At 57.2% G+C, this 113,530-nt stretch carries 103 protein-coding genes and 7 tRNA genes (2 of these 110 cut by a window edge); 56 read left to right on the top strand and 54 right to left on the bottom strand.

Features of this window, described 5'->3' with window-relative positions:
- From tyrS to ACDI13_RS07180, 6 genes are all read left to right on the top strand, one after another.
- On the top strand, positions 1–1,177 hold the 3' portion of the coding sequence (tyrS, locus tag ACDI13_RS07205) for a tyrosine--tRNA ligase (RefSeq protein WP_316990361.1). It extends 50 nt beyond the left edge of the window; 1,177 of the gene's 1,227 nt are visible here — the last part of the coding sequence; the start codon falls outside the window, past its left edge; it ends in the stop codon at positions 1,175–1,177.
- Positions 1,178–1,196: 19 nt separating this feature from the next.
- Positions 1,197–1,832 (top strand): YbhB/YbcL family Raf kinase inhibitor-like protein, encoded by a 636-nt coding sequence (locus ACDI13_RS07200; protein ID WP_316990362.1) that lies wholly within the window; start codon positions 1,197–1,199, stop codon positions 1,830–1,832.
- A gap of 184 nt (positions 1,833–2,016) precedes the next feature.
- The gene (gene glyA, locus ACDI13_RS07195; RefSeq protein WP_316990363.1) at positions 2,017–3,267 is read left to right on the top strand and encodes a serine hydroxymethyltransferase; all 1,251 of its coding nucleotides are present in this window, start codon (positions 2,017–2,019) and stop codon (positions 3,265–3,267) included.
- A gap of 36 nt (positions 3,268–3,303) precedes the next feature.
- Complete coding sequence (gene nrdR, locus ACDI13_RS07190) at positions 3,304–3,765, top strand: transcriptional regulator NrdR (RefSeq protein WP_316990364.1); 462 nt, start codon at positions 3,304–3,306, stop codon at positions 3,763–3,765.
- Positions 3,766–3,769: 4 nt separating this feature from the next.
- Complete coding sequence (gene ribD / locus ACDI13_RS07185; RefSeq protein WP_316990365.1) at positions 3,770–4,918, top strand: bifunctional diaminohydroxyphosphoribosylaminopyrimidine deaminase/5-amino-6-(5-phosphoribosylamino)uracil reductase RibD; 1,149 nt, start codon at positions 3,770–3,772, stop codon at positions 4,916–4,918.
- 353 nt (positions 4,919–5,271) lie between these two features.
- Positions 5,272–5,362: transfer RNA gene (locus ACDI13_RS07180), tRNA-Ser, on the top strand.
- A 99-nt stretch (positions 5,363–5,461) separates the two neighbouring features.
- Here the strand turns inward: ACDI13_RS07180 and ACDI13_RS07175 are convergent.
- The 8 genes from ACDI13_RS07175 to ACDI13_RS07140 all read right to left on the bottom strand — a co-directional run bounded on the left by ACDI13_RS07175 (position 5,462) and on the right by ACDI13_RS07140 (position 12,052).
- Positions 5,462–5,869 (bottom strand): NirD/YgiW/YdeI family stress tolerance protein, encoded by a 408-nt coding sequence (locus ACDI13_RS07175; protein ID WP_316990366.1) that lies wholly within the window; start codon positions 5,867–5,869, stop codon positions 5,462–5,464.
- Between the two features lie 88 nt (positions 5,870–5,957).
- The gene (locus ACDI13_RS07170; protein WP_316990367.1) at positions 5,958–7,358 is read right to left on the bottom strand and encodes an ATP-binding protein; all 1,401 of its coding nucleotides are present in this window, start codon (positions 7,356–7,358) and stop codon (positions 5,958–5,960) included.
- Entirely contained in the window at positions 7,355–8,023 is a 669-nt protein-coding gene (locus ACDI13_RS07165) for a response regulator transcription factor (RefSeq protein WP_316990368.1), read from the bottom strand. Before ACDI13_RS07165 ends, ACDI13_RS07170 begins: the two co-directional genes overlap by 4 nt.
- A gap of 147 nt (positions 8,024–8,170) precedes the next feature.
- Complete coding sequence (arsH, locus tag ACDI13_RS07160; RefSeq protein ID WP_372372943.1) at positions 8,171–8,923, bottom strand: arsenical resistance protein ArsH; 753 nt, start codon at positions 8,921–8,923, stop codon at positions 8,171–8,173.
- Positions 8,874–9,305 carry an arsenate reductase (glutaredoxin) gene (arsC, locus tag ACDI13_RS07155; protein ID WP_316990370.1) on the bottom strand — a complete coding sequence of 144 codons (432 nt, stop codon included), beginning with the start codon at positions 9,303–9,305 and terminating at the stop codon, positions 8,874–8,876. Before arsC ends, arsH begins: the two co-directional genes overlap by 50 nt.
- Before the next feature lie 23 nt (positions 9,306–9,328).
- Positions 9,329–10,618, bottom strand: coding sequence for an arsenic transporter (locus ACDI13_RS07150; protein WP_316990371.1), 1,290 nt, complete (start codon positions 10,616–10,618; stop codon positions 9,329–9,331).
- A 92-nt stretch (positions 10,619–10,710) separates the two neighbouring features.
- On the bottom strand, positions 10,711–11,034 hold the full coding sequence (locus tag ACDI13_RS07145) for a metalloregulator ArsR/SmtB family transcription factor (protein WP_316990372.1): 324 nt from the start codon (positions 11,032–11,034) through the stop codon (positions 10,711–10,713).
- A gap of 163 nt (positions 11,035–11,197) precedes the next feature.
- Complete coding sequence (locus ACDI13_RS07140; RefSeq protein WP_316990373.1) at positions 11,198–12,052, bottom strand: LysR substrate-binding domain-containing protein; 855 nt, start codon at positions 12,050–12,052, stop codon at positions 11,198–11,200.
- Positions 12,053–12,413: 361 nt separating this feature from the next.
- Between ACDI13_RS07140 and ACDI13_RS07135 the strand changes: the two genes are divergently transcribed.
- Together ACDI13_RS07135 and ACDI13_RS07130 are read left to right on the top strand one after the other, a co-directional pair.
- Entirely contained in the window at positions 12,414–13,031 is a 618-nt protein-coding gene (locus ACDI13_RS07135) for a LysE family translocator (protein ID WP_316990374.1), read from the top strand.
- Positions 13,032–13,334: 303 nt separating this feature from the next.
- The gene (locus tag ACDI13_RS07130) at positions 13,335–14,639 is read left to right on the top strand and encodes a hypothetical protein (RefSeq protein WP_316990375.1); all 1,305 of its coding nucleotides are present in this window, start codon (positions 13,335–13,337) and stop codon (positions 14,637–14,639) included.
- On the opposite strand, the gene ACDI13_RS07125 is transcribed toward ACDI13_RS07130, so the two are convergent.
- From ACDI13_RS07125 to ACDI13_RS07115, 3 genes are all read right to left on the bottom strand, one after another.
- Positions 14,602–14,967, bottom strand: a complete 366-nt coding sequence (locus ACDI13_RS07125; protein WP_316990376.1) for a hypothetical protein — start codon at positions 14,965–14,967, stop codon at positions 14,602–14,604. The two genes, ACDI13_RS07130 and ACDI13_RS07125, sit on opposite strands and share 38 nt — an antisense overlap.
- Before the next feature lie 106 nt (positions 14,968–15,073).
- Positions 15,074–16,720 (bottom strand): long-chain-fatty-acid--CoA ligase, encoded by a 1,647-nt coding sequence (locus ACDI13_RS07120; protein WP_316990377.1) that lies wholly within the window; start codon positions 16,718–16,720, stop codon positions 15,074–15,076.
- 140 nt (positions 16,721–16,860) lie between these two features.
- A complete protein-coding gene (locus ACDI13_RS07115; protein ID WP_316990378.1) occupies positions 16,861–17,745 on the bottom strand; it encodes a LysR substrate-binding domain-containing protein in 885 nt (294 codons plus the stop codon).
- A gap of 173 nt (positions 17,746–17,918) precedes the next feature.
- Between ACDI13_RS07115 and phnD the strand changes: the two genes are divergently transcribed.
- Genes phnD through phnX form a run of 5 tightly spaced genes read left to right on the top strand, consistent with a single transcriptional unit; the run spans position 17,919 to position 22,411 of the window.
- On the top strand, positions 17,919–18,749 hold the full coding sequence (gene phnD, locus ACDI13_RS07110) for a phosphonate ABC transporter substrate-binding protein (RefSeq protein ID WP_372373105.1): 831 nt from the start codon (positions 17,919–17,921) through the stop codon (positions 18,747–18,749).
- Complete coding sequence (gene phnC / locus ACDI13_RS07105) at positions 18,746–19,567, top strand: phosphonate ABC transporter ATP-binding protein (RefSeq protein WP_316990379.1); 822 nt, start codon at positions 18,746–18,748, stop codon at positions 19,565–19,567. Before phnD ends, phnC begins: the two co-directional genes overlap by 4 nt.
- 26 nt (positions 19,568–19,593) lie before the next feature.
- Positions 19,594–20,385, top strand: a complete 792-nt coding sequence (gene phnE, locus ACDI13_RS07100; protein WP_372373103.1) for a phosphonate ABC transporter, permease protein PhnE — start codon at positions 19,594–19,596, stop codon at positions 20,383–20,385.
- A gap of 24 nt (positions 20,386–20,409) precedes the next feature.
- Positions 20,410–21,522 carry an iron-containing alcohol dehydrogenase PsrA gene (psrA, locus tag ACDI13_RS07095; protein ID WP_316990381.1) on the top strand — a complete coding sequence of 371 codons (1,113 nt, stop codon included), beginning with the start codon at positions 20,410–20,412 and terminating at the stop codon, positions 21,520–21,522.
- 46 nt (positions 21,523–21,568) lie between these two features.
- Positions 21,569–22,411 (top strand): phosphonoacetaldehyde hydrolase, encoded by an 843-nt coding sequence (phnX, locus tag ACDI13_RS07090; RefSeq protein WP_316990382.1) that lies wholly within the window; start codon positions 21,569–21,571, stop codon positions 22,409–22,411.
- A gap of 82 nt (positions 22,412–22,493) precedes the next feature.
- Here phnX and ACDI13_RS07085 read toward each other — a convergent pair whose 3' ends face one another.
- From ACDI13_RS07085 to ACDI13_RS07065, 5 genes are all read right to left on the bottom strand, one after another.
- Positions 22,494–23,387 (bottom strand): LysR substrate-binding domain-containing protein, encoded by an 894-nt coding sequence (locus ACDI13_RS07085; RefSeq protein ID WP_316990383.1) that lies wholly within the window; start codon positions 23,385–23,387, stop codon positions 22,494–22,496.
- A 59-nt stretch (positions 23,388–23,446) separates the two neighbouring features.
- Positions 23,447–25,594, bottom strand: a complete 2,148-nt coding sequence (locus ACDI13_RS07080) for a phosphocholine-specific phospholipase C (protein WP_316990384.1) — start codon at positions 25,592–25,594, stop codon at positions 23,447–23,449.
- A 73-nt stretch (positions 25,595–25,667) separates the two neighbouring features.
- Complete coding sequence (locus tag ACDI13_RS07075; RefSeq protein ID WP_316990385.1) at positions 25,668–25,907, bottom strand: hypothetical protein; 240 nt, start codon at positions 25,905–25,907, stop codon at positions 25,668–25,670.
- 11 nt (positions 25,908–25,918) lie between these two features.
- Entirely contained in the window at positions 25,919–28,165 is a 2,247-nt protein-coding gene (locus ACDI13_RS07070; protein ID WP_316990386.1) for a hypothetical protein, read from the bottom strand.
- An 82-nt stretch (positions 28,166–28,247) separates the two neighbouring features.
- Positions 28,248–29,195 (bottom strand): LysR family transcriptional regulator, encoded by a 948-nt coding sequence (locus ACDI13_RS07065; RefSeq protein ID WP_316990387.1) that lies wholly within the window; start codon positions 29,193–29,195, stop codon positions 28,248–28,250.
- A 180-nt stretch (positions 29,196–29,375) separates the two neighbouring features.
- On the opposite strand from ACDI13_RS07065, the gene ACDI13_RS07060 reads away from it, so the two are divergent.
- Both ACDI13_RS07060 and ACDI13_RS07055 read left to right on the top strand, forming a co-directional pair.
- Positions 29,376–30,476 carry an alkene reductase gene (locus tag ACDI13_RS07060; RefSeq protein WP_316990388.1) on the top strand — a complete coding sequence of 367 codons (1,101 nt, stop codon included), beginning with the start codon at positions 29,376–29,378 and terminating at the stop codon, positions 30,474–30,476.
- A gap of 32 nt (positions 30,477–30,508) precedes the next feature.
- A complete protein-coding gene (locus ACDI13_RS07055; protein ID WP_316990389.1) occupies positions 30,509–31,531 on the top strand; it encodes a zinc-binding alcohol dehydrogenase family protein in 1,023 nt (340 codons plus the stop codon).
- A 136-nt stretch (positions 31,532–31,667) separates the two neighbouring features.
- Here ACDI13_RS07055 and ACDI13_RS07050 read toward each other — a convergent pair whose 3' ends face one another.
- On the bottom strand, positions 31,668–32,195 hold the full coding sequence (locus ACDI13_RS07050; RefSeq protein ID WP_316990390.1) for a DUF2478 domain-containing protein: 528 nt from the start codon (positions 32,193–32,195) through the stop codon (positions 31,668–31,670).
- Between the two features lie 284 nt (positions 32,196–32,479).
- Here ACDI13_RS07050 and ACDI13_RS07045 point away from each other — a divergent pair, with 284 nt between their 5' ends.
- The gene (locus ACDI13_RS07045) at positions 32,480–33,229 is read left to right on the top strand and encodes an IclR family transcriptional regulator (RefSeq protein ID WP_316990391.1); all 750 of its coding nucleotides are present in this window, start codon (positions 32,480–32,482) and stop codon (positions 33,227–33,229) included.
- A gap of 123 nt (positions 33,230–33,352) precedes the next feature.
- On the opposite strand, the gene ACDI13_RS07040 is transcribed toward ACDI13_RS07045, so the two are convergent.
- Genes ACDI13_RS07040 through ACDI13_RS07030 form a run of 3 tightly spaced genes read right to left on the bottom strand, consistent with a single transcriptional unit; the run spans position 33,353 to position 36,285 of the window.
- Positions 33,353–34,105 (bottom strand): enoyl-CoA hydratase/isomerase family protein, encoded by a 753-nt coding sequence (locus ACDI13_RS07040; RefSeq protein ID WP_316990392.1) that lies wholly within the window; start codon positions 34,103–34,105, stop codon positions 33,353–33,355.
- Positions 34,102–35,253: a CoA transferase gene (locus ACDI13_RS07035; protein ID WP_316990393.1), complete on the bottom strand. Its 1,152-nt coding sequence runs from the start codon at positions 35,251–35,253 to the stop codon at positions 34,102–34,104. Before ACDI13_RS07035 ends, ACDI13_RS07040 begins: the two co-directional genes overlap by 4 nt.
- Before the next feature lie 45 nt (positions 35,254–35,298).
- Positions 35,299–36,285, bottom strand: coding sequence for an MDR family oxidoreductase (locus ACDI13_RS07030; RefSeq protein WP_316990394.1), 987 nt, complete (start codon positions 36,283–36,285; stop codon positions 35,299–35,301).
- Between the two features lie 345 nt (positions 36,286–36,630).
- Here ACDI13_RS07030 and ACDI13_RS07025 point away from each other — a divergent pair, with 345 nt between their 5' ends.
- The 4 genes from ACDI13_RS07025 to ACDI13_RS07010 are packed head-to-tail and all read left to right on the top strand — an operon-like array spanning position 36,631 to position 41,178.
- Positions 36,631–37,629 (top strand): tripartite tricarboxylate transporter substrate binding protein, encoded by a 999-nt coding sequence (locus ACDI13_RS07025; protein ID WP_316990395.1) that lies wholly within the window; start codon positions 36,631–36,633, stop codon positions 37,627–37,629.
- Between the two features lie 34 nt (positions 37,630–37,663).
- Positions 37,664–39,766 carry an acetate--CoA ligase family protein gene (locus ACDI13_RS07020; protein ID WP_316990396.1) on the top strand — a complete coding sequence of 701 codons (2,103 nt, stop codon included), beginning with the start codon at positions 37,664–37,666 and terminating at the stop codon, positions 39,764–39,766.
- A 43-nt stretch (positions 39,767–39,809) separates the two neighbouring features.
- A complete protein-coding gene (locus ACDI13_RS07015; protein WP_316990397.1) occupies positions 39,810–40,562 on the top strand; it encodes an enoyl-CoA hydratase-related protein in 753 nt (250 codons plus the stop codon).
- 55 nt (positions 40,563–40,617) lie between these two features.
- Positions 40,618–41,178, top strand: coding sequence for a cysteine dioxygenase (locus ACDI13_RS07010; protein WP_316990398.1), 561 nt, complete (start codon positions 40,618–40,620; stop codon positions 41,176–41,178).
- A 29-nt stretch (positions 41,179–41,207) separates the two neighbouring features.
- On the opposite strand, the gene ACDI13_RS07005 is transcribed toward ACDI13_RS07010, so the two are convergent.
- The gene (locus tag ACDI13_RS07005; protein WP_316990399.1) at positions 41,208–41,693 is read right to left on the bottom strand and encodes a YbaK/EbsC family protein; all 486 of its coding nucleotides are present in this window, start codon (positions 41,691–41,693) and stop codon (positions 41,208–41,210) included.
- Between the two features lie 117 nt (positions 41,694–41,810).
- Between ACDI13_RS07005 and ACDI13_RS07000 the strand changes: the two genes are divergently transcribed.
- Together ACDI13_RS07000 and ACDI13_RS06995 are read left to right on the top strand one after the other, a co-directional pair.
- Entirely contained in the window at positions 41,811–42,230 is a 420-nt protein-coding gene (locus tag ACDI13_RS07000) for a DUF411 domain-containing protein (RefSeq protein WP_316990400.1), read from the top strand.
- A 167-nt stretch (positions 42,231–42,397) separates the two neighbouring features.
- A complete protein-coding gene (locus ACDI13_RS06995) occupies positions 42,398–42,730 on the top strand; it encodes a DUF4168 domain-containing protein (protein WP_372372929.1) in 333 nt (110 codons plus the stop codon).
- Positions 42,731–42,883: 153 nt separating this feature from the next.
- Here the strand turns inward: ACDI13_RS06995 and ACDI13_RS06990 are convergent, their stop codons facing one another.
- Positions 42,884–43,978 (bottom strand): metal-dependent hydrolase, encoded by a 1,095-nt coding sequence (locus ACDI13_RS06990; protein WP_316990401.1) that lies wholly within the window; start codon positions 43,976–43,978, stop codon positions 42,884–42,886.
- A gap of 212 nt (positions 43,979–44,190) precedes the next feature.
- Between ACDI13_RS06990 and ACDI13_RS06985 the strand changes: the two genes are divergently transcribed.
- Together ACDI13_RS06985 and ACDI13_RS06980 are read left to right on the top strand one after the other, a co-directional pair.
- Positions 44,191–45,198, top strand: coding sequence for a rhodanese-related sulfurtransferase (locus ACDI13_RS06985; RefSeq protein ID WP_316990402.1), 1,008 nt, complete (start codon positions 44,191–44,193; stop codon positions 45,196–45,198).
- Positions 45,199–45,346: 148 nt separating this feature from the next.
- Complete coding sequence (locus tag ACDI13_RS06980; protein ID WP_316990403.1) at positions 45,347–46,030, top strand: glutathione S-transferase; 684 nt, start codon at positions 45,347–45,349, stop codon at positions 46,028–46,030.
- Positions 46,031–46,096: 66 nt separating this feature from the next.
- Here the strand turns inward: ACDI13_RS06980 and ACDI13_RS06975 are convergent.
- The 6 genes from ACDI13_RS06975 to ACDI13_RS06950 all read right to left on the bottom strand — a co-directional run bounded on the left by ACDI13_RS06975 (position 46,097) and on the right by ACDI13_RS06950 (position 46,776).
- Positions 46,097–46,173: transfer RNA gene (locus ACDI13_RS06975), tRNA-Asp, on the bottom strand.
- Between the two features lie 24 nt (positions 46,174–46,197).
- Positions 46,198–46,273 (bottom strand) — tRNA-Glu (locus tag ACDI13_RS06970).
- Between the two features lie 25 nt (positions 46,274–46,298).
- Positions 46,299–46,374, bottom strand: a tRNA-Ala gene (locus tag ACDI13_RS06965).
- 125 nt (positions 46,375–46,499) lie between these two features.
- Positions 46,500–46,576: transfer RNA gene (locus tag ACDI13_RS06960), tRNA-Asp, on the bottom strand.
- 24 nt (positions 46,577–46,600) lie between these two features.
- A tRNA-Glu gene (locus ACDI13_RS06955) sits at positions 46,601–46,676 on the bottom strand.
- Positions 46,677–46,700: 24 nt separating this feature from the next.
- Positions 46,701–46,776, bottom strand: a tRNA-Ala gene (locus ACDI13_RS06950).
- Between the two features lie 530 nt (positions 46,777–47,306).
- Here ACDI13_RS06950 and ACDI13_RS06945 point away from each other — a divergent pair.
- Entirely contained in the window at positions 47,307–50,153 is a 2,847-nt protein-coding gene (locus ACDI13_RS06945) for a putative bifunctional diguanylate cyclase/phosphodiesterase (RefSeq protein WP_372372925.1), read from the top strand.
- A gap of 62 nt (positions 50,154–50,215) precedes the next feature.
- Here ACDI13_RS06945 and lnt read toward each other — a convergent pair whose 3' ends face one another.
- The 5 genes from lnt to miaB all read right to left on the bottom strand — a co-directional run bounded on the left by lnt (position 50,216) and on the right by miaB (position 55,719).
- The gene (gene lnt / locus ACDI13_RS06940; protein ID WP_316988215.1) at positions 50,216–51,835 is read right to left on the bottom strand and encodes an apolipoprotein N-acyltransferase; all 1,620 of its coding nucleotides are present in this window, start codon (positions 51,833–51,835) and stop codon (positions 50,216–50,218) included.
- A complete protein-coding gene (locus tag ACDI13_RS06935; RefSeq protein WP_316988216.1) occupies positions 51,822–52,703 on the bottom strand; it encodes a transporter associated domain-containing protein in 882 nt (293 codons plus the stop codon). Before ACDI13_RS06935 ends, lnt begins: the two co-directional genes overlap by 14 nt.
- Before the next feature lie 147 nt (positions 52,704–52,850).
- Positions 52,851–53,327, bottom strand: a complete 477-nt coding sequence (gene ybeY, locus ACDI13_RS06930) for an rRNA maturation RNase YbeY (RefSeq protein ID WP_316988224.1) — start codon at positions 53,325–53,327, stop codon at positions 52,851–52,853.
- Positions 53,320–54,315, bottom strand: a complete 996-nt coding sequence (locus tag ACDI13_RS06925; RefSeq protein ID WP_316988217.1) for a PhoH family protein — start codon at positions 54,313–54,315, stop codon at positions 53,320–53,322. The genes ybeY and ACDI13_RS06925 overlap by 8 nt, the downstream gene beginning before the upstream one ends.
- A 3-nt stretch (positions 54,316–54,318) precedes the next feature.
- Complete coding sequence (gene miaB / locus ACDI13_RS06920) at positions 54,319–55,719, bottom strand: tRNA (N6-isopentenyl adenosine(37)-C2)-methylthiotransferase MiaB (protein ID WP_316988218.1); 1,401 nt, start codon at positions 55,717–55,719, stop codon at positions 54,319–54,321.
- Between the two features lie 262 nt (positions 55,720–55,981).
- On the opposite strand from miaB, the gene ACDI13_RS06915 reads away from it, so the two are divergent.
- On the top strand, positions 55,982–56,203 hold the full coding sequence (locus tag ACDI13_RS06915; RefSeq protein ID WP_316988219.1) for a ParD-like family protein: 222 nt from the start codon (positions 55,982–55,984) through the stop codon (positions 56,201–56,203).
- A complete protein-coding gene (gene map / locus ACDI13_RS06910) occupies positions 56,200–56,967 on the top strand; it encodes a type I methionyl aminopeptidase (RefSeq protein WP_316988220.1) in 768 nt (255 codons plus the stop codon). Before ACDI13_RS06915 ends, map begins: the two co-directional genes overlap by 4 nt.
- Before the next feature lie 596 nt (positions 56,968–57,563).
- Here the strand turns inward: map and secF are convergent.
- The 5 genes from secF to queA all read right to left on the bottom strand — a co-directional run bounded on the left by secF (position 57,564) and on the right by queA (position 63,118).
- Entirely contained in the window at positions 57,564–58,502 is a 939-nt protein-coding gene (gene secF / locus ACDI13_RS06905) for a protein translocase subunit SecF (protein WP_316988221.1), read from the bottom strand.
- A gap of 52 nt (positions 58,503–58,554) precedes the next feature.
- Positions 58,555–60,426 carry a protein translocase subunit SecD gene (secD, locus tag ACDI13_RS06900; RefSeq protein ID WP_316988222.1) on the bottom strand — a complete coding sequence of 624 codons (1,872 nt, stop codon included), beginning with the start codon at positions 60,424–60,426 and terminating at the stop codon, positions 58,555–58,557.
- 60 nt (positions 60,427–60,486) lie between these two features.
- Positions 60,487–60,831: a preprotein translocase subunit YajC gene (yajC, locus tag ACDI13_RS06895; RefSeq protein WP_003803689.1), complete on the bottom strand. Its 345-nt coding sequence runs from the start codon at positions 60,829–60,831 to the stop codon at positions 60,487–60,489.
- A gap of 89 nt (positions 60,832–60,920) precedes the next feature.
- A complete protein-coding gene (tgt, locus tag ACDI13_RS06890) occupies positions 60,921–62,057 on the bottom strand; it encodes a tRNA guanosine(34) transglycosylase Tgt (RefSeq protein ID WP_316988223.1) in 1,137 nt (378 codons plus the stop codon).
- Positions 62,054–63,118: a tRNA preQ1(34) S-adenosylmethionine ribosyltransferase-isomerase QueA gene (gene queA / locus ACDI13_RS06885; protein ID WP_372372917.1), complete on the bottom strand. Its 1,065-nt coding sequence runs from the start codon at positions 63,116–63,118 to the stop codon at positions 62,054–62,056. The genes tgt and queA overlap by 4 nt, the downstream gene beginning before the upstream one ends.
- A gap of 158 nt (positions 63,119–63,276) precedes the next feature.
- Here queA and dacB point away from each other — a divergent pair, with 158 nt between their 5' ends.
- The 6 genes from dacB (at position 63,277) to ACDI13_RS06855 (ending at position 67,662) form a co-directional block, all read left to right on the top strand.
- Entirely contained in the window at positions 63,277–64,725 is a 1,449-nt protein-coding gene (dacB, locus tag ACDI13_RS06880) for a D-alanyl-D-alanine carboxypeptidase/D-alanyl-D-alanine-endopeptidase (protein WP_316989380.1), read from the top strand.
- A 70-nt stretch (positions 64,726–64,795) separates the two neighbouring features.
- Complete coding sequence (gene upp, locus ACDI13_RS06875) at positions 64,796–65,446, top strand: uracil phosphoribosyltransferase (RefSeq protein ID WP_316989379.1); 651 nt, start codon at positions 64,796–64,798, stop codon at positions 65,444–65,446.
- Between the two features lie 102 nt (positions 65,447–65,548).
- A complete protein-coding gene (locus ACDI13_RS06870) occupies positions 65,549–66,265 on the top strand; it encodes a hypothetical protein (protein ID WP_316989378.1) in 717 nt (238 codons plus the stop codon).
- A 145-nt stretch (positions 66,266–66,410) separates the two neighbouring features.
- Positions 66,411–66,728: a DUF883 family protein gene (locus tag ACDI13_RS06865; protein WP_316989377.1), complete on the top strand. Its 318-nt coding sequence runs from the start codon at positions 66,411–66,413 to the stop codon at positions 66,726–66,728.
- Between the two features lie 158 nt (positions 66,729–66,886).
- Complete coding sequence (locus ACDI13_RS06860; protein WP_316989376.1) at positions 66,887–67,276, top strand: phage holin family protein; 390 nt, start codon at positions 66,887–66,889, stop codon at positions 67,274–67,276.
- A complete protein-coding gene (locus ACDI13_RS06855) occupies positions 67,273–67,662 on the top strand; it encodes a hypothetical protein (protein ID WP_316989375.1) in 390 nt (129 codons plus the stop codon). Before ACDI13_RS06860 ends, ACDI13_RS06855 begins: the two co-directional genes overlap by 4 nt.
- Positions 67,663–67,841: 179 nt before the next feature.
- On the opposite strand, the gene ubiD is transcribed toward ACDI13_RS06855, so the two are convergent.
- Positions 67,842–69,386, bottom strand: coding sequence for a 4-hydroxy-3-polyprenylbenzoate decarboxylase (gene ubiD, locus ACDI13_RS06850; RefSeq protein ID WP_316989374.1), 1,545 nt, complete (start codon positions 69,384–69,386; stop codon positions 67,842–67,844).
- Positions 69,387–69,482: 96 nt separating this feature from the next.
- Here ubiD and ACDI13_RS06845 point away from each other — a divergent pair, with 96 nt between their 5' ends.
- Positions 69,483–70,322: a lytic transglycosylase domain-containing protein gene (locus ACDI13_RS06845; RefSeq protein ID WP_316988213.1), complete on the top strand. Its 840-nt coding sequence runs from the start codon at positions 69,483–69,485 to the stop codon at positions 70,320–70,322.
- Between the two features lie 94 nt (positions 70,323–70,416).
- On the opposite strand, the gene ACDI13_RS06840 is transcribed toward ACDI13_RS06845, so the two are convergent.
- A complete protein-coding gene (locus tag ACDI13_RS06840) occupies positions 70,417–71,577 on the bottom strand; it encodes a pyridoxal phosphate-dependent aminotransferase (RefSeq protein WP_316988212.1) in 1,161 nt (386 codons plus the stop codon).
- A 142-nt stretch (positions 71,578–71,719) separates the two neighbouring features.
- Between ACDI13_RS06840 and ACDI13_RS06835 the strand changes: the two genes are divergently transcribed.
- The 4 genes from ACDI13_RS06835 (at position 71,720) to ACDI13_RS06820 (ending at position 76,803) form a co-directional block, all read left to right on the top strand.
- On the top strand, positions 71,720–72,619 hold the full coding sequence (locus ACDI13_RS06835; protein WP_316988442.1) for a hypothetical protein: 900 nt from the start codon (positions 71,720–71,722) through the stop codon (positions 72,617–72,619).
- Positions 72,620–72,836: 217 nt separating this feature from the next.
- Positions 72,837–75,131: an NADP-dependent malic enzyme gene (locus ACDI13_RS06830; protein WP_316988443.1), complete on the top strand. Its 2,295-nt coding sequence runs from the start codon at positions 72,837–72,839 to the stop codon at positions 75,129–75,131.
- Positions 75,132–75,139: 8 nt separating this feature from the next.
- The gene (locus tag ACDI13_RS06825; protein ID WP_316988444.1) at positions 75,140–76,336 is read left to right on the top strand and encodes a patatin-like phospholipase family protein; all 1,197 of its coding nucleotides are present in this window, start codon (positions 75,140–75,142) and stop codon (positions 76,334–76,336) included.
- Entirely contained in the window at positions 76,336–76,803 is a 468-nt protein-coding gene (locus tag ACDI13_RS06820) for a barstar family protein (RefSeq protein WP_316988445.1), read from the top strand. Before ACDI13_RS06825 ends, ACDI13_RS06820 begins: the two co-directional genes overlap by 1 nt.
- Positions 76,804–76,806: 3 nt before the next feature.
- Here the strand turns inward: ACDI13_RS06820 and ACDI13_RS06815 are convergent, their stop codons facing one another.
- Entirely contained in the window at positions 76,807–77,535 is a 729-nt protein-coding gene (locus tag ACDI13_RS06815) for a 16S rRNA (uracil(1498)-N(3))-methyltransferase (protein ID WP_316988446.1), read from the bottom strand.
- Between the two features lie 193 nt (positions 77,536–77,728).
- On the opposite strand from ACDI13_RS06815, the gene tkt reads away from it, so the two are divergent.
- The 3 genes from tkt (at position 77,729) to ACDI13_RS06800 (ending at position 82,053) form a co-directional block, all read left to right on the top strand.
- Entirely contained in the window at positions 77,729–79,774 is a 2,046-nt protein-coding gene (gene tkt, locus ACDI13_RS06810; RefSeq protein WP_316988447.1) for a transketolase, read from the top strand.
- Between the two features lie 12 nt (positions 79,775–79,786).
- Entirely contained in the window at positions 79,787–80,800 is a 1,014-nt protein-coding gene (gap, locus tag ACDI13_RS06805; protein ID WP_009455139.1) for a type I glyceraldehyde-3-phosphate dehydrogenase, read from the top strand.
- A gap of 62 nt (positions 80,801–80,862) precedes the next feature.
- Entirely contained in the window at positions 80,863–82,053 is a 1,191-nt protein-coding gene (locus ACDI13_RS06800; protein WP_316988448.1) for a phosphoglycerate kinase, read from the top strand.
- Between the two features lie 75 nt (positions 82,054–82,128).
- Here ACDI13_RS06800 and ACDI13_RS06795 read toward each other — a convergent pair whose 3' ends face one another.
- Both ACDI13_RS06795 and ACDI13_RS06790 read right to left on the bottom strand, forming a co-directional pair.
- On the bottom strand, positions 82,129–82,518 hold the full coding sequence (locus ACDI13_RS06795; RefSeq protein ID WP_316988449.1) for a type II toxin-antitoxin system HicB family antitoxin: 390 nt from the start codon (positions 82,516–82,518) through the stop codon (positions 82,129–82,131).
- A 10-nt stretch (positions 82,519–82,528) separates the two neighbouring features.
- Positions 82,529–83,371 carry an NAD-dependent epimerase/dehydratase family protein gene (locus ACDI13_RS06790; RefSeq protein WP_316988450.1) on the bottom strand — a complete coding sequence of 281 codons (843 nt, stop codon included), beginning with the start codon at positions 83,369–83,371 and terminating at the stop codon, positions 82,529–82,531.
- A 75-nt stretch (positions 83,372–83,446) separates the two neighbouring features.
- On the opposite strand from ACDI13_RS06790, the gene ACDI13_RS06785 reads away from it, so the two are divergent.
- From ACDI13_RS06785 to ACDI13_RS06750, 8 genes are all read left to right on the top strand, one after another.
- The gene (locus ACDI13_RS06785; RefSeq protein WP_316988451.1) at positions 83,447–84,889 is read left to right on the top strand and encodes an aldehyde dehydrogenase family protein; all 1,443 of its coding nucleotides are present in this window, start codon (positions 83,447–83,449) and stop codon (positions 84,887–84,889) included.
- A gap of 136 nt (positions 84,890–85,025) precedes the next feature.
- Positions 85,026–85,784: an SDR family oxidoreductase gene (locus ACDI13_RS06780; RefSeq protein ID WP_316988452.1), complete on the top strand. Its 759-nt coding sequence runs from the start codon at positions 85,026–85,028 to the stop codon at positions 85,782–85,784.
- A gap of 80 nt (positions 85,785–85,864) precedes the next feature.
- Positions 85,865–86,494 (top strand): molybdopterin adenylyltransferase, encoded by a 630-nt coding sequence (gene mog, locus ACDI13_RS06775; RefSeq protein ID WP_316988453.1) that lies wholly within the window; start codon positions 85,865–85,867, stop codon positions 86,492–86,494.
- Between the two features lie 81 nt (positions 86,495–86,575).
- Entirely contained in the window at positions 86,576–87,640 is a 1,065-nt protein-coding gene (gene fba, locus ACDI13_RS06770; RefSeq protein ID WP_316988454.1) for a class II fructose-bisphosphate aldolase, read from the top strand.
- A gap of 205 nt (positions 87,641–87,845) precedes the next feature.
- Positions 87,846–88,658 carry a phosphoribosylaminoimidazolesuccinocarboxamide synthase gene (locus ACDI13_RS06765; RefSeq protein ID WP_372373101.1) on the top strand — a complete coding sequence of 271 codons (813 nt, stop codon included), beginning with the start codon at positions 87,846–87,848 and terminating at the stop codon, positions 88,656–88,658.
- Between the two features lie 239 nt (positions 88,659–88,897).
- Positions 88,898–89,410 carry a 5-(carboxyamino)imidazole ribonucleotide mutase gene (purE, locus tag ACDI13_RS06760; RefSeq protein WP_316988455.1) on the top strand — a complete coding sequence of 171 codons (513 nt, stop codon included), beginning with the start codon at positions 88,898–88,900 and terminating at the stop codon, positions 89,408–89,410.
- A 15-nt stretch (positions 89,411–89,425) separates the two neighbouring features.
- Entirely contained in the window at positions 89,426–90,607 is a 1,182-nt protein-coding gene (locus ACDI13_RS06755) for a 5-(carboxyamino)imidazole ribonucleotide synthase (RefSeq protein ID WP_372373100.1), read from the top strand.
- Positions 90,600–91,625 (top strand): L-threonylcarbamoyladenylate synthase, encoded by a 1,026-nt coding sequence (locus ACDI13_RS06750; RefSeq protein WP_316988457.1) that lies wholly within the window; start codon positions 90,600–90,602, stop codon positions 91,623–91,625. The genes ACDI13_RS06755 and ACDI13_RS06750 overlap by 8 nt, the downstream gene beginning before the upstream one ends.
- A gap of 66 nt (positions 91,626–91,691) precedes the next feature.
- On the opposite strand, the gene ACDI13_RS06745 is transcribed toward ACDI13_RS06750, so the two are convergent.
- Entirely contained in the window at positions 91,692–92,522 is an 831-nt protein-coding gene (locus tag ACDI13_RS06745; protein ID WP_372372905.1) for an alpha/beta fold hydrolase, read from the bottom strand.
- 275 nt (positions 92,523–92,797) lie between these two features.
- On the opposite strand from ACDI13_RS06745, the gene ACDI13_RS06740 reads away from it, so the two are divergent.
- Positions 92,798–93,244, top strand: a complete 447-nt coding sequence (locus ACDI13_RS06740; RefSeq protein ID WP_316988459.1) for a MaoC family dehydratase — start codon at positions 92,798–92,800, stop codon at positions 93,242–93,244.
- 258 nt (positions 93,245–93,502) lie between these two features.
- Here the strand turns inward: ACDI13_RS06740 and ACDI13_RS06735 are convergent, their stop codons facing one another.
- Entirely contained in the window at positions 93,503–94,696 is a 1,194-nt protein-coding gene (locus ACDI13_RS06735; RefSeq protein WP_316988460.1) for an acyl-CoA dehydrogenase, read from the bottom strand.
- 273 nt (positions 94,697–94,969) lie between these two features.
- Between ACDI13_RS06735 and ACDI13_RS06730 the strand changes: the two genes are divergently transcribed.
- Both ACDI13_RS06730 and ggt read left to right on the top strand, forming a co-directional pair.
- Positions 94,970–95,851, top strand: a complete 882-nt coding sequence (locus tag ACDI13_RS06730) for a LysR substrate-binding domain-containing protein (protein ID WP_316988461.1) — start codon at positions 94,970–94,972, stop codon at positions 95,849–95,851.
- The gene (gene ggt, locus ACDI13_RS06725) at positions 95,848–97,593 is read left to right on the top strand and encodes a gamma-glutamyltransferase (RefSeq protein WP_316988462.1); all 1,746 of its coding nucleotides are present in this window, start codon (positions 95,848–95,850) and stop codon (positions 97,591–97,593) included. The genes ACDI13_RS06730 and ggt overlap by 4 nt, the downstream gene beginning before the upstream one ends.
- Positions 97,594–97,799: 206 nt before the next feature.
- Here the strand turns inward: ggt and purU are convergent, their stop codons facing one another.
- From purU to ACDI13_RS06700, 5 genes are all read right to left on the bottom strand, one after another.
- A complete protein-coding gene (gene purU / locus ACDI13_RS06720) occupies positions 97,800–98,654 on the bottom strand; it encodes a formyltetrahydrofolate deformylase (RefSeq protein ID WP_316988467.1) in 855 nt (284 codons plus the stop codon).
- 25 nt (positions 98,655–98,679) lie between these two features.
- Entirely contained in the window at positions 98,680–99,795 is a 1,116-nt protein-coding gene (locus ACDI13_RS06715; protein WP_316988463.1) for an NAD(P)/FAD-dependent oxidoreductase, read from the bottom strand.
- A gap of 87 nt (positions 99,796–99,882) precedes the next feature.
- A complete protein-coding gene (locus ACDI13_RS06710) occupies positions 99,883–100,395 on the bottom strand; it encodes a flavin reductase family protein (protein WP_316988464.1) in 513 nt (170 codons plus the stop codon).
- 39 nt (positions 100,396–100,434) lie between these two features.
- A complete protein-coding gene (pdxH, locus tag ACDI13_RS06705; protein WP_316988465.1) occupies positions 100,435–101,067 on the bottom strand; it encodes a pyridoxamine 5'-phosphate oxidase in 633 nt (210 codons plus the stop codon).
- A 9-nt stretch (positions 101,068–101,076) separates the two neighbouring features.
- The gene (locus tag ACDI13_RS06700) at positions 101,077–101,748 is read right to left on the bottom strand and encodes a gamma-glutamylcyclotransferase (protein WP_316988466.1); all 672 of its coding nucleotides are present in this window, start codon (positions 101,746–101,748) and stop codon (positions 101,077–101,079) included.
- A 252-nt stretch (positions 101,749–102,000) separates the two neighbouring features.
- On the opposite strand from ACDI13_RS06700, the gene ACDI13_RS06695 reads away from it, so the two are divergent.
- Positions 102,001–102,801, top strand: a complete 801-nt coding sequence (locus ACDI13_RS06695; RefSeq protein WP_316990927.1) for a tRNA threonylcarbamoyladenosine dehydratase — start codon at positions 102,001–102,003, stop codon at positions 102,799–102,801.
- On the opposite strand, the gene ACDI13_RS06690 is transcribed toward ACDI13_RS06695, so the two are convergent.
- Genes ACDI13_RS06690 through uvrA form a run of 3 tightly spaced genes read right to left on the bottom strand, consistent with a single transcriptional unit; the run spans position 102,778 to position 110,226 of the window.
- A complete protein-coding gene (locus tag ACDI13_RS06690; RefSeq protein ID WP_316990924.1) occupies positions 102,778–103,428 on the bottom strand; it encodes an aminotransferase class IV in 651 nt (216 codons plus the stop codon). The genes ACDI13_RS06695 and ACDI13_RS06690 overlap by 24 nt on opposite strands.
- Positions 103,429–103,438: 10 nt before the next feature.
- Positions 103,439–104,551 carry an aminodeoxychorismate synthase component I gene (pabB, locus tag ACDI13_RS06685; protein ID WP_316990925.1) on the bottom strand — a complete coding sequence of 371 codons (1,113 nt, stop codon included), beginning with the start codon at positions 104,549–104,551 and terminating at the stop codon, positions 103,439–103,441.
- Entirely contained in the window at positions 104,524–110,226 is a 5,703-nt protein-coding gene (gene uvrA / locus ACDI13_RS06680; protein WP_372372900.1) for an excinuclease ABC subunit UvrA, read from the bottom strand. The genes pabB and uvrA overlap by 28 nt, the downstream gene beginning before the upstream one ends.
- Before the next feature lie 225 nt (positions 110,227–110,451).
- On the opposite strand from uvrA, the gene ACDI13_RS06675 reads away from it, so the two are divergent.
- Both ACDI13_RS06675 and ACDI13_RS06670 read left to right on the top strand, forming a co-directional pair.
- Entirely contained in the window at positions 110,452–110,580 is a 129-nt protein-coding gene (locus tag ACDI13_RS06675; protein ID WP_003803595.1) for a hypothetical protein, read from the top strand.
- 257 nt (positions 110,581–110,837) lie between these two features.
- Positions 110,838–111,761 carry a glycosyltransferase family A protein gene (locus tag ACDI13_RS06670; protein WP_316988211.1) on the top strand — a complete coding sequence of 308 codons (924 nt, stop codon included), beginning with the start codon at positions 110,838–110,840 and terminating at the stop codon, positions 111,759–111,761.
- Between the two features lie 6 nt (positions 111,762–111,767).
- On the opposite strand, the gene ACDI13_RS06665 is transcribed toward ACDI13_RS06670, so the two are convergent.
- On the bottom strand, positions 111,768–112,268 hold the full coding sequence (locus tag ACDI13_RS06665) for a hypothetical protein (RefSeq protein WP_316988210.1): 501 nt from the start codon (positions 112,266–112,268) through the stop codon (positions 111,768–111,770).
- Between the two features lie 163 nt (positions 112,269–112,431).
- Here ACDI13_RS06665 and ettA point away from each other — a divergent pair, with 163 nt between their 5' ends.
- Positions 112,432–113,530, top strand: partial view of an energy-dependent translational throttle protein EttA gene (ettA, locus tag ACDI13_RS06660; RefSeq protein WP_316988209.1) — the 5' portion only. Its footprint extends 575 nt past the window's final position; the window shows 1,099 of its 1,674 coding nt (coding positions 1–1,099); it begins with the start codon at positions 112,432–112,434; the stop codon falls past the right edge of the window.

Below are 113,530 nucleotides of genomic sequence, written 5' to 3'. Positions count from 1 at the left end.
CATCGTCAAACGCGGCTGCGACGAATTGCTCGTCGAATCCGAGTTTGCCCGCAAACTGGCGCGCAGCCATGCAACAGGGCAGCCGCTGCGAATCAAGCTTGGTCTGGACCCTACGGCTCCCGACATTCACTTGGGGCACACGGTGGTGCTCAACAAGATGCGTCAGTTGCAGGATTTGGGGCATACCGTCATCTTTCTGATTGGCGACTTCACCTCGACCATTGGTGATCCCAGCGGCCGCAACACGACTCGCCCGCCTTTGACGCCTGAGCAGGTTATTGCCAACGCCAAGACCTACTACGATCAGGCCGCGCTGGTTCTGGACCCGGCCCGTACCGAAGTTCGCTATAACTCGGAGTGGTGCGACAAGCTCGGTTCACGCGGCATGATTCAACTGGCTTCGCGTTACACCGTGGCCCGCATGATGGAGCGTGATGACTTCACCAAACGCTTCAAGGCGAATCAACCTATTTCGGTGCACGAGTTTTTGTACCCCTTATTGCAGGGCTACGATTCCGTTCAATTGAAAGCCGATATTGAATTGGGCGGTACTGACCAGAAATTCAATTTGCTGGTGGGTCGTGAATTGCAAAAAGAATATGGTCAGGAGCAGCAATGTATTTTGACCATGCCATTGCTGGTGGGTTTGGACGGCGTAGAGAAAATGTCCAAGTCCAAAGGCAATTACATTGGTATCAGTGAAACGCCGGACTCTATGTTCGGCAAGTTGATGTCCATCTCCGACACCTTGATGTGGCGTTACTTCGAGCTGTTGTCTTTCCGTAGTCTGGAGGACATTGCCGGTCTGCAAAAGCAGATTGAACAAGGCCGTAACCCACGTGAGGTTAAAGTGGAGCTGGCACAGGAAATCGTCACACGTTTCCACAGCGCCCAAGCGGCCCAGCAGGCGTTGGAGACGTTTGATGCCCGTTTCCGTCGCGGCGAAATGCCCGAGGACATGCCCGAGCTAACCGTGGCCGGTGAACTGGCCTTGCTGCGCGTTTTGCGCGAAGCAGGCTTGGTTGCTTCCGGCAGCGAAGCCCAGCGCAACGTGGAGCAGGGCGGCGTGCGCATCAACGGCGAACGTGTGGACGATAAAGGTTTGCAACTGGAGCCGGGCAGCTATGTGCTGCAAGTGGGCAAGCGCAAGTTTGCGCGCGTCACTTTGACCGGCTGATTGATTGTGGAGGTCTGCAATGAAACTGCGTAGTGATTCTTTTCAAGATCAGAGCGTGATTCCCGAGCGTCTGGCATTTTGCCGTTATGACGCACAATCGAGAGTTGCCTTGGCCGGTAACGCCAATCCGCATCTGGAATGGTCCGATGTTCCCGAGCAGACCCAATCTTTTGTGGTCATTTGCCACGACCCCGATGTTCCGAGTAAACCGGACGATGTGAATCAGGACGGGCGCGAGGTACCGGCGGATTTGCCACGGGTGGATTTCTTCCATTGGGTCTTGATTAATGTCTCGCCTGAACTGCGTAGCCTGGCAGAAGGCTCTTATTCCAAGGGCATCACGCCACGCGGTAAAGCCGGCCCATTGGCTCTGGACGACACGCGCCAGGGCGTGAATGACTTTACCAACTGGTTTGCCAGCGACCGCGACATGAACGGTGATTACTTTGGCTATGACGGTCCGTGCCCTCCGTGGAACGATGCCTTGCCGCACCGCTATGTCTTTACGGTCTATGCCCTGGATATTGCCGAGCTGCCTTTGGAAGGGCGGTTTACGGGTCAGGATGTGTTGCGTGCCATGGAAGGTCATATTCTGGGCCGTGCATCCTTGACCGGCGTGTACACCGTGAATCCCCGTTTGATTCAGCAATCCTGATTCCCCAGGGCGGACTATTTGAGTTTTTTTCATGTTCTTTTGAGTCCGCCCGTTGCCGCCTTACTTATTTCTGCATTTTTTGGGGTTTCTGCCATCGGAGACGTTTGTCTCGGTGGTTTGATGCGCTTCCGCGCTAAAATGTTGCTTTCTTAGTTTGCTACCTACTTTATCCTTAGGAACCCTCATGTTTGACCGTTCTGCGACTCTTGACAAAGTTGATCCCGATCTTTGGGCTGCGATCCAAAGCGAAGATGTGCGCCAGGAGCAGCACATCGAGCTGATCGCCTCGGAAAACTACACCAGCCCCGCCGTGATGCAGGCCCAGGGCACACAACTGACCAACAAATACGCGGAAGGTTATCCTGGCAAGCGTTATTACGGTGGCTGCGAGTTCGTGGACGTGGTCGAGCAATTGGCTATTGACCGTCTGAAAGAGCTGTTCGGAGCTGAAGCTGCCAACGTGCAGCCCAACTCTGGTTCGCAAGCCAACCAGGGCGTGTACATGGCTGTGCTCAAACCCGGTGACACCGTTCTGGGCATGAGCCTGGCCGAAGGCGGTCACTTGACCCACGGTTCCCCCGTGAACGCATCGGGCAAGCTGTACAACTTCGTGTCCTACGGTCTGGACGAGAACGAAGAGCTGGACTACGACGAGCTGGAGCGCCTGGCCAAAGAGCACAAGCCCAAGCTGATCGTGGGTGGTGCATCGGCTTACGCCCTGCGCATCGACTTTGAACGCATGGCCCGTATCGCTCATGAAAATGGCGCCTTGCTGATGATCGACATTGCTCACTACGCTGGTCTGGTTGCTGGTGGTGCTTACCCCAACCCCGTGCCTTACGCGGACTTCGTGACCTCTACGACTCACAAGTCCCTGCGCGGTCCCCGTGGTGGCGTCATCATGATGAAGGCCGAGCACGAAAAAGCCGTCAATTCGGCTATTTTCCCCGGCATTCAAGGCGGCCCACTGATCCACGTGATCGCTGGCAAGGCGGTGGCATTCAAGGAAGCCCTGGCTCCCGAGTTCAAGACCTACGCTGCCCAGGTTGTGAAAAACGCTGACGTTCTGGCGCGTACCCTGGTCGAGCGTGGTCTGCGTATCGTGTCCGGTCGCACTGAAAGTCATGTCATGCTGGTGGACCTGCGTCCCAAGGGCATCACGGGTAAAGTCGCTGAAGAAGCACTGGGCAAGGCTCACATCACGGTCAACAAGAACGCCATTCCTAACGATCCTGAAAAGCCATTTGTCACCAGCGGTGTGCGTTTGGGTACACCTGCCATGACCACTCGCGGTTTCAAGGAAGCCGAAGCGGAATTGACGGCGCATCTGATTGCTGATGTACTGGACAACCCTCACGACGAAGCCGTTTTGGCGGATGTTCGTCGCCGTGTACACGAGCTGACTGCCAAGTTGCCCGTTTACTCCTCTAAGTAATCCAGCCGGAGCGGGCCGCAAGGCCCGCGATTTTGAATGAAGTGTCCGTTCTGCCACCATGCCGATACCCAGGTGATCGACTCTCGAATCACCGAAGAAGGCGACGCCATACGGCGACGTCGTAAATGCTCGGCCTGTGAACGGCGCTTCACGACTTACGAGCGTGCCGAGCTGAGCCTGCCTGTTGTGGCCAAGCGCAATGGCACTCGTATGGATTTTGATCCCGCGCGTTTGCGGACGAGCATGGGCGTTGCGCTGCGCAAGCGTTCCATCCCCATGGCTCAGGTCGATGCCGCTGTGCAGCGCATCGAAGAGAAACTTCAACTGACTGGCGAGCGCGAAGTCTCCTCTGAAACCATAGGCGAACTGGTCATGGCCGAGCTCAAGCAACTGGACCAGGTAGCCTATGTGCGCTTTGCCTCGGTCTACAAGAGCTTCAAGGACATCCGCGAGTTTGTACAGGCGATCGACGAAATGAACGATCCCGATCGCGGCTAAGGCGATGGTCGAGCAAGAAGACGTCATCTGGATGCGGCAAGCCCTGGAGCAGGCCGAAAAATCCCTGTATATCAGTGCTCCCAATCCACGAGTCGCCTGCCTGATCGTGCGCGATGGCCAATTGCTGGCTTCCGGTTCCACGCAGCAAGCGGGTGGGCCTCACGCAGAAGTGATGGCCTTGCGCCAAGCCAAAGAGCGCGGCGTCAGCGTGGCCGGTGCGACCTTCTACGTCACCCTGGAGCCTTGCAGTCACCACGGGCGAACCCCTCCTTGTGCCGACGCCCTGATCAAAGCAGGTGCTGGGCGTGTTGTCTTTTCTATGTACGACCCTAACCCACTGGTGGCAGGTAATGGCGTTTCGCGCCTGCGTCAGGCGGGTATCACCGTAGATGGCCCTTTGTGTGTAGAGCAGGCGCTGGCGATCAATGCTGGTTTCTTTGCCCGCATGACGCGTGGACGCCCCTGGTTGTGGATGAAAATGGCCGCCTCGCTGGATGGCCGCAGCGCCTTGCCCGATGGTCGCTCTCAATGGATTACCGGGCCGCAGGCTCGCGACGATGGTCACCACTGGCGCGCCCGCAGTTGTGTTGTATTGACGGGCATAGGTACGGTTAACGCGGACAACCCCTTGATGAATGTGCGGGCGGTGTCCACGCCACGTCCCCCCATCAAAGCCGTGCTGGACACGCATTTACGCCTGACTTCCAACGCTGCCTTGCTGGATGGCACGCCTTGCTGGGTATTCAGCCATCGTCGTGACCCCGAACGCGAAGCCGAGTTGGCAGATCGCAATGCACAGGTCATTCCCATGCCTTTGCACGAAGGTCAGGTGGATGTGCGCGCCGTTCTGGACTGGATGACCGATCAACAGATCAATGAAGTCCATGCCGAAGCGGGTGCTCGTCTTTCTGGTGCCTTGATTGATGCGGGTGTAGTCGACCAGTTATTGATGTACCTGGCCCCCAAGATCCTGGGGCAGGGACGAGGCGTGGCCGATATTACCGAGCTGGCTGGGCTGGACGACGTAGAGCCGTTCGAGTTTACTGATGTGCGCTTGCTGGGTGCCGACCTGCGCGTTCTGGCTCGTCAGCGCGATCATTGGGAAGCCTTGCTGCGAGCCGTCGGTGGGGCGTATCCGCCGGATCCGGAATAAACCTGTTTTGCATTTTGCTGTTTGGCCCAGCATGCAGGTAAGATATTTGTCAGAGCATGTTCCAAGCCTGTGGGTGTGAGTCTACAGCCTTGCCGCTTCCTGTTTTCACCTTGATTGTGGCCTTGAAATAAGCGCCGATGGCTATTTGATTCGGCCAGCCGAACAGCATCACTAATCACCTGAAAGCAGCTCAAGAGTTGGAACACAAGATACGTTGATACCAGGCGGATCAGCAGCCACCAACAGCTATTAGCTCAAAAAAATTTGAGCACTTGCGTTACAAGGATAAGTGCTGCTATTATTATGGACTTGGCATTAGCAGCTTCAAATTGCTTGGCCAAAAAAAACAAATAGGACAGGTGGCCGAGTGGTTGAAGGCGCACGCCTGGAAAGCGTGTATACGTTTATAGCGTATCGGGGGTTCGAATCCCCCTCTGTCCGCCAAGAATTCAATATAAAAACCCGCCCAGCGCAAGCTGGGCGGGTTTTTTATTGTCAGTGGTGTCTTTGTGTTCTGGAGATGCGTTGTCACACAGACCTTGCTTAAGGAACCAGGCTCAGGCGCTCGACTTCAAATTCTGTCTTGCGCAGGCCTTTGTCGAATTCTCCGGTCAGTTCCACTGTCTGCTCAGCACTGATGGTCTGGCCAGCCGGGAAGTCCTCGTTGTCGATCTCTACGGTGATACGGCCGGTGGCATCTTCAAAGATGTAGTGTTCATCGCCCTCAAACGAAACCAGACGGCCTTGTAAGCGTGCGATTTGGTCGTCGCGGCCAGTTTCCAGGAGCTGTTTGACGGTCATGAGTGGCACATTGTTAGGGCCTGAATAGGAGCCTGTGGCCGTGGCGGTTTTTGGGGCATTGCTCGGGCCTGTGTAGCTGGCGGGTTGTGCGATAGCAGCGGTGGTGCTCAGGGCAAGGATGGCGGCCAGGGTGGGTAAAGTGAATCGCATGATTGGGGTTTCCTGTATCGGGTTATCGGGTCAAGGTTCCGCCGATTGCGGAATGGTTTTATTAGACCCCCCGAACCTGAAGGCAATCTTAAGACGCTTGACTGGGTGGGAAATCCAGGACGACGCTCAGACCCTGGCCGTCCAGTCCATCTTCAAAGGACAGCGTGGCATGGTGCAAGGCTGCGATGCGGGCCACGATAGACAAACCCAGGCCGTTCCCCGCTTGGCCCGTGCCCAGTACGCGAAAGAATCGCTCTCCCAGTCTGGGTCGCTGTTCCACGGGAACGCCAGGTCCGTTGTCCCGGACCGCAAGGCGTACACCGCCATCATGTCTGCGTGTCGTTTCGACTCGTACCCGCACGTCCGTGCCGCCGTAGCGAATGGCATTGCCAATCAGATTGCGTAGTGCGCTGCTTAACAATACTGGCGCGGCCTGTACGTTTGTGACAGTCAAGGCTCTTTCTATGTTCACGGATAGCGAAGGCAGGGATGGGCTAAGGCTGTCCAGGATCTGATTCAGGTCTACCGTTTCACGCTTAAGAGGCTCTGCCTGTGGCTCCAGCCTTGTCAGGGCGAGCAGGCTTTCTACCAGGGCGGTGCAGCGATCCAGATCAGCGCGTAATTGCTGTAGATGGGCATCAGGTAGTTGCAGCTCGCGCTCAATCAATTGAACGCGCATCCGTAGCCCGGCCAGAGGGGTGCGCAGCTCGTGTGCGGCATCGGATGTAAAGCGCCGCTCACTGTCCAGTGCGGTGGATAGACGTGCCATCAAGGTGTTGAGTGCATCGAGCATGGCCTGCAGTTCACGAGGCGGATTGTCACCTTGCACGGGCGTGAGGTCATCGGGTGATTTGGCCTTGATGCGTTTGGCCGTGTCCTCCAAAGGATGCATCAGGCGTCGGATCAAGAACCAGCTTGATAGACCCAGCAGCGCCAGCAGCCCCACTGCGGGCCAAACCAGGTTTTCGGCCATATCTTCCAGTAGTTCCAGACGTTCTTCCATAGGCTGCGCGACTTGGGCTGTGACCCCGCCTGCTCCAGGACGGACGTAAACCCGCCAGAGTTCCTCATCAACCCAAACAGTGGTGATTTGCTTGCGGTTTGCCTGAGGGAGAAAAGCCATTTTAGGGGTGTCGTCGCCGCGCAGCAGTATGCGGCCATCTGCCGCGACTAGCTGGTAGTACATGCGCAGTTTGAGCGCCTCGTCACGGTTCAGGCGCGTGCCCGTCGTATTGGTTCCGGGCGCAGCCTCCTGCGGGTCCAGCATCAGTACCAGACGAGCCCCTTCTTCCAGTGCGTCATCAAGAACCTCACCCGTCGCATGCCAAGCGACACTGACCACAATGGAAAGGCTGACCAGCCACAGGCCAATACTGGTTCCCATGACGGTCAGCAGCAGACGACGCCGTAGGGACCAGCCTTGCGGGCGTGATGCCGAAGAGCTGAGTCTGGAGCGGATGTGCGTCAATTTCTGCAGTAGATTTTTCATGCGGGTGCCAGAACGTAGCCTTGATTACGTACGGTGACGATGAAGTCACTGCCCAGTTTTTTGCGCAGATTGTAGATGTGGACTTCGATAGCGTTGCTTTCCACTTCTTCACTCCAGCCATACAGGGCCTCTTCAAGCTGGGCACGACTCAAAATATGGGTGGGATGGTGCATCAAGGCCTGTAGAACAGCGAACTCGCGTGCTGTTACGGCCACGGGCTTGTCGTTCAAGGTGACACGTTTGGCTGTCGGGTCAATGGCGACGGGGCCGTGACGCCATTCGGGGGTAGCTTGGGCGGCGCTGCGGCGTAAGGTCGCACGTACTCGTGCGGATAGTTCTTCCAGGTCAAACGGCTTGATCAGATAGTCGTCTGCCCCCAGATCCAGGCCCTGCACTCGGTCTGACAAGGTATCGCGGGCGGTGATCACAATGACTGGAACCTGGGCATGGGGGCTGCCGGCTCCTCGCAAGCGACGCAGAATGGCATCGCCGTCCAGGCCGGGCAGGCCCCGATCCAGCAAGATGCATTGATAGGTATGGGTTGCCAAGGCCGTGGCAACTTGATCGCCGCGTTGTAACCAGTCCACCGCATAGCCGTCCATATGTAGCCAGGACTGCAAGGAACTGCCCAGCGAGGGGTCATCTTCGATTAAGAGAATACGCATGTGCACAGCCTGGCAGGGAAAGATGAAGGGAATCTGATGCGAGTGTGAGGCAGGGCGTCAAGCAGCCGCAAGCGCAGAAGTGCTTGTACGGCTGCTGTGTATTGTAAAAGCAGGCAGGCCTTGCGTTTTTCCCGCTCTGATCGGAGGCTAGATGCTGCGCTGTTGTACCCGCGCTGATAACTCCTGTGCTGTCTCCTTGCGCTCGCTGTATCTATCGACCAGATAATCCGCACAGTCGCGCGTCAGCAAGGTGAACTTGACCAGCTCCTCCATGACATCGACCACCCGATCGTAGTAGGGGGAGGGTTTCATACGGCCTGCTTCGTCAAACTCCAAAAAAGCCTTGGCAACGGAGGACTGGTTGGGGATGGTGATCAGGCGCATCCAGCGGCCCAGGACGCGCATCTGGTTCAAGGCGTTAAAGGACTGGGAGCCGCCGGAGACTTGCATGACGGCCAGTGTTTTGCCTTGCGTCGGACGCACGGAGCCGATGCTTAACGGAATCCAGTCAATTTGTGCTTTCAGGACACTGCTCATGGCACCGTGCCGTTCGGGCGAGGTCCAGACCATGCCTTCGGCCCACTGTACACATTGACGCAGTTCCTGCACTTTGGGATGCTCATCCGTTGCGCCATCGGGCAAAGGCAGCTCGTGTGGGTCAAAAGTTTTGGTTTCGGCACCCATTGCTTCCAGCAGTCGCGCTGCTTCTTGCGTCAACAGTCGGCTATAGGAGCGTTCCCTTAAGGAGCCGTAGAAAAGCAGGATTCGCGGCGGGTGTGTGGCACGTTGTTGAGGCAGCAGCTCTGCCATATCTGGAGTTTTAAAAGCGTGTTCGTCCAAATTGGCTAAGTCAGGCTGGCTCAATTCTTTGTCCTTTTTCATCAATGACGGCTTGACCATCTTCTTTACGGAATGCGCCTTGCTGCGGCTGGGGCAATATTTCCAGCACCTGTTCCGAGGGGCGGCACAAGCGTGTGCCCAGCGGTGTGACCACAATGGGACGATTGATCAGAATCGGGTGCTGCAACATGAAATCAATCAGTTGTTCATCACTCCATTTGGGGTCGCCCAGCCGCAGCTCTTCATAAGGCGTGCCTTTTTGACGCAGGACTTCGCGCACGTTCAGGCCGCAGTCTGCGATCAGCTTGGTCAGTGTGGCGCGGTCTGGCGGGGTTTGCAGGTACTCGATGATGGTCGGCTCTTGACCACTATTGCGGATCAGGCCCAGGGTATTGCGCGAGGTGCCGCAGGCGGGGTTGTGATAGATGGTGATGTTGCTCATGGCTTGTGCTCGATGTCAGGAAACTAGTGGGCGATACCTAGCCGTAGGGCCAAGGCCGCCAGAGTGATCAGCAATACGGGGGTGGTCAGAATGGCTCCTACCTTGAAGTAGTAGCCCCAACTGATTTTTGTGCCTTTCTGGGCCAGTACGTGCAGCCACAGCAAGGTAGCCAGACTGCCTATGGGTGTGAATTTGGGGCCCAGGTCACTGCCGATGACATTGGCGTAGATCATGGCTTCTTTGACGGCACCCTGGGCGCTGGAAGCATCAATAGACAGGGCCGTGACCAATACCGTAGGCATATTGTTCATGACAGAGGACAGCAGGGCGGACAGAACCCCGGTGCCCAGAGCGGCAGCCCAGACACCAGCCTGGGCGAATGTGTCCAGTAACTGGGCCAAGTAATCCGTTAGTCCGGCATTACGCAGGCCATACACTACCAGGTACATGCCTAGCGAGAATACGACGATTTGCCAGGGTGCCCCGCGCAGCACTTTTCTTGTGCTGATGACGGTGCCACGGGCGGCAACAGTCAGCAAAATGATGGCTCCTGCAGCGGCAACGACACTGACGGGAATCCCCAGCGGCTCCAGGGCGAAAAAGCCTGTCAGCAGCAAGGCCAGCACGATCCAGCCTGCCTTGAAGGTCCGGATGTCCGTAATGGCTTGTGCGGGTGGTTTTAACTGTTCAAGGCGATACTGGGCAGGAATGTCACGCCGGAAATACAAGATCAGAACGAGCAGGCTGGCCAGTACGGACACCATATTGACAGGCACCATGATAGCGGCATAGTCCGTGAAGCCCAGTTTGAAATAGTCGGCCGAGACAATGTTGACCAGGTTGGAGACAACCAGTGGCAAGCTGGCCGTGTCGGCAATAAACCCGGCTGCCATGACAAACGCCAAGGTCGCCGCGGGCGAAAAGCCCAAGGCCAGCAGCATGGCCATGACGATAGGCGTCAGAATCAGGGCAGCGCCGTCGTTGGCAAACAGGGCAGAAACGGCGGCGCCCAGAATCACGATAAAGGCAAAAAGCCTGCGCCCATTGCCTGCTCCCCAGCGGGCAACATGCAGGGCGGCCCACTCAAAGAAGCCGGCTTCATCCAGTATCAGGCTAATGATAATGATCGCTATGAAAGTCGCGGTTGCATTCCAGACGATGCTCCACACCACAGCCAGATCGCTCCACTGCACCACGCCTGAAAGCAGGGCAGCGGCCGCTCCCAGAGAGGCGCTCCAGCCTATGCCTAAACCTTTGGGCTGCCAGATGACCAAAATCAGGGTGGCAAGGAAAATCAGGACAGATGTGGTCATGGCAATACGTGTAAAGATGAGCAGGTGGTCAGACCTTGGGTGTTAGGCCAATAAGTGGCCCGCTGGGCTGAGTCGGTGTTACGTCGACTTTTTTAGGGGGGGGGGCATGCGTTGGGTGCTGTGATGCAGCTTTCACCCTGGCAGCAGTTCTCAGTCAGGTAGGCGATCAGCGTGTTCATGGTGGGAAAAGTCGCGCTGTAGAGCAGGTTGCGGCCTTGTCGTTCTCCATGAATCAAGCCGGCGTTATGGAGTTCTTTCAAATGAAAGGACAGGGTATTGGGGGCGATACCTAACTGTTCAGCCAAGGTGCCGGGTGTTAGCCCGGACGGGCCGGCTACAACCAGTGCGCGAAATACCCGCAGGCGGGCTTCGTGGGCCAAGGCGGCCAGAGAGCGGATAACTTGAGATTCTTCCATAGGTAGATAATACAATAATTCAAGAATTATTGAATAGTTTATTTGCATACTGGTGTTTTTTTCAGACTACTTGTCTATTTGGACGGCAACGGCATGATTGTGTTTTGGGGTAGCGCCGTAAAGAGTCTTGTCCTGCTTATGAGCCGAGCAGGATTAAGCAGAGCTAAGCCAATTGTTCGCTCAACCAATCGGCAAATATGTCCGCACGCGGGTTTTGATCCAGTGCCTGCGGGGAGAGCAGGTAGTAGGCCGAGCCGTCAGGGATGAAGCCTTGCGGGGCGATGAGCTGGCCGCTTTGTAATTCGTCGTCCACCATCAGACGCGACACAATCGCCATGCCTTGTCCGGACAGGGCGGCCTGAATGCATAAGTAAAAATGTTCCAGCTCCAGTTTGCGGGCGGATCGCAGGGAGTTGCCGCTGATCCGTGCCCATGTGGCCCAAGCCTGGGGGCGGGAGCTGCTTTGTATCAATACCTGCTTGGCGGTGTCCTGCGTGTGTGGGTAGTGAGGCTGGCAGACTGGCCCTATCATCTCTTCGCACAACTTCAGGCCGCAGACCGAGTCCGCCCAGTGAAAGTCGTCGCGGCGTATCGCCAGATCCACCCCCATTTGTGCGAAGTTCACTGGCCCTCCGGCTGTAATCAGGTGCACGGTGATATTGGGGTGCAGAGCGTGGAAAGCTCCCAAACGCGGGATCAGCCACTTCATGGCAATAGTGGGCTCGCAGGAGACGACCAGAGCATGTTCGCGCTGGGTTTGCTGCAGTTGGTAAACCACATCTTCCAGGCGCTCAAACATGGGGGCGGTAACGTGCAAAAGCTGGCGGCCTGCGGGCGTCAGAAATACGGCCCGATTGCGTCTTTCAAACAGTTCTACCCCCAGCGATTCTTCCAGTGCACGAATTTGTCGGCTGACCGCGCCGTGCGTGACATGAAGCAACTGGGCTGCCTGCACAAAACTGCCTGTCTGGGCCGCCGTATCGAAGTAGCGAAAGGCCGTGAGGTTGGGGATTTGCATGGTCGATGAAAACTCACAGAAGTGACGCAGTAATTATCGTTTTTAAATTAGCACAGGATTATCAATAATGACATCCTGTCAGGGCTGATGTGAACAGGAAGTTAATTTTCTTTTTGATTGATTTTTTCTGTTCTTGGCGGGGAGTTAATTTTTCGGGCCGGGAATAGAAATGTCTTGAAAGTCCGATGAAATCATAACTCATCCGAAGAGATGCTTTGTTTCTGACAAAACTGCTTTTTGCAGATTGTTGTCCCGTTGGCAAGGCTGCACTCCTTGTCAAGAGTGTAGGACCAGTACTGCGTTTTGGCTGCCTTTGTAGTCATTCATAACGCCGATTTCATCAAACTTAGGCTTGTTAAATATGCATGAACTGTTGGCGGTTGCCACTATCACTATCCTGGCTGTGATCAGCCCAGGCCCGGACTTTGCCATGGTCACGCGCAATGGTTATTCCTTTGGTCGCAAGACGGGTCTGATTTCAGCCTTGGGCATTGCGGCCGGCGTGCAGGTGCATGTGGTCTACACCGTGCTGGGCGTGGCGATCCTGATTACGCAATCCCCGACTCTTTTTTGGGTGATGAAAGTGGTGGGGGCGGCGTATCTGATGTACCTGGGCTATCAGTCCTTCAGTAATCGCACCGCGCTTGATACTGATGGCGCGGTGGGTCGTGTGCCCACGGCTTGGCAGGCTTTTGGTATGGGTTTCTTAACCAATGCCCTGAATCCGAAAACCATGTTGTTTGTGGTGGCGACGTTTACCCAGTTGGTGCAGCCGGGTGCGCCATTCTGGTTGAACTTTGCTTATGGTTTTTGGATGTCCTTCGCGCATTGGGTCTGGTTCAGCATTGTGGCCCTGGTATTTTCAAACAAGCGCCTGCGGGCGGCCATGCTGGCTCGGCAAGAGGTGCTGGACAAGGTGATTGGTGCAGCCTTGCTGGGCCTGGGCGCCTCACTTCTCTTTGCCAATTCTGTCTCCTAGGGGCGGCGTGCTTGATGGCGTTGAGCTGGAGAGCCAAGCGGTGGGAATAGCCTGATTGTTCAAGCCTTAATAAGTTGTTGTTAATTGTTTTTTGAAATCCTGTTTGGGTTTTGTTTTTTTATTGTGATGATATTTTTTTTGTACGGCAATTAATATTGAAAATTTAAAGAGATAGAAAATAATATAAATAAAGATTCAAAAAGAATATCTGTTATTTTTTGTCATTTATTGATGGGTCTCTGGGTATTATCGACAAGTTGCAGTATCAGGTTTCGCACACGACTTGTAGATAGGGAGACACGAATGACTTGTCATCATATAAACGCAAAAACAGTAGCGGGTTACGGTCTGATTTTATTGGCTGCCTTGCAGGGCCATGCCATGGCTCAAAGCCAGGAGCCCAGGCTGGATACCAGCCAGCTTTATGCGGACGTCCATTTTCATGCATCCAACTATGCCATGCAGGGGATTCCTTTAAAGGAATATGCAGAACGGTATATGCGTGGCAATCTGCAGCAGATTGTGCGCTCGACCATCATGCCTATTCCTTTGCAGCAGCGTTGGGACGGGTTCGAGCTCTATCAGTCTCAGGGGCCAGGCAATCAGATGTACGGCCCCAACTACTATATTGGCCCCAAGGCAGACCTGTATTACTACTCCTTTGTCGATGCCATGTTTGCACGTGAGTACGAGCAGTTGCCTGCTCAGTATCAGGAAAAGCTGGACGTCATGATCACGGCGTTCAATCCGATGGATGTTTATGCCTCGCAACATATCAAGCGTGCCGTGCTCAGTTTCCCAGGGGTGTTTTCCGGGGTGGGTGAATTCACCATTCACAAAGAGCTGGTGTCGGGCAAGCTGGCTGGTGAAACCGTAGAACAAACCAAGGCACCTTCCGTGCCCTTGCCACCGGATGCGGGCGATGGCAGCAAGGTGTCGCTCTATTCCGAATCCCTGGCGTATCTGTTCAAAACGATTGAGGAAATTGGCCTGGTCGCCATTTTGCACAACGATATGTACCGGGTAGAGGTTAATTATCAGGGCGAGCTGGAGCAGGCTTATCCCGACCAGGACTATGTGGACGGTTTGAAGCATGTGTGCGGACATGCACCCAAGGCCAGAGTGGTGTGGGCGCATACCGGCTTGGGACGTTTTGTGAAACCGACTCATGATCACCTTACGCGCGTCAAGAAAGTGCTGGATGCTTGCTCAAGTTGGTCTACCGATATTTCCTGGGATCTGGTGCAGGACTACATGCTGAATCCCGAGCCGGGTATGCCCAGTCGCCAGGATTGGCTGAATTTCTTCAATGAATACCAAAACCGGATTCTGTGGGGCTCGGATGTGGTGATCTTCACGCGTAACCGTTTTGAATCGACCCCTCCCACCTCGGTGACGCCGGGTGGCTTGATGTCGCCAGACCAGTATCACGCGGACTTGTCCAAGATGAGGGACTTCCTGGGAGAACTGCCTGTGGAAGTTGGCAACAAGATTCGCTATGAAAACTATCTGGGCCTGTTCAACCGCGCCAAGTTCTCTGTAAGAGCGTGGGAGCGTGAGCACGCAGATCTCAATATTTGGGATATCCCCACGCCCATTCATCCTTGAAAAGGGCCTGTGGTTGAGGCTGGCCAGCAGCAGTTTGAATGCCGTGGGTAAGTTGCAGGAAAGAAGTGGGTTGGCAACAGTCACCGCCGCCACAGCAGCAACCGCAGCAGTCTGAGCCTTCCATTTGCACAAAATGAATGATGTTCAGGCTGCTGCTAAAGCGGTGTTCTTCACAAAAGCCCTGCCATTTCAGTGCTAAGTGCCTTGAAACTGAGCGGCCATAGCCATAGCCATAGCCATAGCCAGAACCCAAGCCTATGTCTCTGGTTCTGGCAAAGGTGACGGTAAAGGTAAAAGCAAAAAAACTGCCCCCCGAAAGTTGGATCACTATCCAAACCTTCGGAGGGCAGTTTGCCATCGCATATCAAGGCCGCCTAGACCGGCTCCTTGATTGTGCTGTCAGACGCGTGGTTTGACGTCTGCTTGGGCGTTGCTTAAACCACTTTGTTTTGCGCAGCCAGCCTGTCCAGATCTTCCTGAATCAGCTTGCGAATAGCGGTTTTCAAGAGCTTGCCGGTTGCCGTGTGGGGCAGCTCATCGACCACGATCAGTTCGTCAGGAATGCTCCATTTGGAGACTTGTTCTGTGAACAGATCAATCATGTCCTGCTTGGTGAAGGTGGCATCGTCTTGCAATTGCACCACCAGAACCGGGCGCTCGCCCCAGCGTTCGTCGGGCTTGGCCACCACGGCGGCTTCCTTGATGGCCGGGTGAGCCTGAGCAATGTTTTCCAGCTCAATTGAGCTGATCCATTCGCCCCCGGATTTCACCACGTCTTTCGTGCGGTCCACGATCTGGATAAAGCCGTCTTTATCAATAGTGACCACATCGCCGGTATTGAACCAACCATCTTCCGTGTGGGCGGAAGAGTCCTTGCTGTTGAAGTAAGCACTGGCAATCCAGGGGCCGCGCACCATCATGGCACCAAACATTTTGCCGTCGCGCGCAATGGGTTGACCATCGTCGCCATCTACGCGGAACTCGACCCCGAATAGCGGACGACCTTGCTTGGCCAGCAGCTTGAGTTTTTCTTTTTCAGGCAGGGCTTCGTGCTGGGGCAGCAAGGCCGCGGCCAGGCCGACCGGACTGGTTTCAGTCATGCCCCAGGCGTGGCGCACGTTGACGCCCAGCTTCTGGAAGCGGGTAATCATGACGGGTGGTGCAGATGAACCGCCAATGACCAGACGTTGCAGGCTGCTGAAGGTTTTGCCATTGGCCTGCATCCAGTCCAATAGGCCCAGCCAGACCGTTGGTACACCAGCCGTCATGGTGACCCCTTCGCTTTCAAACAAGGTGTGCAGGCTGGCGCCATCCAGTTTAGGGCCGGGCAAGACCAGCTTGGCGCCCACCATCAAGGCGGCGTAGGGCAGGCCCCAGGCGTTGACGTGGAACATGGGCACGATAGGGGTGATGGTGTCGGAGGCCGACAGGCACAGGGCATCGGGCATGCTCAAGGCAAAGGCATGCAAGATGGTGGAGCGATGGCTGTAGAGCACGCCCTTGGGGTTGCCGGTGGTGCCGGAGGTATAGCACAGGCCCGATGCCGTGTTCTCGTCAAACACCGGCCAGTCAAATTCATCTGACTCGCTGGCAATCAGGGTTTCGTAGCAGGTCAGATTAGGCAGCAGATCCGACTTGGGCATGTGCGCTTCGTCCGTCATGATGACCACGGCTTTCAGCTTGGACAACTGATCGGCCAGGGCTTCCAGAATCGGCATGAAGTTCAGGTCGGCAAACAGGACGCTGTCGCCAGCGTGTTCGATGATGTAGCCGATTTGATCCTGAAACAGGCGCGGGTTGATGGTGTGACACACGAGCCCGGAGCCTGAGACGCCGTAATACAGCTCCAGATGACGATAGCCATTCCAGGCCAGGGTGCCGACGCGGTCCCCTGGCTGCAAGCCCATTTTCTGAAGCGCATTGGCCAGTTTTTGGCTGCGCTTGGACAGGTCTGCATAGGTGTAGCGGTGGATATGGCCTTCGACCGTTTGTGAGACAACTTCGCGGTCTGCGTGGTAGTTGGCCGCATGACGCAGTATGGATGACACTAACAGCGGGGTATTCATCATCATGCCAAGCATGGTTTTCGTCCTCCCTGGGGGTCAATCAAACAGAACTGACGGGCCTTCAGACGGTGAGTCTACGCGCAGAAAATGGACGAAACACATCGCTGACTGTCATGGCCTTCTTACGCACAGTAGCCGAAAGCTCACAAATACGTCTATGTCGGCGTTTGTATTTGCTTGCGTAATCCCAAAGCCTCGGTGAAAAATTGTGTGATCATTCGGCTCTCACGGCGTTCGGTCAGGCAATACAAATACGTGTCGGTGCGAACGGGATCGCCCTGAATACGAACTGCTTTGAAGCGATGGTCCGGGATGAACTCTGCCTCGGACACCGTCCCCACACCCAGCCCTCGGGCGACGGCTTCACGCAAGGCTTCCCGGCTGCCAATTTCCATGACGGCGCGGGGCCGGATATTTTCTTTTTCCAGTGCTGCTTCCAGGCAGGCCCGTGTGGTCGAGCCTGATTCCCGCTGCAGCAAGGGAGCGTCCTGCAAGGCCGCTAAGGGCACGCTGTCGTGTTGGGCCAAAGGATGCGACAAGGGGGCGAACAAAATGACAGCATGGCTGGCGTAGTGTTCGGTATGAAAGGCCGGGTCCTCGCTGGCTCCGGCCAGCACGGCAATATCGGTGGCGTAGTCGGCCAGATCGGCCAGCACCTGTGCCGAGTTTCCCATATGAATCGAGATGTCCACGCCGGGAAACAGCCGGTGGTAGGCCTCGACCATCTCAATGACATGAAAAGGGCCGACTGCGCCAATACGCAGTCGGCCTACATGCAGTTTCCCACTGTCATGCAGCAGGTTGAAGGCATCCACTTCCAGGGCCCCCAGTTGCTGCGCGACCGGCAGCAGTGCCATCCCCACCTGGGTTAGCTGAACGCCACGCCCCCGGCGGTGAAATAGCTCCACATTATGTTGTTGTTCCAGCCCCTGTACTTGCTTGGTCACGGTGGGCTGGGCCAATCCCAGGGCGCGGGCCCCGGCGCTGAAACTGCCATGTCGGGCAACCGCCAGAAAGGCACGCAGGCGTGCAGCAGACATATAGACTCCATCTATAGATAACTGATGTTTTGAATCTTAAATCGATAATATGAAGGCAATGTGATCTTTCTACTATGTCGGTATTCCTCCTACCAACCTTAAGGACGACTGCCGTGAACAAGAACGTATTTCAGACAGCCCGCCGCTCTTTCATTGCGGCAAGCGCCGCCACGATGATCTTCTCGGTGTTTGGGACGGCCGCCCAGGCCGCCCAGGACACCCTGACGATTGGTCTTATTCCTGCCGAAGACTCGCAGGCCATGATCGAATCGAGCAAGCAGGTGATTGAACAACTGGAGCGCGAATCCGGCATGAAGGTCGAGCCTTTTGTGGCTACGGACTACAACGGCATTATCGAAGCCCTGCGTGCCAAGAAGCTGGACGTTGCCTATCTGGGGCCGTTTTCTTACGTGCTGGCCAGCACGGTGGCGGATGTAGAAGCCTTCGCGGTCGCTGTGACCAAGAAAACAGGGAAAAGCGCCTACAAGAGCCTGATCGTGGTGCGTGCCGATAGCGGGATCGACAATGTGGATCAGTTGAAAGATCGCACCTTCGCCTTTGTAGACCCCAGCTCCACGTCCGGCCACCTGTTCCCTAAAGCCGGTCTGGAAAACGATGGCTACAAGCCTGAAGAGTTGTTCTCCCGCGTGGTGTTTTCCGGTTCGCACGATGCCAGCCTGCTGGCGGTAGCCAACAAAAAAGTGGATGCTGCTGCGGTGGCCGACCGCATTTACGCCAGCGCGATTTCCAAAGGCCAATTGGCTCAGGATGATTTGAAAGTGGTGTGGTCTTCCAACGATATTCCCGAGTCGCCCATGGTCTGGCGCAAGGATCTGGATCCCAGCGTGAAAGAGAAAGTGGCCAAGGCCTTGGCCAACATCAAAGATGTACCTTGGGGTGATCAGGGTATGTTGAATGGTTTTCAGGCCACCAATGATGCCGCTTACAACGTGGTACGTGATACCGCCAAGGTGCTGAACCTGGATCTGCGGAGCATGAAATGATCCGTTTGCGTGGCCTGAACAAAAGTTATGGTTCCAATGATGTCCTGTGCGGTGTGGATATGGATGCACAGGCCGGTGAGTTTCTGGTTGTGCTGGGGCAGTCCGGCGCGGGCAAGTCCACCTTGTTGCGCTGTATGAACCGGTTGGCACAGGCCGATACGGGCGAGATGTCAGTGGCTGGGATTGATGCCATGTCGGCTCAGGATACCCGGGCATTGCGCCGCCAGGTTGCCATGATTTTCCAGCATCACGATGTGGTGCCTCGTTTGTCAGTGCTGCGCAATGTATTGACTGGGCGTTTGGGGGCGGTTCCGGTGTGGAGCTCGATCCTGCAACTGTTCAGCCGTGCTGATATTGCCCTGGCCAAAGAATGTCTGGAGCGGGTGGGACTGGCGCATAAAGCCCAGGCCCGCACGGATTCCTTGTCGGGTGGCCAGCGTCAGCGTGTGGGCATTGCCCGCGCGCTGGCTCAGCGCCCCCGCATCATTCTGGCTGATGAGCCGGTTGCCAGCCTGGACCCTAAGACAGCCCGTCTGGTGATGCGTTATTTGCACGACGCCAGTCGGGAACTGGGTATTACCGTGGTGTGCAACCTGCATCAGGTCGATTACGCCCGTGAGTTTGCCGACCGTATTGTGGGCCTGGCCCATGGTCGGGTGGTGTACAACGGTGCCCCCGACTTGATGACGGAAGATGATTTAGCCCGTATTTATCCCGGTCCGGAGCCAGGGCAGGGCGGTGCGCACTCCCAAGAGGCAAATGAGGCCGCTGCCTCCTTCCTGAACGAACCACTGACCATTGCGACCAAGGGAGCCTGATCATGGAACACAAGTATTCCTGGGTCATGTCCACGCCTACGAGTGTTAAAAGCTGGGTCACCACGGCTTTGTTGGTCGCGGCGATTGTCGTAGGGCTGCAGTGGAGTGCGCAAGGCGCACAATTGAGCGCCGCCGAGTTTGCCGCTGGCCTGCCGCAGATTGCCGATTTTCTAAGCCGTACCTTCCCGCCAGACTGGAGCATTTTGGGCAGTCTGGTCCCGCCTGCCATCGAGACGATTCAGATCGCGATTTGGGGCACGGTATTAGGTGTGCTGGGAGCCGTTCCGGTGTCGTTTCTGGCGGCCCGTAACTTGAATGTCAACCGGTATCTGTACAGTTTTACCCGACAAAGTCTGAACGTGATACGCAGTATCAACGAGCTGATTCTGGCTTTGGTGTTTGTGGCTGCAGTCGGGCTGGGTCCTTTCCCCGGTGTGCTGGCGTTGGCGGTACACGGCGTGGGGATGCTGGGCAAGTTTTTTGCGGAAAGCATAGAAGAGATTGACCAGGGTCCGTTGGATGCCTTGCGTGCGACGGGTGCGCGCCCCTTGCAAGTCATTGTGTTCGGGGTGTTGCCTCAGGTGATTACGGCGTGGATTGCGGTGATTCTGTATCGCTTTGAGGTCAATCTGCGTTCGGCGACTGTGCTGGGTATGGTGGGGGCCGGTGGTTTGGGCTTTGAGCTGGTCAGCAGTCTGAAACTGTTCAAGTACCAGGAAACGGCAACCTGCATCGTGGTCATTACGGTGATGGTAGTAGTGGCTGACCTGATTTCCAATCGCCTGCGCGAGGCTATTCGCAACAACGGCCGCGATTGATCGCCGTTTTTATTCGAGATTCTTATGTGGCATTTTTTCAATCCCGTTCAGATTGATGCTGGCAATGGCGCTTTCGAGCGTTTGCCCGAACGCTTGGGTGGCCGCCGGGCCATTCTGATTGCCTTCCCGCAGGCACGCGAGCTGGGACAGTGCGAGCGTCTGCAAGCCTTGCTGGGTGAGCAACTGGTTGCGATTGAAACCGATATTCAGCCCAATCCGGATGTGTCCTGGTTGGCGCCGTTGTACGAGCGTCTGTGGCGCGACTACCCCGAGGCCGAGTGCATTATTGCCTTGGGAGGCGGCAGCGTGATTGATTGCGCCAAAGCCATGTTGACCAGCACCCCTTCGGGGACGTTTGCCGAACTGCTCGACTGCTTGTCGGGCAACACCAGCCTGAGCCAGCCTCCAGGGCGGGTGCGCAGCCTGATTGCCGTGCCCACCACGGCAGGAACCGGGAGCGAAGTGACCCCCTGGGCAACAATTTGGGATAAGGGGCAGGGGCGCAAGTACTCCCTGCATCTGCCCTGGACCTGGCCTCAGGCCGCGATTATTGATCCGGCCCTGATGTGCAGCCTGCCTGCTGGCGTTACCTTGGCCAGTGGTCTGGATGCTTTGTCGCATGCGCTGGAGTCCTTATGGAACGTGAATCGTAATCCCGTATCGGCCAGCCTGGCGGTATCGGCGGCACGACAAGTGATCAGCAGTCTGCCTTTGCTGATGCAGGACCTGTCCAACCTGGAGCTGCGTGCTCAACTGGCTGTGGCAGCAGCGATGGCGGGTCTGGCTTTCTCCAATACCAAGACGGCTCTGGCGCACTCTCTGTCCTACGACCTGACTCTGGAGCAGGGCTTGCCACACGGGATTGCCTGCTCTTTTAGTTTGCCGCATGTCATGCAGATGGCCTTGGGACAGGATGAGCAGTTGGATCAGTTTTTATTGTCGATTTTTGATGCTCGCAACGGCCCGCAAGCTGTCTTGGCCTTGAGCGGTTTTTTGCAAGGCCTGGGAGTCAGCACGGACCCGGCCAGCTACGGGGTATCGCCCGAACAGTGGCAACAACGCATTGTCCAGGCAATGCAAGGACCACGCGGACGTAATTTTATTGGTGCACATGCTCTGGATGCAGTGCAGGTATAAGTCGGTTTTCAAGCTGGCTTGTTTTTAGGACTGAAGGTTGCAAACAATGACTCAGAATTTCAATGCGCTCAATACGCTGATGTCGGACAAGGTCGAAGCCGTTATTTTTGACTGGGCAGGCACGCTGGTCGATTTCAGCTCCTTGGCACCGACACAGATTTTTGTAGATGCTTTTGCCACTTTTGGCATTCAAATCAGCCTGGAGCAGGCACGCGGCCCGATGGGCTTGTCCAAACGGGATCACATCCGTACTTTGCTGGCCACCGAGTCGATTCAGGATCAGTGGCTGGCTCAGTTCGAGCGCGCCTCTACGGATGCCGACATTGACGCCATCTACGAGCGTTTCATGCCCATGCAGATCGAGAAGGTAGCGGAATATTCGGCCCCGATTGAAGGTGCGGCGGCGGTGCTGGAGCAATTGCGTGCCAAAGGTATCAAAATTGGTTCGTGCTCGGGTTATCCACGTCAGGTGCTGGATGTTTTGTTGCCTGCTGCAGCCAGCCAGGGCATTGCTCCAGATTGCATTATTGCCGGTGACGAGTTGCCTGCTGGTGGCCGACCCGGCCCGTTCATGGCGCTGGCCAATGTTCTGGCTCTGGGTGTGGGCGATGTGCGCCGCTGCATCAAAGTGGACGATACCGTGCCGGGTATTGAAGAAGGCCGCCGTGCCGGGATGTGGACGGTAGGTTTGAGCCTGTCGGGTAACGAGGTGGGTTTGTCCCTGGAGGAACTGGCCCAAACGGATCCGGCAGAGGTACAAGCACGAGTCGAGCGTGCCAGTGAACGTTTGCGTCAGTCTGGTGCTCATTATGTGATTGAAACCGTAGCCGATTTTCCGGCTGTGGTGCTGGCGATCCAGGAACGTCTGGCGCAAGGCGAGACACCCTGATTCTGTGGGGGCATTGAATCAGGCCTGGTTAATAAGAAGGGCGGGGCGACAAGCCCCGCCCTTTTTGTTGTCTGCTTGTTGTTCAGGCAGCGGTACTGGCGACGGGCAGGGCGCTTTGATGATGAGCGATGGCATCAAAAAAGGCAGCGACCAAACGAGATTCCCGACGCTCGTGCAAACAGCAGACGTGGATCTGCGTCCAGACCGGCTCGTTTTGAATACGCACCACACGCAAGCGCGGGTCTGGTACGTATTCGGATTCGGAGACCGTGCCCACTCCCAAGCCGCGAATAACCGATTCGCGCAGGGCTTCGCGGCTGCCTATTTCCATGGCCACATCTACCTTGATCTTGCGTTCGTGCAAGGCGTCTTCCAGTGCCTTGCGGGTTGTTGAGCCTTCTTCGCGCATCAGCAAGGGCTCACCGGCCAGCTCCTCCAGTGCAATGTTATTGCGTCGGGCGAAAGGGTGGTCTTGGCGCACAAAGGCGATGACCGGGTAGCGAGCGTAAGGTTGCATGTAATAGCGGCGCTGTGGCTGGCAACTGGCGACCACACCAACATCGCAGATGTATTGATCCAGATCGTCCAGTACCAATTCCGAGTTGCCTAGTTTGACGGACTGTTTGATGCGCGGATACACGGCATGAAAGGATGCGATCAGCTCGGTGACGTGATAGGGGCTGACGGCACCCAGCTTCAAGGTGCCGTAATGCAGTTTGCCACTGCCATCGAGCATCTGGCGCATGTCTGATTCCAGCGAGATCATGCGTCTGGCCATGGGCAGCATTTCCAGCCCCAGGGTAGACAGCTCGACGCGTCGGCCACGGCGGTGAAACAGCTCGGCCCCGTATTCGCGTTCAATGATTTGAATTTGTGAGCTGAGTGTGGTGTGGCTCATGTTCAAGGCCCGCGCGGCGGCTGAAAAGCCGCCGTGCTGGGCCACCATGACGAAGGCCCGTAGTTGGTTGAGCGTCATCGTACTTCTCTAACAGATCGTGCCGGAACGGACCTTGTCATTGTGCCTGAGCAGTATGACTAGCGTGCGACACCCATGGCTGGGTCGCTGATGCCATCCCGGCCAGTCTCCAGGCGACCGGCAAAGCGGCGCTCGAAGGACTCACCCATGGTGGCGGTGAAGTCGTACCAGTTGCCTGAGATTTCCAGCGACCAGCGTGCATCAATTTGCATGCCCGGATCAACGGTGTAGACCCAGGGGCCATCCTCACGATAGGCGTTGGCAGTTACCGTGATGGTCGCGGGCTGATCGCCCATATTCATGATGGTCAAGGAGACGGCATTGGCCTTGGGCTCGTAGCACACGCGTACTTCTGGTTTGGGGCCTTGGCGCAAGTCGTGGATGTTGCCCTTGAAGTGGCGATGGTAGCCGTTTGGCCCCAACACCCACAGGCTGTAGTTGCCCTTGTGATCCGCGTGAACGGTCCAGGCATCCGAGATGATCTTGTTGGCTTCCACCGTAAAGCGGCGTGGGTAGTCCGAGAGCTGCAGCTTGTCGTACACATGGAACACGGTACCTTGCGTGCCGGTATTGCTGAACGTTAGCCAGACCTGCTCTTTGTCCAGGTCTACATTGGCGCTGGTGTGCAATTGGTAAGGCAGGGCGCGTGAAGGGCGCAGCATTAAATCCTGGGTGGGCATGGGCTCCGTGCCAACAGGGGGCATGGGCACCTTGCCTGCGCTGGCTTGCTGGCGCAGGGTGGCATCGGCCTGGTCACGTGTGGGCGCAGGGTTCAATGCGGGTTTGGAGGCATTGGGGGATTTGAAATCGAAGCAGGAACGCATATCGCCGAATACGGCGCGACGCCAAGGACTGATATTGGGCTCTTGCACACCAAAACGCTGCTCCAGAAAGCGTAGTACCGAGGTGTGGTCAAACTGTTGGGAGTTGACCCAGCCACCCACGCTCCACGGGGAAATAATCAGGGTGGGCAGACGTGGGCCGGCCCCAAAAGGGCGACCATCGGGTGCGACCTTGCGGGAGTCCCCGTCAGGAGCCGGCATGGTGTAGTACTCATTGGAGACATCGACCGTGGATTTGCCTTCCAACGAACCATCCCGGTTGCGCCATGGTGGGGCGGGTGGGGGCATGTGGTCAAAGAAGCAGTCGTTCTCGTCGTAGTTCACGATCAGGACAGTCTTGCTCCAGATCTCGGGCTTGTCGGTCAGAATGTTCAGCAGCCGTTCCAGATACCAGGCTCCCTGACCGGGCACGCCCATGCTGGGGTGTTCGCTGTAGGGGCCGGGGGCCACAATCCAGCTGACCTGTGGCAATTGGCCCATTTCGATGTCATCGGCAATGGCTTGCAAAAAACCACCGTCAGGCATGGTGTTGCCAAAGCCCTTGTACAGGGGGGAGTGGGCTTCCATTTGATGGGAGTAGGTGGCATCAGGGGAGCCCAGTGCGGCCAGCTCCTCATTGACCTTGCGGTAGGAAGCAAAGGCCACGAGCTGGTTGTTGTTGCTGTTGTTGCCGGGGCGGTTGTACACCTTCCAGCGCACGCCGGCTTCTTGCAGACGTTCTGGGTACGTTGTCCAGTTCAGACCCTCTTCGGACGGGCCCAGGCGCCCCCAGTTGGAGTTGGTCACGCAGGCGCGGCCAATCAGATTGGCGCCGTTACTGCCACTCCACAAGAACATGCGGTTGGTGAAGGTGCCGGTATTGATAGAGGTGTGGTAGGCGTCGCAAACGGTAAAGGCATTGGCCAGCGACCAGTGAAAGGGCAGATCGGACTCTTTCAGATAGCCCATGGCGACGTTGGTGTACTTGGCCTTGGGCCAGTCCGCCATGCGACCGCCATCCCAGGCCTCTTGCTGATCGTTCCAGTCGTGTGCGCCGCCGACCCGCAAGGCGTTGCCTTTGCTGGCATCCAGATAATAGGGTTGAACCATGCCGTTGCTACCTTGCTGACGCCAGACCGATTCGCCCGATGCCATCGGGATGGTGATGCGGTCGCTGAAACCGCGCACGCCTGGCATGGTGCCGTAATAGTGATCAAAAGAGCGGTTTTCCTGCATCAGGATAATGACGTGCTCCACGTCATTGATGGTTCCTGTGGCGTTATTGGCGGGGATAGCCAGCGCCTTTTGAATAGCAGGCGGAAAGGGGCCCAAAGCGGCCGCACTGGCAGCCAGTCGCAGAAAATTACGGCGATTGATGTGAGTCATGGGGAAAGCCTTGTCGATAAATGGTTGGAGTGGAGCCAGGCAAGGACTTCTGTCGTGCCTGGCTGCCTTGCGCTTAAGGTGCGCAGTCCAATTGCGAGTTCGGGGTGGGCGGCGTGTCCAGGTCAGTGCCTTGCTCACCTTGAGAGCCTGTGGCTGGCGGCGTCACAATAGGCACCTGCTCGCTGCTCGAGCCACCTGTGCTGGGTGGCGGCTCGGCTGCGCTGGAGCCCCCGTCACTGCAGGCGCTCAATAGCAAGGCAGTCATACCGACGGCCAGGGCGCTGCGCACAGCGCGTAAGTCAAGAACGTTCATGGTGGCCTCGTTTAGTGTGTGCTCAGGCTGGACAGGGGTTTCTTGGACCAGTAGATCGAGCTCAGCTCCTGATCGCTCAGAACACGGTTCCACATGGCCAGATCCCCAAACATTTGCTGGGTGGGCGGGGCAGTCGAGCATTTGCCGACCGTATAGGGAGGTGTGACCGAGCCATTGCATTTGTTCATCAGGAACGTGCCGGTGCCATCGTCGCCAATGCCCCATTGTGGGTAGGGCGAGAGCTTGGAGACATCAACAGCACCCGTGGATTTGTTGGTAGCCACATGTGTGACCTGTTCGGTAGAGGGGTCAAACACGCGCATGTTCATGGTTTTGGCAACACCGTCGACCGAGAAAGCAAGGTGTACCCAGGTGCCTACTGGAATCTGGGTGTAGGGATTGGTCGGGCCGTCGGCACGTACACCACCCGAGCCAATATTGAAGGCAATGCCACACTGGTTCTGGATGCCACTGTTGAACAAGCCAATGGCAACACCGGCATTGGCGCCGCTGACATAGTTCTTGTTGGACAAGACCGTGACGTTATTGCGATCAATGCACTGGGGCACCTGGTACCAAAAACCAATCGTGAATTGCGGGTTGCTGCCTGTGGAAATGTCAAAGCCCTGGGCAGGCGTCATCCGATAGCCTTCCAGGCCTTCTTCGGTGACATAGTGGGTGTCGACCAGCAAGCCATGTGTGCCGGTAAAAGGACCGGGCACGACTAGGCCCGCCGCATTGGGCAGGTCGTTGGAGGCCGGTGCCATGGTGCTGTTTTTTTGCGCGTCCACAGGTGGCAACGTGGCGCTGAAGGGGTAGTAGGAGACCAAGCCATTGAGCAGGGAAGCTTCCAGGGGGACGGGTGGCAGGTACGAGATAGGCGGGCTGAACAGACTGCGCCAGGCGGCATCGGTGCCTGAACCGGCCTGCACGGTGTAGTCAAATTGGTAGGTACCCCGGTCAGACAGACCCGTGGTGGCCTGGTTGTCGGTATAACTTTGTGTGCCAGCCGGCAGGCGTGCAGCGATTACCTGGCCATCCCGCAAAATATCGATGGGGACATCGGCAGGGGCTGTCCAGTTCAGTTTGATCGCAACGGCAGAGGAGTGGTTGTCCAGCACCGTGGCCTGCAGGCCTGTAACCGCTTGTGGGCCTAGCAGGCTGCTGCCATCGAGTTTGTAGTCGGCTGCCGGGGGTAGTTTGTCCAGATACTGCATGATGGTAGGGGCCACATCGACCAGGCTGTTGTACTGATACAGTTCGGGCAGCGTAGCGGGCACGCTGGCGCCAATGCCATGTTCCCCTGTGTTGACGGCCTGATTGATGGCCAGGAAGGTGGTGGACTGGGGCAGCAAGGGCAAGCCATTATCCTGACCGTGTTCGCTCAGGCCATGGTTGCCGGTCACGATTACCAGCCACTCGCGGTCTTTTTGCTTGGCGGCGGCATCCAGCAAGGTTCCGATTTCCTTGTCCAGCTTGCTTAAGGTCGCGTTGTAGCCCGGCGACTCAATTCCGAAATCCAGCGCGGCATCTTTGGCAGCGCGGTACTGAACCAGAACCTTGCGGTAGTCCCCTTCAATCATCGTCAGGGCCTGGCTGGACACACAGGACAGGGTAACGGTTTGCGTGGAACAGTCGGCCAGTTGATTCAGACGCTCGGCATCGTGGTCGGCCTTGAGCAAGTGTGCCAAGCCTGTGGATGCCACGGCAGCCGCATTTTGTCCGTTTTGCTCGGAGTGGAACAGGCTGTTTTGATGCAGTACCTGATCCGGCGCGGTAGACACCACACCGTGGCGGTTGGCCCAGGTTCCAGTCAGCAGGCTGGCCCAACTGGGCATATCCAGATTGGCTTGTTGGCTGGGGGTACCGGCGACGCCTCCGCTGTAGGCCAACTGCACATGCAGCTTGGCCAGATTGGGCAGACTGCCAGCGGCAATGCCATGTTGCACGGCTTGATAGCTTGCCCCGTCCAGATTGATGATCAGAGCGTGGCGGGTGCTGGGGGTATCCGGTTTGTCGGGGTTGACAGGGGTTTCGGGCTCAGCCTCCGAACCGCTGCCTGTTCCAGATCCGCCGCAAGCGGCCAAGGTAGCCGACAGGGTGGCCACTGCGAGGGCTTTGAGCAGGCCGGGTTTGCCAAAAACAGGCCGGGACGGGCCTTGGAAGGGCAGCTCATGGTTGCCTGGATGGGAATTTTCAGAGGAATAGGAAAAGTCGGGCCGCTGGGAGGCGGAGCGGGCCGTGTGCACATGTCTCATGATTCGATAGCCTTGTCACTGATGTTGGGGAAAGGGTCGATCGAATTAGAGCAAGGCAGGATGACGGCCTTGGGTCGATATCCTAGACGTTCATCGTCGTTCCTGTGTGCTTTTTCGGCAGATGGGCTTGCTGGTCCCAGCGTTCCAGGCGTTCCAGCATGAACTGATGCAACTGGCGCAGCAAGGGGGTAATTTGCTGCCGTCCGGCAGCCAGCAAATACAGGGGGGTGTTTTCGCCCAGCCAGTCGTTGCAGAGAGTGCGTAGGTGGCCACGGGCAATATCCTGGGCCACGTCGAAGTAGGATTTGTATGCAATGCCTTTGCCCAGCAAGGCCCAGCGTCGGACCACATCGCCGTCGTTGGAGACATTGACAGCCCGGACTCGGACAAAAGTAGCCGCTTGACCAGTACGCTCAAATTTCCAGCGATCATGGACATCGTCCCCCAGCATGAAGCAAAGACAGTCGTGCTCCTGTAGCTCCAGAGGGGAGGCAGGTGTGCCGTGATGCTTCAGATAGGAGGGGGCGGCACATAGAACCCGGCGATGTGTGGGCGCCAAAGGCATCGCCACCAAATTGGAGTCTGCCGGCTGACCATAGCGAAAGGCGGCGTCAATGGGTTCGCTGTAGACATTGGCCAGCCGGTCGGACAGATGCAGGCGTATGTCTATGCCCGGATTGGCATCCTGAAATTCGTTTAACCAAGGCAAGAGCACATTGCGCCCCAGATCAGACGGTGCCGCCAGCTTCAGTTGTCCCCGGGAGCCGGGGCCGCCGCTGGCCAGTTGCAAGCTGGCTTGTTGCAGGGCAGACAGGGCGGGACGGCATTGAGCCAGGAACACTTCGCCTTCAGAGGTCAGCCGCAAATGGCGGGTGGAGCGCAGGAAAAGCTGCACGCCTACCTCCGCTTCCAGACGTTTGAGTGCTGCGCTGGCCGCTGCCGGTGTGATGCCCAAACCCCGTGCTGTGGCAGACAGGCTGGCAGTGTCAGCGGTGCGAACAAAAATCTCCAGATCCTGCAGGGCTTTCATGGTGTTTCTCGCTGGGCCGGGTTCAGGGGGGATGCTGAAAAGCGAATTAATGGGGTTAATTATGGCGCTATTTTCAAAATATTTTTGAAGATCGTTTCAATAAAAGACCTGTTTTTCTAAAGAGTCTGAAAAGGCACACTGTGATCCACATTTCCACTCTTTTGATGAGGCCTGTCAATCATGGGTTTAGCACCATCTACTTTATTTTCTGCATTAAACGTGGGCAGCTTGCAGCTACCCAACCGTATCGTGATGGCACCCATGACGCGTAGCCGCACCGATCAGCCGGGGAATATTCCGAATGCCTTGATGGCCCAGTATTACGCTCAGCGTGCCAGTGCAGGCTTATTGATCAGTGAAGCCACACAGATTTCGCAGCAAGGGCAAGGCTATAGCTTCACTCCCGGTATTTACACCCAGCAACAGGTGCAAGGCTGGCGTCTGGTTACGGATGCTGTGCATCAAGCCGGTGGTCGGATTGTTCTGCAATTGTGGCATGTAGGTCGCATGTCTCATGCCAGTTTTCATGCCGATGGGCAGACTGTGGCTCCTTCGGCCTTGTCACCCCAGGCTCAGGTCTGGGTAGTGGGCGAGGATGGGGTGGGGCGGATGCTGGATTGCCCTGTGCCGCGTGCCCTGACCGCGCAAGAGATTGCCGCTGTCATTGAGGATTACCGTTTGGCTGCTGCCAAGGCGATACAAGCCGGTTTTGATGGCGTGGAAATCCATGGGGCAAACGGTTATCTGATTGATCAGTTCCTGCGTACCACCTCCAATCACCGTGAAGATGCGTATGGCGGCAGTGTGGAAAATCGTGTTCGCTTTGCCAGGGAGGTGGTCGAAGCAGTAGCAGGAGAGATCGGGGCAGAGCGCACCGGTATCCGTTTGGCTCCCTTTATTACGCAGCGCGCCATGAACTGCCCTGAAATTATCCCAACCATTTTGCATTTGGCGACGGTATTGGACGGGAAGGGTTTGGCCTATATCCACTTGTCAGAGGCGGATTGGGATGATGCGCCTGAGATTCCCGATGATTTTCGTCATGCCTTGCGTGCCCACTTTTCGGGCCGAATTATCGTTGCGGGCAAATATGACGCCCACAAAGCCGAGCAGATTGTAAAGCGTGGCCTGGCGGATCTGGTGGCATTTGGCCGCCCCTTTATCGCCAATCCAGATTTGCCAGTGCGCTTGCGAAATCAGCTTCCCTTGGCCAGCTTCGATCCTCAAACCTTGTTTGGAGGTGGCGCCCAAGGCTACACCGATTATCCGAGCATGGCCTAAGACAGACGACTGATTTTTAAAAAGGAAACAAGATGAAAGCGATTGCCTACAAAGTCCCTCAAGCGATTGAGCAGCCCGAGTCCCTGCTGGATGTTGAGTTGCCCGACCCAGTGGCCACAGGCCGTGATCTGTTGGTGCAAGTACAGGCGGTCTCGGTCAATCCGGTCGATACCAAGGTTCGCCAATCGGCTCAAGTTGCAGAAGGTGAACAATACAAGGTGCTGGGTTGGGATGCCTGCGGGATTGTGCAGGCGGTCGGGCCCCAAGTGAGCTTGTTCCAGCCTGGTGATCGCGTCTGGTATGCCGGTTCCATTGCGCGCCCTGGCACCAATAGCCAACTGCATCTGGTGGACGAGCGCATCGTGGCCCATGCCCCGAAAACGCTGGATTTTGCGGCGGCGGCTGCCTTGCCCCTGACCACCATCACCGCTTGGGAGATGTTGTTCGATCGCTTGGGCGTGGCCCCAGGAAAAGCTCCCACGGACAAGGCCATATTGATTATTGGGGCTTCGGGTGGGGTGGGTTCTATTTTGACGCAGTTGGCTTCTCGTTTGACTGCTTTGACCGTCATTGGCACCGCTTCCCGCCCTGAAACCCAAGCCTGGGTGAAGGAGCTGGGCGCGCATCATGTCATTGATCACAGCCAGCCTTTGGCGGAGCAACTGGAGCGGATCGGGCATCCGGAAGTGGATTATGTCGTCAGCCTGACGCATACCGATCAGCATTTCGACCAGATTGTGCAGCTTATTGCCCCGCAGGGGAAGTTCGGTTTGATTGACGACCCGGCCAGTCTTGATGTGGGCAAGCTCAAACGCAAGTCTGTGTCTTTGCACTGGGAGTTCATGTTTACCCGTGCCTTGTTTGGCACCGATGACATGCAGGCCCAGCACCGTTTGCTAAGCGAAGTCGCAGCCCTTATCGATGCAGGCTTGATACGTACTACCATGACGGAGCGTTTTGGCCGTATCAATGCCAGCAATATGAAGAAAGCCCATGCCTTGATCGAGTCGGGCAAGGCAAGGGGCAAACTGGTTCTGGAAGGTTGGGGTCAGTAAAAGAAGCTCGTGCTTCAGCCTTTTCCAGGCTTGGTGCTTCTTGCTGTTCTGGTGTGGGGCCGTTTGGCAGGGGCTGGCCGTATGGTGTCGGGCGCTGGTGCAGGCTTTGTGCGAGCCGTCGTGTCAGGTGACCGCTTCAGGCTGCCTGACGACTGCTCTCGAACCAGTCCCACAGTGCCTGGCGCTCCGGCGCCAGTTCCACCGCCAGGCCACCCGTAAACGCTCGCCACGCAGGCAGATAGGTGTGGGCCACCACGGTCAGCACCGGGTAGCCCTGGTCGATCAAGGCCATGATCTCGTTATTAAAGCCCTGGCCGTCCGCTTCCATGATGCCAAAGCGATTCACAATTACCAGATCGGCGGGGCTTTCCAGCGCCTGCCGCAGCACTTCGCTGGCCTGCAGCAAGGCACCAATATCCAGACAACAGGCCGTGGATTCCGAACCCAGATTCTGGGTGATGGGATAGAGCGTGCCCTTGTCCAGATCCTGCACGGTGCGCAGGCTATGGCCTTCCTTCTGGATCTCCGGGCCTTGCACCAGACCCCATACGCGGTAGTTTTCCGTGCGTAACTCCTGCACGAATTCCAGCAGCAAGGCGTCGGCGCTGCCTTTGCCTGCATGCACGATGGCCGCAAGGGCTAAAGGCGTAGAAGGGGTGTCCATCGGGGTTTGGCTCCGGGGGGATGAAAGAGGGGCAAGGCTCTTTGTACACGTTTTTGGCTTGCGCTGGAAAGCAGAAAAATCCCTGTGCTGCTGGCCGGTTTGGGGGCCGGGTGGATAGTGGACTTGTTGTTGAAGGTTCAAGTGTGTACGCCCGTCTGCCTGAATGTCTGATGAATCTGTTGCGAAAGCCGCTTGCCGCTTTGCTATACGGGCTTGTCTGGCTATGGTGTGGCCCGGTTCCATGAGACAATTCATGCACTGTTAGTGACTGATGGGATATTCGATTGGACAAGACTTTTGTTAAGGGCCTGGTGCTCCTGGAAGCCCTGGCCAAGCACGAACGAGGCTCGGGTGTCACCGAGCTGGCCAATCAACTGATGCTCAATAAAAGCAATGTGCATCGACTGTTGCAGGCACTGGTCCACCAGGGCTTTGCGCGCAAGAACGACGATACCGGGCGCTACGAGCTGAGCATGAAACTGTGGGAGCTGGGCTCGGGTTTGGCCAACCGGCTGGATGTGCGTGTAGAAGCCTTACCCTTCATGAAAGAGCTGGCTGAGCAAACCCAGGAAACGGTGCATTTGTCGCTACTGGATGGGGTAGAGGTGCTGTATATCGAAAAGATCGACAGCCCGCAGCCCGTGCGCGCCTACACCACCGTGGGCGGACGCTCGCCCGCGCAATGTGTGGCAACCGGCAAGGCTATGCTGGCCTGGGCCAGCGAAGATACCTTGAATCTGGTCAAGAACCGCCTCAAGCCTTATACGCCGCGTAGCCTGGTCAAGTTCGGTGATTTGCGCCGTGAACTGGAACAAGTGCGCGAACAGGGTTATGCCATTAACCGGGGCGAGTGGCGTGAACAGGTTGTGGGTGCGGCTGCGCCTATTTACGACAGTCGGGGAATGGTAGTGGCGGCTTTGGGTATTTCCGGGCCGGCCGAGCGCCTGGAAGAAACCCGCTTGGTGCAGGCGGGTAAAACCCTGATGACGGCAGCGGCACAGATCTCGCGCCGTTTGGGCTATAGCGGCAGGTAGACCGCTCTACAAGCTTACTTAGTCACCTCGTTCGGGCCGCAAGAAGCCGCCCGGATGCACATTGCCCCCAAAATCTGGATGCTTCTTCAGTTTTTGGGGGCCGCTCAATTCTGGAAAGAAAGATCAGGATTTTGCGGCCTGCCTGAAGGCCGCAATTCTTTGTTTGATACCGGGTGCGGAAGCAGAGCGCACCAAGGCCGCCATATCCCGATCCGCCTGTTCCGGGCAGCCCGTTAACTGATGCAGATAGGCGCGACTGGTTGCGTCCAGCAAGCCCGCTGTTTGTTGAGCGTGTTCGATGACAGCAGGCCATGCGTCAGGCTCTTGTATGCCTTCAATAAAACCCAGTTGTTCCGCTTTGGCAGCATCAAAAATCTGGCTTCCTGCCAGAAGTGGATGAGCCTGCTGGCCGCCGATCAGGGCAGCCAGCCTGCCTGTTCCCAGTGCCAGACCAAACTGCAGTCCAGGCATGCGAAAACGGGCATCTGCACTGGCGATGCGCTGACGACAGACGGCAATCAAATCCACGCCTGCACCAAAATTTTGCCCATGTGCCAAGGCCAGGGTGGCGCAAGGCGTGTGGGCCAGCCTCTGCAAGAGGGTTTCAATGCGGATAAAGCGCAGCACCAGATCCCCCTCGCTGTGCTGCTCGTAGTCGCTGAAATCAAAACCGGCACTGAAGTTGCGGCCTTCACCGCGCAAGATCAGCAGATCGGCCTGGGCCCGTTCCGCGGCCTGCACGGCCGCGATCAAGGCTTCTACCAGATCGGCTGACAAGGCATTGCGCTTGTCGGGTCGGTTCAGTGTCAGGGTCCAGACTTTGCCCGCGCAGTCCACATTCAGACTGGGACTGCGGCTGCAATACGGCGCTGTCATGGGGTGACTCCGTGCAAGATGCTGTCGTTATGTTCGCCCAGCGCGGGTGGGGCCAGACGGACGGGCAAGCCCACCCCATTGATACGCAGAGGCGAAACAAAAGTGCGGGTTTCAGTGTCTACACCCGGCAGGCGAATGTTTTGCACCCATTCCATGTGCTCGACCTGCGGGTCTCGCAGCACGTCGGAATAGCGGTTGATGGGACTGCAGGGCACGCCTTGGGCACGGAATTGCGCCAGCCAATGTTCGGAGTCGTGCTGCGCAAAAATGGCTTCCAGCAATTCACGCAAGGCGTCTTGATGTTTGGCGCGCAGGGTGGTGCTGGTAAAGCGTTCATCCTCGGTCAGATCCGGGCGTTCAACAACCTGACAGACGGAGCGCCACAGCGCGTCGTTGCCTGCGGCCATGGCGAAATAACCCCCTTTGCATTGGAACGCCTGGTAGGGAGCATTGCGTGGGTGGGCGGAGCCCAGCTTGTCCGGGTCGCGACCACTGCCAAAATACTCTGAGGTCTGCAGCGCAGCGATGGCCAGCGTGGTCCCCAGCATGGGTACGTCGATATGCGCACCCTGGCCGGTGGCACGAGCTTGTGGCAAAGCAGCACTAATGGCAAAAGCAGCGTATAAACCGGCAGCAAAGTCAGCCAGCGGAACCCCGCATTTAACGGGGGCACCGCCTGCTTCGCCCGTGACGCTCATCACACCGCTCATGGCTTGAATGGTCAGGTCGAAACCGCCTTCTTGCGAGCGCGGGCCGCTTTGTCCGTAGGCAGAAATGGAGCAATACAGCAGTCTGGGGTTAACAGCTTTCAGACTTTCGTAGTCCAGTCCTAAACGCTGCATGACGCCGGGCCGGTTATTCTCCAGCAGGACATCGGCATCCTGCACCAACTGGCGAGCCTTGGCGACGTCGTCGGGGTTTTTCAGATCCAGCGTCACCGAGCGTTTGTTGCGGTTCAGCGAAGCAAAGTTCTCGCTGTAGCCCTGGTTGATGGGTGGCCAGCTTCGCAAGGTGTCACCCCCTTTGGGGTGTTCGATCTTGATGACGTCGGCCCCCATATCGGCCAACAACATACCGCAGTACGGGCCAGCGGCCACATTGCAAAATTCCAGTATCCGAACCCCGTTCAGGGGCAATGTCGTATCCATGAATCAGCTCCAGAGCATGAGAGGTAGATGGGGGCCGACAAGGCCTTAGGCGTTCACATCAACGACGATGCGGCCGCGTACCTTGCCTTCCAGTAGCTGGCCGGCCTGATCAATGGCTTGGGAAAGCGTGATGGTGCTGGCACCAATGCGCTCCAGGGCTTCGATAGATAAATGCTTGGCCAGCAAATCCCAAGCCGCCAGACGCTCGGGTTTGGGGCAATGCACGCTATCCACACCAATCAACTGCACGCCGCGCAGAATGAAAGGGGCCACGGAAGCAGGGAAGTCCATGCCTTGAGCCAGACCGCAAGCGGCGACTGCGCCCAGGTATTGGGTGCTTGCGACAACATTGGCCAGCGTGTGGCTGCCCACACTGTCGATGGCACCGGCCCAACGTTCCTTGCCCAGCGGTTTGCCGGGTTCGCTCAAGGTGTTGCGGTCCACAATCTCGCTGGCGCCCAGCGCCTTCAGATAGCTTTCTTCCTGAGGACGGCCCGTGCTGGCCATGACGGTGTAGCCCAGAGCATGCAGCAAGGCCACGCTGACACTGCCTACACCACCAGCAGCACCCGTGACCAGAATGGGGCCTTTGTCGGGCGTCACGCCTTGGCGTTGCAAGGCGCGCACGCACAGGGCAGCGGTGTAGCCGGCCGTACCAATCATCATGGCTTGCTGCGTGGAGAAGACTTCAGGCAGGGGAATCAGCCAATCGCTTTTGACGCGGGCCATCTGTGCCAGACCGCCCCAATGTACTTCGCCCAAACCCCAGCCATTCAGCACCACTTTTTGGCCGGATTTGAAATTCGGATCGCTGCTGTCGGTGACCGTACCGGCAAAGTCGATGCCGGGCACCATGGGGAATTGGCGCACCACGGGGGACTTGCCCGTCATGGCCAGGCCGTCTTTGAAGTTCAGGGTGGAGTAGTCGATGCGAACCGCGACCTGGCCTTCGGGCAGGGCGGACTCGTCCAGAGACTGCAGGCTGGCCTTGTATTGGCCGTCGGTTTTGTCGATGACGATGGCAGAGAACATGAGTGGGATTCCTTCGATCAGTTAAAGGGTTGTGTTCTGATATTTGGAACAGCGTTCTTCAAAATGATATAAAAATACCTGTGTGTTCATTGTATTCAGAAGCGTGTTGCGGTCAAGCCCAAAGCGACATGATGATTGAACTGGGGAAATCCCGAAGGGGATTAATAGTTGACACTTGAAATCAAATCTCCCACTATTTGAACCGTTGTCCTAAGTTGCTTGTGTTGTTGCTGTCTGTTGTACTCGCGCCGTTTTTTACGGCATTTTTAAGGCCAAAAACAAGAACAGCGTTCTATATAATGGAACAAAAAGAGGGGTGAAACTCTCACACAGGAGGCAAGGATCATGTTCAATTCTTTTTTTTCGCGTACAGGGTTTTTACGCACAATGCTGGTTTCGGGGCTGGTGGCAGTGAGCAGCTTTTCTGCCCCGGCGGCGATTGCGGCCGATACCTATCCCAGCCGTGAAATCACCTTTGTGGTTCCCTATCCCCCCGGCGGCAATAGCGACAACCTGGCGCGCGTGTTTGCCGACCGTCTACGTGTCAAGCTGGGTGTTCCCATCGTCATTGAGAACCGGCCCGGTGGCACCACCTCAATTGGGACCTCCATCGTGGGGCGTGCCAAACCTGATGGCTATACCTTGTTGCTGGCCACCAGCACGGCTTTTACGGTGCTGCCCTATATACGCGATGTGCCGTATGACCCAGTCCAGGGCTTTGAGTTTGTCGGCAGTCTGGCGGGGTACCTGCCCATCATGACGGTGCGCAATGATTTGCCCGTCTCCAATTTGAAAGAGTTTGTGGAGCTGGCGCGCAAAGAGCCAGGAACTTTGACCTTTGGCTCTGCAGGCATTGCGTCGGGAGGTCATTTGGCCGGCGAAATCTTGAAAAATTCGCAAAAACTGGATCTATTGCACGTCCCCTTCAAGGGTTCTGCGGACACCATGACGGCCTTGCTGGGCAAGCATGTTGATTTTTTTATTGATGGCGTCGGGTTGGAACTGGTGAAAAGTGGTAAAGCCAAGGCCTTGGTCACGTATGCCAGTGTGCGCCACCCCGAATTGCCGAATGTACCCACTCCCGGTGAAGAAGGTTTTGAGCTCGCCCTGCCTTTTGAAGGCTTCTGGGGGCTCGCTGCGCCCGCCGGCACGCCCGAGCCGGTCATACAGAAATTGGCCAAGGCCACGGAAGAAATTCTGGCCGAACCGCAAACTCAGGAGCGTTTTCACCGCATCAGTGTCAGCGCCAGTTGGAAGGATGGTGATGCCTATGCCAAGGATCTGGAAAAAAGCCGCGCCTATTACCGTGAGCTCCTCAAGACCATCAAGATGAGTGATGACTGATCGCTCACAGAACCCCCAACAGGAGAGAAATGGGATGGAAACCGTCACTTGCGCCAGTACGCTGGACGCGTTGCTGGACCCGGCATCCATAGCCTTGGTCGGCGCCTCGGAAGATCAGTCCAAGTTTGGTGGACGCTTGTTCCGCATGTTGCTCAAGCATGGTTATGACGGCAAGGTCCTGCCTATTAATCCCAGCCGAAGCAGCTTGTTTGGCTTGCCTGCTGCGCCGGACCTGGCCGCGCTGGACAGTGCTCCGGATCTGGCCGTGTTTACGGTGGGAGCCGATACCGTTCTGGAGCAGGCACAGATCGCTGCTCAAATGGGTGTGCGTGGTTTGTTGGTGATTTCTGCAGGCTTTGCCGATGCAGGGGAGCGCGGGTTGGAGCGTGAGCAAGCCTTGCTGCGTATCTGCCGTGATTCGGGCATGCGCCTGATTGGTCCTAATTGCCTGGGTATGATCAGCCCCAGCCGCAATCTGGTGCTGTGTTCTTCGCCGGTGCTGGACAGGGACAGTCTGCCGGAACGACCTATTGGTTTTGTCAGCCAAAGCGGTGCCCTGATGACCACCTATTTTGATCGGGCATGGGCGATGGGCGGCGGCTTTACCTATGGTTTCTCAGTGGGTAATCAGGCCGATCTTGATCTGTGCGACTTTGTGGATTTCCTGATTGATGATCCCAAGACGCAGGTGATCTGTACTTATATAGAAGGTATTAAAGATACGCAGGCCTTGCGTCGTACGGCCCGTCGTGCCCGGGCAGCAGGCAAACCCTGGCTGGCCGTCAAGGCCGGGCGTTCCAGTGCAGGCAAAGCGGCGGCCTTCTCGCATACTGCCAGTGTGGCGGGCGATCACGATGTGTTCGCCAGTGTTTGCCGCGATGAGGGCATCAGTCTGATGGACGATATGGGGGCCATGCTCTTGTTGGCAAACAGCATGGTGGGCTTTAGCAGCAACCAAATTTCCAAGGTCGCGATTGTGACCCCTTCGGGTGGCGGTGGGGCCTTGGCTGCAGATGCCCTGGCAGAGCATGGCGTGGAGCTGTCCCGCTTTTCCGCTGCTACCAAGCAGGCATTGGCTGCTCACTACCCGTCAGGGCAGGCGGATAACCCGGTGGATCTGGGCGCACGCCTGACCCAGGATTCCACCGAAGTGGCCCGCGCTACCCTGGATGCCTTGATGCAGGATCCGCAAAGTGATGCGGTATTGATCACGGCCTCCATGTGTCCGCAGGAATGGATGGCGGCCCTGATTGAAAAAATTATCCATCCCGAACCGTATTGGTCCAAGCCCGTGATGGTGGCCTTTGATGCGGGTGCAACGTCCGAGCCTTTGCGCAAGACTCTGGCCCAGCACGGCCATGCTTATGCCAGCTCCAGTCTGGAGGCGGCCCTGGCCTTGTCAGCCTGGAGGCGTCACGGGCAGTTCGTGCCGCGTCAACAAGCCTTGCGTCCCAGTGCCTGCCAAGCGCCCACGGTCATGCCGCACGGTGTTTTGAATGAAGATCAATCCAAGCGGTTGCTGGCGCATTACGGCTTGCCGGTGAATCTGGGGCAGGTGTGCGAGGACGTGGAGCAGGCCGTGGCGCAGGCTGAGCAGATCGGCTATCCGGTGGTGATGAAGATTGTCTCTCCCGACATCGTCCATAAAACCGAAGCAGGCGGGGTGGCGCTGGATGTGGCCGACGAAGCGAGCTTGCGACGCGACTTTGCCCGGCTCTACGCCAATGCCAAGGCCTATAAAGCAGATGCCCGTCTGGAAGGCGTGCTGGTACAAGCCATGGCTAAAGGGGATGTGGAACTGCTGATCGGGGCACGTCAGGATGCGCAGTTTGGCCCGGTCGTGGTGTTTGGTGCCGGTGGCATTCTGGTGGAAATGCTGTCGGACCGGGTGATTGCCGCGGCCCCTTTGACCCTGGCTGATGCAGATCGACTTTTATCTACCTTGATGATCGACAAGCTGCTGAAGGGGTACCGGGGACGCATGCTGGATCGTGACGGTGTGCTCGATGCGATTGTGCGTGTCAGCTTTCTGGCCCACGACTTGCGCGACACCAACTTTGAATTGGATATCAACCCCTTGATCGTGGCGGCTACCCGCTGTCACGCCGTCGATGCCCGCCTGTCCATAGGCGAATAAAACCAAAACCTATTCTTTTAAAAATACCCAGGAGGAGTAAACCATGTCGGATTATCAGTGCATTCTTGTAGAAAACCACGATGACGGTGTTTCCATCTTTACGATCAACCGTCCTGATCGCCGCAATGCCTTGAGCGCCACCGTGGTCAAGGAGCTGCAGCACGCGTTTCTGGCATTTGATGAGGATCCCACACGCCGCGTAGCCGTACTGACCGGGGCAGGCAATGACGCTTTTTCCGCCGGTGCCGACATTAATGAGTGGCCCGAGTTGTGGCGTGCGATTCCCACGGTGGGTTTTGAAACCGACAAGCCCATTATTGCGGCCGTCAGTGGCTGGTGCGTGGGTGGGGCCTTGGTGATGGCCATGATGACGGACTTGCTGGTAGCTTCCGAGAGCGCCAAATTTTCCTACCCGGAAGCCAAGCTGGGCTTTACGGGGGGGATCATTTCCGGCCTGGCTTCGCGCATTCCTCATCACGCTGCCATGGAGGTCATCTTGTTGTGCCGCACTTTGGAAGCCCGTCGAGCCTACGATCTGGGTTTTGCCAATGAGGTGGTGCCGGTCGGTGAGCAAGTTCAGGCTGCCGTACGCATGGCACAGGATCTGGCCAAGATGTCGCCGCGTGTGCTGCAAACCTTGAAACGCTTTATCAATAACGAGGTGCTGACGCGCGGTCCGTCCGAGCAAATGGCGCGCACCATGCGACACCTGAAAGCGATCGAGGATAGTTATGATGCCAAGGAAGGGATGAACGCGTTCAAAGAAAAACGTGCCCCGGTGTATCTGAACAAGTAAGAACTGACTCACGAATTGGGCCGCAAGGCCCAGTCAACGATGGAGACATTCCCCTATGCACCCCCGTTTTGAACGTTTTATCCAAGGGATGAATGAACTGACGGCCCGCCCTGCGGTGGGCGAGGCGGATATCCTGCGTGATGGCCGCGGCTTGCTGGGTGACCTGGTGGCCCAGGACGACTGGCTGGCCCCGGAGTACACCCAGCCCCACCCGCAGTTCTATCAGCAGTATTTGCTGTATTGCTGTCCGCAGGAACGTTTTTCCGTGGTCAGCTTTGTGTGGGGCCCTGGCCAGAAAACCCCTATTCATGACCATACGGTGTGGGGCTTGATTGGTATGTTGCGTGGGGCGGAACGCTCCCGGCCCTTTGAACGTGATCCTCAGACTGGGCATATGACCGAGGCAAGCACACAGATTCTGGAACCGGGCGTGGTGGAGGTGGTGTCACCCACGGTGGGCGATATACACGAGGTCTCCAATGTGTATGACGACCAGGTGTCCATCAGCATTCACGTTTATGGCGCGGATATCGGCAAGGTACGCCGCCATGTATTTGACTCGCAGACCGGGCAGGCCAAGGAGTTTATCTCCGGCTATGCCAACCGGCCTGCATAAGCCTAGGTCCTGCCCAGGGGCTTGCCCCCTCAGGATGCCTGTTCAAGCGTGACAGGTGGCTGGGTCACATCAATCCATTGTGCGCCGGTCAGCTCGGCCAGGCGTTGTGGGGTGATGCGTACCGCAGAATTAATAGAACCCGCTGCAGGCAGCACTGTGTCGTAGTCCTGTAAAGACAGGTCGCAGTAGATCTCCAGCGGGGTGGCCAGACCAAAGGGGCAGACCCCGCCGACCGGGTGGCCCGTCAAGGCTTCGGTGCTTTCCAGGTCCAGCATTTTCACACGCGTACCAAAGGCATTGCGCAGCTTCTTGTTGTCCAGGCGGGCATCACCGCGAGCGACCAGTAAGACCACTTTATCGCCTGCTTTCAGACTCAGTGTTTTGGCAATTTGCCCAGGTTCGACTTGGTGCACTTGCGCGGCCAGCACCACGGTGGCTGTGCTTTCGGTGGTTTCAATCACCTGCAGATCGGCAGCGTGTTCGTTAAAGAACTGTTTGACGGAATCAAGACTCATATCGGATCGGGAAGGATTAGTGTGTTTTGTTAAACTTTTTTGCCGGTGCCTAGTCTTAGCCAAGTGCATCAGAGTGTCAACCAGAGCGCCGTGGCGCTGCAAAACAGGAATGTAATTGTGATTAAACCTTTATTGTTGACGGCCAGTTTGATGGTCTTGAGTTCCGTGGCATTGGCACAGGGTCCCGCTATTACGATGTACCAGGATCCGAACTGTGGTTGTTGTGGGGGCTGGGCACAGCACATGCGCGATGAGGGCTTTGAGGTCAAAGAGGTCAAGGTCGTGAAGATTCAAGACGTGAAGCGGCTTTTTAAAGTCCCGGAGGACCTGGCGTCTTGCCATACAGCGATGATTGACGAGACGGGCCAACTGATTGAAGGCCATGTGCCCGCCAAGGTCGTCAAACGCATGATGAACGATGGCAGTGTGCGTGGGGTAGCCGCGCCTGGCATGCCTGTCAATTCACCCGGCATGGGCCAGATGGATGGCAATTTAGTTACCGTGGACTTTGACGGGCGTCCTTACTCGCGCGACTGAAAACTGTAACGAGACGGGTGGCATGCAGATACACGAAACTACATAGCGAAACTTGTAAGCGGCCGCCGCACTTGTCATGATGAATGTTCATTGACTCTGTTCAGGAGGTTCTATCCATGCAGCCCTCAATTAAAGCTTTTCTTGCTGCTACCGCAGTCGCATTTGGCATGTACAGTCCTTTTGCGATGGCCCAGGGCAATGCGGCTCCGGCCAACTCGGCAGCCCCTGCGGCTACCCAGATCGTTAAACCTACGGATTCTCAACTGGAGCAATATGCGCGCACCTACAAGAAGGTAGCCCAGACCGCTTCGGAATATCAGCCGCGTCTGGATGCGGCCAAAAGTGATGCAGAGCGCCAGTCCATCGTTCAGGAAGCCGACCAGCGTTTGGTGGGCGTGGTAACTGCCAATGGTATGGATCTGGCCGATTACAACGGGATCAGTCTGGCTATTCAGCAGGATCCGGCTTTGCGCCAGCGTGTTGAAGGGATGATCAAGTAAGGTGTGTGATCCTCGGGTTTGGCAGAGCACCGAGTGTTATTTTGTAGTGACCGTAGTGGGTAAATGTAACCCCCGGGCCTGAAAAGGCTCGGGGGTTTTTGCTGTGCCAGCAGTGGTGCCGGGCACGAGCGTTGTGCCTGTGCCTTGCTTTATTTAGGGAAAATCCGCTTCGGCGCGTGGAATAGGGACACCAGCATCAATGCGTTTGGCCCACTCTTGTAATGGCAGGGGCGGGATCGGCTCCCAGATACGGCGCAAAACGGGTTTGAGCAAAGCGATATCGTGGCCACTGGCCCAGCGATAGGGAATCACCGGCAGCCAGGTATCGTTGGCAATGCGTTCAGCGACGACAAAGCGAAAACTATATTGGCCAGGGCCCATGCTCATGCGTATATCGCTGACCACCAGCAGGTCATCGATGATGTCATAGCGCAGCCAATCGTTCGTGAACCAGCGCAGTTGTTCCAACTGTTTCAAGGGGGGGAACAACAAGGTGTAGTCGCTGTGGACGGGCAGACACAGGGATTCGTATTGATGGCCTTTGGGGGCACGCAGGCGATCGAGCAAACCCACAACGACTTCGCATTCCCGGTCTTGCGTATCGCGTACCAGTACACGCCAGAGCAGGATGTTCATGGGTTGAGCGGCTGAATACACCCGCTCAATGTCTACCTGCTGGTGTTTGAGCTGTTCTGTTGCCTGCTGCTCGGCCCAGAACTTGGCACCGACTGAGGCAGCCAGATACAGGCTACTCAAGAGCAGGGCCCAGGTGCAGGCCCGCACCGTGGCAGGCACTGGACCGCGTATCAGGCCTATGACTGTGGCAATGAACAAGGCAAGGGTGTAGAGCGGGTCAATAATGAAGACGCTGGACCAGGTTGCCGGTGTGGCGGCCAATGGCCACAGTAGCTGTGTTCCGTAACTGGTAAAGGCATCGAGCAGAGGATGGGTAATCAAGGTCAGCCAGATTGCCAGTCCCAGCCGCCCGGCGCTGGCGCGTGCTTGTGGAAACAGCAGTCGCCACAAAATAGTGACCAGTATGGCTGCCGCGCTCAGCACGAATAACGAGTGCGAGAAACCGCGATGGCTGACCATCGCGGTAATGGGGTCGCCATATTGAATGAAGACATCCAGATCGGGCAGGGTGGCGATGATGGCACCGGACAGGACCGCCTTGCGGCCATATTGCCGCCCCAGTAGGGAGCCGCAGATGCTGGCACCGAGGACTGCTTGTGTTACGGAATCCATAGCTCTCGTGCAAAGTAAAACAGGTACCGGGGCCAGATGCGGCCTGACGGCTTTAGCGTTATGATTTTAAAGTTGAATCCCCGGCGGGCCCCGTTTTCTTGACAGGCGTCAAAGGTCCAAGGGGTATCAGTCGCGTATAGTGTACGACGGCCTACGCTGTCCTAGCGCCTGCGGGCTACGCCTCCGCTTCTATCCAGAGAATTCGTTTACCTATGTCTACCTACCTGATCGCGGCTTTATATAAGTTCGTGGAATTGCCCGATTTCGCCCAAATGCGCGACCCCTTGTTTGCTTTTTGTGAGCAGCACGAGGTCAAGGGCACGCTGCTGCTGGCACGCGAAGGGATTAATGGCACCATTGCCGGCCCTCAGGAGGGTATCCGTGCCGTCTTGGCGTATTTGAACTCCGACCCACGCATTGCTGGCCTGGTGCATAAAGAGTCCTATGCCGACAAGGCGCCGTTTTACCGCCTCAAGGTGAAGCTGAAAAAAGAGATTGTCACCTTGGGGGTGCCAGATCTGAAAACCGCCCAAATGGTGGGTGAGTACGTCGCTCCCGAAGACTGGAATGCCTTGATCAGCGATCCGGACGTCGTGGTGGTGGATACGCGTAACGATTACGAAGTGGGCATTGGCACCTTTAACCGCGCCATCAACCCCAAGACCCAAAGCTTTACCGAGTTTCCGCAGTGGGTGGCCGAGCAGTCCAAGGAAGGCGGAGTTTTGCATGGCAAACCACGCGTGGCCATGTTCTGTACGGGTGGTATTCGCTGCGAGAAATCCACGGCCTTCATGCGCTCGCAAGGCTTTGATCAGGTTTATCACCTGCAAGGTGGCATCCTGAAATACTTGGAAGAGATTCCAGCGGCAGAAAGCCTGTGGGATGGCGACTGTTTTGTGTTCGACGAGCGCGTCTCGGTGCGTCACGGTCTGGAACCCGGCGATTATGATTTCTGCCGTGCCTGTCGCATGCCTATCAGCGAAGCAGAAAAAGCCTCGCCCCAGTTCGAAGAAGGCGTCAGCTGCCCTTACTGCCACGGCCACAGTTCCCCCGAGCAGATCGAGCGTTTCCGTGAGCGTCAAAAGCAAGTGGCCTTGGCGCGCGAGCGTGAAGAGCGTCACATTGGCGTCAGCATGGACGAGCTGACCGAGCGCCGCGAAGCTGCTCGTCGCAAGGCCGAAGAGCAACGCCTGCTGGCTCAGCAAGGCAAGGACGCCTAGCCCTGATCGGGAAGCTGTGTTACCTCTACTAGCTTGATTCTGACGCTGCCTCGTTTATAGCCCGCCCTTCTATTGCAGAAGGGCGCTTTGCATGAACGCCAGCGCGTTAAGTCCGTACCTGAGACGCGGCTTTTTAACGGTGTTGAGCATGTCCTTATCTGATCTGCCCATTTTGTATTCCTTTCGCCGTTGCCCCTATGCCATGCGGGCACGGCTAGCCATTGCGGCCAGCGGCGTAAGCTGTCAGTTGCGCGAAGTTGTGCTGCGTGACAAACCCGAGGCTCTGCGTCTGGCCTCTCCCAAAGCCACCGTCCCCGTGCTGGTCTTGCCCGATGGTAAGGTTATTGATGAAAGCCTGGACATTATGCGTTGGGCTTTGGCCATTGGAGACCCCAAACAGTATTTGCAGCCCGAGCAGGGCGATGCCGAGCAAATGTTGGCCCTGATTGCGGCCAATGATGGCCCTTTCAAACGGCATCTGGATTGTTATAAATACCCGGATCGCCACACCGAGGACGAGCAATTTACGGATGCTGCCAGTTTCTCGGTCCTGCATAGGGCACAAGCCAGTGAATTATTGATGGGGCTGAATGCCCGCATTGAACAGCAGGGTTACCTGATGGGACAGCGTCCCTGTCTGGCGGATGTGGCGATTGCGCCGTTTGTGCGGCAATTCGCACAAGTGGACCGGGCCTGGTTCGATGCGCAAGCTTGGACGGCGCTGTCGAGCTGGCTGCTGAACTTTCAGTCCAGCCCCTTGTTCCTGAGCATTATGGATAAGTATCCTGCCTGGACGCCGGATAGCGAGATAGTGCGTTTTCCTGCTGTCTGACTGATCAAGCAAAGCAGCATGAAAAAAGCCTGATAGATCGAAATCTATCAGGCTTTTTGAATTTTTTGGCGGAGCGGACGGGACTCGAACCCGCGACCCCCGGCGTGACAGGCCGGTATTCTAACCAACTGAACTACCGCTCCGCAGCGGTTGCCAAGCAAAAGCGTTGGCGTCCCCTAGGGGATTCGAACCCCTGTACCCACCGTGAAAGGGTGGTGTCCTAGGCCTCTAGACGAAGGGGACAGGACTTACAACTAAATCGTCGTTTTGGTGGAGGTAAGCGGGATCGAACCGCTGACCTCTTGCATGCCATGCAAGCGCTCTCCCAGCTGAGCTATACCCCCAATTTTCTTTACTTCGTATTTTGACTGCGTCAAAACACCGAAGTATCGAAATAAGTGTCAGGCTTGACGAGGCTTGCCACTTTAAACTGCTAAAACCAGTACAAGACTGATTTTTAAAAATCTTTTGGCGGAGCGGACGGGACTCGAACCCGCGACCCCCGGCGTGACAGGCCGGTATTCTAACCAACTGAACTACCGCTCCGCAGCGGTTGCCAAGCAAAAGCGTTGGCGTCCCCTAGGGGATTCGAACCCCTGTACCCACCGTGAAAGGGTGGTGTCCTAGGCCTCTAGACGAAGGGGACAGGACTTACAACTAATCTTCGTTTTGGTGGAGGTAAGCGGGATCGAACCGCTGACCTCTTGCATGCCATGCAAGCGCTCTCCCAGCTGAGCTATACCCCCATTTCGGTGTTCTTTGTGTCGACCACCAACGAAGAATTGAGATTATGAAGAGGTTTTTAGCTTTGTGCAAGTCTTTTGAGGAAAAAAAGCAAAATAAAGTGCAAAAACGTCAGGTGACCGGGGGGCGGGGCGATAGGGAAGAGCAAAAAATGATGCCCCTGGCTCGTAGTGGGTGACAACAAGGTGTGGAATGATCCCTTGGAGCCCCTTGTATCTTTTTGTTTTATGCCATGTTTTGTATCTTTTTTGTGTCAAAGAATTTCATTTGTGGATTAATAAGCAAAAATAGTTTCCTGTCCTATCGTCGTTTTTATGTCTCTTAAGGAGGGGGGTGATCTGCTCATTAGGCGCATAAATTAAGGGTTTATAAGAAATTTTTGCTGCTCTGTAATCTAATAATGTTATGCTTCGTTGAGTAACATTTCACCTGCAATAATTACGTTTTGTAGGTCGATCTCTCAGCCTGCATTTTCTTATTTAATGGCGCTATGTCAGCAAAGCAGTGCATATCATCACCTCTGCCAGTTCCAGTGGATGCACAAAGACGAATCAGTTTGAGTGCCTTGCTGATTTGGGTGCTGCTAGCCTGGTTGTTGTTGATTTCGGCAACGGTTACTGTCATTTACAAGCAGAATCAGGCGCACACCCGTCTACAGGCCAGCAGTGGTCTGTTGCGTCAGCTCTCGGACATCAGCTATTCCGTCGCCTTAGCTGTACCGTCCAGTTCAACGCCCGCTCGCTTGCGCCAATTGGATCAACAGTTCCAGGGGGTAGTGCATTTGCTCAGAGAGGGGGGGATGGTTGACGGCGTCATGCTGCCACCGCTGGACAAACCCTTGTTGGGCTTGGTCTCCCAGCTGAGTAATGAATGGCAACGGCGCTTGATGCGTCTGGACTTTCCGGTCAGTTCGGAACAGGTGCTCTTGCCGGCCGCCAGCCTGAACGCGGAAGACTCCCTGTTTCGCCACAATACTCAGCAATTGCTGGATGCCTTTGACGCCTCACGCGAAAGCATACGTGCTCAACATCGTTGGACCGTGTTTTTCATGTTGAGTCTGGATTTGTTGGCTTTGTGTCTGTTCTATTTCATGTTGCGTGCCTGGGCCGCCGATCCCTTGCGACAACTGGTGGCTCAGGGGCAAGCCTTTACCAGCGGTAATTACCGCGCAAAAAGCACCAGTTCAGGCACGAGTGAAACGCATTATTTGTCGCAGATTTTGAATTTCTGCGGTTTGAAGATTCAACAGTTGGATGCACAGTTTTCAATTCAACAACGTCATTTAGCTCAGCTCAATGCCATATGTCGCAGCTTGAGCCATAACCCTTTATTGGGGGTTTATATATCTCGCGATGGCCGCTTTGATTTCGTCAATAAAAAGCTTGCTGAAACATTGGGCTATAGCCGTGCACAATTGCGGCAGGAGTTCGCAGTTGATCAAGTTTTTTTGGAACCTCGATTTCCATCCCTGACTCAAGCAGTGCCTGATTCGCGTTCTGGTGGCAGCAGTATGCGTTATGAGACACGGGCACTGCGCTATGACGGTAAATCCATTGATGTAGAGATTTGCGCTATTCCCATCCAGTTGGATGGACGTCTGGCTGTGGTGGCGGTGGTTCAGGATATCACCACCCGGGTACGCAATGAGGTGACAGGCCGTTTGGCCGCTGTGGTGTACGAGAATACGTGTGAAGCCATCGTAGTGACGGATCGTTTTGGCCATGTGGTCGATGCCAACCCGGCTTTCAGCCGCATTACGGGTTATGAACTGGATGAAGTTCGAGGCCGCACTCTGTCTATTTTGAATTCCGGGCGACAGGACAATGAGTTCTACCGCAGGATGTGGCGGGAGATTTCAGAAACGGGGCGGTGGCAGGGAGACATCTGGAACCGTCGCAAGAATGGAGAGGACTTTGCCGAACGCTTGACGATCAGTACTGCCTGGAATCCGGACGGGACGGTGTATCGTCACATTGGCTTGTTCACCGATATTACCAGTCATAAAAAACGTGAAGCGCAGATGTGGAAGCAAGCGCATTACGACCATTTGACGGGTTTGCCCAACCGCCAGATGTTTCAGGATCGTTTGCAGCAAGCTCGAGACCGATCCCACCGCACCGGCTTGCCTTTTGCGCTGATCTTTATGGATCTGGATTTTTTCAAGGACGTGAACGACTCCTTGGGGCACGAAAAGGGCGATGTCCTGCTACAGGAAGTGGCGCAGCGCCTGCAACGTTGCGTGCGGGTAACGGATACCGTGGCCAGAATTGGCGGGGACGAGTTTACGGTCATCATCTCGGATATCAGTGATACTTCGATCGTGGAGCGTACCTGTCGCTGTTTGCTGGACACGATTGAGGAGCCGTTTCAGTTGGACAATAACTCGGTGTCCGTCTCGGCCAGCGTGGGCATCACGCTGTTTCCCGAGGATGGCGACGATGCTGGGCAGCTTTTGAAAAATGCCGATATGGCTATGTATGCGGCCAAGGCGTGTGGCCGCAATCAATACTGCCGGTTTTTGCCTGCCATGAGCGAAGCCGTGGAGGCACGCCTTCGTTTCTCGCAGGATTTGCAAAATGCCCTGAGCGAGCAGCAGTTTCAGCTTTATTACCAGCCCATTGTGGATTTACGTACGGGGCGTGTTACGCGTGCCGAGGCCCTGATTCGTTGGGAGCACCCGCAACTGGGCTTGGTGCCGCCATCAGAGTTTATCCCTTTTTCCGAGGATTCCGGGCTGATTGTTCTGATCGGTGAATGGGTGTTTGAGACGGCTGCCCAGGCTGCGGTTCAGCTACGGCAGGAGTTGGACCCTGCCTTCAGAGTCAGTTTGAATGTATCGCCTGCACAGTTCAAACTGAATGGCTCCTGCGCACGGGAATGGGTGCAATATCTGCAAGCCGAAGGCATTCCGGGTGATGCGCTGGTGGTTGAAATTACCGAGCGCCTGCTGCTGGATGATCAAGGGCAGGCTTTGCAACAATTACGCTTTTTGCGTGAATACGGTATGAGCGTGGCGCTGGACGATTTTGGCACGGGTTATTCGTCTTTATCGCACCTGAAGCGTTTTTCGATCAATGTGCTCAAAATTGATCAGTGCTATATCCGTAATCTGGCATTGAGTAGCGAAGATCTGGTTCTGACCCAGGCCATGATCGTCATGGCGCAAAAGCTGGGCTTGTATGTCGTGGCAGAAGGGGTGACCACTCAAGAGCAGTTGGATTTGTTGAACGGTGCAGGATGCGACTTCATGCAGGGCTATTTGTGCTCTGCACCTATCCCAGCCAATGAATTCGTGGGTTGGTGCAAAACCTGGAATCAGGAGCATGCAGACGGGTTTGTAGAGCGACTGAATACCAATGTGTCACAGACTTTACAGTAGCAGGCGCTTTTTATGCTTGTTTGTCACTCGCAAAGTCTGTGATGGCACGTGTGCCGCTTGGCTTAGGCTTGGCGGCGAGAGCGCCAGGCAAAAATAATCAGAAGCAGGCCTGCCCAGATCAAGAAGGGCAGATTGCCGTATTTCACGTAGGGGGTCAGGCCTGTTGTGCCTTGAACTTCTACATCCAGCACACCCGGCGTCAGGGGCGGCAGAACCGCACGAACACGCCCATAAGGATCAATGGCGGCTGTCATGCCGGTATTGGTGGCGCGCAGCATGGGGCGACCAGTTTCCAGTGCCCGCATGCGCGAGATCTGCAAGTGCTGGCTCAAGGCCCAGGAATCGCCGAACCAGCCCAGATTGCTGATGTTCAGCAGCAAGGTAGCGCCTTCCTGGCCGGGGCTGCCTTGCACGGCCTGGATGATTTCTTCACCAAACACGTCTTCATAGCAGATGTTGGGGGCCACACGGCCTTCCGCCATCTTGAAGGGCGCTTGCGGCAAGGCACCGCGATGGAAATCTCCTAACGGAATGTTCATCATGTCCACAAACCACTGAAAGCCGGTGGGGATGAATTCGCCAAAAGGTACGAGATGATGTTTGTCGTAGTAGCTGGCCGTGCTGTTGATAATGTCTTGGGGCTGGGTCTCGGGGCTGATGAGCAAAGCACTGTTGGTATAGCTGGGCTTGCCGTTGACGGTGCCACGGTCCATGGGTACGCCCAATACCAGATTGGCTTGATGGCGCTGCGCCAGCTCCGTCCAGCGTAGCCAGAAGCTGCTCTCCAAGCGGTTTTGCAGGACAGGGATCACCGTTTCTGGCAGAACGATCAGACGCGGAGCGTCTTCGGGAGATTTGGCGGGCAAGTTTGCCAGCTCGTAGTAACGCTCTATGCCCTCGTTCATGTTGGGGCCGAACTTGGCGCTCTGGTCGATATTGCCTTGCACCAGGCGGGCAATAAAGGGGGCACCATGAGATTGAACCCAGGCAATATGAGGCAAGCTGATGCCGATCAGGCCGAAAATCAGGGTGATACCAATGCCGATCGCGCTGGAAGGGCTTTGGTTCTTGTCTTTGGAAGCGGCAAATTGTGCAATCACGGCGGCACTGAAAGCCGACAACCAGGCCAAACCATAGACACCCACAACGGGCGCCCAGCCGGTAAACATCCCTTCTGCGTGGGCATAGCCGATATTGAGCCAAGGGAAGCCAGTGAGTAAATTGCCGCGCAACCATTCGCTGAGCGCCCAGCAGCTTGCCCAGCCTGCTGATAACAACAATCGTGGTAGCCAGGCATCACTATCGTGATTGGGACGCAGCTTTTGCCAAACTGCCGAAGCCAGAGCCGGGAAGACGGCCAGGGCCGCGGCCAGCAGCAGAACGCCCAGGGCGGCCATCCACGAGGGCATACCACCATACTGGTGCATGCTGATGTACAGCCAGTAAATCCCTACGCCAAAATGACCCAGCCCAAACAGATAGCTGCGTCCAAACGCTTGACGCACGGACCTGGAGCCCATGATCTGTGAGCAGGCAATGGCCAGCAAGGTGATCTGGTAGAAGGGCAGAATCCAGGATGGCAGAGGGCCAATGGAGAAGGACAGGGCATGCAAGCCCCCCAGAACCAGCAATAAAGCGACGCTCAGCGCCTGGGGTAAGGGGGGGGAATCAGGCTTGTTCAAGATCGGGCTCGGCGGGTGTGGCTCGCTGAACGTGCAACCATAAAGCTCGCTTGGCGTCGGCGCGCACAACGGTGATGCTGATGCCATCAAGCTGGGCCACATCGCCCCGGCGAGGGATATGTCCTAATTCGGATGCCAGCCAACCACCGACTGTATCGAAGTCGTCGTTAGGAAGCCTGGTTTGGAATTCTTTGTTGAAATCGGGGATTTCAGTCAGGGCCATGACACGCCAACTATCGGGGCCGGCCTGGAAGATGGTCTGCTCGGCGTCTTCATCGTATTCATCTTCGATGTCGCCCACAATTTGCTCCAGTACGTCTTCCATGGTGACCAGGCCTGCCGTACCTCCGTGCTCGTCAATAACAACGGCAAGGTGATTGCGACTGCCCCGAAACTCGTGCAACAGAACGTTCAGGCGTTTGGTCTCCGGAATGAAAACGGCAGGACGGATCAGCGGTCGCAAATCCAGCGTGGGATTGGCAATCGAGAGTAGCAAGTCCTTGGCCAGCAAGATACCGATGATATTGTCGCGCTCATCCTCGTAGATCGGAAAGCGGCTGTGGCCCGTCTCAATAATGATGGGCAGCATCTCGGTTAACGGTTTGGCGATGTCCAGCATATCGATCTTGGATCGAGGCACCATGATATCGGCGACGGTTTTGTTGGCCATATCCAACGTACCGGCAATCATGGCCAGCGATTCGTCGTCGATAACGTTGCGGGCGCGGGCCGCAACCAGAACAGACTTAAGGTCTTCTCGGTCTTCGGGTTCGGGACGCCGATTGAAAAAAGCACTTAAGCGAGAGATAGGGTTGTTTGAGCTGGTCTTTGAGGGACGGGGCTCGGGGTCGGGAGCAGAGTCTGACATTGTCCGAAGGACGAGTTAAAGAATAATTAAGCATAACCGAAAAACGATGACAGGGTATGTACCTGTCATTATTCGGAATGCGCGAAGGGCGGTTAGTCTTAATGTTGTTTTATGATCGCCGGTTACAGGCGGTCGGGACAGGCGGGCCTAGCGTTCCTGATAAGGATCGGGGATGCGAAGGCTGGCCAGCACGGCGGTTTCCAGCGCCTCCATGTCCTTGGCCTCATCTTCTTCAATGTGGTCGTAACCCAGAGAATGCAGGCAGCCGTGCACAACCAGGTGGGCGGCATGGTGCAGAAACGGTTTTTGCTGTTCCTGGGCCTCACGTTCCAGCACGGGCAGGCAAAGCACGATATCGCCGCTGACCACGCCGTCTTCGTCCTGACCATATTCAAAAGTCAGCACATTGGTGGCGTAGTCGCGTTCCCGGTAGCTTAGGTTCAGGCTTTGGCCTTCTTCGGCGTCCACAATGCGCAAGGTGGCGGACAGGGCGGTGAAGCGATCTTCGGGATGGATACGTTCGACCGCCATATCGATTGCGCGCTGCATCCAGCGGCGGATACGGGAGCGGCTCAGCTCGGGGCAATCAACAGCGTACTGGACGCTTAAGGACAGATCAGGCATCACCGGCTCGTTCATAGGCGTCCACAATTCGCGCAACCAGAGGGTGGCGCACCACATCGCGGCTGCTGAAACGCGAGCAGGAAATACCCTGTACGTTTTCCAGTACCTGGACGGCATGATTCAAGCCACTGCGCTGGCCTTTGGGCAGGTCTACCTGGGTGGGGTCGCCAGTAATCACGGCCTTGCTGCCAAAACCGATGCGGGTCAGGAACATTTTCATTTGTTCCGGCGTGGTGTTCTGGGCTTCGTCCAGAATGACAAAAGCGTGGTTCAGCGTGCGACCGCGCATATAGGCCAGCGGGGCGATTTCGATGATTTGTTTCTCGAACAGGCGCTGTACTTTTTCCACGCCCATCAAGTCGTAGAGCGCGTCGTACAGAGGGCGCAGATAGGGGTCTACTTTTTGGGCCAGATCGCCGGGCAAAAAGCCCAGGCGCTCACCTGCTTCGACGGCAGGCCGTGTCAGCACCAGACGGTGGACGGATTCGCGCTCCAGCGCATCAATGGCGCAGGCCACCGCCAACCAGGTCTTGCCGGTACCAGCCGGGCCTACGCCGAAGTTGATGTCGTTGTTCAGGATGTTGCGCAGATATTCGCGCTGACCGGGCGTGCGGGGACGCAGATCACGCTTGGCGGTGCGCAGGGAGATTTCTTCCTGGCCAACGGGAGGCAGCTCGGGCAGGGGCTCGGGCTGTGCCTCTTTTTCGTGACGGCGACTGGCGCCCAACTCCACCAGGCCTAGTTGAATGTCGTCGATATTGAGCGCACGGTGTACGGCACGCGAATGGAACCAGTCAATGGCCTTGGCGGCCTCGTCCGCGCGCTCGCCTTCAATCGAAACATGGCTGCCACGCCGACGCAGGGTGACGTCGTAGGCAATGGCAATCTGCTTGATGTTCTCGTCCAAAGGGCCACACAGATTGGCCAGATGGGTATTGTCCCCGTCCAGGCGCAAGGCAGTGGGCATGCGGCGGCGTTGGCTAGTCATAGATCAGGCTCCTGCAACCCGGTCATGGGTCACGATTTCTCCGCGCAGGGTGTTGGTCAGTACTTGGGTCACGTGCACATCCACAATTTGTCCGATCAGGCGAGGATCGCCGGGGAAGTTGATGATGCGGTTGTTTTCGGTACGGCCTTTCAGTTCCGAGTCGTCTTTGCGCGAGGTGCCTTCCACCAGAATGCGTTGCACGCTGCCCACCATGGCCTGGCTGATGGCCTGGGCCTGTTCGTTGATTTGCGCTTGCAGGCGGTGCAGGCGGTCCAGCTTTTCTTCTTTGCTGGTGGTGTCTTCCAGGTCGGCGGCGGGCGTACCGGGACGACGCGAATACACAAAAGAGAAAGACTGGTCGAAATTCACATCGCGAATCAGCTTCAGTGTCTTCTGGAAATCCTCTTCCGTCTCACCGGGAAAGCCCACAATAAAGTCCGAGGACAAGACGATGTCGGGACGGGCCTCGCGCAGGCGGCGGACGATGGATTTGAACTCCAGCGAAGTGTAGCCGCGTTTCATTGCAGCCAGAATACGGTCGCTGCCGGCTTGCACGGGCAGGTGCAGGAAGGGGACCAGCTTGGGCAGATTGCCGTGGGCGGCGATCAGGCGCGAGGTCATCTCCTTGGGGTGCGAGGTGGTGTAGCGAATGCGCTCGATACCGGGAATCTCGTGTACGTATTCCAGCAGCATGGCGAAGTCGGCAATTTCGCCGGCAACATCGGTAGGGCCACGGTAGGCGTTCACGTTCTGGCCCAGCAGCGTTACTTCACGCACACCCTGGTCGGCCAGGTCGGCCACTTCCATCAGCACGTCGTCAAAGGGGCGGGAGACTTCGGGACCACGGGTGTAGGGCACCACACAGAAGCTGCAGTACTTGCTGCAACCTTCCATGATGGACACAAAGGCCGAATAGCCTTCCACGCGTGCCGGGGGCAGGGCGTCGAATTTTTCGATTTCCGGAAAGCTGATATCCACTTGCGAACGGCCACTGTTGCGGCGCTTGACGATCAGTTCGGGCAGACGGTGCAAGGTCTGTGGTCCGAATACCACGTCCACGTAGGGAGCACGACGAATAATCGTGTCGCCTTCCTGACTGGCGACACAGCCACCCACGCCAATCACCAGATCGGGATTGAGCGCCTTCAAATGCTGAACCCGGCCCAGATCCGAGAACACCTTTTCTTGCGCTTTTTCGCGCACTGAACAGGTATTGAACAGGATGATGTCTGCTTCTTCGGGATTGGTGGTCAACTCCACGGGGCGATCCTGATTCAGGATGTCGGCCATTTTTTCGGAGTCGTACTCGTTCATCTGACAGCCAAAGGTGCGAATGAAGAGTTTGCGGGCAGGCTTGGTGGCAGCGTCCGCGCTGGCGGGGGTAGAGAGTGTGGTGTCGGTCATAGAAGGAGCCGTGACGGGTGTATATCCCGCGGGCCATTGAAAATGATGAATCGGGCATTATAACGCCCAGCCTCCCGTGGGCCACAAGCAAGCAGGACTCTTGTGGGAGGACTTGTTGCAGACAGGCCGCCCTTTGGATGAGGAGAACTGAAAACAGCCTGGTCAGGGCATCAGGCTGGATCAGGGTTTTCATTCAGGCTCTGCTTGCATCCCGTTTTTGTGGCTTATATGATTCGTATATGAATCATATAAGGATTGAGAAATGGGTATTGTGAATATTGATGACGAGCTCCATGACCAGTTACGCAAGGCGAGTACGGTGTCATGTCGTTCCATCAATGCGCAGGCGGCTTTCTGGATACGTATGGGACTGTTGTGCGAACTGAATCCGACCTTGAGTTTTAACGAGATTGTTGCTCGTGAAATGAAGGCGGCGGGTCTGGGTGAACCTGCGGTGCCGCTGGATCACGCGGAGCCAGCATGATCAAGACGGCAGATGACATTGCCTTGATGGCTGAGTCGGGCCGTTTGTTGGCCCAAGTGTTCACGCGCCTGGATCAGTTGGATCTGATTGGCATGAACACCATGCAGATCAATGATCTGGTCGAGAGCTACATCGTTCACGATCTGCAAGCCCGGCCTGCCAGCAAAGGGCAGTACGGTTATGCCTATGTGCTGAACTCATCGCCTAATCAAGTGGTGTGTCACGGCATGCCGTCCACGGCGGATGTGCTGAAAGAGGGCGATATCGTGAATTTTGATATCACCTTGGAGAAGAACGGCTTTATTGCGGATTCCAGCAAGACTTATACGGTGGGTCAGGTGACTCCTGCTGCACAAAAACTGGTTGATGCCTGCTATAGGGCAATGTGGAAGGGCATACAAGTCGTGCGTCCCGGTGCGACTTTGGGCGATGTTGGATTCGCCATCTCGCAGTACGCTCGCAAGAATGGCTACTCCGTTGTGCGCGATTACTGCGGGCATGGCATCGGGCGAGAAATGCACGAAGCCCCCGAAGTTCTACACTGGGGCACGCCGCGCACAGGCTTGCGATTGAAGGAGGGCATGGTGTTTACGATTGAACCCATGCTGAATCAAGGCGGCCATGCGGTGCAAATCGGGAAAGATGGCTGGACCGTGCGCACTTGCGATGGCTTGCTGTCAGCCCAGTTCGAGCACACGGTGGCTGTGACAGACAGGGGTGTGCGCGTATTGACGCTGCGGCCTGACGAAACCATCCCGTGTTAATTAAGTCGTCTGCGACCATTTCGTTCCCCACACTGTCGGCTTGTAGTGACTTATCCGATCCTTGCAACTTGTGCGCTGAGAATGGCGGCGACACGCTCTATCAGCCTGATGGAAATGAGATTCGCTCTAGACATCGCTGGAACCGCTGCAGCAGTAAGGTTCTGCCATATTGTCATCGCAGTATCGCCCACTGTATAGCCGTCGTGCCGAAGTATTCCTTCAGATACATATAGGGTGGCAGCAGTAAGCCTCTTTTTGTTTTATTGAGGGCCGGAGCAGGTCGGCGGGCGAGTCAGGTTGTTCGCCGCGGGCGGAGGCTGGATGCGGGGTGCAAGGGGCGTGCTGTTTGAGGAGCACGCTTGCGGTTTGTCCGGGGGACAAACCGCGCTCCGAGTTCACGACCCGCCCGCATTTGGCCTCTGACAAGGGGATCCGTGCGCAGCACGGGCGAATAACCCGCCAAGCAGACCTGCTCCGGCCCTCAATAAAACAAACGCCTGCCACCCTATTCCCCGCGATCCAGAAGCTACAGAAACAAAAAAGCCCGACATCACATCAATGTCGGGCTTTTCTTTAACAGCGACTAAAGAAGCAACTTATCCTTCTACAACCTCGCCGCCTTCGTCTTTCTTGATTGGTTTGATCAGGTCTTCGCGTTTGACACCGAGCCACATAGACAAGGCTGCCGCCACGAAGACAGACGAGTAGATGCCAAACCAGATACCGATGGTCAGCGCCAGCGAGAAGTTGTGTAGCGTTGGGCCACCGAAGAAGAGAATTGACAGCACCATCATCTGGGTAGAACCGTGGGTGATGATGGTACGCGAGATATTCTGGGTAATGGACAGGTCAATAATTTCCGATACTGACATCTTGCGCTGCTTGCGGAAGTTCTCGCGGATACGATCCATCACCACAACGGATTCGTTCACGGAGTAACCCAGTACCGCCAGCACACCGGCCAGCACCGACAGCGAGAATTCCCACTGGAAGAACGCGAAAAAGCCCAGAATGATGACCACGTCGTGCAAGTTGGCAATCGCACATGCCAGTGCCAGCTTCCATTCAAAGCGAAAACCCAGGTACAGCAAGATACCGGCAACCACAAAGGCCAGAGCCATCAAGCCGTTATTTAACAACTCCTGTCCGACTTGAGGGCCAACGAACTCCACGCGGCGCAGCTCCACATCTGAGTGTTGCTGCTTCAAGGCCTGGAGCACTTGTTCGCTTTGCTGGGTCGAGTCTTGTCCGTCCAGAACGGGCAAGCGGATCATGATGTCCTGCGAGGTTCCAAAGTTCTGTACCTGAAAATCGGTATAGCCCAAAGACTGAACCGAGCGGCGCACATCCTCAACCTGAACCGTTTGCTGATAGTGCACTTCGATGACCGTACCGCCCGTAAATTCGATGGACAGGTGAAAGCCGCGCAAGATAATGAAAACAACCGCTGCGATAAACGTCAGCAAACTGATCAGGTTCAGCACCAACGCATGGCGCATGAACGGGATGGTGCGGTGAATACGAAAAAATTCCATGATGCTTTATGCCTGTAGTTGGGCCTGGCCGGTTTGCACCGGCCTCGGCGCTTTACTTCTTGTCCTGTGGCTTCCAGACCTGGCCGATAGAAATCCCTTGCAGGCGACGACGGTTGCCATACCAGAGATTGACCAGGGCTCGAACCCCAACCACCGAAGAGAACATGGAAGTCAGAATACCGATCACATGTACCACCGCAAAACCACGGATGGGACCGGAGCCGAAGGCCAGCAAAGCAACACCCACAATCAGACTGGTCAGATTGGAGTCGAAAATAGTGGCCCAGGCACGGTCAAAACCTTGGTGAATGGCTTGCTGCGGAGAGGCGCCATTGCGTAATTCTTCGCGGATGCGCTCGTTGATCAGCACGTTGGCGTCAATGGCCATACCCAGTGTCAAGGCAATGGCCGCAATACCGGGCAAGGTCAAGGTCGCTTGCAGCATGGACAGCACCGCCAGCAGCAAGAGCACGTTGAAGGTCAGGCCAATCGTGGAGAACAGGCCAATCAAGTGGTAATACAGCATGATGAAGATGGCGATCGCAATAAAGCCGTACAGCGTGGCATTGAAGCCTTGGCGAATATTGTCGGCACCCAGACTGGGGCCAATGGTGCGCTCTTCAATAATGCTCATGGGGGCGGCCAGTGAACCGGCACGCAACAGCAGGGAAATATCGGCGGCTTCCTGAGCATTCATGCTGCCGCTGATCTGTACCTGGCCGTTAGGAATTTCGCTGCGGATAACCGGAGCCGTCACCACTTCACCCACGCCATTTTCAAACAGCACAATCGCCATGCGCTTGTTGATGTTGTTGCGGGTAATGTCGCGGAAAATGCGCGAACCCTTGTTGTCCAGCGTCAGGTTGACGGTGGGTTGCTGAGTTTGAGAGTCGCGGCCGGGTTGGGCGTCCTGCAGGTTCTCACCGGTCAGGATGACCTGACGGCGCAGCAGCAAGGGAGCACCACCACGTTCGGTGTAACGCTCCAGGCCAAAGGGCACAGTGCCCGAGTTCAAGGCAGCAACGGCAGCGGGGGAGTCTTCCACCATGCGCAGTTCCAGTGTGGCGGTACGGCCCAGAATTTCTTTGGCCTTCGCGACATCCTGTACCCCAGGCAACTGCACCACGATGCGGTCAGAACCCTGTTGTTGAATAACGGGCTCGGCCACGCCCAGCTCGTTGATGCGGTTGTGCAAGGTGGTGATGTTTTGGGTAAGTGCGTTGGTCTGCACCTGAATGGTGGCTGCTTCCGTCAAACGAGCAGTCAAACCATTATCGCCTGCAGGAGTGAACTCCAGGTCAGGCAGGGCGCGGCGCATTTCGGGCTGGGCGCGGTCGCGCTCGTCTGCTGACGCAAAGCTTATGCGCAGAGAATGGCCATCGCGTTCGATATTGCCAACAGGTACCTTGGCTTCGCGCAGCACGCTGCGGGCATCAGCCACCATGGAGTCGTAGCGGGCTTGTAGCGCGCCCTGCATATCGACTTGCAGCAGGAAGTGTACGCCACCGCGCAAGTCCAGACCCAGGTGCATGGGGTGCGCGCCCAATGCAGTCAGCCAGGCAGGCGATGCGGACACCAGGTTCAGAGCGACGGTGTAGTCGGGAGCGGTCGCAGGGGAGTCCTTGTTCAGTTCGCGCTCAATCAGGTCTTTGGCCTTGAGCTGAACATCGGTGGACTCAAAACGAAAACGCGCGGTGGCGCTGGGTCCGTTTTGCTCAAAATATGAGCCCGTCGTAGGAATATTGTTTTGCTTGAGCAGCTCTTCAACATGGCTGATCAGGCTGGTTTCAAGCCGGACTGTGGATTTGGCGCTGGAAACCTGCACAGCAGGAGATTCACCAAACAGATTGGGCAAGGTATAGATCAGGCCGATCGCCAGCGCGACCAAGACGATGACATATTTCCAGAGGGGATAACGATTCATGGGATATCTACGACGGGTGCAGAAATGGCAACCCCGGACCGAAGTCCGGGGTCGGAGGCATTACAGCGACTTGATGGTGCCTTTGGGCAGAACAGTCGTAACGGCCACACGTTGGACCAGAACTTCGACCGGTTTGTCGGTCAGGTTGGCAACTTCAACGGTCAGGTAGTTGTCGTGAACCTTGCTGACTTTGCCCAGCAAACCACCGGAAGTGATGACTTCGTCGCCTTTGGCCAGGTTGGACACCAGATTGCGGTGTTCTTTCTGACGTTTCATTTGAGGGCGAATCATCAAGAAGTACAGCACAACAAACATCAAGATGATGGGCAGCATGCCCATCAAGGCATTTTCACCACCGGCAGCGGCCTGGGCGGGGATGAGAGTCAGAATGTCAACAGCGGACATGTGGGGCTCCTGAGGATTTTTTTGTGTGGGTTGTCAAAAACTAACGGTGTATTGTAGCGGCACTTTATCGCGGCATCACAAACCGCGTGTCATTCAATGCCGCGTGCCCGATCCTGATGGAATTGCTCCCGCCAGGCCGTAAAACGCTTTTGCTCAATGGCATCGCGCATCTCTTGCATGATCTGCAGATAGAAATGCAGATTGTGCAGGGTATTCAAACGCGAGCCGGTAATTTCATTGGAACGCTGCAAATGATGCAAGTAGCCACGCGAGAAATGTTTGCACGTATGGCAAGTGCAGCTGGGGTCCAGCGGGCGGGTGTCATCGCGGTAACGGGCGTTGCGGATCTTGATGTCACCATAGCGCGTAAACAGCCAGCCATTGCGGGCATTGCGGGTGGGCATGACGCAGTCAAACATGTCCACGCCCTGGCTGACTCCTTCTACCAGATCTTCAGGCGTACCGACCCCCATGAGATAGCGGGGGGCATGGGTGGGCAGTTTCGGAGTGGTATGCGCCAGAATGCGCATCATGTCCTCTTTGGGTTCACCTACCGATAGGCCACCAATGGCATAGCCTTCAAAACCGATGTCGGTCAGCCCCGCCAGGGACTCGTCGCGCAGGTCCTCGTACATGCCGCCTTGCACAATGCCAAACAGGGCATTGGGGTTGCTTAGACGCTTGAACTCCTCGCGCGAACGACGCGCCCAGCGCAGGGACATGCGCATGGATTTGGCCGCCTCAATATGCGTGGCAGGGCGGTCGTCAATCAGGTAGGGCGTACATTCGTCGAACACCATGGAAATATCAGAGTTCAAGGAGTACTGGATTTGCATGGACACTTCAGGTGTCAGAAACAGGCGCTCGCCGGTGATGGGGGAGGCAAATTTCACCCCTTCCTCGGTAATCTTGCGCATGCCTTTCAGGCTGAATACCTGAAAACCGCCCGAGTCCGTCAGGATGGGCTTGTCCCATTGCATGAAGTTATGCAGGCCCTGGTATTTGTCCATGACCTCCGTGCCCGGACGCAGCCACAGGTGAAAGGTGTTGCCCAAAATGATCTGTGAACCAATTTCGTTCAACTCGTGCGGCATCATGGCCTTGACGCTGCCATACGTGCCTACCGGCATGAAGATGGGGGTTTGCACCACACCGTGGTTCAAGGTGATCTGCCCACGGCGAGCGGCGCCATCGGTGCTTAAAAGGTCAAACTTCAGTCCACTCATGGGGTAGGAGGCTCAATGAACATAGCATCGCCGTAACTAAAGAAGCGATACCGGGATTGGACGGCGTGCTGGTAGGCACGTTGTATGGGTTCGATCCCCGCCAGGGCCGATACCAGCATCAGCAAGGTGGACTGGGGCAAATGGAAATTGGTGATCAGCGCATCGACCCACTGGTACTGGAAGCCGGGGGTAATGAACAGGCGCGTGTCGCCTTCAATGCTGCCATCGGCGCAGGGCTGGTTCATGCCGGGCTCTGTGCTGGCGGCAGACTCCAGCGAACGCACGCTGGTGGTGCCTACAGCAATGACGCGGCCACCGGCCGCGCGGGTGGCTTCAATCTTGGCCAGGGTGGCGGCGGGGACATGGTAGCGTTCGGCGTGCATGACGTGTTCGCTGATAGTATCCACACGCACGGGCTGGAAGGTGCCTGCGCCCACGTGCAAGGTGACAAAGGCCTGGTCCACGCCTTGCTCGCGCAAGGTGGCCAGCATGTCGTCGGTAAAGTGCAGGCCAGCCGTCGGGGCGGCTACGGCACCGGGGTGGCGGGCGTACACCGTCTGGTAGCGCGAGTCGTCTTGTTCGTCGGCCGTGTGGGTAATGTAGGGTGGCAAAGGTGTTGCACCGTATTGCTCCAGCATGTCCAGCACCGGCTCGTGAAAGCGCAGCGCAAACAGGGCTTCTTCCCGCCCGGTGCAATCGGCCAGTACGCGGCCTTCGGCCAGTTCCAGCAAGGTGCCGGGTTTGGGGGACTTGCTGGCACGGATATGGGCCAGAGCCGTATCGGGGCCGGTTACGCGCTCGATCAGCACTTCCACCTTGCCGCCGCTGCTTTTCTGGCCGTGCAGACGGGCCTTGATGACGCGCGTATCGTTAAAGACCAGCAGGTCACCCTTGCGCAACAGGCTGGGCAGGTCGGTGAACTGGCGGTCATGCAATTGGCTGGCACTGTCCAGATGCAGCAGACGGCTGCCCTGGCGCTGGGCCGGCGGGCTTTGAGCGATCAGATCAGGGGGAAGTTCGTAGTCGAACTGGGCGATAGTTAAAGAGGGGTCGATGCTCATGGTTTGTCGTAAAGGGCCGCTGGCCAGAAGGCCGCGCCTGATGGGGTAACCGACTATTTTAACGCTTTGCCGTCAGATTGCTGAAACGGCCATATCCGTGGTGTTTTTCTTTCGGTATGCTTGGGTCTTTCCTGAATTGATCTGTTGGAGACGAGGGCATGGGCGTTTTAAAGGCAAAGCCTGTTTTGAGTCGTTGCAAGCATGTGGCCCTGGCCACCTTGCTCATGGTGCAAGGCGCATCGTTAGCCTTGGCCCAGGCCTTGCCGCCCGAGCTGGCTTCGGTCTGGAATGCCAGCCGCTTGCCGCAATCATCCCTGTCCATCGTGGTGGACGAAGCCGAGGGCCCGCGTCTGATTGGCGTCAATGCCCAAGAGCCCCGCAACCCCGCCTCGGTAATGAAACTGGTCAGCACCTGGGCAGGTTTGTCTGCGCTGGGGCCAGAATACACGTGGCGCACGACCTTGATGGCCCAGAATGGCTTGCAAGTGGATGAACAAGGCACCTTGAAAGGGCCTTTGTATATCAAGGCGGGGGGCGATCCGTTTTTGACCGTGCCGCAATTGTGGGACATGTTGCGTGAGCTTCGTTTGCGTGGAGTGAAGAATCTGACCGAAGTTGTTGTGGATCGTTCCATCTTCGGTAACGTCACCATCAATCCGGGCGACTTCGATAATGCGGGCGACCGCCCCTATAACGCCAGCCCGGATGCCATGATGGTGGGGTTGGGGGCGTCCCGACTGGTGTTTCAGCCGGATACCCAAGCGCGTAAGTGGGTTGCGATTATCGACCCGCCCTTGCCGGGCGTGCGCGTTCAGGGTGAAGTCGAGTGGTCGACGGCGACCTGCCCGGGTTCGCCCGTGGTTGGCACCCAGATTCAGCCTGAGGCCGGGGGCATGGTGGTCCGTGTCAGTGGCAAGGCTGCCGCCTCCTGCGGTGAGTTCAGCGTGTACCGACTGGTGCATTCCCAAACCGAATTTTTCGACAAGCTGTTTCGTAGCCTGTGGCGCGATCTGGGCGGCACCTTGGCCCGGGATATCAAGACAGGGCGTGTGCCTGCCCGTGCCCAGGCAATTACCTGGCATGATTCGCGGTCATTATCCGATTTGATTCGCCTTGTTAATAAGCAAAGCAATAACGTGATGGCCCGGACCATTTTGCTGACCGTGGGCGCAGAGATGAGCGGTCCGGGCGCGACCGTTGCGAGTGGTGAACGGGCTGTCATGGGAATTTTAGGTCGCCAGGGTGTCAACACGGCTGGCTGGACGGTGGACAATGGTTCCGGCCTGTCGCGTAATGGACGCGTTACAGCGGGCGGCATGGCCGACATGTTGAAAGTCGCCTGGCGCTCGAACTGGATGCCTGAGTACATTTCTTCCTTCGCGATTTCCGGTGTGGATGGCACGGTGCGTTCGCGCTTGCGCGATGAGGAGGTTCAGGGCCGTGCCCACTTGAAAACCGGAACGCTACGCGATAGTCGCGCGCTGGCCGGTTACGTGCTGGGAGCCAGCGGAAAGCGGTATATTGTCGTCATGATGGTCAATGACGAACGTTCTGCTGCTGCCCGACCCTTTTTTGACTCGGTGGTGAAGTGGTTGGCAGTACGTTAACGATCACGATAGTGCGGGCTGCTGTGCAGCAGCCCCGTTTTTAGTTAGTCCCTAATTGAATGAAGCAATCATGCCCATACACGAAATACGTCACCCATTAATCCGCCATAAACTGGGTTTGATGCGCAAGGCAGATCTGAGCACAAAAAATTTCCGTGAAATGTCCCAGGAAATTGCCTCTTTGCTGACCTACGAGGCCTGCAAGGATTTGCCCCTGGAACCCACCACGATTGAAGGCTGGTGTGGCAATGTGGAAGTGGAAAAGCTGGCTGGCAAGAAAGTGACGGTTGTCCCTATCTTGCGTGCCGGTATTGGCATGTTGGACGGGGTGTTGAACTTGATTCCTGGCGCCAAGGTCAGTGTGATCGGTATCGCCCGAAATGAAGAAACCTTTGAGGCCCAGACCTATCTGGAGCGTCTGGTCGGCGAATTGGATCAGCGCCTGGCCCTGATTATCGACCCCATGCTGGCAACCGGCGGCTCCATGGTCGCCACGATCGATCTGCTGAAAAAAGCGGGCTGCAAGAATATTCGTGCTCTGGTGTTGGTGGCGGCCCCCGAGGGCATTGCCACTCTTGAAAAACATCACCCTGATGTCCATATCTATACCGCGTCCATTGATCAGCATCTGGACGAGCATGGGTATATTGTGCCGGGCCTGGGTGATGCGGGTGACCGTATTTTTGGTACGCGTCAGAAGGTTCAGGACGGCGACGAGTAATTCCGGAACTTGTTGTGCTTTTTTACAATCCCTTGCCAGCACACTAGAGGGGATGGGCATAATAAAGCGTTAAGTCTACGTTTCACTGAACCCAGAATGCTTATGAAACTGAATGCTTGGATGGCTGCTCCCCTGTTGCTTACGTTGGGCCTGGGCTCGGCTCGGGCTGGTTTGTGCGATGTTCCTTTCATGCGTGACGGTGGACAGGTGCAACTGACGGGCTCGGGTTTTCTGGCCTTGGGCGCGGATCTGGCGTTTTCCGACGTGAAAAAGCAGGGTGGTGATCAATGCCAGGCTCGCGTGCAAGGCAAGGCGAGTGTGGCCTTGGCGGGTTTGCCTGCCAGCAAGCCTAATATTGACTATGTCATGACCGTGCGCGATGGTCGCACCCGTTTCCAGCGTGATGATGGCCGTGGTGGTCTGCAAGCTGTTCAGGGATCGTTTGATCTGCGTTTGCTGGGGCTGTTCTCTTACGAGCATGGTGGTCTGCAAGACGGGCAGACTTTCCCCCGTCAGAGCTTTCAGATCAATCTGGACAAGCGAAGTCAGGCCAATGTTTTGCGCATCCATACTGGTGCCAAGACGGTTGGCGCTCAACAATCCATACAGACTGCATTGGGCAGTTACCAATGCTGGCCTATTCGCTATCAACGCGAGATCGAGCCTACCCAGGCCAGTTTCAGTGGCATCAGCCTGCCTATTCCGGGAATCAATTCCCAGGTTACCGATTGGTATTGCCCGGATGTGCAGATGGTCATGAAGCAAGAAAGCATTCAGAACGGTGTACCGTCTACGGTAGAGGTGACCCAACTGAAGTAAGCCTGTGATGAACATGTCACAGGTTCTCCGAGTATCTTTCTCCTGGACATAACAGGTTAAAGAATTTTGTGCGGCGCTGCTATGGCGCCATTCACTTGGCGATACGTATTTGTCGCGTGTCCCTTTCAACGGCAAGGAGTTATTTATGGCTACCAAGAAAAGTGTGGAAAACAGCGGAGACAAATTCATCGAGGAAGTGAAAGCAAGCCTGGATGAGGCCGAAAAATTGATGCGTGAAGCAGCCGAGGCCACGGGCGATAAGGCCGGTGAGCTGCGTGAAAAAGCGTTGCGCTCATTGCGCGTGACCCGGGATTCCTTGCACGATGCCCAGGAAGCGGTAGTGGATCACAGCCTGCGTGCTGCCAAGGCAACCGACAATTATGTCCATGACAAGCCTTGGCAAGCGATTGGCGTGGCCGGTATTGTGGGCCTGATGTTCGGTATGCTGATCAGCCGTCGTTAATCTGTCTGTGCTCTGCGCTGCGGGCCTTTTGTGGGGCTGCAGCAGCATAAAAAGCAGCCTTGCCGATCTGGACTTTGCCGTCCAGATCGGCAGCCTTTTAGAAACCAGGCTCTTGTCCTTGCCAGCAAGGACAAGATGTCGCAGAGCAGGGATAAATCATGGCGCTTAGGCAAACTATCAGTCAGCTTGGTTCTACCTTGATAGGGGCTGTCAGTACCCGGCTGGAGCTGTTTGCTCTGGAGGCGGGTCAGCAAAAGGCGAGCCTGATCACTATTTTCAGTATGGTGTTTGGCGCACTGCTGTTCTCCACTCTGGCGGTGTTGGTTTTCAGCTTGTTGCTGGCTTTGTACTTCTGGCCTACGGACTATCGTTACTGGGCCTTGGGCGTACTGGTCGTTTTGTATGCCGGTTTGGGAGTGGGTTTGTTCCTGGCCGTACGCCGTCGTCTGACCACCGGCCCGATTCCTTTTTCGGCCACCTTGTCCGAGTTGCGTCGCGATGTCGCGTTTATTGAGCGTTTGAGGGATTCCGAGGAGGACGGGAAATGAGCACAAAGCAAGAGGGCATGTCCGCCCAGGAGCGGGCTGTGCGTATTGAACTATTGCGAGTCCGTGCCTCCCTGGAGCGGCAAAGCATGTCGTCCCAGATTCATTCCCTGGGAGAAGATTTAAGCCCCGGCAATTTGTGGAACAGCATCAAGCCGTCGGGTTTAAGTGTGGGCGGTGTGGTGGCCAGTGCATTGTCCTTGTCGCGCCGTTATCCGTTTCTGTTGTCCGGTGCCTCGGCGGTGCTGAGCAGTTTTGGTGGGCGCTGGCTGCGTATCGGAGCCTTGGCTCTGGGAGCCTGGAAATTGTTTGATTCTTCCAGGTCGGCAAGCGAAAAAGCACGCAACGTACTGGTTCCAGTACGGCGCAAAACCGATGCGGACGAGTAAGTCTGCTTGTCTGTTTGAAAACCGGCCCAGGCCGGTTTTTTCTTTCCTGCCTAGCCGTTCTTTTCGCTGCCCTGTTGAATGGCCCACTTGAATGAGCTGAATAAAACAAAGACCATGCACCCTTGCGGTGATGGTCTTTGTTTGTTTTTGGAACGTGCCATATGAAGGCGCGTTTTGGCTTACAGCCCCAGCGACCCCCACATATCGTCCACTTTCTTCTTGGTGGATTCATCCATCTGGATAGGTGTGCCCCATTCGCGCTGGGTTTCTCCGGGCCACTTGTTGGTGGCATCCATACCCATCTTGCCGCCCAGTCCCGAGACCGGCGAGGCAAAGTCCAGATAGTCGATAGGCGTGTTTTCCACCAGCACGGTATCGCGCACCGGGTCCATACGGGTGGTCATGGCCCAGATCACTTCCTTCCAGTCGCGCGTGTTCACGTCCTCGTCCACCACCACGATGAACTTGGTGTACATGAACTGGCGCAAGATGCTCCAGACACCAAACATCACGCGCTTGGCATGGCCTGCGTATTGCTTGCGAATCGATACCACGGCCAGGCGGTAGCTGCAGCCTTCGGGTGGCAGGTAGAAGTCCACAATTTCAGGCAATTGCTTGCGCAGCAGGGGCACAAAGACTTCGTTCAGCGCGACGCCCAGCACAGCAGGTTCATCGGGCGGTTTGCCGGTGTAGGTGCTGTGGTAAATCGGGTTGCGGCGCATGGTGATGCGCTCAACGGTAAAGACCGGGAACCAGTCCTGTTCGTTGTAGTAGCCGGTGTGATCGCCATAAGGGCCTTCCAGCGCCATTTCGTAGCTGCTGTCGGCGGGTGGCTTCATCCCTTCGGGGACGTCGGGAGCCAGAGCCTCTGGGTGGTTGCTGGGCAGGATATGGCCTTCCAGTACAATTTCGGCCCAGGCGGGCACGGACAAGTCGCTACCCACGGCTTTGGCCACTTCAGTGCGTGAGCCGCGCAGCAAACCGGCAAACTGGTATTCGGACAGGCTGTCAGGAACCGGCGTCACAGCACCCAGAATCGTGGCCGGATCGGTGCCCAGGGCGACTGCAATCGGGAAGGGTTTGCCGGGGTTGGTCAGGGCGTGATCGCGGAAATCCAGCGCCCCGCCACGGTGGGACAGCCAGCGCATGATCAGTTTGTTACGGCCAATCAGTTGCTGACGGTAGATACCCAGGTTCTGACGCTTGGCATGAGGGCCTTTGGTAATGACCAGACCCCAGGTCAGCAAGGGGGCCACGTCGCCGGGCCAGCACAGTTGCAAGGGGATCTGGTTCAGGTCTACATCCTTGCCTTCCAGCACGACTTCCTGACATGCGGGAGAGCGGACCTGCTTGGGGCTCATATCCCACAGGGCGGATTTGAGCATGGACACTTTGGACAGGGCGTCACGCATTCCAGTGGGAGCTTGTGGTTCTTTCAGATTGGCCAGCAGCTCGCCAGTGTCGCGTAATGCCGACACATCCTGTGCACCCATGCCCCAGGCGACGCGTTGCGGTGTGCCGAACAAATTGGCCAGAACGGGCATGGCGGCTTTGGCGCCTTGATGCTGGGCGTTCTCAAACAACAGCGCCGGTCCACCGGCACGCAGTACCCGGTCACTGATTTCAGTCATTTCCAGTGAGGTGGAAACGGGCTGCGTAATCCGCTTCAGATCGCCCTTGGCTTCCAGTTGGGCAATAAAGTCTCTCAAGTCACGGTATTTCACAGAAGAACGGGGCTCCGCTTGCAGATATGTTTGGTTAAGACCTTGAACAGGTTCTAAGGTTAACATCGGGCAGTTAGCAATACTAAGGATGATCCCATGGGCTTCCAAGATATGGACTATGTACTTAGTCGCTCGGCCCGCACCCTGACGTATCGCATCGGTGAGTTTGTGCACGTATGTGCCATGTACCTGGGCATTGCCGTACTGGTGACGATTGCAGCCTGTGTGGTTGTGCCATCGATGCGCGCTCAGTTTAACCAGCTTTATACCGGTCTCGTGCAAACCCTGCGCCCCGAGGCGGTGAAATACGATGCGTACAGCCAGGCGGTCTGGCCTGCGGACAAGACACAGCCCAACCCGTCCGAAGAGGGCGAGGACTTGAGCCAGACAGAGCAGCAGCAAGCTGTCTCTACTTATCAGGGCTTTATGAGAAACCTGCGTGCTTCGGTCACCGGGCAGCCCATTGCGGGCGTGACGGCGGCTCAGCAGCAGGCCTTGCGCAGCTATCTGGCGCGCAAATACAAGATTGCCTATTCGGTGGCGGGGGCCTTGATCCACACCGCTTTTATTGTGGGCAAGGAAAAGAACCTGGACCCGCAACTGATTCTGGCGGTGATCGCTATTGAGTCACGCTATAACCCCTATGCGGAAAGCCATGTCGGTGCTCAGGGCCTGATGCAGGTGATGACCAAAGTCCATAAAGAGAAGTTTGATATCTATATGGAAGGCACGCTGGCCGTGCTGAGTCCCGAGGCGAATATTCGGGTGGGCGCGCAGATTCTGTCGGACTGTATTCGTCGCCGTGGGTCTTTGGAGGGTGGCTTGGCCTGTTATGTGGGAGCTACCGGCCCTAGTGATGGAGGCTATGGGGCGAAGGTGCTGGCTGAACGTCGCCGTATTGCCTTGGCCTCGGGCATTCCAATCCGGTCTCGCTAAGCAGTCTGCATAGGAAAAGAAATCGGGCCTTGCGGCCCGAAATGCTGAAACGGCAACGGGCTTCACGACCCGAGTGATTGAAAAGATGCGGGGCTCAGCGGCCCAGAAATTGGCCTAGACGGTTGATCGCCTCCTGCAAGCGGTCCATGCCCGTGGCGTAGGACAGACGCAAGGTGTAAGGCGCGTGGGCCGTGCCAAAGTCCCGGCCCGGCACAGCGGCCACACCCGCCTCGTGGAGCAGTTGCTGCGAGAAAGCATCGCTGTCCTGGCTGTATTCACGAATATCCGTATAAATATAGAAAGCGCCATCCGGGCGCACGGGTACGCGCAGACCCAGCCGCTCCAGCTCGGGCAACAGATAATCACGACGCTGCTTGAAAGCCAGGCGGCGCTCTTCATAAATCGCCATGGTTTCCGGTTCGAAGCAGGCCAGAGCGGCATGTTGGGCCAAAGAGGGCGCGCAGATTGCCAGACTGGCGGCCATACGCTCGCAGGCTTCTGTCATCCAGGTGGGCAGAATCAACCAGCCCAGACGCCAGCCCGTCATGTGGAAGTACTTGGAAAAGCTATTGATCACAATAATGTCCTGATCCAAGGTCAGGGCGCTCAGTGGCGCCTCTTCATAAAACAGACCCAGATAAATCTCGTCCATGATGATGAAGCCGTCACGGGCGCGTACTTCCTTGATCAATGCTTGCAGAGCAGGGCGGGAAATCGTTGCACCAGTGGGATTGTTGGGCGAAGCAATCAGAACGCCGCGGGTCTTGGGACCCCAGTGCTCGCGAATGTGCTGGGCGCTTAGCTGAAAGCGTTCCTCTGCCGAGGCGGGAATCAGGCGGGCTGTTCCACCGGCAGCCATGATGAAGTTCTGGTTGGCCGGGTAGGACGGATCGGGCATCAGCACTTCGTCGCCGGGATTGATCAGGGCCAGCGTAGCCAGAGACAGGGCACCCGATGCGCCGGCCGTGACCACAATACGCGAGGGATCGACACGGGCCTGGAACTGCTGCTCGTAATACAAGGCGATACGTTCGCGCAAAGCCGTCAGGCCGGCAGGGGCAGTGTATTGACCTAAACCTTGATTGCTGGCCTGATGCAGCGCATCGACCACGGTTTGCGGGGCGGTGAAGTCCGGTTCGCCTATGCCCAGGCTGATAATGTCGCGGCCAGTGGCCTTTAAGGCATTGGCCTGTTTGAAGAGTTCAACAGCATGAAAAGGAAGAACATGTTCGGTACGACTGGCGAGGCGGGACATACGGCAAATCTCGGGTAAAAAGTGTATTGTAGGACCTTGCTCAAAAGGGCGTCAGGTGGCTGTGGCATGTGCGTGTGCCCTGCAGGGGTGCAAACAGGCGGGCCAGTGAGACTCAAGTTTAGGTTTGTTGCAGGAAAAGTCTATGGTTTCTTCGTCGCGGCGTGCATTTTTGATGGGGCGTCGTCCTCCCCAAACAGCGTGGCAGACATTTTGTTCGCGCCTGAAAGCCCGGGTCCAGGGCGAGTGGTCCGAACTTAACGCTGAGCCGCATCACGAGCAGGCCCGTCTGGAGCCCGCTTCCAGTGCGGATGTGCATATGGTGTTGACGCTGGCTGCCGAGTACGGCGTGACGGTGTGTCTGGAAGGCGTGCCGCAGGCCAGTGAAATCGATGGCCCCATGATTGTTCTGGCCCCAGGCCGACAGATGGCCCGCTGTGATCGTCTGGAACCGAATTCCAATCGTTGGTTTGTTCAGCCCGGCTGTTTGCTGGGTGAGATGGAAGCCAAAGGTTTTCACGGTCTGGCCAATGCCCCGGCTGGCATGACCGTCGCTGCCTGGCTGGCCGACCGTCGTCAGCATGACTGGCCTAGTGGTCGCACGGCCTTGTCAGGTGTGCTGCATTGTTCAGTCATCCTGGCGGACAACACGCAAGCGGCCTTGGGTCCTTTTGGACAGGACAACCGTAACCCCTTGGATAGCCTGCGCATGCAGCAATTGATTCCGGCCTTGTTTCAGTTGATGGGCGAATCGGAAACCCAGGCCCTGCGACAAGAGCACTGGCCTTGCCGCTATAGGCTGGATGCGTTGGAGCCGGTTGACGGCGAGGGTATCAATTTGGCTCATCTGATGCTGGGCCACGGCGGTGATTTGGCCTGGGTGGAATGGCTGGTGCTGGATGATGCCGTTTTAAGCGGCTCGGACCCACAAGATTGGTCCTGGCCGAATCAGGAGCAGTCCTGGCAGGCTCAGGATGTGGATAGCCGCATCAAAGCCCTGTTTGATCCTGCGGACCGATTCTCCTATCCGGGCCAGACGCTGTAAGTTTGTCCTGGCTTGCCCTTGACCCATGTTGTAACTCAAGGGCTAGAATGGTTCTTGCTTTGGCCTTGAGGGTCAGGCAAGGTGACCGGGGTTTCGGAGACAAGCACAGCATTTAGCGTATCAAGCCACGCGCTTGTTTGAGTTTACGTTGACAGGCAATGGCCACTTTCTGGCGATCCCGGTCCGTGTTAACTGGATTTTTTGGTAGGTATACAGCATGGACGCCAATTTTCGGAAAGCAGCTCTGGAATATCACGAGCAGGGCAGGCCCGGAAAGTTATCGGTCACGCCGACCAAGCAGCTCTCCAACCAGCGTGATCTGGCTTTGGCGTATTCGCCTGGGGTGGCGGCCGCGTGCGAGGAAATCGTTAACGACCCGCAAAATGCCTTCCGCTATACCGGTCGGGGCAATTTGGTTGGGGTGATTTCCAACGGCACGGCGGTGCTGGGTCTGGGCAATATTGGCGCCTTGGCCTCCAAGCCGGTCATGGAAGGCAAGGCCGTGCTGTTCAAGAGTTTTGCCGGTCTGGATGTTTTTGACATCGAGATCAATGAAACCGACCCTGACAAGCTGGTGGACATTATTGCTGGCCTGGAGCCGACCTTTGGCGGCATCAATCTGGAAGATATCAAAGCGCCCGAGTGCTTCGAGGTGGAGCGCAAGCTGCGCCAGCGCATGAGCATTCCAGTTTTCCACGACGACCAGCATGGCACCGCGATTTGTGTGACAGCCGCCTTTCTGAATGGCCTGAGCGTGGTGGAAAAAGACCTCAAGCAGGTCAAAGTAGTGACCTCGGGTGCAGGTGCTGCCGCGCTGGCGTGTCTGGATTTGATGATTGATATGGGTCTGCCGCTGGAAAATATCTGGGTTACCGATATTGATGGTGTGTTGTACGAAGGTCGCCCCGGTAATCCTGTGCCCGAGCTGGCCCGTTTCGCCAAACAGACCGACGCTCGTACTTTGAGTGACGTGATTGATGGTGCCGATGTGTTTCTGGGCTTGTCCGCCGGTGGCGTGCTCAAGCCCGAGATGCTCAAGAAAATGGCCGCTCGGCCATTGATTCTGGCTCTGGCCAATCCCAATCCCGAGATCCTGCCCGAAGACGCCCACGCCGCACGCGATGATGTCGTTATGGCAACTGGCCGTTCGGATTACCCGAACCAGGTCAATAATGTGCTGTGTTTCCCCTATATCTTTCGTGGTGCGCTGGACGTAGGCGCGACTACGATTACGCGTGGCATGGAGAAAGCCGCTGTGTTGGCCATTTGCCAACTGGCGCGTGAAGAGCAGGATGAAGGCGTAGCGGCCGCTTATGGCCTGGAAGAGGTTTCTTTCGGTCCTTCCTTCTTTATTCCCCGTCCCTTTGATTCGCGCCTGATTGTGCGTATCGCCCCTGCTGTTGCCAAAGCGGCCATGGAAGAGGGCGTGGCGACCCGTCCGATTGCGGATCTGAACAGCTACATCTATCAGCTGCGTCAGTTCGTCTACAAGTCCGGCTCGTTCATGAAGCCGATTTACTCGCTGGCCCGTGGCCTGGTGCAGGACGGTGCCAAGTCGCGCGTGGTGTTCAGCGAAGGCGAGGACGAGCGCGTGTTGCGTGCGGTACAAATTATTGTGGACGAAGGGCTGGCCAGCCCGATTCTGGTGGGGCGTCCTGCTGTTCTGCAGCAGCGTATTGAACGCTACGGCCTGCGCCTGCGTCTAGGCATTGATGTGGAAGTGACCAACCCCGAACAGGATGATCGTTTCCATCGTTACTGGACCAGCTATTGGGAAATCATGTCGCGTCGCGGTATCAGCAAAGAGATGGCGCGGGTAGAAATGCGCCGTCGCCCGACGTTGATCGGCGCCATGATGCTGCACTTGGGGGATGCCGATGGCATGATCTGCGGTACGGTGGGGCGCTACGAAAACCATCTGGAGCTGGTGGATCAGGTCATTGGCAAGGCTCCGGGCGTGGAGACTTATGCGGCCATGAATATTCTGCTGCTCAGTGAGCGCACCGTGGCCTTGACGGACACACACGTGAACCACGACCCCGATTCGGTTCAGGTAGCCGAGATCACCTTGGCGGCGGCTCGCAAGATGCGCCAATTCAATATCGAACCCAAGGTGGCTTTGCTGTCCAGCTCGAACTTTGGAACCAATGATTCGCCTGCCGCTGTCACCATGCGCGGTGCGCTGGAGCGTGTGCGCAAGCTGGACCCTGGCCTGGAAGTGGATGGGGAAATGCACGGCGACTGTGCGCTGGATGAAAAAGCCCGCCATCAGATCCTGCCCACCTCGGCCCTGACCGGCGAGGCGAACCTGCTGGTGTGTCCGAACGTGGAGGCCGGCAATATTGCCTACAACCTGCTCAAGACGGCGGCTGGTGGCAACGTGGCGATCGGCCCCTTTCTGTTGGGGGCACGGGCGCCGGTGCACATCATGACGTCCACTTCCTCGGTGCGTCGTATCGTCAATATGACGGCGGTCACAGTGGTGGATGCCAACGTCGCTACTGAAGGTTGATAGCTATCATGATCCAGCGCCCTCCCGCTTCCGTGGCATTGATCCTGAATGGGGGCGGGGCGCGCGGCGCGTATCAGGCCGGGGTGTTGGCCGGTTTGCTGGAACTGCTGGACCCGGATCGCAAGCCTCAGTTTCGCAACCCCTTCGATATTATTTGTGGTTCGTCGGCCGGTTCTATCAATGCTGCCGGACTGGCATGTCGCGCTGACAAGCCACACGAGGCTGTCGACCATATACAACAGTTGTGGGGGTCGTTGCGTACTAACGATATTTTTCATGCTGACCCCTTGCAGTTGCTGGCCACCAGTGTGCACTGGGTGGCGACGCTGGCCTTGGGTTGGCTGGCCCCGCGTCTGCGGGACCATGTGCCGCATTCCATGCTGGACAATTCACCGCTGCGCGACCTGCTGGAAGAGAGCCTGGACTTTGATCGCCTACAGCGCAATCTGGCTCAACAGCATCTGGGGGCCTTGGCGATTACGGCTGCGGCCTACACGACTGGCGAACACCTGACTTTTTATCAGTGTGACGAGCGCATTCGCCCTTGGTCGCGAAATCTGCGCCGCGCCATTCCTGGAGTGATCGGGGTTGATCACCTGATGGCTTCCAGTGCGATTCCCTTCATGTTTCCGGCTCAGTCTTTGCAGGTCGGTAAGCAAACCCAGTGGTGTGGGGACGGGACGATGCGTCAGTTGGCCCCTATCAGCCCAGCGATTCATTTGGGTGCGCGTAAGGTCTTGATTGTGGGTACGGGATACGCCGATAACACCTATCACGAGCAAGAGTGCAAGGATCCGCCATACCCCTCTTTGGCGCAAATCAGTGGCTATGCCTTATCCAACATATTCCTCGATAGTGTGTCAACGGATATTGAGCGTATGGAACGCATCAATACATTGCTTGCCTATATGCCTGCAAATGTATTACAAAGCCAATCGCTGCGTCCTGTCAGCACGTTTGCCATCACTCCCAGCCGCTCGCTGGATGAAATTGCCACTCGGCATATTCATCAGATGCCAACTGCTGCACGTACCCTATTTCGAGTACTTGGTGTATCTTCAAAGTCCGGTCCGACCACAGGCGGTGCATTAATCTCATATTTGTTATTCGAGTCCGGCTATACCCAAGAGCTGATCGAATTAGGAAAGACCGATACCATGAGTCGTCGTGAAGAAGTATTAGCGTTTTTTAAGGAAGCGTCCTGATGAGCCAATCCCTGACTTTGCAAGAGGCTTTGCAACAAGGTGGCGTGCTCGACGCAACAGGCCTGACGGCTGCTGATTTTCTGGAGCAGGCACAGGGCCAGGGGCTGACCGCCCTGGAAGTAAGTTGTGATCGTGCGCGCAATCGTTCCGCTGTGCTGCGAGCAGTCGCCAAGGCTGTCGATTACCCTGAGTTTTTTGGTGGCAATCTGGATGCGCTTTACGATTGCCTGTGCGATACCGTGCTGGACCAGAAAACAGGGCTGGCCCTGTGGCTGGACAATCTGCACAGTGGTGATCCTGCATTGGAAAAAGACGCCCAGGCGATTTTGGGTGTGTGTGAAGATGTGCAGGCCTGGGCCTCGAATAACGAGCGCCGTTTTGTCTGTGTCGTTCTACACGCTGGCAAGCACCCTGACCCTGAACCGGGTGAGACCCCAGCTTCTTACTCCAGCCAGGACGAGGAATAAGCCCTATTCCCAGCCTTGCAAGGCGCTGATCGCTGCTGTCAGCGCCAAGGCGGCGGTTTCGGTTCGCAGCACACGGTGCCCGAAACGAATCGCCTGAGCCTGGGCACCCAGTGCCACCTTCTGCTCTTCGGGCGACCAACCGCCCTCTGGGCCAATCAATATCGTCATGGCCTGATCTTGTGGTCCAATGGCCTGCGCCAGTTGCTGGGGGGCATCAGGATCACAAAATAGATGCAGGCCAGTTTCAGCCACACGAAAGTACTCGGCCAATGTCAGCGGCGCTGACAGTTCCATCAAGCGGTTGCGGCCACATTGCTCGCTGGCCGACTCAATCACTCTTTGCCAATGGCCCATGCGTTTGGCCTGCCGCTCCGCGTTCAGTTGCAGCACACTGCGTTGCGCGCGAATGGGCACAAAGTGGCTGACACCCATTTCCACGGCTTTTTCGATAATCCAGTCCATCTTGTCGCTGGAGGCAATGCCTTGCAGCACCGTAATGCGACCGGCCAGCTCACGGACAGGTGTTTCAGCCGTCCCCAGGCTGGCAAAGCCTTTCTTGCCCTCAATACGCAAAGTGGCAGGGTATTGGGTCCCGAGTCCGTCAAACAGGACGATGCCCTGACCATCCTTTAAACGCAGCACCCGGATGGCGTGGTGTGCCAACGCCTCGGGCAGGGCGATCTCGGTTTGAGCTGTCAGGCCCAAAGGGTGGTAGAAGCGTGGAGCTGCCATATCAAGACACCATCAAGCAAAAAAACCGCACAAGCATACCGTACCCAGGGCAGGGGAAGAAAGCACAAGGCCCCCGCTCAAGTGAGGGCGATTTAGCGCCAGCAATGCTAAAATAGCGCGTTTTATAAACTAATCAGGGCCGTGAGCCGTCCGCCTGCCGGAATTGTCGCGTCGCCGCCCCAATGAGCTTCTAATGGATATTGCGTCAGCCTCTGATAAAACCCTAGCCAATGCCGTCCGTGCCTTGTCTATGGATGCCGTGCAACAAGCTAATTCGGGCCACCCCGGTGCGCCTATGGGCATGGCCGATATCGCCCAGGTTCTCTGGTCCCGGCACCTGAAACACAACCCTGCCGACCCTGCCTGGTTTGATCGCGACCGTTTTGTGTTGTCAAACGGCCACGGTTCCATGCTGATCTACGCTTTGTTGCACCTTAGCGGCTACGACCTGCCCATGGACGAGCTGCGCAACTTCCGTCAGATGCATTCGCGTACTCCCGGTCACCCTGAGGTGGGTATTACCGCTGGCGTGGAAACCACCACAGGTCCTTTGGGCCAGGGTCTGGGTAATGCCGTCGGTTTTGCATTGGCAGAGGCCTTGCTGGCGCGTGAGTTCAACCGCGAAGGCCATGATGTGGTCGACCACCTGACCTGGGTATTCGCTGGCGACGGCTGTTTGATGGAAGGTATCTCGCACGAGGCTTGCTCCCTGGCCGGTACCTGGAAACTGTCCAAGCTGGTCGTGATGTACGACGATAACGGCATCTCCATCGACGGCAAGGTCGAGAACTGGTTTGGTGACGACACGCCCGCTCGTTTTGAAAGCTACGGCTGGAACGTGATCCGCGCGGTTGACGGCCACGATGCGGCGTCTATCCACAATGCGATTGAGCAAGCTCGCCGCAACGCGAAAGAGGGCACGGGTCCTACCCTGATTTGTTGCCGTACCGTGATCGGTAAAGGTGCTCCTAACGCCGCCGGTTCCGAGAAAGTCCACGGTGCTCCACTGGGTGCTGATGAAATCGCCGCTACCCGTGCTGCGCTGGACTGGAAGCACGGTCCGTTTGAAATTCCTCAGGAAGTCTATCAAGGTTGGGATTGCCGCGAAAAAGGCGGTGCTCAGCAAGCGGAGTGGCAAAAGCGTTTTGACGCCTACAGCCAGGCTTACCCTGAACTGGCCGCCGAACTGGCCCGTCGTTTGAAAGGCGAACTGCCTGCCGACTACAGCGCCAAAGTACAGGCCTTTATTGAAGAAACCGCCCAGAAGGCCGAAACTATTGCATCGCGTAAAGCCTCGCAATTGGCGATCAATGCCCTGGTCAATGTGTTGCCAGAAATGCTGGGCGGCTCGGCTGATCTGACTGGCTCGAACTTCACCGACTGGAAGGGTGCCGAAGCCGTACGCGCCCACGCTGATGGTCTGCACTTTGGTCGCCACATCAATTACGGTGTGCGTGAATTCGGTATGGCTGCCATCATGAATGGTTTGGCTCTGCACGGTGGTTACCTGCCTTTTGGCGGTACCTTCCTGACGTTCTCCGATTACTCGCGCAACGCCATCCGTATGGCTGCCTTGATGAAGCAGCGTGTTGTGCACGTCTTTACCCACGACTCCATTGGTCTGGGCGAAGACGGCCCTACACACCAGTCCATCGAGCACGCCAACAGCCTGCGCCTGATCCCCAACCTGCACGTCTGGCGTCCTTGCGACACCACGGAAACCGCCGTGGCCTGGGCCTGCTCGGTCGAGCGTCCTACCAGCATTGGCATGGACGTACAGAACGGTGGTCCTAGCGCCTTGCTCTTGTCGCGCCAGAATCTGCCTTTCGTCGAGCGCGATGCGCAAACCATCCAGAACATTCGTCGTGGTGGCTACGTGCTGCGTGACGCGCAAGATGCGCGCGCCATCATCATGGCAACCGGCTCGGAAGTCGGTCTGGCTCTGCAGGCTCAGGAACAGTTGGCCCAGCAAGGGATTGCGACCCGCGTGGTGTCCATGCCTTGTACCAACCTGTTCGACGCTCAGGACAAACAGTGGCGTGATCAGGTTCTGACCCCCGGTATCCCGCGCGTGGCGGTTGAAGCCGGCACCACCGGTCTGTGGTTCAAGTACGTGGGCCTGGAAGGCGCTGTAGTGGGTATTGATACCTACGGCGAATCCGCCCCGGCTGGCGTCCTGTTCAAGCATTTTGGTCTGACAGCAGAGAAGGTCGCTGCGGCCGTTCAAGAAATTTTGTAATTGGAGTCTGACATGACGATTCGCGTCGCAATCAATGGTTATGGTCGTATCGGCCGCATGATCTTGCGTGCCCACTACGAGTACGGCAAAAAACACGATATCGAGATCGTGGCCATCAACGCCTCGGGCGGTGCCGAGATCAATGAACACCTGACTCGCTATGACTCCGTGCATGGCCGTTTCAACGCCGATGTCTCGCTGGATGGCGATCATCTGGTGGTCAACGGTGACCGTATCCGCCTGCTGAGCCAGCGCGATGCGCTGACCCTGCCTTGGGCTGAACTGGGTGTGGACGTGGTGCTGGAATGTACCGGCGCGTTCACCACCAAGGAAAAAGCGGGCGAGCACATTCAGGCCGGTGCCAAGAAAGTCATCATCTCGGCCCCCGGTGGCAAGGATGTGGACGCCACCATCGTGTACGGCGTGAACCACGACATTCTGAAGAGCACCGATACCGTTATCTCCAACGCATCGTGCACCACCAACTGCCTGGCTCCGCTGGTTGCTCCTTTGCACAAGGAACTGGGTGTGGTCAGCGGTCTGATGACCACCATCCACGCTTACACCAATGATCAGGTCCTGACCGACGTGCGTCACAAGGACATGCGCCGTGCCCGTTCGGCCACCAGCAGCATGATCCCCACCAAGACCGGCGCGGCGGCTGCTGTGGGTCTGGTGCTGCCAGAACTGAATGGCAAGCTGGACGGTTACGCGGTGCGCGTTCCGACCATCAACGTGTCCATGGTTGACCTGACTTTCGTGGCCAGCCGCAACACCAGCGTTGAGGAAGTGAACGGTATTCTGAAAGCCGCTTCGGAAGGCGCCATGAAAGGCATTCTGGACTACTGCACCGAACCTCTGGTGTCCATCGACTTTAACCACACCACCGCCTCCAGCACGGTTGACTCCTTGCTGACCAAGGTGACCGGCGGCAATATGGTCAAAGTGGCTGCCTGGTACGACAACGAATGGGCTTTCTCCATTCGCATGCTCGACAGCACCATCGCGTTGATGTCGGCCAAGTAAGATCCAAGTAGCAGGGGCGGGATTTCCCGCCCCTGTCACGTTAATTCCCAGAACAAAAAATCATGTCTACAAGCATCAAGACCTTGTCTGCGCTGGCCGAAACGGACGCGCTGCGAGGCAAGCGGGTATTTATCCGCTCTGATCTGAATGTCCCCCTGCAAGACGGACGCATTACCGAAGACACGCGCGTGCGTGCCTCGGTGCCAGCCATTCGCATGGCGCTGGATGCCGGCGCGGCGGTGATGGTTACGTCTCACCTGGGTCGCCCCAAAGAAGGGGAATGCCAGCCTGTGGATTCGCTGGAACCCGTGGTGCAGCGTCTGTCCGAATTGTTGGGCATGCCTGTTGAGCTGCGTCGCAATTGGCTCGAGGGTGTGCAAGTGTCGCCCGGTCAGGTGGTCTTGCTGGAGAACTGCCGCTGCAATGTGGGTGAGAAGAAGAACGATCCCGAGTTGGCTCGTAAAATGGCAACCTTGTGTGACGTTTACGTAAACGACGCCTTCGGTACGGCTCACCGTGCTGAAGCGACTACCGAAGGTATCGCCCGCTTTGCTCCCGTGGCTTGCGCCGGTCCTTTGCTGGAAGCCGAGTTGACGGCCCTGGGCCGTGCCCTGAACCAGCCTGCCCGTCCTTTGGTGGCGATTGTGGGCGGTGCCAAGGTGTCCACCAAACTGTCCATCCTGCGCGCTTTGGCGGAAAAAGTGGACCAGTTGGTGGTCGGTGGCGGCATTGCTAACACCTTCATGATGGCCAGCGGCCTGTCTGTGGGCAAATCCCTGGTGGAAGAAAGCCAGTTGGAAGAAGCCCGCGAAGTGATCCGCATCATGAAAGAGCGCGGCGCTGAAGTGCCTATCCCTGTGGATGTGATGTGCGCCAAGTCCTTTGCTGCTGATGCAGCGGCTGAAATCAAGGCTGCAGATCAGGTGCAGGATGATGACATGATTCTGGACGTAGGCCCGCAAACGGCTCAACAGATCGCTGACATCATTGCCAAAGCGGGCACCGTGGTCTGGAATGGCCCCCTGGGCGTGTTCGAGTTCCCGGCTTTCGCACAAGGCACCGAAACGCTGTCGCGCGCGATTGCAGACTCCAAGGCTTTCTCGATTGCTGGTGGTGGCGACACCCTGGCCGCGATTGCCCAGTTCAATATTGGTGACGATGTGGACTACATCTCCACCGGCGGTGGCGCCTTCCTGGAATTCCTGGAAGGCAAGCGTTTGCCAGCCGTGGCTGCGTTGGAAGACAAGGCTTAAGCCGGTCTTTGCTTCTTAAGAAAAAGCCAGTCAACGAAAGTTGGCTGGCTTTTTTATGTACACAGCTTTTATGGTTCAGACATTGGCCATTTCGCGTTCAGCAGCCTTTGCCAGGAATGCAGAGCGGGATAGATGCTGGGCTTTTGCGACAGCATCAATGCGGTGGACTAAGGACTCCGGCAGACTGATATTCAAGCGAATGGCTCTGTTGTTGACTTTGGATAGGTCAATATCAACCATCATCCAAAATCCGTCTTTATAGTCTTCGTGCCAAGACCAGCTTTCAGGTGTGGTCGGAGCAGGAATGGATGGGCTGTCGCCGAAGAAATGGGCCTCAACGGCTTCTTGAGCTGCCTTAGGTAGATCCTGTAATTCGTCAGCCGCTGCAAAACAACCTGGAAAGTCCGGAAAGGATGCGCCATAGGCGCTATGTTCTTCTTTGTGTACGTGGATGGGATAGAGCATGGGCTGCGCTTTACGCCCCATCTTTAATCAACTGCGCATATCCCTGCAGGGCATCGGGCCAGTCCAGCTGAAAGCCGCTGTCCAGTAGTCGCTGGTTGCTCAGGCGTTTGCCACCTTCATTGGACTGACGCCGTTCGGGATGCGGTACTTTCAGCAAATCAGCCAGTCCGTCATACAGTTCCGTAATCCGGTAAGGGCGGCTATCAGTGCCTATATAGCAAGGGAAGGGCGCAGGAGCACGTAGCAGGTGCCAGCAGGCGCGCGCTGCATCTTCAATATGCAGGCGGTTGGCCCAATGCTCTGGGTCGTCCGGCACGGTGGCGCGACCTTCACGTAGACGATCCAGTAATTGGGTGCGTCCTGGCCCGTACAGGCCGCTGGGTCGGATGACGACAGCTTGGGCTGGAATCCGGTGGTGCAGCAACTGCTCGGCCTGCAGCAGCACCTGCCCGTTAAATTGTGCCGGTTCGGTGGGCGAGTTCTCGTCTACCCATTCATTGCTGGGCCCGTAGACGGCAGTGGATGAAACAAATACGAAACGTTTCAGGGCCTTCAGGTCCAGTTCCTTGAGCAGGTTCTCCAGACCGTGCAGAAAGACCTGCTCGTAAGCAGCCTGGCTACGCTGGCCGGGGGAGAGCGCATAAAGTACGTGGCTGATTTTGCGGTGCTTCAGGCGCAGGGAGGAGGGTTCGCGTAAATCAGCCTGCACCCATTCAATCCCGCTGTCATCGTCCAAAGGGGGGTGACGGCGCAGACCGATCACCGGCCAGTCGTGATGACGGGCCAGCATACCGGTGCGGGTGCCCAGATCGCCGGCACCTGCTAAAAGCAAAGTACGTTGTCGAGAGTCCAAAGCGGCAAGTCCTTGAGTAGAATGATCCCGAGCAAAGCTCGATTGGCTGGGATAACAATAGCATTGGAGGCGGTCATGGAGTGTCGCAATTGGATTGACGGACAGCAACTTGGCGCGGAGGGTGGTGGCGTGTTACCGGTTATCGACCCCTCTACGGGCGAAACCTTTGCCCGGCTAGCACAATCGTCCGAGGTGGATATTGAGTGGGCTGTACAGGCCGCCCGACGTGCCAGTCAGGGGCCGTGGAGCCGTCTTTCAGCCGCCCAGCGCAGCCAGTTGCTGCTGCGTTGCGCCCGAACCCTGTCGGATGCCCGCGAGGAATTGGCGCGGCTGGAATCTCGCGATACTGGCAAACCTTTGCGTCAGGCCCAGTCCGATGCTGCCGCCATTGTCCGCTATTTTGAGTTCTATGCGGGCGCGGTGGACAAGCTGCACGGTCAAACCATCCCATTGGGTTGGGAGATGACAGCCTTTACTTTGCGCGAGCCCTTGGGCGTTACTGCACACATCATTCCCTGGAATTACCCCTTGCAGATTTTTGGGCGTAGCGTGGCCGCGTCCTTGGCGGCGGGCAATACCTGCGTGGTCAAACCAGCAGAAGATGCCAGCCTGTCCTTGCTGCGGGTGGCTGAGCTATTGCATGAAGCGGGTTTGCCGGCAGGGGTGTTGAATATTTGCACGGGGCTGGGTAGCGAGGCCGGGCAGGCCCTGTCCGCTCACCCAGACATCAACCACATTTCCTTTACCGGCTCTCCCGGCACAGGTCGGCAGGTGGCTCTGCAGGCAGCGCAGAACTTTGTGCCGGTTACCTTGGAGTTAGGCGGCAAGTCTCCGCAAATTGTGTTCTCGGATGCAGATCTGGAGGCGGCCTTGCCGGTCGTGGTCAATGCGATTGTGCAGAACGCCGGGCAAACCTGCTCGGCAGGCAGCCGGGTGCTGATTCAGCGTGCGATTTATGGCGACTTTACCGAACGTTTAATCGAGGCCTTTAAGGCGTTGCTGACCGGGGCGGCCAGTGACAATTTGGATTGCGGTCCCTTGATCAGCGCACAGCAGCAAGCGCGGGTGCGCTCCTATCTGGAGAACCTGGATCAGGACGGCATCGTGGTACTGGCTCAAGGCAAGCTGGATTCCAAGGCCCCGGCTGGAGGCTTTTATCAAGTGCCTGTTTTATTGGGGCATGTGCCGGTTGATCATCGCCTGGCGCAGGAAGAGATTTTTGGCCCGGTTCTGGTCGCTCAGCCTTTCGGTACAGAGGAGGACGCTATCGCCATGGCCAATGGTACGCCTTACAGCCTGGTGGCTGGCGTCTGGACCCGCGACGGAGCCCGTCAGGTGCGTATGGCCAGACAACTGCGGGCCGGGCAGGTCTTTGTGAATAATTACGGCGCGGCGGGGGGAGTAGAGCTTCCTTTTGGCGGAGCGGGCCAGTCTGGTATAGGGCGCGAAAAAGGGTTCGAGGCTCTGTACGCGCTGACGTCCTTGAAAACAGTTGCGCTGCGTCATGCTGCGAACTGATCTTGGGGAAATCTAGGGTAAGCGTGGCTGTGGCGGGCCGGGTTTTCTGGCAGCATGGCGGCTGAACGCTAAACAGATTTCACTAATGGCGGCGCAAAGCCGCCATTTTTTATATAGAAAGTAGAAGGAGACAAAGATGCGATTGCAAGACAAAGTGGCCATCGTGACGGGCGGTGCATCAGGGTTCGGCCTGGGTATCGCACAACGTTTTGCACGTGAAGGAGCACGTGTACTGATTGCCGACCTGAATGAGGAGCAGGGCAAGGCTGCCGCTGCCCAGATTCAGGCTGCGGGTGGTCAGGCCATTTTTGCCGCTTGTGATGTCTCGCAAGGGGACGAAGTGCATGCCCTGTTGGATATTGCTTTGCGTGAATGCGGTGGCTTGCATATTGTGGTGAACAATGCAGGCACCACGCACCGCAACAAGCCTTTGCTGGAGGTCAACGAAAGCGAGTTCGACCTGGTCTATGCCGTCAACGTAAAAAGCATTTACTGGACTGCAAAACACTTTGTGCCCTACCTGCGGGCCCAGGGGGCGGGGGCTTTCATCAATATTGCGTCTACTGCCGCCTTGCGTCCGCGCCCCGGACTGGTCTGGTACAACGGCACCAAAGGTGCGGTCGTAACGATCAGCAAAGGCATGGCGGCCGAGTTGGGGCCGGACAATATCCGGGTGAACTGCATTAATCCTGTGATTGGTGACACGGCCTTGCTGGAACAGTTCATGGGCATGCCCGATACGCCGGAAAACCGCAGTCGTTTTTTGGCGGGAATTCCGCTGGGACGTTTTTGTACACCCAAGGACGTGGCGGCGGCGGCGTTGTATCTAGCCTCGGACGAGGCCGAGTTCATTACCGGCACCTGCATCGAGGTCGATGGCGGCCGTTGTATTTAAGCCCCACTGCGATTCGTTACAATCCTGCGGTTGGCAGGCCCTTGCAGGGCCTGTAGTTTATTTTGCTTCCAAGGAAAAGCATGACATTCAATCGACAGTCTCCCCGCGAGCATCCGGATCAATTGCGTATCGGCTTGGTGTCGGTTTCGGATCGCGCCTCCAGCGGACAGTACCAGGATCAAGGCATTCCGGCCTTGCGCAGTTGGCTGGACTCCGCCCTGACGGTCGCGCCGGCCTATCTGGAGCGGCTGATTCCCGACGAGCGTACCCAGATTACCGATACCTTGATCGACTTGGTGGAAGCGGGTTGCGACCTGATTTTGACCACTGGCGGCACTGGCCCGGCGCGTCGCGATGTGACGCCGGAGGCGACTCTGGACGCGGGAACGCGCGAAATGCCCGGATTCGGTGAACAGATGCGTCAAATCAGTTTAAAATTCGTACCAACAGCGATTTTGTCGCGGCAAGTTGCGGTCATCCGAGAAATTCAGGATCACGCTGCTCTGATTATCAATCTGCCTGGGCAGCCCAAAGCCATTCAGGAAACTCTGGAAGGATTACGGGATTCAGAAACCGGACACGTATTGGTGCCGGGTATTTTTGCAGCCGTTCCGTATTGCATCGACCTGATTGGTGGACCTTACGCACAAACGCACGAGCATGTGGTCAATGCGTTCCGTCCCAAGTCGGCGCGTCGGAGCGCCAGTTAACACGCTCAACCAACAATGGGCTGGACACGGACTGTGTTCAGCCAGGTTTTTCAATTATTTTAGTCTTCAGGAGGTCTTCTCATGGCCCTAGTGTCCATGCGCCAGCTGCTCGATCACGCGGCCGAGCACGGTTATGGTATTCCAGCGTTCAACGTCAATAACCTGGAGCAGGTCCAGGCCATTATGGAAGCCGCCTCGGAGACGGATAGCCCCGTCATCATGCAGGCATCGGCTGGCGCCCGTAAATACGCAGGCGAAGCGTTTCTGCGTCACCTGATCGAAGCTGCTGTTGAGTCCTACCCCAACATCCCGGTGGTGATGCACCAGGACCACGGCCAGTCCCCCGAGATTTGCAAAGGCGCTATCGAGCTGGGTTTCTCCAGCGTGATGATGGACGGCTCCTTGTTGCCCGATGGCAAGACCATTGCCGACTTTGAGTACAACGTGGAAGTCACCCGCAAAGTAGTCGACATGGCTCATAAGCTGGGTGTGACGGTTGAGGGCGAACTGGGCTGCCTGGGTTCCCTGGAAACCATGCAGGGCGATAAGGAAGACGGCCACGGTGCCGACGGCGTTCTGACTCTGGACCAGTTGCTGACCGACCCAGAACAAGCGGCTGAATTCGTGACCCGTACCCAACTGGACGCCCTGGCCATCGCCATCGGCACCAGCCATGGCGCTTACAAATTTACTCGCAAGCCCACTGGCGACATTCTGTCCATCGAGCGCGTGAAAGAAATTCACCGTCGTTTGCCCAACACACACCTGGTCATGCACGGCAGCTCCAGCGTGCCTCAGGAACTGCTGGCTGAAATCCGCCAGTTTGGTGGCAATATGAAAGAAACCTACGGCGTGCCCGTGGAGGAAATTCAGGAAGCCATCAAGTACGGTGTGCGCAAGGTCAATATCGACACCGATATCCGTTTGGCCATGACCGCTGCCATCCGTCGTTTCCTGTTCGAGAATCCAGAGAAATTTGACCCACGCGAATACCTGAAACCTGCTCGCGAAGCCGCCAAGAAAGTGTGCGTGGCCCGCTACCAGCAGTTCGGCGCTGCCGGTCAGGCCTCCAAGATCAAGGCTATTTCCTTGCCAGAAATTGCTCGCCAGTACAGCACCGGCGAGTTGTCCCAGATCGTTAAGTAATTGTCAGGCGGAGCAGGCGTGGGCAGCACGACTGCCCGCCCCGGTTCCGCGTCTTTGCCCGGTGCCGCAGGCGCCGGGATTGTCGTCCCGCCTGCATTCATAGTCAGCGGGATGTTTTCGTTTTAAGGATGAAATCGTGCAAGAGCCCTTACATCAATCCAGCCTGAGCTCCCTGCCGCTACTCGCACGCGGCAAAGTTCGGGATATGTATGCGGTGGGTGAGGATAAGTTGTTGATTGTGGCCAGTGATCGCATTTCGGCATTCGATGTGATTCTGGACGACCCCATTCCCGGCAAGGGCGCTGTCTTGACGCAGATGACCGAGTTCTGGCTGAACAAGCTGGCACACATCATCCCTAATCACACGACGGGCGTGAACCCGGTTGATGTGGTGGCGCCTGAAGAGCGCGCCCAAGTGGAAGGCCGCTCCATGGTGGTCAAGCGTTTGAAGCCCATCATGGTGGAAGCCGTGGCTCGTGGTTACCTGATTGGCTCGGGTTGGAAAGACTACCAGGCTACCGGCGCGGTTTGTGGCATCACCTTGCCGGCTGGCTTGAAGCAAGCGGCCAAGTTGCCTCACGTGCTGTTTACACCGGCTGCCAAAGCAGAAATGGGTTCGCACGACGAGAACGTGGATTTTGCCCATGTAGTCAAGGAAGTTGGTCAGGAACTGGCCGAGCAAATCCGTGACGTGACTCTGCGTCTGTACACCGAAGCGGCCGACTACGCAGCCAGCCGTGGCATTCTGATTGCCGATACCAAATTTGAGTTTGGCCTGGATGATCAAGGCCAACTGCATTTGATGGACGAAGTGCTGACCCCGGATTCCTCGCGTTTCTGGCCAGCCGACAGCTATGCCGAAGGCATCAGCCCACCGTCTTACGATAAGCAATTTGTGCGCGATTGGCTGGAAACCCAGGTTTGGGACAAGACGCCACCCGCTCCTCGCTTGCCTGCTGAGGTGGCCCAGCGTACCGCTGACAAGTACCGCGAAGCCCTGGAACGCTTGACAGCGTGAACGGTTTGCAGCCCGGACAGGCGCTCGTTGTAAACGAGCTGCCTGCTCGTCCTCAGCAGGGTGCCAAGCGGCCATGTCCGTGGACGACGTGCGACAGCGAGCCGGGCTTTGGGGGAGGGCGATGGGCAGAGCAAAGTCTGCCTCGCCGGAAAACCCATCCTTGGATGGACCCTGCTGTTTTTCTATTGACCAAGGCGCCCGGCAGCATGGCGCCTTCTTCCTTTTAGGGCGTATCTCTGATGAGCGTACAAACTCCTGCCGCCCCCACCGTGGGCATTGTGATGGGTTCCTCCAGCGACTGGGAGGTCATGAGCCAGGCCGTGGCCATTCTGGACGAATTTGGTGTGTCCTATGAATCTCGTGTGGTCTCTGCCCACCGCATGCCGATTGATATGGTGGATTACGGTGCCCAGGCTCCGGCCCGTGGCCTGAAAGCCATTATTGCGGGTGCAGGCGGCGCGGCTCATTTGCCCGGCATGCTGGCTGCCCTGACACACTTGCCCGTGTTCGGCGTACCTGTGCCTTCACGCTACCTGCGCGGCGAAGATTCCCTGTTGTCGATTGTGCAAATGCCCAAGGGCGTGCCGGTTGCCACTTTCGCCATTGGCGAAGCCGGTGCCGCCAATGCCGCGCTGCACGTGATTGCCAACTTGGCCGTCAACGATACCGTGCTGACTGAAAAACTGATTGCGTACCGTGCCCGCCAGACCGAGGCCGCCCGTGCGATGCGTGTTCCTCCTGCCACTGCCTGATTTTATTTTGTGATGATGACCCCCATGACTGATGCTGCCCTTCTGGTCCCTGGCTCCTGGCTGGGCATGATTGGAGGCGGCCAACTGGGCCGCATGTTCTGCCATAGTGCCCAAAGCCTGGGCTACAAGGTGGCCGTGCTGGACCCGGACGCCCATAGCCCTGCTGGTGCGGTCGCCGACCTCCATATCTGTGCGGCCTACGATGACGCACAAGCACTTGCCCGTCTGGGGGACTTGTGCCAAGCCGTCAGTACCGAGTTCGAGAACGTCCCGGCGCAGTCCTTGCTGACCCTGGCCCAGCACACCCGAGTCACCCCGTCCGGCGATGCCGTCGGCATTGTGCAGGATCGCATTCGTGAGAAAGCCTTTATCATGCAGGCCGGTGTGCCGGTGGCTCCGTATGCGGCCATCGAAAGCCTGGACGATTTGCAGGCCGCTGACAGCGCCTTGTTCCCCGGCATTCTGAAGACGGCGCGCTTTGGTTACGACGGCAAGGGTCAGGCACGTGTGGCAGACCGTGAACAGGCGCTGGCGGCCTTCAAGGAGTTCGGTTCCCAGGCCTGTGTGCTGGAGGCCCTGCAGCCCTTGAAATCCGAAGTTTCGGTTGTTCTGGCCCGTGGTCTGGACGATCAGGTGAAAACCTTCCCTTGTGCCCGTAACGAACATCGTGATGGCATTTTGGCCGTGTCCACCATCAGCGCCCAGTTTCAGGACGATGCCTTGTCCGAGCAGGCCCGTCAGGCGGCGGCGGCTATCGCCCGTACGCTGGATTATGTGGGTGTCTTGTGTGTGGAATTCTTCATTCTGGAAGATGGCCGTTTGCTGGCCAATGAAGTGGCTCCTCGTCCGCACAATAGCGGCCACTACACCATGAATGCTTGTGTCACCAGTCAGTTTGAGCAGCAGGCCCGTGTGATGGCTGCTTTGCCCTTGGGTGACACCCAGGCGCTGTGTCCATCCATGATGCTCAACATCCTGGGTGATATCTGGTTCGACGAACAAGGTCAGATGCGTGAGCCCGATTGGCTTGCCTTGCTGGCTGTGCCTGGCGTGTCCTTGCACCTGTATGGCAAGGCCGAGGCCCGTGTTGGCCGCAAGATGGGCCATGTGAATATTGTGGGCGAGTCGGATCAGCAAGTGCGTGAACGCACGGCCCGAGCTGCCGCCGCTTTGGATATCGCTTTTGACCATGACTGATACAGCCCCCAGCCCGTCCGAGCAGCAGATAGAGCAAGCCGCCCGTGTGCTGACGCAAGGGCGGCTGGTGGCCTTTCCGACCGAGACAGTCTACGGTCTGGGCGCGGATGCAGAAAACCCGGCTGCGGTGCAACTGATCTATAAGGCCAAGGGCCGTCCTGCGAATCATCCCTTGATTGTGCATGTGGCCCCAGGGGCTGACTTGCGCTACTGGGTGACGGATATTCCACCTGTAGCGCAGCAATTGATGGATGCCTTCTGGCCCGGTCCTTTGACGCTGATCTTGCCGCGCAATCCGGCTATTCCGGATACGGTCAGTGGTGGGCAAAGCAGCATTGGTATTCGTTGTCCTTCCCACCCGGTGGCTCAAGCCTTGCTCAAGCGCATGGCGGAACTCAAGCCCAGCGGTCAGGCCGGTGTGGCGGCGCCATCGGCCAACAAGTTTGGTCAGGTATCGCCCACGGCTGCCAGCCATGTACGCGATGAGTTCGCGGACATGAGTGCAGAGGAACTGCTGATTGTGGAAGCGGGCCCGTCGGAAGTGGGCATCGAGTCCACTATTGTGGACGTCTCGCGTACTCATCAGGGTGTGGGTGCCGTACTTTTGCGGCCCGGCCATATCAGTGCGGCCATGATTGCCGAGGTCATCGGCTACGAACCCGCCAGTCCAGATCAACAAGCCCCACAGGTATCGGGCAGCTTGAAAGCGCACTATGCGCCGCGTACCCCTTTGTCTTTATTTGATGAAGGCAATGCACCTGCGGTGCAGGCTGCTTTGGCCAAAGGGGGCAAGCAGGCCATTGTTGCTTTTGCCGCCTTGCCGCCTTTTTCGGCCGATGTACACGACTGGTATGTGTGCAGCTCGGATGCGCAGCTTTATGCCCAGGACCTGTATGCCATGTTGCGTCGTCTGGACCAAGGTCAGTACCAGCATATTTGGGTGCAGCGTTGCCCGGATACGGCAGACTGGCAGGCGGTAAATGACCGCCTGGGCCGAGCCGCAGCAGCCTTTGAGTAAGGCTGCTGTTCAGTAGGCGTGTGTGTGCGTTAAGGACTGAGCTTAGGGACTGAGTGAGTTCGCTGTTTAGCGGGCTGTTCGCTTCAGAAAGTCCACAATTGCCTGGTTCACCTGCGCTTCCTTATCCCGGTAGGGCAGGTGACCGCATTGCTCCAGCTCCAGCAGCTCCGTGTGCGGCACCAGCTCCTTGATGCGACGGATCTGCTCCAGCGTGCCGTATTCATCATCCACGCCCTGAATGGCCAGAATCGGGCAGGTGATGCGGCTGACGTCCTCTTCAATATTCCAGTCGCGGAATTGGGGTTCTGTCCAGGTGGCATTCCAGCCCCAAAAGGCGGATTCCACATCATCGTGATAGCGTGCCAGTCGTTCACGTAGAAAGCCTTGCTCGTAGGCTTCACGGGCGACCAGAATGCCGCGCAGGGAAATCTCTTCCACAAACAGGTGCGGGGCCATCACCACAATGCCTTGCAGCTTGTCGCTAAAGCCACTGGCTGCCAGCAGGGCAATCGAACCACCATCACTGTGGCCAACCAGCACAATTGGGCGCTTCTTGCCGTCTTCACCCAGTTGCTCCAGCAATTGGGGCAGCACCTCCAGCGACTGCTCATGCAGATAGTCTGGCTCTTTGGGGCTATTGTCGGGGCGCGGGGTACTGCGGCCGTATCCATAGCGGGAATACATCAGGCCGCTACAGCCGGTTTGTTCGCACAACTGTGCTGGCCAGTCTTTCCACATGGCAATTGAACCCAGGCCTTCGTGCAGAAACACCAGCAAAGGAGCAGTTTCCCGTTCGGGGGCAATGCGTTGATATTCCAGTTCAATGGCTTGCGTGCCTTGAGTCAGGCTCGCAAATTGCAAAGATGAAGCGAGTGTTGTCATAGCGTTGATGTGCATACGCCCTGAACACATTGGGCGTTCAAGTAAGTAGGAAACTCTCTTTATGCCATAGATTGATCAACGACGCACAAGCGTGCCCAAGCTGATCCTTGATGTGGACATTTTGCTGCTGTTTTGGGCCGCTTTGGACCGGGGGCTGCAAATTTTGGCAGAGATGGTAGAGTGGCGCTCTCGATCTTTTTTGCCACCGGGCCGCCCCAAGGTAAAAACTCCCCCTTGGGGAGCGGCAAGTCGAAGGCATAGCGTAGGGGTTTTTTTGCTTACACAACAACATGAAATTTGCTGAATTTGAAGTGGGTATGCTTATCAAGCATCCACTTGTCCTTGTGACTCGTGAAGAGATGCTGGATTTCGCCCAAAAATACGATCCACAGTCTTTTCATATTAATGAAAAGCAGGCTGAACAAGGCCATTGGGGCGGTTTGATTGCCAGTGGTTGGCTGACGTGTGGCAAGGCCATGCGTATGGCGGTGGACTGCGGCTTACATGACTCCGAGTCGTTTGGCTCGCCGGGCGTGGAGCGTTTACGTTGGGTGCTACCCGTTCGGGCCGGTGATTCCATTCGTCTGGAGGCCACGGTAGCATCCAAACGTGTGTCTAGCAGCCGTTCAGACCTGGGCATCATTCGCTGGAACTGGAATGTGTTCAACCAGTGTGATGAATTGGTGCTGGAGCTGGAAGCCACCAGCATGTTTGAGTTGAAGCCCGCACAAGAATAAAAAGACCACCACACGCTATCTTTGGCCTGCCGATTTCCCAGGGGCTGTTTTCGGCCTGGAAATGACCCTGCGACTGGTAAGAACCACCACGCTACGTCTTTTGTTCTTGATGGACGTTTTTTTATCGTTGAGTGGCCCGGCGGTAAAAACCAAGGATACAGATGAGGGGATATCTTCCCGCTGTCTGGAACCCACCCGTTTGATCAGGTTCTGAGCGAACAAGGGCAAAGTTTCTGGCTTTGCCCTGTTTGGCTTACTTTAGAAGAAAGCCTGAATCCCGGTTTGTGCGCGCCCCAGAATCAGAGCGTGTACATCGTGGGTGCCTTCGTAGGTGTTCACCACTTCCAGATTGACCAGGTGGCGGGCAATACCGAACTCGTCAGAGATACCATTGCCGCCCAGCATGTCGCGTGCCAGTCGGGCAATATCCAGTGCCTTGCCGCAGGAGTTGCGCTTCATGATGGAGGTGATTTCGACGGCCGCCGTGCCTTCGTCTTTCATGCGTCCCAGACGCAGGCAGCCTTGTAGCGCCAGCGTAATCTCGGTCTGCATATCGGCCAGTTTTTTCTGGATCAACTGATTGGCAGCCAAGGGGCGGCCAAACTGCTTGCGGTCCAGGGTGTACTGGCGGGCGGTATGCCAGCAGGATTCGGCGGCACCCAAGGCACCCCAGGCAATCCCGAAGCGGGCCGAGTTCAGGCAGGTGAAGGGGCCACGCAAACCCGAGACATGGGGCAGCATCTGGCTGTCTGCAATGTCCACGTCGGCCATGACAATCTCGCCGGTCAGGGAAGCGCGCAAGCCCACTTTGCCGTGAATGGCCGGGGTGGACAGGCCCTTCATGCCTTTTTCCAGAATGAAGCCACGGATCTTGCCGTCGTCTTCACCGCCCACGACCTTGGCCCAGACCACCAGCACATCGGCAATGGGGGAATTGGTAATCCAGGTCTTGTTGCCGCTCAGGCGATAGCCGCCGTCCACTTTCACGGCGCGGCTTTCCATGGCGCCGGGGTCCGAACCGTGATTGGGTTCAGTCAGGCCAAAGCAGCCAATCCATTGCCCGCTGGCCAGCTTGGGCAGGTATTTCTGTTTCTGCTCTTCGCTGCCAAACTCAAAAATCGGCACCATGACTAACGAGGACTGCACGCTCATCATGGAGCGATAGCCCGAGTCCACACGCTCCACTTCGCGGGCGATCAAACCATAGCTGACGTAGTTTAGACCAGCGCCACCGTAGGCTTCAGGAATGGTGGCCCCCAACAGGCCCAGCGAGCCCATCTCGGCAAAGATGGCGGGGTCGGTCTGTTCGTGGCGAAAAGCCTCCAGCACGCGCGGCAAGAGCTTTTCCTGTGCGTAGGCGTGGGCGGCATCGCGCACCATGCGCTCTTCATCGCTCAACTGCTGATTCAGCAGCAAGGGGTCGTCCCAATGGAAAGAGGGATTGGCAGACATAGAGGTACTCCGGGTAGATCAAAGACGGTCAATCAGGTGGGGCCAACAAGGGCACCATCGGTCTGGAAACAGGGAAAGAGCAGGCCAAGTATCGCTGAACGCGGGAAGATTTGCGCATCTTCAGGTGGGCGATATCAGGCTAAAGTCTCAGCATAGTGTGCATAAACCGCACAAGGCAATTGATAAAATTGCACAATGTCGTGTGTTGGCGTAACGATCCGACCCTGAGCTGAATGGGCAGGACTGAGGCTGGCAGGATTAAGAGGGAGACCTATGAGACAAGGCGTGCCCAGTTTGGGCGCATTACAGGCCTTTGAGGCCACGGCCCGCTTGGGGACTTTTTCCCGAGCGGCGGAGGAACTGTCCTTGACGCATAGCGCGGTGTACCGGCAGGTCAGCGGCCTGGAGCAACGGTTGGGCGTGACCTTGTTGACACGGGTGCGGCGGCGTCTGGTCCTGACCCCGGCGGGGCGCGATTATGCTGCTCGCATTCGCCATCATCTGGAGCAAATCGGCAAAGATACGTTCAGCTTGATTGCACGCGCCGGTGTGGGCCACAGCATTCATCTGGCCGTGCTGCCTACCTTGTCTACGGTGTGGCTGATGCCGCGCCTGGCCCGTTTCTCCCGGCAGTACCCTGACATTACGGTTAGTTTGTCCGTACGTACCACTCCGTTTCAGTTTGGTGACCATCCCTTTGATGCCGCTATTTATCATGGACGGCAGTTATGGCCGCAAACCAAGGGCATCAAACTGTTTGACGAAGGCGAGCTGGTACCCGTCTGCTCGCCCAAGCTGGCTGCTGGTGGCGACTGGCAAAAGCTGGTTCACCTGCATATGTCCACACGCCCCGATAGCTGGTCGGACTGGTATCGGTCAGCCGGTCTGGAGCCTGATCTGCGAGTTAGCTCCGGCCCGCGTTACGAGCTGTTCAGTCTGGTGATGGCGGCGCTGCATGCCGACATGGGCGTGGCCTTGATGCCGCGTTTTCTGGTGCAACAGGCGCTGGAGCAGGGCGAGCTCATCATGTCGCTGGACCATGCCATGCCCGTTAGCGAGGCCTATTTTTTTAGTTATCCCACGGCCAATGAGCCCAGCGAAGCGGTGCTTTTGCTGGAACAATGGCTGCTTGAGCACGAAAAGGAGAACACATGAGATTGCACTGGAAACCGGCTCTGCTGTCGGCTGCCTTGACCCTGGCCCTGGCGCTACCGACGCATGCCCGGGAAGTAGCCAGCCAGCACTTGAATCCGGAAGCGGCCAGCAGTGTCATGCAGCGCGACAAGCTGGTCACCCAGAAAAGCATGGTGGTGACAGCTCACCCTTTGGCGACTCAGGCCGGTTTGCGCATTCTGGAACAGGGCGGCAGTGCGGTGGATGCGGCCATTGCGGCTCAACTGGTGTTAGGGCTGGTGGAGCCACAGTCCTCCGGCATAGGCGGTGGCGGCTTCTTGCTGATGTTCCACCCCAAGACCGGCCTGATGAGCTATGACGGACGCGAAACCGTACCTGCGGCCAGCCGTCTGGATCGCTTCGAGCTGGACGGTAAAACCATGTCCTTCAAGCAGGCGGTCAATAGTGGTCGCTCCGTCGGGGTGCCGGGTTTGCTGCGTGCCCTGGAGTTGATGCATAAAGACGGTGGCGTGCTGCCGTGGGCAAATTTGTTTGATCCAGCAATTGAGCTGGCTGAGGTCGGTTTTGACGTCAGCCCCCGTTTGAATACCTTGATTGCTGATAATCCTGAGCTGGCTGACAAAGTGGCTACACGCGCCTATTTCCTGGACGAACAGGGCAAGCCCTGGCCAGTGGGTCATCGTTTGCAGAACAAGGAATACGCGCAGGTGCTGCGCTTGTTGGCCAGGCAGGGCGCGCAGGCTTTCTATCAAGGAGACCTTGCCCAGGATATGGTGGCTGCCGTCGCCGCTGACCCGATTGCGGGTGATTTGGCAGTGTCTGACTTGACACAGTACCGTGCCTTGCGTCGTGAGCCCCTCTGTATGGACTGGCAGCAAGTGGCCCTCTGTGGCATGGCTCCCCCCAGCTCTGGGGCCATCAGTGTGATGCAGATGCTGGGGATCTTGCAGCACACGCCCATTGCTGAGGCGAAGCCGCAATCTGTGGAGGCGATTCATTATTTCTCTGAAGCGGGGCGTTTGGCCTTCGCGGATCGGGATGCCTGGGTGGCGGATCCGGCTTTTGTGTCTGTGCCACAACAAGCTTTGCTGGCTCCGGAGTATTTGAAATCCCGCGCTGCCTTGATTCAGCCAGACCGTTCCATGGGACACGCTCAACCGGGCAAGCCCTTGGCCGACTCACAAGCCGCAAGCGACAACACGCCCGAGCTGCCTTCCACCACACATTTGTCCGTGACGGATGACAAGGGGCAGGTGGTGTCCATGACCACGTCAGTAGAGTCTGCCTTTGGCAGCAAGATCATGGTGCATGGCTTCTTGCTGAACAATCAGTTGACGGACTTTGCCTTGAGTCCTAAAGACGAGATGGGACGCCTATCCGTGAATCGGGTGGAGCCAGGCAAGCGCCCGCGCAGTTCCATGGCTCCGATGATGGTGATGCAGGATGGTCGCCCGGTGATTGCCTTGGGTTCACCCGGTGGCAGCGCCATCATCCCGTATGTGGCTCAGGCTCTGACCGGCATGTTGATATGGGATCTGGATGCTCAACAGGCGGTCAGCCTGCCCCATTACGGTAGCCGCAACTGGGCGACCGAACTGGAAGCGGGAACCGCGGTGACGGAGCAGGCACAGGCTTTGAGAGCGATGGGCCACGAGGTACGCGAGCAGCCCTTTCCCAGCGGTACGCATGTGATTCGCTGGACCCAGGAAGGACTGGAGGCGGGGGTAGATCCCAGGCGTGAAGGTTTGGCCTTAGGGCAATAAGCAGAGCGTGTAGTCGTGTGCCCGAAGTAAACCGTGCTCGTGTCTATGAGACAGGCAGAGCCAACTGCTACGTAGCGAGTAGGGGCAAGGCGTCTGGTTTTTGAGAGAAATGGGCAGCGAGTAAAAAAGCCCTCAATGCGTGGATCTCTATCCACCGCCTTGAGGGCTTTGTTTGTCAGGCTTGAAAACAGGCCTGATCGCACTGCTTAGCGGAATACCACCGTGCGTTGATCGTTCAGCAGGATACGGTGCTCAACGTGGGCGCGCACCGCACGGGCCAGAACCAGAGATTCCACATCGCTACCGATCTGGGTCAGTTCTGCTGGGCTGACAGCGTGGGTGACGTGCTCAACGTCTTGCTCGATGATCGGGCCTTCATCCAGATCCGCCGTTACGTAGTGAGCGGTAGCACCAATAATCTTCACACCGCGAGCATGGGCCTGATGGTAGGGACGCGCACCCTTGAAGCTAGGCAGAAAGCTGTGGTGAATATTGATGGCGCGACCAGACAGGGACTGACACAGATTGGTGGACAGAATCTGCATGTAGCGGGCCAGCACAACCAGATCAATTTTCAGGTCACGAGCCAGGTCGATGATCTGCTGCTCTTGCTGGGGACGGGTTTCCGGTGTCACAGGCAGGTGATGGAAAGGAATGCCGTAGGAGGAAGCCAGGCCAGCGTGGTCGGTGTGGTTGGAAGCCACGGCAGCAATTTCAACCGGCAATTGGCCGCTATGGGCGCGGAACAGCAGGTCGTTCAGGCAGTGGCCTTGGCGGCTGACCAGGATCAGTAGGCGGGCTTTGCGCTGGGCGTCATAAATAGTGGCGTCCATGCTGAATTTTTCAGCAATGGGGGCGAAGCTGGTTTGCAGCGCGTTGACGTCCTGCTTTTCGGGCAGGGAAAACTGGATGCGCAGGAAAAAGCGGTTGGTGGCGGCGTCGCCAAACTGCTGTGCCTCAAGAATGTTGCCGTTCTGCTCTAGCAGCCAGCCCGATACGCTGTGGACAATGCCGGTACGATCCGGGCAGGATAGGGTCAAGATGTAATCGTTCATCGACAGTATTGTAAAGATTTCAGAAAAATTTTTAAGCGGCCTGGGCCAGGGTTTCTTGGCTGTGTTGTGCAATCGCTAAACACGCGGTCAGGCCGGGAGACTCGATGCCGAACAGATTCAGCAGTCCAGGTATGCCGTGCTCGGTGGGACCTGAAAAGACAAAGTCGGCTGCCGCATGGCCTGCGGGCACAATTTTAGGCCGGATACCGCTATAGGCAGGGTTCAGACTGTTATCAGGCAAAGCAGGCCAGTACTCGCGCACGGCCGCGTAAAAAGAGTGGCCCCGCTGCGGGTCCATATCGTAGTTCTCGTCCTGCACCCATTCCGTGTCCGGGCCAAAGCGGGCCTGACCGGCCAGATCCAGCGTCAGATGCACACCCAGCCCGGCTTTATTGGGCATGGGGTAAATCAGGTGCTTGAAGGGCGAGCGACCCGTCAAAGAGAAATAGCTGCCTTTGCATAGATAGGCATTCGGGATATGGCGGGCATCCAGCCCCTCGATCTGGCGTGCCGCGGCGACAGCGCCCAAACCGGCCGCATTGATCAGGCAGGTGCTCGTCAGGCTGAAAGGCTCTGCGCCACCGACGTGGACCTCAAAACCCTGTCCGGGCAGGACACGCGCACTGATAAAGGGCGTATTGAAGACCAGTTGGGCACCGTGGTTCTCCGCATCGCCTTGCAAGGCCAGCATCAAGGCATGGGTGTCCACAATGCCGGTAGAAGGAGAAAGCAGGGCGGCGCTGCACTGTAAGGCCGGCTCCAGAGCCTGGGCCTGAGCGGCATCCAGCCACTGCAAATCGTTTACACCGCAAGTACGTGCCTGGGCCTGCAGTTTCAGCAGATCGGCCTCCTGCTCGGGCGTGGTCGCCACAATCAGCTTGCCGCAACGGGCGTGGTCTATATGATGTTCCTGGCAGTAGTCATACAGTTGGGTTTTGCCTTCTACACACAAGCGGGCCTTCAGGCTGCCGGGGGTGTAGTAGATGCCCGCGTGTATGACTTCAGAGTTACGCGAGCTGATGCCATTGCCAATGCTGGCGGTTTGCTCGATCAGCAGAACTTCCATGCCTTGCTGGGCCATTTGTCGGGCGCAGGCTAACCCTACTACCCCTGCTCCCAGCACTATGCAATCAACGTCGTTTGCCATGATCAGGACCTTATTGGCGGGTAAGCGCAAAAGGCGTAGTGTACTCCTGCCATGCAACTGCCGTCAGGGGCGCCTTGCAACACCCTGTCACGCCAGGGAAGGGGTCAGGTCAAAGTCGCCTGCGTGGTAGATCAGGGGTTGATGGGCGCTGCGTTCGCAGTGGGTGACTTCACCGATAAAGATCAGGTGGTCGCCGGCTTCATGCATGGCATAAGGCTTGCACTCGAACCAGGCACTGCAACGCTCGTCGTCCAGCATGAGTAAGCCGTGCGGGGAGCGTTTAGTGGGGTGATCGTGAAAACGTTCGGCCTGGCTGCCCCAGGCAAAGCGTTTGGCCAGTGATAGCTGGCTGGCTCCTAAAACGTGAATCACATAGCCTTCGCCGTCCACAAAATGCGGCAGAGACTGGGACCGTTTGGCCAGCGACCATAGCACCAGTGGCGGATCCAGGGAAACAGAGTTAAAGGAGCTGACGGTCAGGCCGATGGCCTGATCGGGGTGGTCTTTGTTGGCGCCGGTCACAACCGTCACGCCAGTGGCGAAACGGCCCAGTGCCGAACGAAAGAAGTCGCTATCGAAAGTAGAAGAAAAAACAGTCATTGCATCGAGTCTGAGGGCATACGTCCCCAAGGGAGCGTGTTAAGGAGCCAGTCGGCTCACCTGCCAGTCAGAGGGGGACTTGAGGTCGAACACCAGCCTGTCGTGCAGGCGCGAGGCACGGCCTTGCCAGAATTCAACATGGTCTGGAGTCAGTCGGAAGCCACCCCAGTGTTCAGGGCGGGCGGGATGTTCACCTAAGCTTTCAGTGTACTGCTTGGCGCGGGTATCCAGCTCTGTGCGGCTGATGGGTTGGCTTTGCGGCGAGGCCCAGGCACCAATGCGTGAGCCCAGAGGACGGCTGTGAAAGTACTCGTCGGATTCAGCCGCGCTGATGCGGCTGATGCGGCCTTCAAAGCGCACCTGGCGCTGCATGGAGGCCCAGAAAAAGGACAGGCTGGCCCAAGGATTGTGGTCCAGATCCGTGCCCTTGCGAGATTGGTAGTTGGTAAAGAACACCAGTCCTTGTTCGTCGTACGCCTTGAGCAGGACAATGCGCGCCGATGGGCGACCTTCCGGGCTCACGGTGGCCAGCGTCATCGCCGTAGGTTCGACTTCTTTCAATTCAATCGCCTGATCCAGCCAGTGTTGGAATTGCTGGCGGGGATCGGAACGGAGTTCGTTTTCGCTCAGGGAAAAGCGTTCGTATTCGTTACGCAAATCGGCAAGGGACATGGGGCGCTCTTAGGCTTGTTGAGGATTAAGCCGTGCAGTCTGGCTCTGTAGTAATTGAACCACTGATTGCAGGCGTTTATCCAGAATTTTAGAGCGTTGCAGCGCCGAGGCGGTTTCCATGACGTATTCGATGCAAGGGCCGTTGGTTCCCTGGGCCGAGTACACCACTTGTCGCAGTTGTTCGTCCGGCATACGGGGTACGTAAGCATCGGTCTTGCGGTTCATGGTAAAGACCAGGGCACGAATATCGCCCTGGCTGGTGCGGCAGCGCAACCAGCGGGGAATATAGGCTCCGCTGGGCATCTCGCGCAGCCACAGGGCATCGAAGACCTTGGGCACGCTTTCAGCCGGAATGCGGAAAGCCATGCCCCGGCAAGAACCACCGACATCCAGCCCAAAGACCAGACCGGGCTGCTCGGGCGTGCCACGGTTGATACGTGACCACAAGCACAGCGCCCGGTGGTAACCGCGCAGCAAGGCTTGGCGCTGCTCGGCAAATTCAAAATCGGGACGCCAGATCAGGGAGCCGTAGCCATAGACCCACAGGTCTTGCTTTTCACACCACTGTGCCTCTTCCAGGGATTGACGCAAAGAGGCGTTGCGCTCTTCGTCAGTCAGGACACGAAAGCTGCACGGTGTGGGTACGGCGGAAGGTGAGGCGGAAATAGAATCGATGTTCACGGCAAGAAGGGGTGGTAAGCCAAAATCACAGATGCTTGAAACCTATGACAATTGTAGAGCAAGCACAGTCCACTGTAGCGGGCTTTGCTGCTGATAACTAAGGAAAAATACTCATTTGCTTATATGAGTGTTGCTATTTGGCAGAGCATAGTCAAGCCTCCAGGGCATAAGGCCCATTTCACGGGCTGGGCAGGCGCAATTAGACGTAGAATTAACGGGTTTGGCCGCATGGGCCGGTGATGGACAGATTGCATGACAGAGCAGCACAACATGGATGCCGAACGCCGTTTCGGCGGTTTGGATCGTTTGTATGGAGCCGGAGCGCGCGAGCGTCTGGCGGCCGCCCATGTGATGGTGGCGGGTATCGGGGGCGTGGGAACTTGGGCGGTGGAGGCCTTGGCCCGTTCTGCCGTGGGCCGGATTACCTTGATCGATCTGGATAATATTGCTGAATCCAATATCAACCGCCAGTTGCCTGCTTTGGATAGCACTTTGGGGATGGCCAAGATTGAAGCCATGGCCCAGCGCATCGCACAAATTAATCCGAGCTGTCGGCTGCAATTGATCGAGGACTTTGTTACCGAGGACAATGCGGCTGGCCTGATGGAGCAGCGCCCTGACGTGTTTCTGGATTGCACCGACCAGGCCAGCGCCAAGATCGCCCTGATCTTGCAGGCCAAGCGTTGCAAGGTGCCCCTGTTGAGCTGTGGCGGGGCTGGTGGCAAAACCGACCCGCTGACTTTACGCCGGGGTGATTTGTCGGTGGCACGTCATGATGCGCTTTTGAACAAGCTGCGTCAGATTCTGCGCAAGCAGCATGGCTTTGCGCGTGGCAGCGATGCCCAGGGCCGTGCCTTGAAGCGTGTGCCCCGCATGGGGGTGGATTGCTTGTGGTTCGAGCAGGAAACCCGCCTGCCACAAAACTGGACACAGGCTGAAGATGGTGCCCTGCAAGGCCTGGCCTGTGCAGGCTATGGTTCCGGGGTGACGGTCACGGCCAGTATGGGAATGCAGGCCGCCGATTACGCCTTAAACCGGATCCTGAACCAGTAAGGCGTCCTGCCAGCCACGCAAGGCGTTCGAGATTCGGATTGCCTTGGCATTGAGCAAGTCATCCAGAGAAATGTCTGTTTCACGGGCCAGCCCGCTATTCAGGAGCGCCTGCCTTTGCACGCCGGGCAAGAGCCAGCCTTGCGCGGGTGGCGTCCACCAGTGGCCCTGTTCATCCTTGATATAGATATTGCTTCGGCTGCCTTCGCAAACCCGGTTTTGCGTATCCAGAAAAATCACATCAAAGAGTTGGGGATGCTTTTCCAGCAGGGCAGCGGCGTCCTGATACCAGGGGCGATGCGTGGTCTTGTGCGAAAGCAGCGGGTCCTGGGCTGGCAGAGGGGTCTTGGACAGGCACAGTTGCACGGGGCCTTCCAGCGCAGGCAGCCTCTGAGCCTCGGCCTTCGCACTGGCGGTTGCGCTCCACAGAATGCGTAGCCGCAAGGCAGTGTTGACGGGGGCCTGGCCCAGGGCCACATGCATCGCCTGCAGCCAGGTTTGTGCGTCCCAGTCGTAGCCCAGTTCCGCACAACTGCGTGCTACGCGTTCCAGATGCAGTTCCAGCAGGGGGATTTGGCCGTCCGCGTCTACCCGCAGGGTTTCTATCAATTCAGGTTTGCTTTGGCTCATGATGCTGCCTTTAAGTCAGTGTTACAGGGGCCTGCAATACACGTGCTTTCCACAAGCACTCCAGCCATTCCTGGTCCGGGTCCGAATCCAGCACGATGCCACCGCCTACGCCGAACGTCCCCTGGCCTTGATTGTTCAGTTCCAGACTGCGGATGCTGACATTCAGGGACAGGTCGCCGTTGGGGTTCAGGAAGCCGACCGAGCCGCAGTAAATACCGCGTCGCTGCGTTTCCAGTTGACGTATGCATTGCATGGCAGCCAGCTTGGGGGCGCCGGTAATCGAACCACAGGGGAACAGGGCGCGCAGCAGGGTCTCCAGGCTGCAATCCGGCTCTACGTCGGCCTGAATGCTGGACGTCATGGTCCAGACCGAGGCATATTGCTCTACATCGAACAGGCTGGTGGTTTGTACGGTGCCGGTGCGGGCTACCTGGCCCAGATCGTTGCGCAACAAATCCACAATCATCAGGTTCTCGGCCTGGTCTTTCAGGCTGTTTTGCAGCTCCTGGGCGTTTTTCTGATCTTGAACAGGGTCGGTATCGCGCGGGCGTGTGCCTTTCATGGGGCGGGTCCACACGGTATTGCCACGTTTTTCCAGAAACAGCTCGGGTGAAAGCGACAGGATATGCCGATCACCCAGATCCAGATAGGCACCGTAGGCCACCGGGTGGCGGCTGGCCAGTGCGGTATAGAGTTCACGTGGTGCCATGCCGGATTGAATGTTCAGGGGCATGGTGTAGTTGATCTGGTAAAAATCCCCGGCTTGCAAACCTTGCTGAACCTGGGCCAGCGCATCCCGGTAGTTTTGCTGACTGATTGGCAGGCTGATTTTCAACTCGGGCTTTGCCTGACCATCCCATAAAGCCACTTCCTGCGCCTGTTCAAACACCAGCGCGTTCAGGGGAGCATGGGGCGCCGCCTCGCGAGCAGGCAGACAGGGCTCGAACAGCTCGGCCAGTTCGTAGTCCAGCGCCAGGGCCACCCAGTGGCCGGCCTGACGAGCCTGTTCGATTTTTTCAAAAGCAGTACTTAAGTCTTCCGGGCTACGAGCCTGGATATGGCCCAGGTAGCCCTGCATTTCCAGCGCATAGCCTTTTAGTCTGTCTTCAAATCGGCCATACATGCGCCGTGTTCCTTTAAAAATTCCGCCAGGGCCATGCCGGTATGCGAGGCACGGTTGGCCTGTACCTGATCCGGGGTGCCCTGCACCACCAGCCTGCCGCCGCCCGAGCCGCCTTCGGGACCCAGATCGACAATCCAGTCTGCTTCGGCAATCAAATCCAGATTATGTTCAATCACCAGCACGGTATGACCGGCATCAACCAGTCGGTGCAGCACCACAATCAGCTTTTCCACATCCGCCATGGACAGGCCCACGCTAGGCTCGTCCAGCACGTATAGGGTGTGTGGAGCCTTGTAGGCGCGGCCCGTGCGGGTCAGGCCTTCGTCCAGACGGGCCTTGACCAGTTCGCTGACCAGCTTGACGCGCTGCGCCTCGCCACCGGACAGGGTGGGAGAGGGCTGACCCAAGGTCAGATAACCCAGGCCCACGCTTTGCATCAATTGCAGCGGGCGCAATATTTTAGGATGTGCGGCAAAGTATTCAACGGCCTCGTCTACATCCATTTGCAAAAGCTGGCCGGCGGAGACGTCGCGCCAGGTGACGGCTAGTGTTTCCGGGTTGAAACGCTGGCCGTGGCAGGCGTCACAAGGCACCTTCACATCCGGCAGGAAGCTCATTTCCAGGGTGCGCATGCCTTGGCCTTCGCACAAGGGGCAGCGGCCATCGCCGGTATTGAAGGAAAAGCGTGACGCGCTCCAGCCGCGCAGGCGGGCATCGTTGGTGTTGGCGAACAGTTTGCGTACTTCGTCCCAGAAACCGATATAGGTGGCCGGGCAGGAGCGAGGGGTTTTGCCAATCGGGGTCTGGTCCACTTCCAGCACGCGGTCCAGGCTTTCCCAGCCACTGATGCTGGAGCAACCCTGCCAAACGGGTTTTTCTTTGCTGCCGACAACGCGCTGCAAGTTATCCAGCAGCACATCACGGGCAAAAGTGGATTTTCCGGAGCCTGACACGCCCGTCACCAGACTGAGTTTGCCCAGTGGAATACCGGCCTGGACCTTGTTCAGGTTATGCAGGCTGGCATCGTGGACCGTCAGCATGGGTGCATCGGCCTGGACGGGGCGGCGTGCCTGCATGGGGTGTTTGAGCGGCTCGCGCAGATAGCGGCCAGTCAGCGAATTGGGGTTGGCCTCGATTTCTGCCAGCGTGCCCTGGGCGATGACTTCACCGCCGCGTTTACCCGCGCCGGGGCCCATATCAATAATGTGTTGGGCGCGGCGTATGGTGTCTTCATCGTGCTCGACAACGACCAGCGTATTGCCATTGCCTTCCAGGCGCGCCATGGCGTTCAGCAAAATCTGGTTGTCGCGTGGATGCAGACCGATGGTGGGTTCATCCAGCACGTAGCAGACGCCCTGCAGGTTCGAGCCTAACTGGGCGGCCAGACGGATACGCTGGGCCTCACCACCCGACAAGGTGGGGGCAGCACGGTCCAGCGCCAGATAACCCAGGCCCACTTCGTGCATGAAGTCCAGACGGCTGCGGATCTCGTTCAGAATGTCGCGCGCAATATCGGCTTCGCGGCCACTCATGTTCAGGCCGCCAAAAAAGGTCTGTGCTTCGTCCACGGGTAAACCGGCCAGCTTGGCAATGGACTGGTCGCGCCATTCAAACGCCAGAGAGACCGGGTTCAAGCGTTGGCCATGACAGCTTGGGCATTCCACGGCTTCGCCGTCGTAGCCGTTGTTCCAGTTGTTTTCCTCGCCCGTTTGTTCCTGGTCGAAGCCGGTCAGCTTCAAGCCCGTACCAAAGCAGTCCTTGCACCAGCCGTGCTTGGAGTTGTAGGAGAACATGCGTGGGTCCGGCTCGGGGAAGCTGGTGCCGCAGCAGGGGCAGGCCCGTTTGACGGAGAAATGTTGCTGGCTGGCATTGGACAGCGGCTGACCTTGTCGGCGTTGCTCCAGCGACAGGGAGCCCGATGGCGTCAATGGAGCCAGCACACTAAAGGAGCCGTGGCCCAGTTCCAGCGCCTCGCGTATGGCTTGGCGCAGTTGCAGTTCGTGGCGCGGGTCAATAATCAGGTCGGCTACCGGCAGTTCCAGTGTGTGTTCGCTGTAGCGGTCCAGACGGGGCCAAGGGTTGACGGGGATGAATTCGCCATCCACGCGCAAGTGCGTATAGCCCTTACCTTGCGCCCATTTGGCCAGGTCGGTGTAGTAACCCTTGCGAGCGGTGACCAGCGGAGCCAGCAAACCAATATGCTCACCCTTGTGATCACGCAGCAGTTGTGCGGCAATTTGCTCAGCCGTTTGCGGGGCCACAGGAACCTTGCAGTCCGGGCAGTATTGGGTGGCCAGCTTCACATAGAGCAAGCGCAGGAAATGGTGGATTTCCGTCATGGTGGCCACGGTAGACTTGCGACCCCCGCGGCTGGTGCGCTGCTCAATGGCAACGGTAGGTGGAATACCGTAAATCGCGTCCACATCGGGCTGACCGGCTGGCTGCACAATGGCACGGGCGTACGCGTTTAAGGACTCCAGGTAGCGGCGCTGACCTTCGTTAAACAGAATGTCGAAGGCCAGGGTGGATTTACCCGAACCGGATACACCCGTCACCACCGTGAAGGTGTTGTGCGGAATGTGTACCGAGATGTTTTTCAGATTGTGCTCGCGCGCATTCAGGATGGCGATCTGGCCATCGTTGCTGCCGCCCGAGCTAGCCTTGTAATCTACCGCAGGCTCCTGGAACAGGGCCGAGCCTTTGCCCAGGATGGCTTGTTCGTACTCTTTCAGGGCATGGCCGGTGTGCGATTGCGCCAGCGCCATGATGTCGTCAGGCGTCCCCGCGCCCAACAATTGTCCACCATGCTCGCCACCTTCAGGGCCCAGGTCAATAATCCAGTCGGCCGCGCGGATCAGGTCCAGATTGTGCTCAATAATCAGCAGGCTGTGACCGGCGGCCAGCAGCTTGCGGAAGGCGCGCATCAGGCGGGCAATATCGTCAAAGTGCAGGCCGGTGGTGGGCTCGTCGAACAGGAACAGATTGCCTTTCTTGGCGACTTTCACCTGGCTTAGACGGGTACGCGAAGCCTGGGCCAGATAAGCCGCCAGCTTCAGACGCTGCGCTTCACCGCCTGAGAGCGTGGGCACAGGTTGGCCCAGTTTCAGGTAATCCAGACCAACATCGGCCAGTGGCGCCAGGCCAGTTTGTACATCGCGCAAACCTTCAAAAAACTCCATGGCCTGATGCACGGTCATGTCCAGCACCTCGTCAATCGAGGCGCTGCGACCAAAGTGTTCGATACGTACTTCCAGCACTTCTGGGCGGAAGCGCTTGCCATCGCAATCCGGGCAGCGCAGGTACACATCGGACAGGAATTGCATTTCGATATGTTCAAAGCCCGTGCCGCCGCAGGTGGGGCAGCGGCCATCGCCACTATTGAAGCTGAAGGTGCCGGGCGTGTAGCTGCGTTCTTTGGACAGCGGGGCCTGGGCAAACAGTTTGCGGATAGGGTCAAAGGCCCCGACATAGCTGGCCGGGTTGGAGCGGGCTGTCTTGCCGATAGGCGTCTGGTCTACCATCACCACTTCGGCAATTTGCTCGGCGCCCAGCAAGGCGCCGTAAGGGCCAGGGGCTTCCGTCGGTTTGCCTTGCTGTTTCAGGATGGCCGGGTAGAGCACGTCCTGAATCAGCGTGGATTTGCCCGAGCCGGATACACCCGTCACGCAAACCAGACGGCCCAGTGGAATGGACACGGAGATATGACGCAGATTGTGCGCGCTGACGTCTTCCAGCAGCAGGCGGGGCGTGTTCTCGGCCACCGGCATAGGGCGGGGCGATTCGATGCTCAGCTCGCCGCTCAGATAGCGGCCTGTCAGCGTTTCCGCGCCGCGCAAGGCTTGGGGCGAACCATCAAACAGAATCTGACCGCCACGCTCGCCAGGGCCGGGGCCCATGTCCAGAATACGGTCGGCAGCTACCATCACTTGCGGGTCGTGTTCAACCACCACCAAGGTGTTGCCATTGCCGCGCAGACGGTGCATCACTTCAATAATGCGGTGCATGTCACGCGGGTGCAGACCAATCGAAGGCTCGTCCAGCACGAACAGGGTGTTCACCAGCGAGGTGCCCAGCGCCGTGGTCAGGTTGATACGCTGCACTTCACCGCCAGACAGGGTGCGGCTTTGGCGGTCCAGGGACAAATAGGACAGACCCACATCGCACAGATAGTCCAGGCGGGACAAGGTTTCTTTCAAGAGCAGATCAATGGCTGCATCGCGTGCGTCGCCAAAGTGCAGGCCACGGAAGAAGGTACGTACATGCTCAATAGGCAGACGCATCAGGTCCGGGACGCTCAGGCCGGGCATGGCATCCAGTTGCTCGCGCAGCCAGTTGGAATGCACGGGCATGAAGCGTGGATAGCGGGAGTCGGCGGGCGCTGCCTGATCACCCACGCGCCACAGGCTGGCTTCGGGTTTCAGACGAGAACCCGCGCAGGCCGGGCAGGTGTTGTAGCTGCGGTATTTGGACAGCAACACACGTACGTGCATCTTGTAGGCACGTGATTCCAGCCAGTCAAAGAATCGCTGGGCACCGTACCACTGTGTTTTCCAGGCCTGATTGCCGCCTTTCCAGTCTGGGGTACCGTTAATCACCCAGTCGCGCTCTTCCTGGCTCAAATCTTTCCAGGGCACGCCCAGACGCACACCGGCCGCCGGGGCGTAGCGTTCCATCTCGACCTGACATTCCTTGTAGCTGGCCGTCTGCCAAGGGCGGATTGCACCTTCCAGCAGGCTTTTGCTGGGGTCGGGAACGACCAGACCATAATCAATGCCCATTACCCGGCCAAAGCCACGGCAGGACTCACACGCGCCCAGAGGCGAGTTGAACGAGAAGGTGCTGGCAACCGGCGTGCTGTATTCGATATCGCACTGGGCACAGTGCAGGCCCTGGCTGAAACGCCAGGCGGTTTCCGGGCCATCGGCACTGGCCGAGGCGTACACCGTCAGCTTGCCCTGGCCGTGGCGCAAGGCCGCTTCGATGGCTTCCATGAAACGCTCCGGCTCGACCGTGCTGGCGCGGAAGCGATCCTGAATCACATAGAGAAGCTTTTGTTCTGTGGAAGCGGTTTTGCTGCTTTTGCCCTTTTTCGTGCTGCTGCTGACCGTGACGGTCTGTGTTTCTTCGTGGTGCAGGCGGGTGTAGCCCTGCTGATGCAGCAAGGTTTCAATTTCTTGCTGCGTGAAGTTGGCCGGAACCTTGACGGCAAAGGTCAGAACCAGACGAGGATCGTCGTGGTCTACCGCCAGTTGGCGAATCTGTTGGGCGATGCTGTCGGCATTGTCGCGGCGTACAGGCTGGGCACACTGGCGGCAATACAGCTCGCCCAGACGGGCGTACAGCAACTTGATGTAATCGTTCAGCTCCGTCATGGTGCCCACGGTACTGCGCGAGTTGCGTACCGGGTTCACCTGGTCGATGGCAATGGCGGGCAAGATGCCTTCGATGCGATCGACCTGTGGCTTGTCCATGCGGTCCAGAAACTGACGCGCATAGGGCGAGAAGGTTTCTACGTAGCGCCGTTGGCCTTCTGCATACAGAGTGTCAAAGGCCAGTGAGCTTTTGCCTGAACCTGAAACGCCGGTAATAACCAGTAACTCGCCCGTTTTGATACGTACATTCAGGTTTTTCAGAGTGTTCTGGCGGGCGCCAAAAATGCGAATTTCTGAGCTCATGGCAAGGTCGGCTTTCTGGAGAGGGCAGAGTAGGGACGCGGCAGCGAAAAGGCCTGTCAAACAGGCCCCATGCGCCAGTGAGAGCGGTACATGCCAGCAAGGTGTTGCCAGGGATGCACACTCTAGCCTTTGTATCTTAACGCGGATTACGGTAGAATTTCTGGTTAGCTATTGCGCTTTTGTCGGGATCATCCGGCAGGGCTTACATTAAGATCGGAGATCACCATGGCGGAAATCAAACGCACTCGCCGCAACACGCTGGAGCGTCGTTGCCTGGGTAAAGCATTCAAACGTCTGTTTGTTCGCGCACCCAAGGGCGTTTTCAAAATGCTGGAAAAGGTCAAGCGCGTCTAAGTGCCTGGCATGAGCGGTGTACAGGCAGGAATCTGATTTTTCAGCTTTCAGTCACACCCAGCAGCAAAAAAACCACAGGCTTGCCTGTGGTTTTTTTGTGCCCGTTTGATTTTTCTTCGGGTTTGTCTGGAGCCCAGCAGATCGTGCACTGCACAGTGCTGGGCTTGCCTTATGATGGTGTCATCGTTATGCAGATGTAAAAGTTGCCCGTAACAATAATCAAAACGGCTGATTGCATCTTTGGGGGACATTAGCTCATGGAATGGCGCCACGTATTCACTGTTCTGACACCCAGCTATAACCGTGCCCACACTCTGGAGCGCGTTTACCGGTCACTGTGTGAGCAAACCTGCCAAGACTTTGAGTGGGTTGTGGTTGATGACGGCTCCACGGATGGCACGCGGGAACTGGTGCAGGGCTGGCAGCAGCAGGCTCCCTTCCCGATTCATTACGCCTGGCAGGAAAATCGTCACAAGAAGGCCGCGTTCAATCATGGTGTGGCCCTGGCCCAGGGCGAACTGGTTGTTGCTTTGGACAGTGATGACACCTTGCTGGTCAATGCGCTCTACGACATGGCGCAAATCTGGGCAGACATTCCCGTGTCAGAGCGGGCCGGCTATGCCGGCATTACGGGTTTGTGTGTGCGTCCAGATGGCAAGGTCGTCGGGGATATGTTTCCTCAGGATGTCTTTGATGCCAGCTCCTTGGACATGAGCTTTCGCTACCATGTGCGGGGCGAAAAGTTCGGCTGCTTGAGTACGGCCGTGCTGCGCAAGTTTCCCTTTCCCGATCAAATTGAAGGCTTTGTGCCTGAAAGCCTGGTGTGGCGGGCGATTGCCCGAGCGGGCTACAAGAATCGCTTTGTAAATACGGTGTTTCGGGTCTATCACGACAGCCCGGATTCTTTGTCGGTGCAAGGCAAGACCAGCCAGCAACATGCACTGGGCTTGTGGTTGCTGGCGCAGGATACGGTGGTGAAGTGCCTGCCCTGGTTTCGTTACGAACCCAAGGCTTTCTTGATGGCTGCTGCGCGTTATACCCGCTTTGGGCTGCACCTGCGCGCCAGTGGGCGCACGCCACCAGCAGGCTATGGCCTGAAAGGCCTGGCCTCTTATCTGCTGGTGGGTTTGATGTGGCCGGCGGGTGTCGTTTTATATCTGCGCGACAAGAGACGGGCCTGAGCGAGATCAGTGCAGGGTGTGGCCATGCACGCCCGGCTCCGGGCTGTCATCATCGTCCTCGTCGTCGTCTTCATCCGTATCGTCTTCAGGGGCGAAGGCATCTTCGTTCAAGGCGAAAGGCAGCAACTCTTCCAGGGTTTCAGTCCAGGCGACTTCTTCGCCTTCTTCGTCCACTTTGATAAAGCGCACGGGCTCGGCATCGCTTAGCTGGATGGCCCACAGGTAACGGCAGGCGTAGACAGCATTGTCCTTGGGATCCAGGCCACCGCGGTTGCCCACGATGCGGGCTTGTTCGCCGCCTACCTGCACAACGGTGAATTCGCTTTCGTCCTCGTTCTTGTCCAGGGGCATGGCAAAGATGACCCATTCAAAGCCGGTTTCTTCCGCGCCCACGATCTCGGCCAGGACGGCGCGACCCAAATAGGCACTTAACGCATCGGCAGTGCGGCCCAGGGTTTCGATCTCTTCGGTGGTAAATACAAGCTCAGGGGCGTCAGGTGTGGACATGGCGTTTTTTGGATTGTCAGCAAAAGTGAGTATATTACCTGAGACAGACCTGCATTCAGGCCGGGTGTTTTGTTCTGGACCAGACAGAAGCGCGCCTTTTGGGCGCCAAACGCCTACAATCCCAGGTTTCCGAACACGACCTGTTTTTCCTTTTTAGGTTTATATGGCTCAATACGTTTATTCGATGAACCGCGTGGGCAAAATTGTGCCGCCCAAGCGGCAGATTCTGCGCAATATCTCCTTGTCCTTTTTTCCGGGTGCCAAGATTGGTGTGCTGGGCCTGAACGGCTCGGGTAAATCCACCTTGCTCAAGATCATGGCTGGGGTAGATACCGAGATCGAGGGCGAAGCTGTCCCCATGGCGGGGATCAAAATCGGTTACCTGCCACAAGAACCACAACTGAACCCCGAACACAGCGTGCGCGAAGCCGTACAGGCCGGTTTGGGCCAAGTGTTCGAGGCGCGTCAGCGTCTGGAGCAGGTCTACGCCGAATACGCTGAGCCCGATGCGGACTTTGACGCTCTGGCCGCCGAGCAGGCCGAGCTGGAATCCATTATTGCCGCCGCTGCCACCAGCGGTGCCGACGACATCGAAACCCAGATGGAAATCGCGGCCGATGCGCTGCGCTTGCCACCGTGGGACGCCTCCATTGCCAATCTGTCCGGTGGTGAAAAGCGTCGCGTGGCCCTGTGTCAGTTGTTGCTGTCCAAACCCGACATGTTGCTGCTGGACGAGCCAACCAACCACTTGGACGCGGAAAGTGTGGACTGGCTGGAAGTGTTCCTGCGCCAGTTCCCCGGCACCGTTGTGGCGGTAACCCACGATCGTTACTTCCTGGATAACGCCGCCGAGTGGATTCTGGAACTGGACCGTGGTCACGGTATTCCCTGGAAGGGTAATTACAGCTCATGGCTGGAGCAGAAAGACGACCGCCTGAAGCAGGAAGAGGCGTCGGAAAGTGCTCGTCAGCGCACCATCAAGAAAGAGCTGGAGTGGGTGCGTCAGAACCCCAAGGGACGTCAGGCCAAGGCCAAGGCCCGTCTGGCCCGCTTTGAGGAACTGTCCTCGCACGAATACCAGAAGCGCAATGAAACCCAGGAAATTTTCATTCCTGTGGCCGAGCGTCTGGGTAACGAAGTGATTGAGTTTGAAAATGTCAGCAAGGGCTATGGCGATCGTCTGCTGATCGATAACCTGAGCTTCAAGGTGCCAGCCGGTGCCATCGTCGGGATTATTGGCCCTAACGGGGCCGGTAAGTCCA

The sequence above is a fragment of the Alcaligenes faecalis genome, from assembly GCF_041521385.1.
In the GTDB taxonomy this organism is placed as follows: domain Bacteria; phylum Pseudomonadota; class Gammaproteobacteria; order Burkholderiales; family Burkholderiaceae_B; genus Alcaligenes; species Alcaligenes faecalis_E.
The sequence above is the reverse complement of the archived record's forward strand: the minus strand, read 5'-3'. Positions and strand labels throughout refer to the sequence as shown.

Bases quoted from the DNA above. Each gene is read 5' to 3' on its own strand.
- ACDI13_RS07200 (WP_316990362.1), top strand. From the start codon at position 1,197: ATGAAACTGCGTAGTGATTCTTTTCAAGATCAGAGCGTGATTCCCGAG.
- glyA (WP_316990363.1), top strand. From the start codon at position 2,017: ATGTTTGACCGTTCTGCGACTCTTGACAAAGTTGATCCCGATCTTTGG.
- nrdR (WP_316990364.1), top strand. From the start codon at position 3,304: ATGAAGTGTCCGTTCTGCCACCATGCCGATACCCAGGTGATCGACTCT.
- ribD (WP_316990365.1), top strand. From the start codon at position 3,770: ATGGTCGAGCAAGAAGACGTCATCTGGATGCGGCAAGCCCTGGAGCAG.
- ACDI13_RS07175 (WP_316990366.1), bottom strand. From the start codon at position 5,869: ATGCGATTCACTTTACCCACCCTGGCCGCCATCCTTGCCCTGAGCACC.
- ACDI13_RS07170 (WP_316990367.1), bottom strand. From the start codon at position 7,358: ATGAAAAATCTACTGCAGAAATTGACGCACATCCGCTCCAGACTCAGC.
- ACDI13_RS07165 (WP_316990368.1), bottom strand. From the start codon at position 8,023: ATGCGTATTCTCTTAATCGAAGATGACCCCTCGCTGGGCAGTTCCTTG.
- arsH (WP_372372943.1), bottom strand. From the start codon at position 8,923: ATGGTCAAGCCGTCATTGATGAAAAAGGACAAAGAATTGAGCCAGCCT.
- arsC (WP_316990370.1), bottom strand. From the start codon at position 9,305: ATGAGCAACATCACCATCTATCACAACCCCGCCTGCGGCACCTCGCGC.
- ACDI13_RS07150 (WP_316990371.1), bottom strand. From the start codon at position 10,618: ATGACCACATCTGTCCTGATTTTCCTTGCCACCCTGATTTTGGTCATC.
- ACDI13_RS07145 (WP_316990372.1), bottom strand. From the start codon at position 11,034: ATGGAAGAATCTCAAGTTATCCGCTCTCTGGCCGCCTTGGCCCACGAA.
- ACDI13_RS07140 (WP_316990373.1), bottom strand. From the start codon at position 12,052: ATGCAAATCCCCAACCTCACGGCCTTTCGCTACTTCGATACGGCGGCC.
- ACDI13_RS07135 (WP_316990374.1), top strand. From the start codon at position 12,414: ATGCATGAACTGTTGGCGGTTGCCACTATCACTATCCTGGCTGTGATC.
- ACDI13_RS07130 (WP_316990375.1), top strand. From the start codon at position 13,335: ATGACTTGTCATCATATAAACGCAAAAACAGTAGCGGGTTACGGTCTG.
- ACDI13_RS07120 (WP_316990377.1), bottom strand. From the start codon at position 16,720: ATGCTTGGCATGATGATGAATACCCCGCTGTTAGTGTCATCCATACTG.
- ACDI13_RS07115 (WP_316990378.1), bottom strand. From the start codon at position 17,745: ATGTCTGCTGCACGCCTGCGTGCCTTTCTGGCGGTTGCCCGACATGGC.
- phnD (WP_372373105.1), top strand. From the start codon at position 17,919: ATGATCTTCTCGGTGTTTGGGACGGCCGCCCAGGCCGCCCAGGACACC.
- phnC (WP_316990379.1), top strand. From the start codon at position 18,746: ATGATCCGTTTGCGTGGCCTGAACAAAAGTTATGGTTCCAATGATGTC.
- phnE (WP_372373103.1), top strand. From the start codon at position 19,594: ATGTCCACGCCTACGAGTGTTAAAAGCTGGGTCACCACGGCTTTGTTG.
- psrA (WP_316990381.1), top strand. From the start codon at position 20,410: ATGTGGCATTTTTTCAATCCCGTTCAGATTGATGCTGGCAATGGCGCT.
- phnX (WP_316990382.1), top strand. From the start codon at position 21,569: ATGACTCAGAATTTCAATGCGCTCAATACGCTGATGTCGGACAAGGTC.
- ACDI13_RS07085 (WP_316990383.1), bottom strand. From the start codon at position 23,387: ATGACGCTCAACCAACTACGGGCCTTCGTCATGGTGGCCCAGCACGGC.
- ACDI13_RS07080 (WP_316990384.1), bottom strand. From the start codon at position 25,594: ATGACTCACATCAATCGCCGTAATTTTCTGCGACTGGCTGCCAGTGCG.
- ACDI13_RS07075 (WP_316990385.1), bottom strand. From the start codon at position 25,907: ATGAACGTTCTTGACTTACGCGCTGTGCGCAGCGCCCTGGCCGTCGGT.
- ACDI13_RS07070 (WP_316990386.1), bottom strand. From the start codon at position 28,165: ATGAGACATGTGCACACGGCCCGCTCCGCCTCCCAGCGGCCCGACTTT.
- ACDI13_RS07065 (WP_316990387.1), bottom strand. From the start codon at position 29,195: ATGAAAGCCCTGCAGGATCTGGAGATTTTTGTTCGCACCGCTGACACT.
- ACDI13_RS07060 (WP_316990388.1), top strand. From the start codon at position 29,376: ATGGGTTTAGCACCATCTACTTTATTTTCTGCATTAAACGTGGGCAGC.
- ACDI13_RS07055 (WP_316990389.1), top strand. From the start codon at position 30,509: ATGAAAGCGATTGCCTACAAAGTCCCTCAAGCGATTGAGCAGCCCGAG.
- ACDI13_RS07050 (WP_316990390.1), bottom strand. From the start codon at position 32,195: ATGGACACCCCTTCTACGCCTTTAGCCCTTGCGGCCATCGTGCATGCA.
- ACDI13_RS07040 (WP_316990392.1), bottom strand. From the start codon at position 34,105: ATGACAGCGCCGTATTGCAGCCGCAGTCCCAGTCTGAATGTGGACTGC.
- ACDI13_RS07035 (WP_316990393.1), bottom strand. From the start codon at position 35,253: ATGGATACGACATTGCCCCTGAACGGGGTTCGGATACTGGAATTTTGC.
- ACDI13_RS07030 (WP_316990394.1), bottom strand. From the start codon at position 36,285: ATGTTCTCTGCCATCGTCATCGACAAAACCGACGGCCAATACAAGGCC.
- ACDI13_RS07025 (WP_316990395.1), top strand. From the start codon at position 36,631: ATGTTCAATTCTTTTTTTTCGCGTACAGGGTTTTTACGCACAATGCTG.
- ACDI13_RS07020 (WP_316990396.1), top strand. From the start codon at position 37,664: ATGGAAACCGTCACTTGCGCCAGTACGCTGGACGCGTTGCTGGACCCG.
- ACDI13_RS07015 (WP_316990397.1), top strand. From the start codon at position 39,810: ATGTCGGATTATCAGTGCATTCTTGTAGAAAACCACGATGACGGTGTT.
- ACDI13_RS07010 (WP_316990398.1), top strand. From the start codon at position 40,618: ATGCACCCCCGTTTTGAACGTTTTATCCAAGGGATGAATGAACTGACG.
- ACDI13_RS07005 (WP_316990399.1), bottom strand. From the start codon at position 41,693: ATGAGTCTTGATTCCGTCAAACAGTTCTTTAACGAACACGCTGCCGAT.
- ACDI13_RS06995 (WP_372372929.1), top strand. From the start codon at position 42,398: ATGTACAGTCCTTTTGCGATGGCCCAGGGCAATGCGGCTCCGGCCAAC.
- ACDI13_RS06990 (WP_316990401.1), bottom strand. From the start codon at position 43,978: ATGGATTCCGTAACACAAGCAGTCCTCGGTGCCAGCATCTGCGGCTCC.
- ACDI13_RS06985 (WP_316990402.1), top strand. From the start codon at position 44,191: ATGTCTACCTACCTGATCGCGGCTTTATATAAGTTCGTGGAATTGCCC.
- ACDI13_RS06980 (WP_316990403.1), top strand. From the start codon at position 45,347: ATGTCCTTATCTGATCTGCCCATTTTGTATTCCTTTCGCCGTTGCCCC.
- ACDI13_RS06935 (WP_316988216.1), bottom strand. From the start codon at position 52,703: ATGTCAGACTCTGCTCCCGACCCCGAGCCCCGTCCCTCAAAGACCAGC.
- ybeY (WP_316988224.1), bottom strand. From the start codon at position 53,327: ATGCCTGATCTGTCCTTAAGCGTCCAGTACGCTGTTGATTGCCCCGAG.
- ACDI13_RS06925 (WP_316988217.1), bottom strand. From the start codon at position 54,315: ATGACTAGCCAACGCCGCCGCATGCCCACTGCCTTGCGCCTGGACGGG.
- miaB (WP_316988218.1), bottom strand. From the start codon at position 55,719: ATGACCGACACCACACTCTCTACCCCCGCCAGCGCGGACGCTGCCACC.
- ACDI13_RS06915 (WP_316988219.1), top strand. From the start codon at position 55,982: ATGGGTATTGTGAATATTGATGACGAGCTCCATGACCAGTTACGCAAG.
- map (WP_316988220.1), top strand. From the start codon at position 56,200: ATGATCAAGACGGCAGATGACATTGCCTTGATGGCTGAGTCGGGCCGT.
- secF (WP_316988221.1), bottom strand. From the start codon at position 58,502: ATGGAATTTTTTCGTATTCACCGCACCATCCCGTTCATGCGCCATGCG.
- secD (WP_316988222.1), bottom strand. From the start codon at position 60,426: ATGAATCGTTATCCCCTCTGGAAATATGTCATCGTCTTGGTCGCGCTG.
- yajC (WP_003803689.1), bottom strand. From the start codon at position 60,831: ATGTCCGCTGTTGACATTCTGACTCTCATCCCCGCCCAGGCCGCTGCC.
- tgt (WP_316988223.1), bottom strand. From the start codon at position 62,057: ATGAGTGGACTGAAGTTTGACCTTTTAAGCACCGATGGCGCCGCTCGC.
- queA (WP_372372917.1), bottom strand. From the start codon at position 63,118: ATGAGCATCGACCCCTCTTTAACTATCGCCCAGTTCGACTACGAACTT.
- dacB (WP_316989380.1), top strand. From the start codon at position 63,277: ATGGGCGTTTTAAAGGCAAAGCCTGTTTTGAGTCGTTGCAAGCATGTG.
- upp (WP_316989379.1), top strand. From the start codon at position 64,796: ATGCCCATACACGAAATACGTCACCCATTAATCCGCCATAAACTGGGT.
- ACDI13_RS06870 (WP_316989378.1), top strand. From the start codon at position 65,549: ATGAAACTGAATGCTTGGATGGCTGCTCCCCTGTTGCTTACGTTGGGC.
- ACDI13_RS06865 (WP_316989377.1), top strand. From the start codon at position 66,411: ATGGCTACCAAGAAAAGTGTGGAAAACAGCGGAGACAAATTCATCGAG.
- ACDI13_RS06860 (WP_316989376.1), top strand. From the start codon at position 66,887: ATGGCGCTTAGGCAAACTATCAGTCAGCTTGGTTCTACCTTGATAGGG.
- ACDI13_RS06855 (WP_316989375.1), top strand. From the start codon at position 67,273: ATGAGCACAAAGCAAGAGGGCATGTCCGCCCAGGAGCGGGCTGTGCGT.
- ACDI13_RS06845 (WP_316988213.1), top strand. From the start codon at position 69,483: ATGGGCTTCCAAGATATGGACTATGTACTTAGTCGCTCGGCCCGCACC.
- ACDI13_RS06840 (WP_316988212.1), bottom strand. From the start codon at position 71,577: ATGTCCCGCCTCGCCAGTCGTACCGAACATGTTCTTCCTTTTCATGCT.
- ACDI13_RS06835 (WP_316988442.1), top strand. From the start codon at position 71,720: ATGGTTTCTTCGTCGCGGCGTGCATTTTTGATGGGGCGTCGTCCTCCC.
- ACDI13_RS06830 (WP_316988443.1), top strand. From the start codon at position 72,837: ATGGACGCCAATTTTCGGAAAGCAGCTCTGGAATATCACGAGCAGGGC.
- ACDI13_RS06825 (WP_316988444.1), top strand. From the start codon at position 75,140: ATGATCCAGCGCCCTCCCGCTTCCGTGGCATTGATCCTGAATGGGGGC.
- ACDI13_RS06820 (WP_316988445.1), top strand. From the start codon at position 76,336: ATGAGCCAATCCCTGACTTTGCAAGAGGCTTTGCAACAAGGTGGCGTG.
- ACDI13_RS06815 (WP_316988446.1), bottom strand. From the start codon at position 77,535: ATGGCAGCTCCACGCTTCTACCACCCTTTGGGCCTGACAGCTCAAACC.
- tkt (WP_316988447.1), top strand. From the start codon at position 77,729: ATGGATATTGCGTCAGCCTCTGATAAAACCCTAGCCAATGCCGTCCGT.
- gap (WP_009455139.1), top strand. From the start codon at position 79,787: ATGACGATTCGCGTCGCAATCAATGGTTATGGTCGTATCGGCCGCATG.
- ACDI13_RS06800 (WP_316988448.1), top strand. From the start codon at position 80,863: ATGTCTACAAGCATCAAGACCTTGTCTGCGCTGGCCGAAACGGACGCG.
- ACDI13_RS06795 (WP_316988449.1), bottom strand. From the start codon at position 82,518: ATGCTCTATCCCATCCACGTACACAAAGAAGAACATAGCGCCTATGGC.
- ACDI13_RS06785 (WP_316988451.1), top strand. From the start codon at position 83,447: ATGGAGTGTCGCAATTGGATTGACGGACAGCAACTTGGCGCGGAGGGT.
- ACDI13_RS06780 (WP_316988452.1), top strand. From the start codon at position 85,026: ATGCGATTGCAAGACAAAGTGGCCATCGTGACGGGCGGTGCATCAGGG.
- mog (WP_316988453.1), top strand. From the start codon at position 85,865: ATGACATTCAATCGACAGTCTCCCCGCGAGCATCCGGATCAATTGCGT.
- fba (WP_316988454.1), top strand. From the start codon at position 86,576: ATGGCCCTAGTGTCCATGCGCCAGCTGCTCGATCACGCGGCCGAGCAC.
- ACDI13_RS06765 (WP_372373101.1), top strand. From the start codon at position 87,846: ATGTATGCGGTGGGTGAGGATAAGTTGTTGATTGTGGCCAGTGATCGC.
- purE (WP_316988455.1), top strand. From the start codon at position 88,898: ATGAGCGTACAAACTCCTGCCGCCCCCACCGTGGGCATTGTGATGGGT.
- ACDI13_RS06755 (WP_372373100.1), top strand. From the start codon at position 89,426: ATGACCCCCATGACTGATGCTGCCCTTCTGGTCCCTGGCTCCTGGCTG.
- ACDI13_RS06750 (WP_316988457.1), top strand. From the start codon at position 90,600: ATGACTGATACAGCCCCCAGCCCGTCCGAGCAGCAGATAGAGCAAGCC.
- ACDI13_RS06745 (WP_372372905.1), bottom strand. From the start codon at position 92,522: ATGCACATCAACGCTATGACAACACTCGCTTCATCTTTGCAATTTGCG.
- ACDI13_RS06740 (WP_316988459.1), top strand. From the start codon at position 92,798: ATGAAATTTGCTGAATTTGAAGTGGGTATGCTTATCAAGCATCCACTT.
- ACDI13_RS06735 (WP_316988460.1), bottom strand. From the start codon at position 94,696: ATGTCTGCCAATCCCTCTTTCCATTGGGACGACCCCTTGCTGCTGAAT.
- ACDI13_RS06730 (WP_316988461.1), top strand. From the start codon at position 94,970: ATGAGACAAGGCGTGCCCAGTTTGGGCGCATTACAGGCCTTTGAGGCC.
- ggt (WP_316988462.1), top strand. From the start codon at position 95,848: ATGAGATTGCACTGGAAACCGGCTCTGCTGTCGGCTGCCTTGACCCTG.
- ACDI13_RS06715 (WP_316988463.1), bottom strand. From the start codon at position 99,795: ATGGCAAACGACGTTGATTGCATAGTGCTGGGAGCAGGGGTAGTAGGG.
- ACDI13_RS06710 (WP_316988464.1), bottom strand. From the start codon at position 100,395: ATGACTGTTTTTTCTTCTACTTTCGATAGCGACTTCTTTCGTTCGGCA.
- pdxH (WP_316988465.1), bottom strand. From the start codon at position 101,067: ATGTCCCTTGCCGATTTGCGTAACGAATACGAACGCTTTTCCCTGAGC.
- ACDI13_RS06695 (WP_316990927.1), top strand. From the start codon at position 102,001: ATGACAGAGCAGCACAACATGGATGCCGAACGCCGTTTCGGCGGTTTG.
- ACDI13_RS06690 (WP_316990924.1), bottom strand. From the start codon at position 103,428: ATGAGCCAAAGCAAACCTGAATTGATAGAAACCCTGCGGGTAGACGCG.
- pabB (WP_316990925.1), bottom strand. From the start codon at position 104,551: ATGTATGGCCGATTTGAAGACAGACTAAAAGGCTATGCGCTGGAAATG.
- uvrA (WP_372372900.1), bottom strand. From the start codon at position 110,226: ATGAGCTCAGAAATTCGCATTTTTGGCGCCCGCCAGAACACTCTGAAA.
- ACDI13_RS06675 (WP_003803595.1), top strand. From the start codon at position 110,452: ATGGCGGAAATCAAACGCACTCGCCGCAACACGCTGGAGCGTCGTTGC.
- ACDI13_RS06670 (WP_316988211.1), top strand. From the start codon at position 110,838: ATGGAATGGCGCCACGTATTCACTGTTCTGACACCCAGCTATAACCGT.
- ACDI13_RS06665 (WP_316988210.1), bottom strand. From the start codon at position 112,268: ATGTCCACACCTGACGCCCCTGAGCTTGTATTTACCACCGAAGAGATC.